Origin of the sequence: Brevibacterium sp. GP-SGM9, assembly GCF_047300845.1 — a bacterium.
In the GTDB taxonomy this organism is placed as follows: domain Bacteria; phylum Actinomycetota; class Actinomycetes; order Actinomycetales; family Brevibacteriaceae; genus Brevibacterium.
In genome coordinates this window covers 1,826,195-1,941,537 of the sequence record NZ_CP178563.1, presented here as the reverse complement: position 1 = coordinate 1,941,537, position 115,343 = coordinate 1,826,195, and the positions used below count along the sequence as shown (strand labels likewise).

General features: G+C 62.7%; 93 protein-coding genes, 3 pseudogenes and 1 riboswitch (1 of these 97 cut by a window edge). Of the genes and pseudogenes, 53 read left to right on the top strand and 43 right to left on the bottom strand.

Annotated elements, in window-relative coordinates; all coding sequences use genetic code 11:
- Positions 1–37: 37 nt before the first annotated feature.
- Positions 38–161, top strand: a riboswitch (glycine riboswitch).
- A 144-nt stretch (positions 162–305) separates the two neighbouring features.
- The 8 genes from gcvP to ACH82I_RS08755 all read left to right on the top strand — a co-directional run bounded on the left by gcvP (position 306) and on the right by ACH82I_RS08755 (position 10,606).
- Entirely contained in the window at positions 306–3,260 is a 2,955-nt protein-coding gene (gcvP, locus tag ACH82I_RS08790; RefSeq protein WP_413336691.1) for an aminomethyl-transferring glycine dehydrogenase, read from the top strand.
- Positions 3,257–4,543, top strand: coding sequence for a glycine cleavage system aminomethyltransferase GcvT (locus tag ACH82I_RS08785; RefSeq protein WP_413336690.1), 1,287 nt, complete (start codon positions 3,257–3,259; stop codon positions 4,541–4,543). Before gcvP ends, ACH82I_RS08785 begins: the two co-directional genes overlap by 4 nt.
- Positions 4,544–4,657: 114 nt before the next feature.
- Positions 4,658–5,056 carry a glycine cleavage system protein GcvH gene (gene gcvH, locus ACH82I_RS08780; RefSeq protein ID WP_230748314.1) on the top strand — a complete coding sequence of 133 codons (399 nt, stop codon included), beginning with the start codon at positions 4,658–4,660 and terminating at the stop codon, positions 5,054–5,056.
- A gap of 158 nt (positions 5,057–5,214) precedes the next feature.
- A complete protein-coding gene (locus tag ACH82I_RS08775) occupies positions 5,215–6,696 on the top strand; it encodes an L-serine ammonia-lyase (RefSeq protein ID WP_413336689.1) in 1,482 nt (493 codons plus the stop codon).
- Between the two features lie 447 nt (positions 6,697–7,143).
- A complete protein-coding gene (gene ectA, locus ACH82I_RS08770; protein ID WP_330166667.1) occupies positions 7,144–7,638 on the top strand; it encodes a diaminobutyrate acetyltransferase in 495 nt (164 codons plus the stop codon).
- 267 nt (positions 7,639–7,905) lie between these two features.
- Positions 7,906–9,198, top strand: a complete 1,293-nt coding sequence (gene ectB, locus ACH82I_RS08765) for a diaminobutyrate--2-oxoglutarate transaminase (RefSeq protein WP_230748320.1) — start codon at positions 7,906–7,908, stop codon at positions 9,196–9,198.
- Between the two features lie 54 nt (positions 9,199–9,252).
- On the top strand, positions 9,253–9,660 hold the full coding sequence (locus ACH82I_RS08760; RefSeq protein WP_413336688.1) for an ectoine synthase: 408 nt from the start codon (positions 9,253–9,255) through the stop codon (positions 9,658–9,660).
- A gap of 247 nt (positions 9,661–9,907) precedes the next feature.
- A complete protein-coding gene (locus ACH82I_RS08755; RefSeq protein ID WP_413336687.1) occupies positions 9,908–10,606 on the top strand; it encodes a hypothetical protein in 699 nt (232 codons plus the stop codon).
- A gap of 51 nt (positions 10,607–10,657) precedes the next feature.
- Here the strand turns inward: ACH82I_RS08755 and ACH82I_RS08750 are convergent, their stop codons facing one another.
- The 7 genes from ACH82I_RS08750 to ACH82I_RS08720 all read right to left on the bottom strand — a co-directional run bounded on the left by ACH82I_RS08750 (position 10,658) and on the right by ACH82I_RS08720 (position 18,003).
- A complete protein-coding gene (locus tag ACH82I_RS08750) occupies positions 10,658–11,677 on the bottom strand; it encodes a ketopantoate reductase family protein (RefSeq protein ID WP_230748325.1) in 1,020 nt (339 codons plus the stop codon).
- 10 nt (positions 11,678–11,687) lie between these two features.
- Positions 11,688–12,536: an SDR family NAD(P)-dependent oxidoreductase gene (locus ACH82I_RS08745; protein ID WP_413336686.1), complete on the bottom strand. Its 849-nt coding sequence runs from the start codon at positions 12,534–12,536 to the stop codon at positions 11,688–11,690.
- A complete protein-coding gene (locus ACH82I_RS08740) occupies positions 12,533–13,846 on the bottom strand; it encodes an MFS transporter (RefSeq protein ID WP_413336685.1) in 1,314 nt (437 codons plus the stop codon). The genes ACH82I_RS08745 and ACH82I_RS08740 overlap by 4 nt, the downstream gene beginning before the upstream one ends.
- A gap of 146 nt (positions 13,847–13,992) precedes the next feature.
- Positions 13,993–14,859 carry a polysaccharide deacetylase family protein gene (locus tag ACH82I_RS08735; RefSeq protein WP_230748331.1) on the bottom strand — a complete coding sequence of 289 codons (867 nt, stop codon included), beginning with the start codon at positions 14,857–14,859 and terminating at the stop codon, positions 13,993–13,995.
- A gap of 170 nt (positions 14,860–15,029) precedes the next feature.
- Positions 15,030–16,061 (bottom strand): Lrp/AsnC family transcriptional regulator, encoded by a 1,032-nt coding sequence (locus ACH82I_RS08730; RefSeq protein WP_413336684.1) that lies wholly within the window; start codon positions 16,059–16,061, stop codon positions 15,030–15,032.
- Between the two features lie 132 nt (positions 16,062–16,193).
- Positions 16,194–16,358, bottom strand: coding sequence for a hypothetical protein (locus ACH82I_RS08725; protein ID WP_230748341.1), 165 nt, complete (start codon positions 16,356–16,358; stop codon positions 16,194–16,196).
- Positions 16,359–16,509: 151 nt separating this feature from the next.
- Positions 16,510–18,003, bottom strand: coding sequence for an alanine/glycine:cation symporter family protein (locus tag ACH82I_RS08720; RefSeq protein ID WP_413336683.1), 1,494 nt, complete (start codon positions 18,001–18,003; stop codon positions 16,510–16,512).
- A 281-nt stretch (positions 18,004–18,284) separates the two neighbouring features.
- On the opposite strand from ACH82I_RS08720, the gene ACH82I_RS08715 reads away from it, so the two are divergent.
- The 3 genes from ACH82I_RS08715 (at position 18,285) to ACH82I_RS08705 (ending at position 23,641) form a co-directional block, all read left to right on the top strand.
- Positions 18,285–19,100: a glycerophosphodiester phosphodiesterase gene (locus ACH82I_RS08715; RefSeq protein ID WP_413336682.1), complete on the top strand. Its 816-nt coding sequence runs from the start codon at positions 18,285–18,287 to the stop codon at positions 19,098–19,100.
- A 325-nt stretch (positions 19,101–19,425) separates the two neighbouring features.
- The gene (locus tag ACH82I_RS08710) at positions 19,426–21,027 is read left to right on the top strand and encodes a hypothetical protein (protein WP_413336681.1); all 1,602 of its coding nucleotides are present in this window, start codon (positions 19,426–19,428) and stop codon (positions 21,025–21,027) included.
- 289 nt (positions 21,028–21,316) lie between these two features.
- The gene (locus tag ACH82I_RS08705; RefSeq protein WP_413336680.1) at positions 21,317–23,641 is read left to right on the top strand and encodes a thioredoxin domain-containing protein; all 2,325 of its coding nucleotides are present in this window, start codon (positions 21,317–21,319) and stop codon (positions 23,639–23,641) included.
- A 34-nt stretch (positions 23,642–23,675) separates the two neighbouring features.
- Here the strand turns inward: ACH82I_RS08705 and ACH82I_RS08700 are convergent, their stop codons facing one another.
- The gene (locus ACH82I_RS08700; protein WP_413336679.1) at positions 23,676–24,701 is read right to left on the bottom strand and encodes a TetR/AcrR family transcriptional regulator C-terminal domain-containing protein; all 1,026 of its coding nucleotides are present in this window, start codon (positions 24,699–24,701) and stop codon (positions 23,676–23,678) included.
- 202 nt (positions 24,702–24,903) lie between these two features.
- Here ACH82I_RS08700 and ACH82I_RS08695 point away from each other — a divergent pair, with 202 nt between their 5' ends.
- Positions 24,904–26,358 carry an MFS transporter gene (locus ACH82I_RS08695; protein WP_413336678.1) on the top strand — a complete coding sequence of 485 codons (1,455 nt, stop codon included), beginning with the start codon at positions 24,904–24,906 and terminating at the stop codon, positions 26,356–26,358.
- A gap of 68 nt (positions 26,359–26,426) precedes the next feature.
- Here ACH82I_RS08695 and ACH82I_RS08690 read toward each other — a convergent pair whose 3' ends face one another.
- The 3 genes from ACH82I_RS08690 to ACH82I_RS08680 all read right to left on the bottom strand — a co-directional run bounded on the left by ACH82I_RS08690 (position 26,427) and on the right by ACH82I_RS08680 (position 30,922).
- Positions 26,427–28,172: an ABC-ATPase domain-containing protein gene (locus ACH82I_RS08690; protein WP_413336677.1), complete on the bottom strand. Its 1,746-nt coding sequence runs from the start codon at positions 28,170–28,172 to the stop codon at positions 26,427–26,429.
- Between the two features lie 128 nt (positions 28,173–28,300).
- Entirely contained in the window at positions 28,301–29,077 is a 777-nt protein-coding gene (locus ACH82I_RS08685) for an amidohydrolase family protein (RefSeq protein ID WP_413336676.1), read from the bottom strand.
- A 480-nt stretch (positions 29,078–29,557) separates the two neighbouring features.
- Complete coding sequence (locus ACH82I_RS08680; RefSeq protein ID WP_413336675.1) at positions 29,558–30,922, bottom strand: M18 family aminopeptidase; 1,365 nt, start codon at positions 30,920–30,922, stop codon at positions 29,558–29,560.
- 166 nt (positions 30,923–31,088) lie between these two features.
- On the opposite strand from ACH82I_RS08680, the gene ACH82I_RS08675 reads away from it, so the two are divergent.
- Positions 31,089–32,537: a DUF1684 domain-containing protein gene (locus ACH82I_RS08675; protein ID WP_413336674.1), complete on the top strand. Its 1,449-nt coding sequence runs from the start codon at positions 31,089–31,091 to the stop codon at positions 32,535–32,537.
- A 100-nt stretch (positions 32,538–32,637) separates the two neighbouring features.
- Here ACH82I_RS08675 and ACH82I_RS08670 read toward each other — a convergent pair whose 3' ends face one another.
- Positions 32,638–34,602 (bottom strand): M13 family metallopeptidase, encoded by a 1,965-nt coding sequence (locus tag ACH82I_RS08670; protein WP_413336673.1) that lies wholly within the window; start codon positions 34,600–34,602, stop codon positions 32,638–32,640.
- A gap of 95 nt (positions 34,603–34,697) precedes the next feature.
- Here ACH82I_RS08670 and ACH82I_RS08665 point away from each other — a divergent pair, with 95 nt between their 5' ends.
- Positions 34,698–35,243, top strand: a complete 546-nt coding sequence (locus tag ACH82I_RS08665) for a low molecular weight protein-tyrosine-phosphatase (protein WP_230748363.1) — start codon at positions 34,698–34,700, stop codon at positions 35,241–35,243.
- Positions 35,244–35,296: 53 nt separating this feature from the next.
- A complete protein-coding gene (locus ACH82I_RS08660) occupies positions 35,297–35,956 on the top strand; it encodes a copper resistance protein CopC (RefSeq protein WP_413336672.1) in 660 nt (219 codons plus the stop codon).
- Positions 35,957–36,164: 208 nt separating this feature from the next.
- Here ACH82I_RS08660 and ACH82I_RS08655 read toward each other — a convergent pair whose 3' ends face one another.
- The 5 genes from ACH82I_RS08655 to ACH82I_RS08635 all read right to left on the bottom strand — a co-directional run bounded on the left by ACH82I_RS08655 (position 36,165) and on the right by ACH82I_RS08635 (position 40,452).
- On the bottom strand, positions 36,165–37,364 hold the full coding sequence (locus tag ACH82I_RS08655) for a PQQ-dependent sugar dehydrogenase (protein WP_413336671.1): 1,200 nt from the start codon (positions 37,362–37,364) through the stop codon (positions 36,165–36,167).
- A gap of 57 nt (positions 37,365–37,421) precedes the next feature.
- Positions 37,422–38,063, bottom strand: coding sequence for an RES family NAD+ phosphorylase (locus ACH82I_RS08650; protein WP_413336670.1), 642 nt, complete (start codon positions 38,061–38,063; stop codon positions 37,422–37,424).
- Positions 38,064–38,627, bottom strand: coding sequence for a hypothetical protein (locus ACH82I_RS08645; RefSeq protein ID WP_413336669.1), 564 nt, complete (start codon positions 38,625–38,627; stop codon positions 38,064–38,066). It lies immediately after the preceding gene.
- 96 nt (positions 38,628–38,723) lie between these two features.
- Positions 38,724–39,437, bottom strand: coding sequence for a GOLPH3/VPS74 family protein (locus ACH82I_RS08640; protein ID WP_413336668.1), 714 nt, complete (start codon positions 39,435–39,437; stop codon positions 38,724–38,726).
- A 76-nt stretch (positions 39,438–39,513) separates the two neighbouring features.
- Positions 39,514–40,452 carry a LysR family transcriptional regulator gene (locus ACH82I_RS08635; protein WP_230748375.1) on the bottom strand — a complete coding sequence of 313 codons (939 nt, stop codon included), beginning with the start codon at positions 40,450–40,452 and terminating at the stop codon, positions 39,514–39,516.
- Between the two features lie 77 nt (positions 40,453–40,529).
- Between ACH82I_RS08635 and ACH82I_RS08630 the strand changes: the two genes are divergently transcribed.
- The 9 genes from ACH82I_RS08630 to ACH82I_RS08590 all read left to right on the top strand — a co-directional run bounded on the left by ACH82I_RS08630 (position 40,530) and on the right by ACH82I_RS08590 (position 53,697).
- A complete protein-coding gene (locus ACH82I_RS08630) occupies positions 40,530–42,287 on the top strand; it encodes an L-aspartate oxidase (RefSeq protein WP_413336667.1) in 1,758 nt (585 codons plus the stop codon).
- A gap of 346 nt (positions 42,288–42,633) precedes the next feature.
- Entirely contained in the window at positions 42,634–44,322 is a 1,689-nt protein-coding gene (gene kdpA, locus ACH82I_RS08625; RefSeq protein ID WP_413336666.1) for a potassium-transporting ATPase subunit KdpA, read from the top strand.
- Between the two features lies 1 nt (position 44,323).
- Positions 44,324–46,597 carry a potassium-transporting ATPase subunit KdpB gene (gene kdpB, locus ACH82I_RS08620; RefSeq protein WP_413336665.1) on the top strand — a complete coding sequence of 758 codons (2,274 nt, stop codon included), beginning with the start codon at positions 44,324–44,326 and terminating at the stop codon, positions 46,595–46,597.
- 45 nt (positions 46,598–46,642) lie between these two features.
- Positions 46,643–47,254: a potassium-transporting ATPase subunit C gene (locus ACH82I_RS08615; RefSeq protein WP_413336664.1), complete on the top strand. Its 612-nt coding sequence runs from the start codon at positions 46,643–46,645 to the stop codon at positions 47,252–47,254.
- Positions 47,254–49,860, top strand: coding sequence for a DUF4118 domain-containing protein (locus ACH82I_RS08610; RefSeq protein ID WP_413336663.1), 2,607 nt, complete (start codon positions 47,254–47,256; stop codon positions 49,858–49,860). The genes ACH82I_RS08615 and ACH82I_RS08610 overlap by 1 nt, the downstream gene beginning before the upstream one ends.
- A gap of 13 nt (positions 49,861–49,873) precedes the next feature.
- Positions 49,874–50,554 carry a response regulator gene (locus tag ACH82I_RS08605; RefSeq protein WP_413336662.1) on the top strand — a complete coding sequence of 227 codons (681 nt, stop codon included), beginning with the start codon at positions 49,874–49,876 and terminating at the stop codon, positions 50,552–50,554.
- Positions 50,555–50,627: 73 nt separating this feature from the next.
- Entirely contained in the window at positions 50,628–51,095 is a 468-nt protein-coding gene (locus tag ACH82I_RS08600; RefSeq protein WP_413336661.1) for an NUDIX hydrolase, read from the top strand.
- Between the two features lie 230 nt (positions 51,096–51,325).
- The gene (locus ACH82I_RS08595) at positions 51,326–52,666 is read left to right on the top strand and encodes a hemolysin family protein (RefSeq protein ID WP_413336660.1); all 1,341 of its coding nucleotides are present in this window, start codon (positions 51,326–51,328) and stop codon (positions 52,664–52,666) included.
- On the top strand, positions 52,663–53,697 hold the full coding sequence (locus tag ACH82I_RS08590; protein ID WP_413336659.1) for a CNNM domain-containing protein: 1,035 nt from the start codon (positions 52,663–52,665) through the stop codon (positions 53,695–53,697). The genes ACH82I_RS08595 and ACH82I_RS08590 overlap by 4 nt, the downstream gene beginning before the upstream one ends.
- Positions 53,698–53,777: 80 nt before the next feature.
- On the opposite strand, the gene ACH82I_RS08585 is transcribed toward ACH82I_RS08590, so the two are convergent.
- A complete protein-coding gene (locus ACH82I_RS08585) occupies positions 53,778–54,545 on the bottom strand; it encodes an enoyl-CoA hydratase (protein WP_230748404.1) in 768 nt (255 codons plus the stop codon).
- Positions 54,542–55,762, bottom strand: coding sequence for a CaiB/BaiF CoA transferase family protein (locus tag ACH82I_RS08580; protein ID WP_413336658.1), 1,221 nt, complete (start codon positions 55,760–55,762; stop codon positions 54,542–54,544). The genes ACH82I_RS08585 and ACH82I_RS08580 overlap by 4 nt, the downstream gene beginning before the upstream one ends.
- Between ACH82I_RS08580 and ACH82I_RS08575 the strand changes: the two genes are divergently transcribed.
- From ACH82I_RS08575 to dld, 3 genes are all read left to right on the top strand, one after another.
- Positions 55,746–56,612 carry a GntR family transcriptional regulator gene (locus ACH82I_RS08575; RefSeq protein WP_413336657.1) on the top strand — a complete coding sequence of 289 codons (867 nt, stop codon included), beginning with the start codon at positions 55,746–55,748 and terminating at the stop codon, positions 56,610–56,612. The genes ACH82I_RS08580 and ACH82I_RS08575 overlap by 17 nt on opposite strands.
- A gap of 79 nt (positions 56,613–56,691) precedes the next feature.
- On the top strand, positions 56,692–58,032 hold the full coding sequence (locus tag ACH82I_RS08570; protein ID WP_413336656.1) for a GntP family permease: 1,341 nt from the start codon (positions 56,692–56,694) through the stop codon (positions 58,030–58,032).
- A 105-nt stretch (positions 58,033–58,137) separates the two neighbouring features.
- Positions 58,138–59,847, top strand: a complete 1,710-nt coding sequence (dld, locus tag ACH82I_RS08565) for a D-lactate dehydrogenase (RefSeq protein ID WP_413336655.1) — start codon at positions 58,138–58,140, stop codon at positions 59,845–59,847.
- 186 nt (positions 59,848–60,033) lie between these two features.
- On the opposite strand, the gene ACH82I_RS08560 is transcribed toward dld, so the two are convergent.
- From ACH82I_RS08560 to ACH82I_RS08550, 3 genes are all read right to left on the bottom strand, one after another.
- Positions 60,034–60,771, bottom strand: a complete 738-nt coding sequence (locus ACH82I_RS08560) for a MerR family transcriptional regulator (RefSeq protein WP_413336654.1) — start codon at positions 60,769–60,771, stop codon at positions 60,034–60,036.
- Complete coding sequence (locus ACH82I_RS08555) at positions 60,768–61,292, bottom strand: hypothetical protein (RefSeq protein ID WP_413336653.1); 525 nt, start codon at positions 61,290–61,292, stop codon at positions 60,768–60,770. The genes ACH82I_RS08560 and ACH82I_RS08555 overlap by 4 nt, the downstream gene beginning before the upstream one ends.
- 281 nt (positions 61,293–61,573) lie before the next feature.
- A complete protein-coding gene (locus ACH82I_RS08550; protein WP_413336652.1) occupies positions 61,574–62,818 on the bottom strand; it encodes an MFS transporter in 1,245 nt (414 codons plus the stop codon).
- A 167-nt stretch (positions 62,819–62,985) separates the two neighbouring features.
- Between ACH82I_RS08550 and ACH82I_RS08545 the strand changes: the two genes are divergently transcribed.
- The gene (locus tag ACH82I_RS08545; RefSeq protein WP_413336651.1) at positions 62,986–64,032 is read left to right on the top strand and encodes an LCP family protein; all 1,047 of its coding nucleotides are present in this window, start codon (positions 62,986–62,988) and stop codon (positions 64,030–64,032) included.
- Positions 64,033–64,117: 85 nt separating this feature from the next.
- Here ACH82I_RS08545 and ACH82I_RS08540 read toward each other — a convergent pair whose 3' ends face one another.
- The 4 genes from ACH82I_RS08540 to ACH82I_RS08525 all read right to left on the bottom strand — a co-directional run bounded on the left by ACH82I_RS08540 (position 64,118) and on the right by ACH82I_RS08525 (position 69,350).
- Complete coding sequence (locus ACH82I_RS08540; protein ID WP_413336650.1) at positions 64,118–64,573, bottom strand: hypothetical protein; 456 nt, start codon at positions 64,571–64,573, stop codon at positions 64,118–64,120.
- A 416-nt stretch (positions 64,574–64,989) separates the two neighbouring features.
- Positions 64,990–66,210: an ATP-binding protein gene (locus ACH82I_RS08535; RefSeq protein WP_413336649.1), complete on the bottom strand. Its 1,221-nt coding sequence runs from the start codon at positions 66,208–66,210 to the stop codon at positions 64,990–64,992.
- A gap of 125 nt (positions 66,211–66,335) precedes the next feature.
- Complete coding sequence (gene pgm / locus ACH82I_RS08530) at positions 66,336–67,976, bottom strand: phosphoglucomutase (alpha-D-glucose-1,6-bisphosphate-dependent) (protein ID WP_413336648.1); 1,641 nt, start codon at positions 67,974–67,976, stop codon at positions 66,336–66,338.
- 801 nt (positions 67,977–68,777) lie between these two features.
- The gene (locus ACH82I_RS08525; RefSeq protein ID WP_413336647.1) at positions 68,778–69,350 is read right to left on the bottom strand and encodes a MarR family winged helix-turn-helix transcriptional regulator; all 573 of its coding nucleotides are present in this window, start codon (positions 69,348–69,350) and stop codon (positions 68,778–68,780) included.
- A 94-nt stretch (positions 69,351–69,444) separates the two neighbouring features.
- Between ACH82I_RS08525 and ACH82I_RS08520 the strand changes: the two genes are divergently transcribed.
- Complete coding sequence (locus tag ACH82I_RS08520; RefSeq protein ID WP_413336646.1) at positions 69,445–69,852, top strand: hypothetical protein; 408 nt, start codon at positions 69,445–69,447, stop codon at positions 69,850–69,852.
- 270 nt (positions 69,853–70,122) lie between these two features.
- Here ACH82I_RS08520 and ACH82I_RS08515 read toward each other — a convergent pair whose 3' ends face one another.
- Entirely contained in the window at positions 70,123–70,653 is a 531-nt protein-coding gene (locus tag ACH82I_RS08515; RefSeq protein WP_413336645.1) for a Dps family protein, read from the bottom strand.
- A 231-nt stretch (positions 70,654–70,884) separates the two neighbouring features.
- Positions 70,885–71,853 (bottom strand): NAD(P)H-binding protein, encoded by a 969-nt coding sequence (locus tag ACH82I_RS08510; RefSeq protein ID WP_413336644.1) that lies wholly within the window; start codon positions 71,851–71,853, stop codon positions 70,885–70,887.
- Between the two features lie 121 nt (positions 71,854–71,974).
- On the opposite strand from ACH82I_RS08510, the gene ACH82I_RS08505 reads away from it, so the two are divergent.
- Positions 71,975–72,244, top strand: coding sequence for a DUF3263 domain-containing protein (locus tag ACH82I_RS08505; protein WP_413336643.1), 270 nt, complete (start codon positions 71,975–71,977; stop codon positions 72,242–72,244).
- On the opposite strand, the gene ACH82I_RS08500 is transcribed toward ACH82I_RS08505, so the two are convergent.
- Together ACH82I_RS08500 and ACH82I_RS08495 are read right to left on the bottom strand one after the other, a co-directional pair.
- On the bottom strand, positions 72,238–72,639 hold the full coding sequence (locus tag ACH82I_RS08500) for a glutaminase (protein WP_413336750.1): 402 nt from the start codon (positions 72,637–72,639) through the stop codon (positions 72,238–72,240). The genes ACH82I_RS08505 and ACH82I_RS08500 overlap by 7 nt on opposite strands.
- A gap of 334 nt (positions 72,640–72,973) precedes the next feature.
- Positions 72,974–73,300 carry a rhodanese-like domain-containing protein gene (locus ACH82I_RS08495; RefSeq protein WP_413336642.1) on the bottom strand — a complete coding sequence of 109 codons (327 nt, stop codon included), beginning with the start codon at positions 73,298–73,300 and terminating at the stop codon, positions 72,974–72,976.
- Between the two features lie 180 nt (positions 73,301–73,480).
- On the opposite strand from ACH82I_RS08495, the gene ACH82I_RS08490 reads away from it, so the two are divergent.
- The 6 genes from ACH82I_RS08490 to ACH82I_RS08465 all read left to right on the top strand — a co-directional run bounded on the left by ACH82I_RS08490 (position 73,481) and on the right by ACH82I_RS08465 (position 79,230).
- The gene (locus tag ACH82I_RS08490; protein ID WP_413336641.1) at positions 73,481–74,275 is read left to right on the top strand and encodes a pyridoxamine 5'-phosphate oxidase family protein; all 795 of its coding nucleotides are present in this window, start codon (positions 73,481–73,483) and stop codon (positions 74,273–74,275) included.
- Positions 74,276–74,474: 199 nt separating this feature from the next.
- Entirely contained in the window at positions 74,475–74,765 is a 291-nt protein-coding gene (locus ACH82I_RS08485; protein WP_413336640.1) for a DUF4287 domain-containing protein, read from the top strand.
- Between the two features lie 106 nt (positions 74,766–74,871).
- Positions 74,872–76,086 carry an FAD-dependent oxidoreductase gene (locus ACH82I_RS08480; protein WP_413336639.1) on the top strand — a complete coding sequence of 405 codons (1,215 nt, stop codon included), beginning with the start codon at positions 74,872–74,874 and terminating at the stop codon, positions 76,084–76,086.
- Between the two features lie 73 nt (positions 76,087–76,159).
- Positions 76,160–77,017 (top strand): ABC transporter permease, encoded by an 858-nt coding sequence (locus tag ACH82I_RS08475; protein WP_413336638.1) that lies wholly within the window; start codon positions 76,160–76,162, stop codon positions 77,015–77,017.
- Positions 77,010–77,807 (top strand): ABC transporter ATP-binding protein, encoded by a 798-nt coding sequence (locus ACH82I_RS08470; RefSeq protein ID WP_413336637.1) that lies wholly within the window; start codon positions 77,010–77,012, stop codon positions 77,805–77,807. The genes ACH82I_RS08475 and ACH82I_RS08470 overlap by 8 nt, the downstream gene beginning before the upstream one ends.
- A 151-nt stretch (positions 77,808–77,958) precedes the next feature.
- A complete protein-coding gene (locus tag ACH82I_RS08465; RefSeq protein ID WP_413336636.1) occupies positions 77,959–79,230 on the top strand; it encodes an MFS transporter in 1,272 nt (423 codons plus the stop codon).
- Positions 79,231–79,410: 180 nt separating this feature from the next.
- On the opposite strand, the gene ACH82I_RS08460 is transcribed toward ACH82I_RS08465, so the two are convergent.
- The 3 genes from ACH82I_RS08460 to wecC form a co-directional block, all read right to left on the bottom strand.
- Complete coding sequence (locus tag ACH82I_RS08460) at positions 79,411–81,258, bottom strand: DUF5635 domain-containing protein (RefSeq protein ID WP_413336635.1); 1,848 nt, start codon at positions 81,256–81,258, stop codon at positions 79,411–79,413.
- 157 nt (positions 81,259–81,415) lie between these two features.
- The gene (locus ACH82I_RS08455; RefSeq protein WP_413336749.1) at positions 81,416–83,293 is read right to left on the bottom strand and encodes an acetoacetate--CoA ligase; all 1,878 of its coding nucleotides are present in this window, start codon (positions 83,291–83,293) and stop codon (positions 81,416–81,418) included.
- 311 nt (positions 83,294–83,604) lie between these two features.
- Entirely contained in the window at positions 83,605–84,864 is a 1,260-nt protein-coding gene (gene wecC / locus ACH82I_RS08450; RefSeq protein ID WP_413336634.1) for a UDP-N-acetyl-D-mannosamine dehydrogenase, read from the bottom strand.
- 228 nt (positions 84,865–85,092) lie between these two features.
- Here wecC and wecB point away from each other — a divergent pair, with 228 nt between their 5' ends.
- Positions 85,093–86,235 (top strand): non-hydrolyzing UDP-N-acetylglucosamine 2-epimerase, encoded by a 1,143-nt coding sequence (wecB, locus tag ACH82I_RS08445; RefSeq protein WP_413336633.1) that lies wholly within the window; start codon positions 85,093–85,095, stop codon positions 86,233–86,235.
- A gap of 8 nt (positions 86,236–86,243) precedes the next feature.
- Here the strand turns inward: wecB and ACH82I_RS08440 are convergent, their stop codons facing one another.
- Positions 86,244–87,818, bottom strand: a complete 1,575-nt coding sequence (locus ACH82I_RS08440) for a glycosyltransferase (RefSeq protein ID WP_413336632.1) — start codon at positions 87,816–87,818, stop codon at positions 86,244–86,246.
- 654 nt (positions 87,819–88,472) lie between these two features.
- Here ACH82I_RS08440 and ACH82I_RS08435 point away from each other — a divergent pair.
- The 9 genes from ACH82I_RS08435 to ACH82I_RS08395 all read left to right on the top strand — a co-directional run bounded on the left by ACH82I_RS08435 (position 88,473) and on the right by ACH82I_RS08395 (position 100,810).
- Positions 88,473–90,389 carry a polysaccharide biosynthesis protein gene (locus tag ACH82I_RS08435; protein ID WP_413336631.1) on the top strand — a complete coding sequence of 639 codons (1,917 nt, stop codon included), beginning with the start codon at positions 88,473–88,475 and terminating at the stop codon, positions 90,387–90,389.
- Positions 90,389–91,426 (top strand): MraY family glycosyltransferase, encoded by a 1,038-nt coding sequence (locus ACH82I_RS08430; RefSeq protein ID WP_413336630.1) that lies wholly within the window; start codon positions 90,389–90,391, stop codon positions 91,424–91,426. Before ACH82I_RS08435 ends, ACH82I_RS08430 begins: the two co-directional genes overlap by 1 nt.
- Positions 91,423–92,784 (top strand): glycosyltransferase family 4 protein, encoded by a 1,362-nt coding sequence (locus ACH82I_RS08425; RefSeq protein ID WP_413336629.1) that lies wholly within the window; start codon positions 91,423–91,425, stop codon positions 92,782–92,784. Before ACH82I_RS08430 ends, ACH82I_RS08425 begins: the two co-directional genes overlap by 4 nt.
- A gap of 38 nt (positions 92,785–92,822) precedes the next feature.
- On the top strand, positions 92,823–94,526 hold the full coding sequence (locus ACH82I_RS08420; protein ID WP_413336628.1) for a glycosyltransferase family 4 protein: 1,704 nt from the start codon (positions 92,823–92,825) through the stop codon (positions 94,524–94,526).
- Positions 94,523–95,404, top strand: coding sequence for an ABC transporter permease (locus ACH82I_RS08415; protein WP_413336627.1), 882 nt, complete (start codon positions 94,523–94,525; stop codon positions 95,402–95,404). Before ACH82I_RS08420 ends, ACH82I_RS08415 begins: the two co-directional genes overlap by 4 nt.
- Positions 95,391–96,698, top strand: a complete 1,308-nt coding sequence (locus ACH82I_RS08410) for an ABC transporter ATP-binding protein (RefSeq protein WP_413336626.1) — start codon at positions 95,391–95,393, stop codon at positions 96,696–96,698. The genes ACH82I_RS08415 and ACH82I_RS08410 overlap by 14 nt, the downstream gene beginning before the upstream one ends.
- Complete coding sequence (locus ACH82I_RS08405) at positions 96,695–97,564, top strand: DUF6270 domain-containing protein (RefSeq protein ID WP_413336625.1); 870 nt, start codon at positions 96,695–96,697, stop codon at positions 97,562–97,564. Before ACH82I_RS08410 ends, ACH82I_RS08405 begins: the two co-directional genes overlap by 4 nt.
- A 218-nt stretch (positions 97,565–97,782) precedes the next feature.
- Complete coding sequence (locus ACH82I_RS08400) at positions 97,783–99,993, top strand: glycosyltransferase (protein ID WP_413336624.1); 2,211 nt, start codon at positions 97,783–97,785, stop codon at positions 99,991–99,993.
- 43 nt (positions 99,994–100,036) lie between these two features.
- Positions 100,037–100,810, top strand: a complete 774-nt coding sequence (locus tag ACH82I_RS08395; protein WP_413336623.1) for an ATP-grasp fold amidoligase family protein — start codon at positions 100,037–100,039, stop codon at positions 100,808–100,810.
- 825 nt (positions 100,811–101,635) lie between these two features.
- On the opposite strand, the gene ACH82I_RS08390 is transcribed toward ACH82I_RS08395, so the two are convergent.
- Positions 101,636–102,946 carry an ISL3 family transposase gene (locus ACH82I_RS08390; RefSeq protein WP_413336622.1) on the bottom strand — a complete coding sequence of 437 codons (1,311 nt, stop codon included), beginning with the start codon at positions 102,944–102,946 and terminating at the stop codon, positions 101,636–101,638.
- A 326-nt stretch (positions 102,947–103,272) separates the two neighbouring features.
- On the opposite strand from ACH82I_RS08390, the gene ACH82I_RS08385 reads away from it, so the two are divergent.
- From ACH82I_RS08385 to ACH82I_RS08375, 3 genes are all read left to right on the top strand, one after another.
- Positions 103,273–104,262, top strand: a complete 990-nt coding sequence (locus ACH82I_RS08385) for an IS110 family transposase (protein ID WP_413336621.1) — start codon at positions 103,273–103,275, stop codon at positions 104,260–104,262.
- Positions 104,263–104,323: 61 nt separating this feature from the next.
- On the top strand, positions 104,324–104,632 hold the full coding sequence (locus ACH82I_RS08380; protein WP_062241932.1) for a transposase: 309 nt from the start codon (positions 104,324–104,326) through the stop codon (positions 104,630–104,632).
- On the top strand, positions 104,629–105,108 hold the full coding sequence (locus ACH82I_RS08375) for a hypothetical protein (RefSeq protein ID WP_413336620.1): 480 nt from the start codon (positions 104,629–104,631) through the stop codon (positions 105,106–105,108). Before ACH82I_RS08380 ends, ACH82I_RS08375 begins: the two co-directional genes overlap by 4 nt.
- Here ACH82I_RS08375 and ACH82I_RS08370 read toward each other — a convergent pair.
- Together ACH82I_RS08370 and ACH82I_RS08365 are read right to left on the bottom strand one after the other, a co-directional pair.
- Entirely contained in the window at positions 105,091–106,296 is a 1,206-nt protein-coding gene (locus tag ACH82I_RS08370) for an IS30 family transposase (protein WP_413336748.1), read from the bottom strand. The two genes, ACH82I_RS08375 and ACH82I_RS08370, sit on opposite strands and share 18 nt — an antisense overlap.
- Before the next feature lie 237 nt (positions 106,297–106,533).
- Positions 106,534–106,668, bottom strand: a pseudogene (locus ACH82I_RS08365) (hypothetical protein); the annotation flags it as partial.
- Between the two features lie 50 nt (positions 106,669–106,718).
- Here ACH82I_RS08365 and ACH82I_RS08360 point away from each other — a divergent pair.
- A pseudogene (locus tag ACH82I_RS08360) lies at positions 106,719–107,177 on the top strand (IS3 family transposase); the annotation flags it as partial.
- A 3-nt stretch (positions 107,178–107,180) separates the two neighbouring features.
- On the opposite strand, the gene ACH82I_RS08355 reads toward ACH82I_RS08360, so the two are convergent.
- The 4 genes from ACH82I_RS08355 to ACH82I_RS08340 all read right to left on the bottom strand — a co-directional run bounded on the left by ACH82I_RS08355 (position 107,181) and on the right by ACH82I_RS08340 (position 110,760).
- The gene (locus ACH82I_RS08355; protein ID WP_413336619.1) at positions 107,181–107,441 is read right to left on the bottom strand and encodes a hypothetical protein; all 261 of its coding nucleotides are present in this window, start codon (positions 107,439–107,441) and stop codon (positions 107,181–107,183) included.
- Positions 107,442–107,640: 199 nt separating this feature from the next.
- The gene (locus tag ACH82I_RS08350; protein WP_413336618.1) at positions 107,641–108,384 is read right to left on the bottom strand and encodes a DUF6270 domain-containing protein; all 744 of its coding nucleotides are present in this window, start codon (positions 108,382–108,384) and stop codon (positions 107,641–107,643) included.
- Positions 108,385–109,298: 914 nt separating this feature from the next.
- Positions 109,299–110,288, bottom strand: coding sequence for an LCP family protein (locus ACH82I_RS08345; protein ID WP_413336617.1), 990 nt, complete (start codon positions 110,286–110,288; stop codon positions 109,299–109,301).
- Positions 110,289–110,463: 175 nt separating this feature from the next.
- The gene (locus tag ACH82I_RS08340) at positions 110,464–110,760 is read right to left on the bottom strand and encodes a YceI family protein (protein ID WP_413336616.1); all 297 of its coding nucleotides are present in this window, start codon (positions 110,758–110,760) and stop codon (positions 110,464–110,466) included.
- A gap of 248 nt (positions 110,761–111,008) precedes the next feature.
- Between ACH82I_RS08340 and ACH82I_RS08335 the strand changes: the two genes are divergently transcribed.
- Positions 111,009–112,502, top strand: coding sequence for a hypothetical protein (locus tag ACH82I_RS08335; protein WP_413336615.1), 1,494 nt, complete (start codon positions 111,009–111,011; stop codon positions 112,500–112,502).
- 12 nt (positions 112,503–112,514) lie between these two features.
- Here ACH82I_RS08335 and ACH82I_RS08330 read toward each other — a convergent pair whose 3' ends face one another.
- Complete coding sequence (locus tag ACH82I_RS08330) at positions 112,515–113,165, bottom strand: IS5 family transposase (protein WP_413336614.1); 651 nt, start codon at positions 113,163–113,165, stop codon at positions 112,515–112,517.
- Between ACH82I_RS08330 and ACH82I_RS08325 the strand changes: the two genes are divergently transcribed.
- Positions 113,103–114,343, top strand: a protein-coding gene (locus ACH82I_RS08325) for an IS3 family transposase (protein WP_413336613.1) whose coding sequence is annotated in 2 segments (ribosomal slippage) — positions 113,103–113,430 and positions 113,430–114,343 — 1,242 coding nt in all. Because the reading frame shifts where the segments join, the coding sequence is not laid out codon by codon here. The genes ACH82I_RS08330 and ACH82I_RS08325 overlap by 63 nt on opposite strands.
- A 24-nt stretch (positions 114,344–114,367) precedes the next feature.
- On the opposite strand, the pseudogene ACH82I_RS08320 reads toward ACH82I_RS08325, so the two are convergent.
- A pseudogene (locus ACH82I_RS08320) lies at positions 114,368–114,781 on the bottom strand (IS5 family transposase); the annotation flags it as partial.
- Positions 114,782–114,949: 168 nt separating this feature from the next.
- Between ACH82I_RS08320 and ACH82I_RS08315 the strand changes: the two are divergent.
- Positions 114,950–115,343, top strand: partial view of a CocE/NonD family hydrolase gene (locus ACH82I_RS08315; protein ID WP_413336612.1) — the 5' portion only. It continues 1,766 nt past the right edge of the window; 394 of the gene's 2,160 nt are visible here — the first part of the coding sequence; the start codon lies at positions 114,950–114,952; the stop codon falls past the right edge of the window.

Below are 115,343 nucleotides of genomic sequence, written 5' to 3'. Positions count from 1 at the left end.
TAAACACATAGCCACACACAATTTCATACTGCCGTTAAGACATGACGTGGGAGAGCTGCTCAGTCGTCGCGATAGCTTCAGCCATCGGGACCAAGCCATGCAGCGCCGTAGGTGCAATTCCCTCCCCGGGAAACTCTCAGGCCCAGTACCACCGATTGCAGGCATATCTGAAGGAGCCGACTCCGGCTCGCCGCGCGCCACGAGCGCACGACGACCAAGGAGACGTGCGCCCGACAGATCGGGGAGGACCACCACTGCTCAGTGCGTCCTCCGTAGGCGGGCGCGACACCGACCCAAGGACGGCAATGACCAGTTCACTCGCCCACACCAGTTCGCTCGCGCACACCACAGCGCCCACCGGGGACACACCGCGCCCCTTCTCCGACCGCCACATCGGTCCCCGCGCCGATGACACCCAGGCCATGCTCGCCGAACTCGGCTACGACTCCCTCGAAGCGCTCTCCGCCGCCGCGGTCCCGTCCTCCATCCAGGTCGACGGACTCGACCTGCCCACCGGCCGCTCCGAGGCCGAAGTCCTCGACGAACTCCGTGCGATCGCAGGCCAGAACATCATGCGCAAGCAGATGATCGGCCAGGGCTACTTTGACACGATCACCCCCGCCGTGATCCGCCGCAACCTCGTCGAGAACCCCGCCTGGTACACCGCCTACACCCCATACCAGCCCGAGATCTCCCAGGGCCGCCTCGAAGCCCTGCTCAACTTCCAGCAGGTCGTCCAGGACCTCACCGGCCTCGACATCGCCAACGCCTCTCTCCTCGATGAGGCCACGGCCGTCGCCGAGGCGGTCCTGCTCATGCGTCGAGCCGTGAAGAAGGGGACAACCGTCGTCCTCGACTCCGAACTCCACCCGCAGACCATCGCCGTCGTCCGCGCCCGAGCCAAGGCCATGGACTTCTCCATCGTCGTCGCCGACCTCGCCGAAGGCCTCGTCGGCGAGGACATCTTCGGCATCGTCTGCGCCCAGCCCGGCACCACCGGCGTCATCCGCGACTTCTCCGACGCCGTCACCGGAGCCCACGACCGCGGCGCACTGGTCACCTTCGACGCCGACCTGCTCGCGCTGACCCTGCTCAAGGACCCCGCCGCCCAGGGTGCGGACATCGCCGTCGGCTCCGCCCAGCGCTTCGGCGTCCCGCTCTTCTTCGGCGGACCCCACGCCGGGTTCATGGCCGTGAAGTCCGGCCTCCAGCGCCAGCTGCCCGGCCGCCTCGTCGGTGTGTCCAAGGACGCCCAGGGCAAGCCCGGCTACCGCCTGGCCCTGCAGACCCGCGAACAGCACATCCGCCGCCAGAAGGCCACATCCAACATCTGCACCGCGCAGGCACTGCTGGCCAACGTGGCCTCGATGTACGCCGTCTACCACGGCCCCGTCGGCCTGACCCGCATCGCCTCCCGCATCCACCGTCTGGCCCAGGAGTTCGCCACAGCTGCGGACACCGCCCCCGGCGCCGAGGTGGTCAGCCGCGACTTCTTCGACACCGTGGCACTGCGCGTCGCCGACGCCGAAGCCGCCCGCGTCGTCGCCGAACGCGCCGGATACAACATCCGCGTCATCGACACCACCACCGTCGGGGTCTCCTTCGGCGAACCCCACACGGTCGCCGATGCCAACGGCCTGCTCGAAGCCCTGAGCATCATCGCCCGGATCGATGAGGCGAACTTCGAAGCCGCCTCGGCGGGGACCTTCGGAGCCAACCACGTGCCCGCCCCGGCCTTCGGTGAGGACTTCCACCGCGAAACCGAATTCCTCACCCACCCGATCTTCAGCGCCCACGGCTCCGAGACCTCGATGATGCGCTACCTGCGCACCCTGGCCGACCGCGACCTGGCACTGGACCGGACGATGATCCCGCTGGGCTCGTGCACGATGAAGCTCAACGCCGCCGCCGAGATGGAACCCATCACCTGGCCCGAATTCGCCTCCATCCACCCCTTCGCCCCGGTCGAACAGACCCACGGCTGGCGCAACCTCATCACCCGCCTGGAGAACTCGCTCGTCGAGGTCACCGGCTACGACCGCGTCTCCCTCCAGCCCAACGCCGGCTCCCAGGGTGAACTGGCCGGACTGCTGGCCATCCGCAAATTCCACCTGGCCAACGGCGACACCGATCGCCGCGTCGTCCTCATCCCGCAGTCGGCGCACGGCACGAACGCCGCCTCGGCGGTGCTCGCCGGACTCACCGTCCAGGTCGTCGCCACCGCCGACGACGGATCGGTCGACATGGACGACCTCGACGCGAAGATCGAGAAGAACGCGGAGAAGCTCGCCGCGATCATGATCACCTACCCCTCGACCCACGGCGTCTTCGAATCCGAGGTCCGGGAGGTCTGTGAGAAGGTCCACGCCGCCGGCGGCCAGGTCTACGTCGACGGGGCGAACCTCAACGCCCTCGTCGGACTCGCTAAGCCCGGCGAGTTCGGCGGCGACGTCTCCCACCTCAACCTGCACAAGACCTTCTGCATCCCCCACGGCGGCGGCGGACCCGGCGTCGGACCGGTCGCCGTGCGCGAACACCTCGCCCCGTACCTGCCCGGCGATCCCACCGAACCGGACCTCGTCGCAGGAACCGGGGAGACACACGAACTGCCGATCTCCGGATCCCTGTTCGGTTCAGCCGGCGTGCTGCCGATCAGCTTCGCCTACCTCGAGCTGATGGGCGGCGACGGCCTGCGCGAGGCCTCCCGGGCGGCCTTGCTGGGTGCGAACTACCTCGCGGCCAAGCTCGGCGACGTGTTCCCGATCCTCTACTCGGGCGAGAACGGTCTGGTCGGCCACGAGACGATCCTCGACCTGCGGGAGGCCACCGCGAAGTCCGGCGTCACCGCCGAGGATGTGGCCAAGCGCCTCATCGACTTCGGCTTCCACGCCCCGACGCTGGCCTTCCCCGTGCCCGGCACCCTCATGGTCGAACCGACCGAATCCGAGGACAAGGACGAACTCGACCGGTTCATCGAGGCGATGCGCACCATCCGCGCGGAGATCGACGCGATCGGCGACGAATACTCCTGCGAAGCCTCACCCCTGGCCGGTGCCCCGCACCCGGCGACCGTGGTGATGGACGACTGGAACGGCGAATACTCCCGCGAGACCGCGGTGTTCCCGGTGCCCGGACTGCGCCACACGAAGTACTTCCCGCCGGTCAGCCGCATCGACGGAGCTTACGGCGACCGCAACCTGGTGTGCTCCTGCCCGCCGCCAGAGGCCTTCGAGATCAACGAGGAAGAGGACGCGTCATGACACAGGTCAATCAGCCGCAGAGCAACGAGACCCCGCTGCACGACATCCATGCCAAGCTCGGTGCCTCCTTCACCGACTTCGGCGGCTGGGACATGCCGCTGAAGTACGGGTCGGAACTCGCCGAGCACCGCGCGGTTCGCGAGGCTTCCGGCATCTTCGACCTCTCCCACATGGGCGAGGTCCGCATCACCGGTGCCCAGGCCGCGGCCTTCCTCGACTACGCGCTGGTCGCGAAGTACTCGGCGATGAAGATCGGTCGGGCCAAGTACGGCGTCATCGTCAACGACGCCGGGTACCTCCTCGACGACCTCATCACCTACCGGGTCGGCGACGAGGAGTTCCTCATCGTCCCCAATGCCTCGAACACCCCGACGGTGGTCGCTGCACTCAAGCAGCGCCTCGCGGACTTCATCCACGGGGAGGGTGCCGGTGACGATGTGCGACTCTTCGACGAGTCCGCGGACACCGCGCTCATCGCTGTGCAGGGACCGAACTCGGAAGCCATCATCATCCGCGCCCTCGACGAAGGCGCGCATGGGGAATTCGGGCCGAGGACCACCTCGGCGGACGGATCCGCAGCCAGCGCCGCAGCTGTCGACGCGGGTGCGGGTTCGGGTGCGGCGGAATCCGAGAGGATCACCGTCGCCGAGGTGGTCCGTGAGCTCAAGTACTACGCGTGGATGCCGCTGACGATCGCCGGCATCGATCTCGTGCTCGCGCGCACCGGCTACACCGGCGAGGACGGATTCGAGCTCTACATGCCCAACCTCGCAGCAGCCCGACTGTGGGAGACGCTGACGAGCGCCGGTGCCGACTACGGACTCGTGCCCTGCGGTCTGGCCGCGCGCGATTCGCTGCGTCTTGAAGCCGGGATGCCGCTCTACGGCAATGAGCTCAGCCTCGAGACCACGCCTTTCGATGCCGGACTCGGCCGCATGATCGGGTTCAAGACGAAGGAGAAGTTCGTCGCCCGTGAGGCACTGGCCAAGCTGGGCGAGACCGAGCCGGCGCGCGTGCTCGTCGGGCTGACGTCCGAGGGACGTCGGGCGGCGCGCTCGGGCGCGGCGATCTTCGCCTCCGAATCCGAGGTCGGCACTCCCGGCGCCGAGGTCGGCACCGTCACTTCGGGCCAGCCTTCGCCGACGCTGGGACACCCCATCGCCCTGGCCTACCTCGACCGGACTCTTGCCGAGCCCGGCACGCCCGTTTCCGTGGACATCCGCGGCAAGGCCCACGATTTCACCGTCACCGCGCTGCCGTTCTACAGGCGCGGCGAGAACTGAGGAAGCTCCTCTGGGTGTTCCTGGTGACTCGTACACTGGGGGCATCGGTGACCCGATCCAAGCCGTCACGAGGCCCGTGGCCGGCGCAAACTGCAGCGAAAGAAGGAAGAGAACATGGCTGAACTGCCCCCGCTCCCGGAGAACTTCACCTACTCGGCCGAGCACGAGTGGATCAATGCCGGAGCCGATGACATCGTCGGCAGCACCGTCAAGATCGGCATCACGGCCGTGGCCTCCGACGCCCTCGGCGAGGTCGTCTACGTCGACCTGCCCGCCGTCGGCGACACCGTCACCGCCGGTGAGACCTGCGGCGAGGTCGAGTCGACGAAGTCCGTCTCCGACCTGTACTCGCCGGTGACCGGCGAAGTCGTGTCCACCAACGAACTCGCCACGGCGAACCCCGGACTGCTCAACTCCGACCCCTACGGCGACGGCTGGCTCATCGAGGTCGCCGTCACCGAACTGGGCGAGGTGCTCGACGCCGCCGGCTACGCCGAGGCGAACTCCCTCTAGAACACTCTCCAGATCTCCCTCCGATCGACCGGATCGGACCATCCCTGATCGGCCGGATCGGCCCAGGCTCCATGTGTGTCTGAGCCCGGGAACGGTCCGGTCGGTCGCATCAGTCGACCGCAACAGCCGGTCGCATCAACAGAATCGCGGAAACCGCTATGCCACTGAGCGTCTTCGATCTCTTCACCGTGGGCATCGGCCCCTCGAGTTCCCATACTGTCGGCCCGATGCGCGCGGCATCGAGCTTCCTCACACTCCTGGGCGAGAACCTCGGATCCGTTGCGAGCATCAGAGTTGATGTCTTCGGATCCCTCGCCGCCACCGGTGCCGGACACGGCACTTTCGACGCCATCCTGCTCGGCCTCGAGGGCTGCCGGCCGGAATTCGTCGAAGCCAATGAACTCACCGCCCGCCGCACCCGCATGTCCGAGACCGGAAAGATCCGCCTCGGCGATGGGGTGGGCGATGGTGCCGGTGCCGACGCCTTCGTCGAACTCGCCTTCACCGAGGACGATATGGTCAAGCGTCCCCTCACCGTCCTGCCCCGCCACACGAACGCCATGACCCTGGCCGCCTTCGACGCCTCCGGGCAGACGCTGGCCGAGGAGACCTACTACTCGGTGGGCGGCGGATTCGTCACCTCGGAGACCGAATTCCTCGAGAAGGAGCAGGCCGCCGACGCTGAGACCAAGGACAGCGAATTCGCCGTGGCCGATGAGGTCGTCGAGGCCGAACTCCAGTCCGCCAGTCAGGAGCTGCCCTACCCCTTCCACTCGGCCGTCGAACTCCTGCAGCAGTGCCACGACAACGGCATGTCGATCTCCGAGGTGATGCTGGCCAACGAGCTCTCGATGCGCGACGAGGACGAGATCCGACACGGACTCCTGCACATCTACTCCGTGATGGAGGAGTGCGCCTCGGCGTCCCTCGACCGCTCCGGCTTCCTGCCGGGCGGGCTCAAGGTCCGCAGACGGGCCCACGACTGGTACCTCAAACTCAAGGCCGAGGACCCGGACCGCGACCCCGGCTACTATCTCGAATGGGTCAACCTCATCGCCATGGCCGTCAACGAGGAGAACGCCTCGGGCGGTCGCGTCGTCACCGCCCCGACCAACGGGGCGGCCGGGATCATCCCCGCCGTGCTCCACTACGCACTCAACTACGTGAAGTCGGTGACCGAAGGGGGCGAGGCCGCCAAGCACGCGGCCATCGTGGACTTCCTGCTCACCTCGGCGGCGGTGGGGGTCCTCTACAAGGAGCGGGCCTCGATCTCCGGCGCCGAGGTGGGCTGTCAGGGTGAGGTCGGATCCGCCTCGTCGATGGCCGCCGGGGGACTGGCCGCCGTGATGGGCGGGAGTCCCGAGCAGGTGGAGAACGCCGCCGAGATCGCCATGGAGCACAACCTCGGCCTGACCTGCGACCCGATCGCGGGACTCGTTCAGGTGCCCTGCATCGAACGCAATGCGATCGCGGCAGGCAAGGCGATCAACGCCTCCCGGATGGCACTGTGGGGCGATGGGCAGCACCGGGTCAGCCTCGACGAGGTGATCGAGACGATGCGCCAGACTGGCGCGGACATGTCCTCGAAGTACAAGGAGACAGCGCAGGGCGGCCTCGCCGTCAACGTCGTCGAGTGTTGAGGGGTGGGTGTAGGGTGCCGGGTAGGGGCACGCGTGGCCTCGCTGCTGAGGCTTGGGTGGACGTTCTGGGCCGACTTCTTCTCCCGGAGTCGGCCCATCCATCCCACCTAAGCGCGGCGCTGCAGACCATTTTGCCCGCCTAGGCAAGCAGGGGTGGCCTCGAGGGAGTCGGGACCGGTGCCGGCAAGCCGACTTGAGTGCCGATCTGGGCGTCGAAAGACGTGGACGGCGTGGAACCGAAGTTCCAATAGGCCCCTAATGTAACGAAACGATAACGAAGCCCTGGCCCGTCATGAGCGCGATCGGCCGCCCTGACACATCCCAGAGATGCCATGGGGAAGCCCCGGTCGATGACCGTGCGGACACGCCCGGGAATCGCGGCCGAATGTCGCCCGAATCGATGAATCTGCGGTTGACGCTCATTCTCAGGTCGTTAGGTTTGAGGGCGTGACAAACACACTCGTTGAACCGAAGACGGAAACCGAACTCCGGACTCCCACGTTGGAGGACGGGCAACATCTATGGCGGCTCGCGAAAGATACGGCCGTGCTCGATCTCAACTCCTCCTATTCGTACCTGCTGTGGTGCCGCGACTTCGCGGACACCTCGGTGATCGCCTGGGTCGAAGATGAACCCGCAGGGTTCGTCACCGGCTACACGCGTCCGGAATCACCGGACACCCTGATGATCTGGCAGGTCGCCGTGAACTCGAAGTTCCGCGGCCGGAAGCTGGCCTCGGCCATGCTCCACGAACTCGCCGATCGGACCGACGCGCTCCGCATGGAGACGACGATCACCGATGACAACGAAGCCTCGAATCGACTGTTCCAGGCCTTCGCCGAGCAGCGCGATGCCGGTTTCGACCGCAGGCCGCTGTTCACTCCGGACCTCTACCCGGACGGCCACGACACCGAATACCTGTACGAGATCGCTCCACTCTGAACCCCTGCCTCGGTGCTGACAGATGCACCTGGAGGCATTGCAGGTGAGGTCGTCGGGCTCGGCCGCCAACGCTGAGCCCATCCGCGACACCACCACCGCGCCCGCCGCACGGCGTCCGCAGCGTACCGGCCGATCGGTCGGACCGACCACTGGCCGGACCGGCCACCGGCCAGTCCGGAACTATCGTCCGAAACAGCGCGAGACCCGGGAACGTGCGCACCGCGTCGGAAGCCGACGCACAATCGAGAAGTCGAAAGGACTCAAACGATGACCGACACGACTAAGACCGACAAGCCCGACATCTTCGAAACCCGCGAATCCGCCGTGCGCGGCTACTCGCGCTCCTGGCCGGCGACCTTCGCCCGCGCCGAGGGTGCGCATCAGTGGGACGAAGACGGCAAGGACTACCTCGACTTCTTCTCCGGCGCAGGAGCGCTCAACTACGGGCACAACAACCCTGTCGTGATGAAGCCCCTCGTCGACTACCTCCAGTCCGGTGCGGTCCTGCACTCGCTGGACATGAAGACCCCGGCCAAGCGTGAGTTCCTCGAGACCTTCCAGGACCTCATCCTCAAGCCGCGCGGACTCGACTACACCGTGATGTTCCCCGGACCGACAGGCACGAACACCGTCGAGGCGGCGCTCAAGCTCGCCCGCAAGGTGACCGGGCGCCAGCACATGCTCTCGTTCACCAACGCGTTCCACGGCATGACCCTGGGATCGCTGTCGGTGACCGGCAACTCGATGAAGCGCGAAGGCGCAGGAATCCCGCTGACCAACAGCTCGAAGATTCCCTATGACGACTACTTCGACGGCGAGATCCCTGACTTCCTGTGGCTCGAGAAGGTCCTCGAAGACTCGGGTTCGGGCGTCGACAAGCCTGCGGCCGTCATCGTCGAGACCGTGCAGGGTGAGGGTGGTCTGCGGGCCGCTCGCGCCGAATGGCTGCGCGCGCTGTCCGAGCTGTGCAAGAAGCACGAGATCCTGCTCATCGTCGACGACGTGCAGGCCGGCTGCGGTCGCACCGGCACGTTCTTCAGCTTCGAAGAGGCCGGCATCGAACCCGACATCGTCTGTGTGTCCAAGTCGATCTCCGGCTCGGGCCTGCCGATGGCGCTGACTCTGTTCCGTCCCGAGCTCGATGCCTGGGAGCCGGGCGAGCACAACGGCACCTTCCGCGGAAACAACCCTGCGTTCGTCACCGCGACCGCCGCGATCAAGAAGTTCTGGGCCGACAACACCTTCCAGAACGAACTGGCCGACACGATCGCCGCCCTTCACCAGCGCCTCGATGAGATCGTGGCCAAGTCCGAGGGCGCAAGCGTCCGCGGTCGCGGCCTGCTCGCGGGTCTGCACTTCGAAGACGACGAGGTGGCCGAGAAGGTCGCCGCGTACGCCTTCGACAACGGACTGCTGCTCGAGACCTCCGGTCCCAAGGACGAGGTCATCAAGATCATGCCGCCGCTGACGATCTCGGCCGAGGACCTCAAGGCCGGCCTCGACATCATGGAAGCCGGAGTGCTCAAGTTCGCTCCCGCCGCCGAGCCCGCGCTGGCCTGATCAGAACTCTGCCCGGGCTCACCCGAACTTCAGAACTACCGAAAGGACTTACGAATGTACGTAGTCAACCGCGATGACCTCAACGACACCGAGCGCGACATCAAGTCCGAGACCTGGCGCAGCCGCCGCATGGTGCTCGGCCGTGAGCGTGTCGGATTCTCCTTCCACGATACCGTGATCTACGCCGGAACCACCTCGACGTTCCACTACCAGAACCACGTCGAAGCCGTGTACTGCGTGCAGGGTAAGGGCACACTGACCGACGAGGAGACCGGGAAGACCTACCCGCTCCACGATGGCGTCATGTACATGCTCGACGGCCACGAGAAGCACACCGTTGTGGCTGAAGAAGAGCTGCGCATGGCCTGCGTGTTCAACCCGCCGGTCACCGGCCGTGAGGTCCACGACGAGAACGGCGTCTACCCGCTCATCGTCGAAGACGAAGAGGCTGCCGTGAGCTGAGAAGCATCACCTCGCCGAGGTTGCCGACAGTTGCGTCGGCGACCGCGGTCAGCTGAGAGGGCGGTTCGAGTGTTTCGGCACTCGGGCCGCCCTTTCGTATGCCCGGCTGATATCCGTCCGGATGCGACTTCAGCTGTGATAATGTTCGGTTTGACGAAACTTCAACTATCGTGACGCACTCTGCCGACATCACTCCAGTGACTCCGACTCTGGCATCCTCTGTCTACTCATTCTCATTGGAGTCACTTTGAAACTCATCAGACGCGCGCTCATTTCCGCTATTGCCGCTATTGCGTTGGCTGTTGGTCCTGCTGTTTCGGCCGAGGCCGCAAGCATCTCATTCGACGTTACGAAATTGTCGGCGAAAAGCATTGTCGTCAGCAACTCGAACTGCCGCAATGTCGACATCAACATGTCCCATAAGAAGTCGGGAGTCAGCGACTGGTACGTGGATGTCGATATCACACGACAAGGTGGTTTGGTTGACTATGCGTTCTTCCAGAACGGTGGCAACACAAAACGCGACCGCGTGATGGTCTGCCCTGATTGGACGGGCCTTGGGAAATACACGATGGGTCCGTCCGAAGTCTGGGCGAACAATTCAAGCTACTCGAAGTACGTAGACCGCACCGACTACACCAAGGGCTCCTTCTACATCCGCGGCAAGGCTTCTGCCTCGCTCTCGACCAAGCGCAGCGGCAACACCGTCACCCTGACGTCTTCGACCAAGGTCTACAACCCGGAGCAGTACGGCAAGGTCAACTACAACCCCAAGGTGAAGTTCCAGGTCAAGTCCGGCAGCAAGTGGAAGACCATCAAGACGGTCACCGCCAAGAAGGGCAAGGCGACGTACAAGGTCAAGTCGAAGAGCAAGAAGACCTACCGTGTGACCTTCAGCCAGGTCAGCTGGGCGACCGGCGCCACCTCGAAGTCGGCGAAGAAGTAACCGCGAGCATCCCACTGGGGATGCTCGCGGCTGACTGGTGTTGCTGTGTCCTCAGGCGATGCGCTCCATCAGGTGGTCACCCATCACCGCTTCTTCACGTTCGAGTTCTCTGATCACGTCAACCATCGTTCGCAGTCGCGGTACGGAGATTCCGTGCTGTTCGGCGATGCGTAGGACCGGCTCGTAGTGGGCAGGAACTTCGGTGGGACGTCTGCGCACGTTGATGTCCCTCCAGATACCGGAGCGCGTCTTCGTCTGACCTGCCAGCCACTCACAGAGTGAGTCGAATGCATCGTCGACAGTGGTTGCCGGTGCAGTCCTTCGATATTTGTCGGGAGCGAAAGCGTCGAAGCCTTCAAGCCGGAATTCGAGGGCATCCGAGATCGCGAAGACCTCGCGGGCGAGTTCGAGCATTGAGGTACGGTTCTCGCTGATCACCGTCGACATATCTTTGTCGATGAACGAGCTGGCCGTGAGCATCGCGCCGAACGCCAGTTTGGACCACAGGAAGCCGCTGACATTGTCGCTGACGATCGGTGTTCCCCAATGTGATAGTGCCTCGGCGAGATCACATACTCGATTGCTCGTCCCGCCGGCGAATTCACCGACCGCGATAGTGCCGATTCCGCCGTCTTTGATGACCCCCGGTTCGACGAGGTCGGCGAAGAGGTCGACGAATGCGATAACGGTCCGGTTGCGGCCGATGTGATCGGCGATGGTTGCTTCATTGAGGCCGTTCTGCATCGAGGCTACATAGCCGTCGGTGCGGAGCCGAGGGCCGACCCAGTCCATGGCAGCCTCGGTCGCCTGCGACTTGACCGCGAGCAACACAGGCCCCAATTCGTCGGGAGCTTCGTCTGGAGTGAAGGCTGGAAGGCGGGTCTTGAGAGTTCCGTTAGGGCTGTCGATCTTCAACCCGTGCTGGCGGATGGCCGCGACGTGGGCAGTGTCAGTGTCGACGATCTGAACGGGATGGCCTCCCGCAGCGAGGTGCGCGGCAAGTGTGCCTCCGATGGCACCTCCTCCGACGACTGTATAGATCGATTCTTCAGGGGAAGACGTGTTTGTCATTCGATCGTGCTCACTTTCGATGCTGAGGGTGCTGAACGTTTGCTGCTGGCGAATCGGGCTCGGTGCGCGTCTCGGGCCAGTGAACCGGAAGATTGAGTGCCCCGGCGGCAGAACCGCCGTCGACTCTCAGGATCTCGCCGGTGATCCATTCTGCTTCGGGAGAAGCGAGCCAGAGGACGGCACGAGCGATGTCGTCGGGTCGACCCTTGCGCCCGAGCGGATTGGACGAGACCTTTTCCACGTAGTCGTCGCTGAGACGATTGAGCTCGCTGTTGACGACGACGAATCCGGGTGCCACGGCGTTGACCCTGATCCCCAGGGGGCCCAATTCGAGGGCGCTGGCTCGTGTGACCATCTCCACTGCCGCCTTCGACGTCGTGTAGGGAGCGGCGCCGGGGCGCGCTCGCAGCGCCGCACCCGAGGAGATGTTGACTACAGACGGGTACCCGAGTGGCAGCTCCTCGGCGAGGTGACGGATTCGGTTGGCGAATTCCACAGTCAGCAGCTGCGGCGCTCGCACATTGATCGACTGCACTGCGTCCCAGATCTCGGCGGTGATGTCGAGTAGGGGAACGGCGGGGTACACGCCCGCGGAGTTGACGAGGACATGGACATCACCGTGAGAGAAGGCTGACTCGATCACCGAGGCCGGTGCCTCGGGATCGCGCAGGTCGCACGTGATCGGATTGACGTCAGAGGCGCTTCGGCGAAGGTCATCGGCCAGCGCACTAAGTGCCTCGCCGTCGAAATCGACGATGGTGATTTGGTTGCCCCGATCGGCGTACTGACGGGCGATCTCCCTGCCGATGCCGCTTGCGGCGCCCGTGATGAGGATATGAGGAGCGAAACCTGTGCTCATGCGATCTTCTTTCCCTTGGTCTCCGGCATGGTGAGATAGACGGCCAAACCGACCGCGGCCGCGATGGCGCAGTAGATCCACACTTTGTCACCGATTCCGATGTCGTTCATCCACGTGATGATGTAGGGAGCGGTGCCGCCGAAAATGGCGACTGCCAGAGCATAGGGGAGTCCGATGCCGGTTGCGCGGATCTCCGGAGGGAATTGCTCGGCCATGATCACGGCACAGTTGGCGGAGTAGCCGAGCAGCAGCGTCATGCCGACGATCTCAACGGCCAGGAAGACCCAGAAATTGTTGTCGAGGAAGTTGAGCAGGGGGAACGCGAGGACGAGGAATCCGCCGGCGAAAGCGGACATCGTCGGTTTGCGGCCGATCTTGTCAGACAGGATGCCGACAAAGGGCAACATGCAGATGAAGTACCCGATTGCGATGAAGTTGGCGGTCAGAGCCTGATTGAGCGGGAGGCCGGTCACGACATGGGCATAGGTCGGCAGGTACGAGACCCAGATGTAATAGAGCAGAGTTCCAGCGATGGTGATGCCGAAGACCCGGGCGACGGCGCCGGGCTGCTTGACGAACATCGTGAGGTAGGAGCGCTTCTGCTTCGGTTCGCCTTTGCGAGCGGCTTTGGTCGCTTCGAACGATTCGGACTCGGCGACATTCGTCCGCAGCCACAGTCCGAACAGTCCCAGGAGCGCGCCGAGTGCGAACGCCAGGCGCCAACCCCAGGAATCGAGAGCGTCGGAGTCGAGCGCGGAGGTGATGACTGCTCCGATACCGGCGGCGATGAGGCCCCCGGCTCCCACCGAGACCTGTTGCCAGGACCCGGCGAAGGCCCGGCGCTTGGGTGCAGCGGCCTCGACCATGAAGGCCGAGGAGGCTCCGAACTCGCCACCGGCGGAGAAGCCTTGGAGCATGCGGGCCAGCACCAGTACGATCGGGGCCGCGATGCCGATCATCGAATAGTCGGGGGTGACCGCGATGAGGAGCGAGGCACCGGCCATCAGACCGATGGTCAGCGCCATTCCCTTCTTGCGGCCGTGACGGTCGGCGTAGTTGCCGAGGACCGCGGCACCGATCGGACGCATGATGAAACCGACGGCGAAGACAGCGAGTGTGGCGAGCAGTGCCGCTGCCGGGTCGTCGCCAGGGAAGAAGTGAACGGCGAAGACGGACGAGAAGGTTGTATAGATGGCCCAGTCGACCCATTCGACTGTGTTCCCGACGGCACCGGCGAGCAGTGCCTTTCGACCCTTCTTCGACAGTTTCGTGTCGTGGGGCGGATGCGTGTGAGTTGCGTCAGTGGACATGATCGGTTCGTTCCTTCATGAGGCGAACGGGGTGCCAGCGACCCCGGATTCGGATGGAGAGAGCGAGAGCGCTCGCTGTGACGAGATGGTGCAGTGAGGCCCAGGGGGTGCAGAGGAGCCCCGAGAGAAGTGCCCAGGCGTGATGATCAGTTCGTGGCGGGCGGTGCGATTTGGGCATTCAGATGATCGGCGAGCTGAGCGTGCGTGCCGAGCCAGACATCGTCGAATGTTCGGATGTAGCTCAGGAGTCGGTCGACCATGGCGATCCTGGAGCGGTGCCCGCTGATGTGCGGGTGCAGAGTCAGCTCGAAGACTCCTCCGGCGGCGTGCGCTGCGTCGAATTCGTCTATCCAGATGCGCTCGACGTCACGGGGAGAGAGATGAGGGCGCAGGCCGCCGAAACGGTCCATCATGAAGTAGGGCGCATCATCCCTGATCCATTCGACTGGGATTTCGATGATCCCAGTCGGTTCGCCATCAGCATCGAGCTCGTAGGGTTCGTCATCGGCCATGAGAGAGGAGTCATACGCGAACCCGAGCTCTCTGATGACCCTCAACGTGGATTGGGAGAAGTCCCAAGAGGGAGTGCGGATACCTGTCGGCCGAGCGCCGCTAAGCTGCTCGAGCACGTCAGTGGCCCGACCGATGAGGTCGAGTTCGGCTTCGTAAGGCAAAGCGGTGTTGCGTTCATGAATCCACCCGTGCACAGCGACCTCATGTCCGCCTGCAACATATCCCTCAATGTCTTGGGGGTGCAGGAGGGCAGACACAGCCGGGACGTAGAAGCTGGTAGGCACCTCATACTTGGCGAGCATGTCGAGGATCCTCGGCACGGCGACCCGGCTGCCGTACTCGCCTTGGGCGAGGGAACCCGGTGAGGTCTGCCCATCGCGCAGGTACGGCGTCTCATGGTCGGAATCGTATGCGATGAGGACTGCACAACGAGCCTGCTCCGGCCAGCGCTGCGTGACATCGTCGTGAACGAGACTGCGTCCGGCCCGTACGCGATTCACCTCTGAGCGCCATTGCTCTTCAGGCCATTGCCATGGCTCAGCAGGGATGGAAAGCGATGAGGGATTCTGTGAGGACATGACATCTCCTGTCGGTTCGGGTTGTTCTGTGTCGTGACATCACATCGGGTCGTGGCTTCTCTGCCTCGTCGATGTCGATGAGAGTCCGTGGGTCAGGGTCGTGGTCGGAGGTATTCGATCGGGTCGAGCGGCTGTCCGTCCGTCGCGTACCTGCCGTCGATGATCGAGGTCCACACGCGTTTGTAAGTTGCCGTCTGAATCGAGAGCTCTGCACTGCGGATTCCGGGCAGTGAACCGAGCACCTCAGTCGTGTAGTGGAACAGTTCGGTGCGGTCGCGGAGGATGAACTGACCGGCGAGGCTGCAGTTGCCTGTCGTCGCGGTGAGGTACTTCGTGGACGGATGCTCCGCCAGTGTGAGTGCGGTCTGCCTGAGATGCTGCGGTTCGACCACCAGCCAGAGGTGGAACTCGGTATTGAAGCCGAGCAGTTCGGGTTCGACGAGGATCCGGAAGTCGAGCACCCCGTGCTCTTTCAGCTGTTCGATCGTGCGGGCGGCGGTGTTCTCGGACTTACCGATTGATGCAGCGAGGTCACCGAGTGAGGTTCGCCCGTCGTGCATGAGCATGCCGAGCACCTTGACCTCGGACTGTGAGAGGTCGAGATGCGGTGCCGGTTCGGTCTTGACCGGAGCGAGTCGCGTAGGCTCGTGCGATTCGAACGGAGGCGCCCAGTCCTGTCCAGAGGCGAAAGCATGCGTAAGGAGCAGGCTTTCCGCCGATGCTGAAGTCCCCTCGGTGATCTCGGCAACGAGTCGGCTGTAGTCCACGTCGGGAGGCAGAACCATCTCCGCGGCGATGTCGACGGAGCCCAAGAGAGTGTGGAACGAGCGCACTTCGATGCGCTCCCTCAGCCGGGGGATGAGCACGTCCAGGTCACCATGCGCATTCGAGATGCGCATGTAGATCGGGGTACCAAGCCCGAGTCGGACGACGTCGGTGGCACCGATGACGCGGATCAGGCCCCGGTTGTGCAGGCTCTCATAACGTCGGCGGACGGTGACGGCCGAGACGCCGACCTGCTCGGCCACCCTCGACCACGGTGCGCGGCCGTCACGATGCAGTGCATCGACGATTGCGCGGTCCACCGGGTCCAAAGCTTCGCTAACAGGTGTGTTCTTGTTCACATGATGATCATATTCGTCATTCAAGGGAAGTCAATAGTCGGTTTGCTTCAAATATGCAGATGCAAAGCGAATTATTACCCAAATGCGGTGGCTGTGCGGCATGTCCCGGCGTGATCGCTGTGCTGAACATCATCACTCGCGGACCGTCAGATCTGCACCGTTCATATATCCGCGTGATCCTTCGAACGGTCCCAGGGCTTCGAAGATGGGAAAAGCAAGCACGCCGAGCTCGGCCGAGACCGACCATCCCGTCGCCTCGGCGAGGATATCGGCCAGCTCCGTGCGGTCGACGGCCATCAGCAACTCCTCCTTACGGTCAGGTGGTGACTGAATGCGCTCGGGAGTGATTGATCATCGGGCGCCCCTTCAACGAAGGGGCGCCCGATACATCTGCGCGATCATGGAGAGTCAGGATCACGCTGCACACGCGAACATTGCTCCAGCACCATCACTCGCTATCGGAACGCACCTTTTTGCCGCGGTCGTGCCAGAACTTCGCCGTGGTCACCTCGTCGGTGCCGTCCCAGGCCTCGACCTCGGTGTTGATGCGCTTGAACGTCGGCAGATCTCCACGACGGAAGATCGGCTCCTCGCCGGCTCGGCGCTGCTTCTGGTAGTTCTTCAGCAGTGAGAACACCAGTGGCGAGAGCATCAGCAGGGCGAAGAGGTTGATGAGCGCCATGATCGCCATGAAGATGTCCGCAGCGGTCCACACGAGGTCCAGAGCGGCGATCGCACCGACAAACACTGCCGCCATGACGATGACCTGATAGATGCGCAGGGCGACCTTGCTCGTCGTCAGGTGTTCGATGTTCGCCTCGCCGTAGTAATAGTTGCCGAGGATCGACGAGAACGCGAAGAGGAAGATCGCCACTGTCAGGAAGTGGATCGCCCACTGTCCGAGCTGGCCGCTCAGCGCCGTCTGCGTGAGCTGGATGCCTTCTGCCGAGGTGCCGTACTCAGGGTTCGAAAGCAGGATGATGAACGCGGTGATCGAGCAGACGAGGATCGTGTCGAAGTACACGCCGAGCGCCTGCACGAACCCCTGCTTGGCCGGATGCGAGACCGAGGCCGTCGCCGCCGCATTCGGCACCGAACCGATACCCGCCTCATTGGAGAACAGGCCGCGCTGAATGCCGAGGAGCATCACCGAACCGATGGTGCCGCCGGCGACCGACTGCACACTGAACGCCTCGGAGAAGATCGTCGCGATCATCGTGGGAACGGCGCCGATATTCATCACCACGACGATGATGCCGACGATGAGGTAGAGGCCGGCCATGAACGGCACCAGGTAGGCGGAGATGTTCGAGATGCGCTTGGCACCACCGGCGAAGATCGCGAAGGCGGCGACGGCGATGATCGCACCGGCGATCGCGGCGAATGCCCCGTTCGAGGAATCGACGTCCAGGGACGCCCCGACCGCGTCGACGATCGAATTCGACTGCACCGAGTTGAACACGATGCCGTAGGTGATCGCGACGATGACGGCGAAGACGAGACCGAGCCACTTCATGTTCAGCCCGTGCTTGATGTAATACGCGGGACCGCCGCGGAAGTTCGGGCCGTCCTTGAGCTTGTAGAGCTGCCCGAGAGCGGACTCGGCGAATGCGGTGGCTCCGCCGACGATTGCCGTCAGCCACATCCAGAACATCGCGCCGGGGCCGCCGAGCGAGATCGCCAGGGCGACTCCGGCGATGTTCGCCGTACCCACGCGTGAGGCCGCGGAGATCGAGAAGGCGCGGAACGGCGAGATGTTCCGGTTGCCTTCGGTGTCCCGTCCGCCGGGCTCCGTCAGGGTGCGGAACATCTCAGGGATCAGCCGCACCTGTACGACGCCGGTGCGGATGGTGAAGTACAGGCCCGTGGGGATGAGAACAGCCACGAGGACATATGACGAGACGGTGCTGAAATTGTCGAGCGCACCTTGGAGCATCTCCATTGAACTGCGTCTCCTTCGGCAATCGAGCTGCGGGGACGGAAGGCGAAAAGGCGAAGACTCCGTCCGTGTTTCCCTCCAGTCTGCCATCTCCGATCAGGGCGTGCGTCGGCGGCCCTCAGGGAGACGTGCGGAACCGTTGAGCGGGGCCACCGCCAGGATTCACGTCCCGTCCACTCGCACATCATCCGCCCATTGCCCTGGACGGATAGCCTCATCGGCAATGTAGTGCATCATCGGTCGCTCGCACCGCTACTGATCGGCCACCCGTAGGAGTCCCCATCATGCCCATCACCCTCAACCCCCAGACCGCCTCCCTCGGCGCTCGCACCTGTGTTCCGCCGCTCGTCATTGCGCACCGAGGCGCGTCCGAGCAATGGCCGGAGAACACGATCCCGGCGTTCTCTGCCGGTATCGATCAGGGTGCCGACATGATCGAGATCGACGTGCACCTGAGCCGCGACGGCGAACTCGTCGTCATCCACGACGCCACGCTCGAGCGCACCACCGACGCCCGCACCCTCTACCCCGACCGCACCGATCTCAGCGTCGGCGGGATGAATGCCGCCCAGATCGCCACACTCGACGCCGGCAGCTGGAAAGGCGAGCAGTTTGCAGGAGTGCGGGTGCCCCGCCTCGGCGAGGTCCTCGACTTGGTCCACACCACCCGCACCGGCCTGCTCCTCGAGGTCAAGCATCCGTCCCGGTATCCCGGAATCGCCGAGGTGCTCGCCCGGTCTCTGCAGGCCGATCCTCTCTACCTCGACCGGGCATTGGCCGCGGGCATGCTCGTCGTCCAGTCCGCCGACTGGGGCTTCGTGCGCGAATTCCACGAGCTGCTCCCGGAGATCCCGGTCGGAGTGCTCGGCCGTCCCTGCCCCGATGAGCTCTATGGCTTCGCCGATTGGGTCGACCAGGTCAACCCCGAGTACCTGGCAGCGGACATCGAATACCTCGGCTTCGTCCACCAGCTCGGGATGTCGAGCCTCGTCTGGACGATCGACTCCGACGAAGACATGGAGAAGGCCATCGATGCCGGTGCCGACGGCATCATCACGAATGTGCCCGATCGCCTGATTGCACTCATCGACATCCTCTGACGGGGGTGATGGTCTAATCATTGCTCAATGAGCGTGGGGGCGAGAATTCGAATGGGATGATTCCCCGTATCTGACGGCGAGCAGAGTGTTCGCAAGGCTGAGTCCCTCGGGCGAATGGGGATGAACGTGTTGGCGACCCTATGGATACGATTTAGCTGGTAAGACGACGTGCTTTCCCTTTGCTTGGCCCGGCAGTGAAGCGAAATTCGCGGTAACAACTTCTGTGTTGACGCGCCCGGCGAATGTTGATTAAGCTCGAGGTTGACCCACAGATTTCTTTCGAGCGCTTCTACTTGCCGCAATTGCAAGAGTTCATAAGGAAACAATGAAAAAACGAGGATTGCGGAAAGCTGCGGCGGGACTCTCGGTCAGCGCGCTGGTGATGATGTCCGTTTCGCCCGCGAGCTCAGCGACGACTTCCACCTGGGCCGGCTGGACGGATTTGGAAGGAGAGAGCCGCGACTACACCGCAAGCATGACGCTGGCCGGACAGCCCGAACTGTCCGCGGACGTCACCTCGGATTCCCGAGCCGGAAGCGTCGGATTCATCAGCGGATCGTCGACTTGGCTGTCCGAAGGTACGCCCGTCGGTGCGAAATACGGGTCTAGTCGCAATCAGCCGTACCTCAACTTGCGTCCGTACGCGGACAGCGCCAGCAGTCCGTCGACGACTACCTACGCTTTCGATTCGCCGACACCGAAATCGGGCTGGTCTTTCGTGCTCGGCGATATCGATGCCGATCAGGTCAGCATCTCGGCGACGACCGCAGAAGGGCATCCGGCGACCTCCGAGGACCTCGGATTCAAGGATGGTTTCAACTACTGCGCCGAAGGCGTAGCTGGGAAACCCTCATGCTCCGGATCTGCCGAGGACGTGCCGCGGTGGGATGAGACCACGCTGACTCTGACAGGCAACGATCAGGCAGAGGATACGTCCGGTGCTGCTGCCTGGTTCGAGCCGAATGTGCCGTTGTCCTCGTTGACCTTCGAATTCACTCGGCGGTCGGGTTTTCCTGTTTATCAGACATGGTTTGTCTCTCAGGCGCGCGACATCACCGGGTCCGTCATCGACGAAGTCGATGGGCCGCTCGGCGGCGTAGAGGTGACGTTGACCGACGCTGATGGTGCGGTCCTCGCGACGACGACGAGTGAGGCCGACGGCAGTTACGCTTTCCCCGAATGGTTTGCCACCGATGGTTACGTCGTGTCATTCACTGTCTCTGACGGGAAGACCGTCGTCGGTGACGATTCCCAGGCCATCGACCTGAGCGAGGAGGACGGTGTCGCAGACTTCGTCGTCCGCGATGACTCGGACGAAGACCTGGACGCGGCGTCCGATGAGGATGCTGGCTCCGATCCTGACGCGGATACCGCGGCCGACTCGGATGCGGCGTCTGATGAGGATGCGGGTACTGATCCGGATGCGGCGTCTGATGAGGATGCTAACTCCGATCCCGATGCGGCCACCGCTACTGACCCGGACGCGGACACCACGTCTGATCCCGACACCACTTCCGATCAGGAGGCCACCTCCGACGACGCTAGCGATCCGAGCGCAGACTCCGCAGTAGACGTCGCCGCCGAAGCCGATTCCGTTGCAGACAGCGATGACTCTTCTGCCGGAACCGGTTCCGAAGCCGACAGCATGGGCGGGGACGACGTAGACAGTGATTCGGCGGCGGATTCCACTCCCGATCCGGCCGATGCTGCGGGTACCGACGACGGCGGAAAGTCCGCAGATGCGGCAGAGGGCACAGGCGCACACGCAGGGGGAACCTCGGGATCTGATTCCTCGTCGAGTTCAGCAGATGGCGCTCGTCTGCCGGTGACCGGCAGCACGGGCCTGCAATACAGTGTCGGTCTCGGTGCGCTTCTCGTCGCCACCGGTCTTGTACTGGTCGTGGCCGTCCGCCGACGTCGCGGCTGACAGATCGAAGACTTCGCCGATGAGTGCGGTGACCGTGCCCCTGCGGTCGCCGCACTCATTTTCGTCACTGGCATGCATCCGGAGCGTGGGGTCCTCTGATATCGGCGTCGTGGCTTCGTCAGCCAGGCCGTTGATGTGGCCAGTGGTGCGGCAGCATCTGAGTTGATTTGCCCCCTCGTCCACGGTCGCGCCGGGGAAGCAGTGCCCGGCCAGCGCCCGCGAACGTACCTCGCCTCAGTCCCCACAGACACACCTCGCGTGCGCGGCCCTGAAGTGAGACGCTGGGTCCATGGCCAACGAACTCGCGTCTTCGACCAGCCCGTACCTCCGCGCGCACGCCGACAATCCCGTGAACTGGCGGATGTGGTCGAAGCAGGCCCTCGCCGAGGCGGCCGACCGTGACGTCCCCGTCCTCATCTCGATCGGCTACTCCACCTGCCACTGGTGCCACGTCATGGCCCACGAATCCTTCGAGGATGAGGCGATCGCGGCCCTGATCAACGAGCATTTCGTCGCGATCAAAATCGACCGCGAGGAGCTGCCCGACATCGACGCCTACTATATGAACGCCCTTCAGGCGATGCGCGGGCAGGGCGGCTGGCCGATGACGATCTTCGCCACCCCCGAGGGCAGCCCCTTCTACGCCGGAACATACTTCCCGCCGGCACCGCGCGGCAATCTGCCCGCGTTCACCCAGGTGCTCTCGGCCGTGTCCCAGACCTGGACGGACAAACGCGCCGAGGTGGCCGAGATGACCCAGCGGATGGACCGCGGCCTGGCCGAAATGGCCACGGCCGTCACCGATGCCCTCCCCGCCGAGGCGACCGCCGAATCGCTCAGCGCCGACGAACTCGATGCCGCCGCCGAGGCCCTGCTCGACTCCTATGACCCCGCCTGGGGAGGCTTCGGAACCGCTCCGAAGTTCCCGCCGATGATGAACCTCATGCAGCTGTTGGCGGCATTCGTGCGCTTGGGTGGGACCACCTCGGCGAAGGAGTCTGCGCGGGAATCGGGGCGGCTGGACCGCCTCGGCGCGGACGGGCATCTCGAGGGCGAACTGGTCCTCGACTGCCTCATCGCCGTGCGCGGCACCTTCGCGCGCATCGCCAGCGGAGGCATGCGCGATCAGGTGCGCGGCGGGATCGCCCGCTACAGCGTCGACCGGCAGTGGTTCGTGCCGCATTTCGAGAAGATGCTCTATGACAATGCGCTGTACCTGCGCGCCGCCGTGACCTGGGCGAAGGTCGAGCGCGCGCTCAACCCGGCATCGAAATGGCTGGCCCTGGCCGAGCGTGAGATCGCCGATACGGCAGACTTCCTGCTCGAGGATATGCGTGAGGGGCAGCGGTTCGTCGCCGCGCTCGACGCGGATTCGCTCAACAGCGCCGGGACGCTCGAGGAGGGTGCGGCGTATGTGCTGACTCCTGAGGACTTCGCCGAGGTGGGCGAGGCCGGCCTGCTGCAGCTCGTCGACTCCCCGGCCGGGGCGGACCTGTCCGGCCAGGTGGTTGCGGCGATCCGGATCATCGACTGGCTGGGCATGGACGACGTGCCCTTCGATGCCGATCACCCGGCGCCGTGGGCGACCGCAGAGACGGCTCGACAGCGGGCAGGCCTGCGGGAGATCTTCGACCGGCGCGATCGCCCGGCCAGAGACGAGAAGGCGATCACCGAGTGGAATTCCTTGGCGATCACTGCCCTCGCCGAGGCGGCCCTGTACTCCGGGGCTGACGCTGTGGGTGCGGATGACAGAGGTGTGGGTAGCCCTGCGGAGCCGATGCTCCCCGACTCGGACCGGTGGGGTCGTGCCGCGGCCGAGGCCTGGGAAGCCATGCATCGCAGCTTCGGTGCGGGGGAGTCCGGGGCGGCACTGGAAGTGCGGCGCAGCTTCACTGGAGAGGTGCCCGGGCCGGGCGCGGCGGGACTGGCCGACTGGGCGCAATTCGTCACTGCCGGACTCACCATTCGACAGTTGGGTGACGGTGGTGAGCCTGCGTCCGCCGAAGGCACTTCGGGGGTCGGGACCGCCTCGTTGGACGAGCTGGCGTCACTGAGCGAGCGGATGTTCGCGGAGTTCACCGCCGAGGGCGAGACCCTCGAGGTGTTCGACTCACTCAGCGACGAGATCCTCACGATCCGATCGTCCGACCCGGTCGACAACACCGTCCCCTCGGGCCGGTCGGCGGCCGCGGAGGTCGCACTGCTCCTCGCCGAGGTGGGAGTCGAGTCGAGCGGTCAGGCGGCTTCGCCGATGGCCGAGGCAGACCCGGATTCGACCGGCAGCCTCACCACCGGTCGGCTGCTCGATCTGCGCGAGCGCCTCCTCGGCGTCTATCGGGCACTCGCGGCCAGAGCTCCGCGCGGCTGCGGTCATGGCCTGTGGCAGGCGGAGCGGGCGCTCGCCCCCGTGCGCGTGGCCAGCCGAGACGCCGATCTGCGGGTGTTGGCGGCCCGCCATCCTGCCGTCACCCTCATCACCGCCTCCACCGGAGTGCCCGATGAGAACGGTCGCGACGTCGAAGTTCCCGCAGGAGCGGCGATCGTCTGCCGCGGAACCGCATGCTCACTGCCGGTGACGACGGCAGATGAGCTGCGGTCGCTGCTGGACGGCTGAATCGAGGGGCAGGCTCAGGCGATGCTGTCTGGTCTCAACCCCAGCTCAGGCGCTCGATTCCGGAGAGGACGAGGTCGAGGCCGACGATGAACTCGGACTTCTCATCGAATTTCGCGAACTCGCCGAGCACCGAGTGGACGAAGGGGAACTCCTCTTCGTCGAAGCTCGCCCACCGGTCGATCTGCTCGGCGAACTCGGCCTCGGTGTCCTCCATCGACTCGCGATCGATCGCGCTCTGCGAAACCTCCGCACCCATTCCGGACGCGTAGTTGACCACAGCCAGCGAGGCGTGGAACTGGCTGGTCAGGTCGAGTTCCGTCCTCTGCAGGGCCTGGCCGATCCGTTCCCAGTAGCTGAGTGAATTGTGTTCGTCGGGGCCGGCCTTGATCAGCTGCCCCGCCAGCCAGCGGTGCTCGATCATCTGGACGAACAGACAGAGGACGAGGCGGCGGACGTCCCGCAGCGCCTCGGCGGTGGCGGTGCTCGTAGCCTCCGCCGGGACCATCTCGGGATAGGCGGCGAACATCGGCGGGGTGGCCAGCCCGTCGGCGATGAGCGCACCGGCGTCGTCGAGGGCGCGACCGAGCAGCTCGTCGGCGACGATCGCCATCAGCTCGTCCTTGCCCGAGGCATACCAGTAGAGGCTCGCGACACCGCTGTCGAGCTGCGCGGCCAACCCTCGCAGCGTCACCTTCTCTGCGCCCACGGCATCGAGGGTGGCGATCGCGGCCTCGATGATCTGGTCGAGCGACAGCGATGCGCGGGTGCGCGACTGCCCGCGACCGCCTCGGCGACGGGGATCCTGGCGACGCGAACGACGCATCTGTTCCGACCGTTCGATCCGTTCGGCGCGAGCGGCTCGCGGGTCGAAGGCGCCCGAGCGCGGATCGCGCCCGTCACGGGGATCCCGTCCGGCGCGTGGGTCGCGGCCATCACGCGGGTCGCTTCCGTCACGCGGATTGCTTCCGGCTCGCGGATTGCGAGCTGAGCGGGGAGTGCGCCGGCCGCGCGAGCCCGGGGTTGATTCGCCGCGTGCACGACGGGGTGTGTCGGATGCCATGCCTCGAATCTACCGACCCGCTTGCAATCGATCAAACAGCGTTCTATTCTCGAACAGAGTTCGACAGATCGAACAACGTTCCATAAGCGAACGGGGTTCGATCATGTCTTCCGAAACTCAGCTCTTCCAGACACTCATCTCTTCCGAAGCTCACCTCCTCGGGACCGGATACCGGCCCCTCCCGCCACACGAAAGGCTCCCCATGTCCTCCCCAGCATCCACCACGACTGCGGTGCGCAAACCGCAGAGTCTCCGCGCGGCCTGGCCCGCACTCCTCGCCCTGTGCCTGACCATGCTCGTCGAGATGGTCGATAACTCCATCCTCAACATCGCCCTGCCCACGATCGGCAGAGACCTCGGCGCCTCGCCGACGGACCTCCAATGGATCGTCGGCGCCTACTCCCTGACCTTCGGCGGACTGCTCATGGTCGGCGGCACGATGGGCGACAAACTCGGCCGCAGGCGGACCCTCCTCGTCGGCCTCGCCCTCTTCGGACTGGCCGGCCTGGCCGTCCTCCTCGTCACCACTCCCGTGCAGCTCATCGCGGTGCGGGCGCTCTCCGGGGCCTTCGCTGCGTTCATCGCACCGCTGACGATGTCCCTGATCTTCCGCCTCTTCGACCGCGATGACCTGCGGACGAAGGCGATCGGCATCATCATGGTCGTGTCCATGATCGGCTTCGCCGTCGGCCCGACCCTGGCCGGACTCGCCATCGCCAGCTGGCCCTGGCAGGCGCTGCTCGTCATCAACGCACCCGTGGCCGCCATCGCCTGGATCGGTGTGCGCTTCGGAGTCGCCAAGGACGATCCCGCCGACCGCAGAAGCGGCGGCACCGACGTCGTCGGCGCCGCGCTCTCGGTCGCCTCGCTCGGGTTTCTCCTCTACGGCTTCACCGCCGGAGTCGAGAACGGATGGACCGCCCCTCTGACCATCGCCGTCTTCGCCGCCGGCATCCTCTCACTCGTCGGGTTCATCTGGCGGGAGAAGACTGCGACGGACCCGATGCTCGACCTCAAGCTGCTCGCCCTGCCCACCGTCAGCGGATCGGCGATCCTGCAGACGGCGACGATGATCGCCATGGTCGGCGTCATGTTCGTCTCCACCCAGCTCTACCAGTTCGCATGGGGCTGGTCGGCCCTGCAGGCCGGCCTGGCGAACCTTCCGTTCGTCGCCGGAATGCTCGTCGCCGGGCCCTTCGTCGACCGGGCCGTCGCCCACTTCGGACACCGCAAGACCTCGATCGGGGGCGTGGCGCTCGTGCTCATCAGCCTCGTGATCTGGATCTTCGCCCTCTCCCACGGATTCATCTGGTGTGCCATCGGCATGCTCGTGATGACGATGGGCATGCGCACGATCATGACCACGGGAGCCGTCGCCCTCCTCGGTGCGCTGCCCGAATCGCATACTTCGATCGGCTCGGCGCTCAACGACACCGCTCAGGAGCTCGGCAACGCCGTGGGCGTGGCGATCGTCGGCACGATCATGGCGACGGTGCTCGGCAGCACGCTTCCGCAGGGGGCCTGGGATTCGGCCATGGTCGCCGGGTTCGTCCACTCCCAGCAGATCTCGTTCACCATCCTCGCCGGCATCGTGCTCGTGATGTCGATCTTCGGCATCCGCACGCTCACCGATTCGAAGGAGACCGAAGAGCACTGAGATTCACCCGGCCGCGGACCTGCGCCCGCGTCGGAGCTGACCTGCCGGGACCGCATGGCCGCTGCGATTCACTCGACGAGGCGCAGCTCCCGATACCGGTTGAGCGCGGCCGCAATCTCCTGGGGTCGGGGCCGCGTGAGGTGGCCGGGGTGATCCCGATGCCCCGTGAGCCCATCGATTCCCTGAGTGTCGAGCATGCCCTCAATCTCGTCGACAGCCTCAGCCACCGAGGTGCGGCCGTCGAAGATCTCGGCCAGGTACTCCAGGGCCTCGGCGACTCCGGAGGTCTGTTGGGCATCGACGAGCTGCGAGACCGCGACGAGGTCGATGAAGCTCTTGCCGAACTGGATCCGGTCGATGCCTTTGGCCCGCGCGGACTTCGTCTTCGATGCCGGCCGCAGCGCCTTCGCGGTCGGGGTGCGGGGCCCGGGTGTGAGCGCGGGCCCGGCGGGCCCGGCGGGGCCGGTGGGGTCGGCGGGCTGTGTCGCGGCGGAGTCACCGGCCGACGTCACCTCAGGAACTCCCACCAAATCGCGGGCCTGCGCGGTGACATCCCGGGGCACGTAGGCGTCGAGGGCGATGACGTGATCGGCGACTTCGAAGAATGCGCTCGAACCGCCGGCAACGAGCACCGTGGACACGCCCCGGCCGGTGAGCAGGGGGCGGATGCGGTCGACGAACGGGGTGATCGGTTCCCGATCCGCGGGAATGAGGGCCCGCATCCGCTGATCGCGGATCATGAAATTCGTCGCCGAGGTGTCCTCATCGATGAGCAGGCTCCGCGCACCGGCTTCGACGGCCTCGACGAGGTTGGCCGCCTGGGACGTCGAACCGCTGGCATTCGTGGTGGTGAAGGATCTCGTGTCAGTGCCGGATGGCAGATTGTTGATGAACGGTGAGATGTCGTCTCCGGTGACGGCACGACCGTCCTCGGCCCGAATGGAGGTGGCGCTTGGATCGGTGATGACCCATTCGCGCCCGTCGCCGGCGATGTGCGGGTACACGCCGCGTTCGAGGGCGCGCAGAATCGTCGACTTGCCGTGATACCCGCCGCCCACGATCACCGTGACCCCGCGCGGGATCGCCATGCCCGTGAGCCGACGGCCGCTGCTCAGGGTCACCGTGTGTGCGAGCTCGGGCGGGCTGGCGAATGCGACGGCCTCGGCCGCCGGCATCGGGCGGTCCGAATCCCCGGATCGGCGGGGCAGGATCGCACCGTTGCCGACGAAGCCGACCAGATCGGCCTCGCCGAGGTGGTTCCGCAGCTCCAGCTGATCGCGGTGGAGCTGAACATGGTCGTGCAGGCCCTGTGCCGAGGGGTCGGCATCGGCCCACTCCTCGAAGAGGAAGATTCGGCGGGCGAGTCCGGGAAGATCCCGGGTGAGGACGTCGGCGGCCTGATGGCCGAGGATGCGGCGTCCCCGGGCCGGGAGGTTGACGAGGAGTCTGGCTTCGAAGCCGCTGTCGTCGATGAGGATGTTGCTGCGCTCGAGCACTTCCTGTCCCGGGTGGCCGAGGATGATCGCGCGCTGGTCGAGCTTCGACAGTACGGCATTGCCGGCTCGAAGCAGGTAGTCGGCGGCCGCGACCCGGTCCTGCCTGTCTGTGGTGAGATCGGCGGGAAAGCCCGCATCTGCCCTGTCGACTCTGACCCGCACCTTCGAGGGCGAGGCGAAAGGGTCGACCTGCACCCGGTCGATGAACAGCTGGACCGGACCGAACTGGTAGCGACCGCGGATCTGTTTAAAGTTCCCGTAGCTGCGGCCGTCGAGATCGCGCAGGGTGGCGGCAAGATTCGTGCGTGGGGAGTTCATCCCAGAAATGCTACGGGATCGAGTGCAACACGAGCCGATCAACCGAGGCGGGCCGATCAGCCGAGGTGGACTGGGCGGCCGAAGTCGACCGATCGGCCGAGGCAGACCGAACAACCGAGGTCGACCGGTCAGCTTCGGAGATAGAATGCCACGGCGTTGTCCCAGAACACGGCGCTCGCCTCCTCCGGAGTGAGGGTCTCGCGGATGAGGTCGAAGTCGGCATCGGCGAATGGCCGGGCTGCCCGCGTCGACGGCAGATCTGTGCCAACCATCAGGGCGCTCGGGTCGGTGTCGACAATACGACGGACCACCTCGGCGGGGTCGAGGTCGACGCGCCCGAAGCCGGTGGCCTTGACCTTCACTCCGCGCTCGACAAGCCGGAGCAGCGTCGGCAGACCCTCGCTGTGCATGCCCAGATGATCGATGCTCACGGCCGGGAGTCCGGCGATGCGAGCGGCGAGATCCTCGTCGATGGTGCGGGCGTCGATATAGAGCTCCGAGTGCCATCCCACGAGCTCATAGACGCGCTGGGCGAAGTCCTCGAGCTCGTCAAGTGTCGCCGAACCGCCGCGGGCGACGTTGAATCGCAGCGCCTTGATGCCGGCGTCATCGAGCGACCTGATCACACCATCGCTGGTGCCGGGCGGCAGCTGGGTGACTCCGACGTAGTTGGGGCCCAGCGCCTGAAGCGCCTCGACGATGTACCCCTGGTCGAATCCCTGGAACGATCCGGAGACGACCGCGCCACCGGCAATGTCGAAGCCGTGGTCCTCGATGCTCGAGATACGGGAGCGATAGTCGACGACGGTGAATGGGTCCGGCATGAAGCCGTTGTTCTCGATGAGCGGGTGGTTGGGGTCGACGATGTGCAGGTGCGCATCGAAGGCGCGCAGGAGGTCACTCATGCCTTCACCCTACTGCGCCGCCGAGGCCGGGCTCCGCTCCGGCAAGACGCGGTCGCCGAGGCGGAATCCAGCAGAGCGGAGCTGGAGGTGCGCGTCCTGACGGCTGGTGGGAAGCTCGGCCGCGTGTCGAACGCCGGAGCCGATCACCCTCCACCCCGGATCGCAGAAGGTGCTCGCCGGGCTGAACAAGTAAGGGCGCTGGGGAGGCTGAGCAGGCGCCTGAGGAGCGGGGAGCCCGCCTCGGTCAACGGTTACGTCGAAAAAGTCGTCTCCCACGACTGAGGCGCGGCTCAGTCAACACTTACGGCGAAAAAGTCGTCGCACGCGACGTTGTTCTCGACGTAACTGTTGATCGGGCGCCCGGACCGGTCGTCGAAGTAGTTTCCGGTTCCGCCCCATCGGTACCGAACCAAGGTCGGTACCCCGTTGGGGACCCCGGGCCGGCTCATTCCCAAAGCGGGAATGCCCGCGAATTCGCGCTCAGGCTCCCTGCAGGAACGCCTTCGCCGCGGCGCCCAAGGCGACGACGTCGCTGATCGCGACCATCTCACGGGCCGAGTGCATCGAATACAGGGCCGGTCCGACATCGACGGTGGTCATGCCCAGCCGGGTCGCGGTCAGTGGGCCGATCGTCGAACCGCACGGCATCGCATTGTTCGACACGAAATCCTGGTACTTGACCCCGACGGCCGTGCACGCCCGTGACCAGGCGGCCGTGCCCACGGCGTCCGTGGCGTAGCGCTGCTGAGCATTGAGCTTGAGCAGAGGGCCCGCGCCGAGGCGGGGGCGGACATGCGGATCGTGGCGTTCCGGATAGTTCGGGTGGGCGGCATGCCCGGCGTCCGAGGACACGCAGACCGAGCCGGCCAGGGCGGCGAGATAGTCGCTGCGGATCGATTCGGGGTAGAGGGCTGCGATGATGCGTTCGGTGGCATCGGCGAGGAACGGTCCGCACGCACCGGAGCGTGAGCTCGAACCGATCTCCTCGTGATCGAAGCCGGCGAAGAGCGCAATGCTGTCGAGAGACTCGGCATCGACTGAGGTCAGGGCGGTGATGCCGGCGTGGACGGAGAGCAGGTTGTCCAGCCTCGGCGAGGCGAAGAACTCCTCGGCGGTTCCGAAGAGTCCCGGCGCCTGGACGGGGATCGTGTAGACGTCGTGGCCGACGACGAGCTCGGGATCCACCTCGGCGGAGGCGGCGAGCAGCTCGATGACATCGGCCTCGGCGAGGTCGGCCAGGCCGATGACCGGGGTGGTGTGACGTTGCTTATCCAAGGTCAGGCCCTCGTTGACCTGCCGGTCGAGGTGGATGGCTAGCTGCGGGATGCGGGCGATCGGCCCGGTCCGGGTGAGGACCACACTGCCATCGGCGAGGCTGAGCCTGCCGGCGAAGGCGAGTTCACGGTCGAGCCAGGAGTTGAGCAGAGGGCCGCCGTAGACCTCGACGCCGACCTGCCGGGTGCCCTCGGCGGTGAATTCCTCGCCGGGCTTGAGCTTGAACGCGGGGGAGTCGGTGTGGGAGCCGAAGACGCGGAAGGCAGGGACGGTGCCGTCCGTGGGGTTCGCGGTCGTCACGGAGCCCGGCGCCGAGGCGGCTGTCCCGCCCGTGGGGTTCGACGTCGGGGTGATCCAGGCGATGATCGCGCCGTCGCGGACGACGTAGCTGCGCTGACCCGCCGCAAGCGACCATTTCTCGGATTCCTCGAGCCGGACGAAGCCTGCGGCCTCGAGTCGGGCGGCCGCCGTGGCGACGGCATGATAGGAGCTCGGGGAGGAGCTGATGAAATCGCTCAGATCGTCTGCGACCTGTGCATTCGTCTGGAGTCTCACGTGCGATTCACTCATTTCCACAGCCTATCCTTTGCGGTAGCTTTGACCACAAGGGGTTTGTTCTCTCCTGGCGGCGAACACCGTCGGGGAATACCTCGCCGAACGGCTCGGTTGACCAACACCCGGGTCGTCGGCACCGCACCACCCGCGACAGGTACATCAAGTGCAAGGAGTGTTCGAAGTGAACCAGTTCGTGACCGAATGGAACACGTGGCGGGATTCTCGGAACTCTGCACTGGCGACCCCCTTCGGATGGCTGAGCGTGGTCGGCCTGCACTGGCTCGACGAATCATTGACCTGGCCCGAGGCGCCGGGGACCTTCGCCGTCGAGGACGGCTGGGTGACCGTGACCCTCGAGTCCGGAATCAAGGCCGGACCCGCCGCCGCCACATTCGACCTGATGGGCCGGGCCGATGCCTCTGAAGAGAGCGACGTCGATGCCCCCGAGGTGCAGGTGCGAGTGACGGACAACGGCTTCAGCGCCAGACTGCCGGCTGGTGGTTCGCTCAACTGGTTCACCATCGGCAGCGTGCTCTACGAACTCATCGACCGCGGCGGTCGCCTGGGCATCCGGGTCCGTGACTCGAAGTCCCCGCTGCTGGGCAAGTTCTTCGAAGTCCCGGTCTTTGACCCCGACCCGTCGTTCGTCTTCCTCGGCAAGTTCACCCGCTTCGACCCTTTCGAGACACACACCATCGAATCCGCCCAAGAGGACCTTACCCTGCAGGCCACCGCCGCCGGCGTCGTCAGCTTCGAGACCGAGGACGGCGAGGTCCGACTCCTGGCCACGGGATGTCCCGCCACCGGACTCCAACTCGACTTCCACGATTCGACGAACGGTCGGACCACCTCGGCGTGGAGGACGATCGACCTGGGCGTGCCGAATCAGGACGGATCGCTGGTCATCGACTTCAACCGCGCGGTGAACTACCCGTTCGCGTTCACAGCCTTCGCCACCTGCCCCGCCCCGATCGCAGGCAACGTCGTGCCCTTCGACGTCACGGCCGGTGAGCGGCGGCCCCCGTTCTTCTACTCGGATGCCGGGATCAACGTGCCGTTCCTGTTCTACGTCTGGTGGGACGAGGAGAGCGCCGAGGTGACCCGGCCCTGGTACTCCCGCTTCGGCCTCGACATCACCGTGCTCAACCCGAATCTCGACGACGGCGAGGTCTCGCTCGTCGGCTTCGACGGGGTCGCGATGTCCGGCGGCGACCTCAGCCCGCTCGGACGCAAGGCCAGGTCACGACTGGTCAAGGTGGCCACCGAGGCGCTGACATCGCGCATTCCGGTCATCGGCATCGGCGCCTACGCGGAGTTCGTCATCCGCGCCCAGCGGGAGCTGCGGGAGCAGGAGGGCTACAGGGACGGCATCGAATCCGAATACGAGCCGTCGTCCGACCGATTGCTCATCGTGATGAACAACGAACTCGACCCGCGCAGGGCCGGATTCGACATTGTGCACACCGATGCCAGCGGCCTCATCTACGTCGAGATGCCCTTCGACATCCCGCTCGAATCCGAGCGCACGGAGATCGAGGACCTCGAGGCGGCGATGCGGGACAACGCCCCGATCACCAGCTGGCAGGAATTCGACTTCCGCATGGTCGCCCTCATCCGCCAGCATCGCTGACACCACTCCCCACTGCTACCTGACGGGAGCCCAGCCACCTTGCGCGAGGTAGCTGGGCCCCCGTCAGGTAGCAGTGGGAGGGTGAGAGACCTGGGCAGTCCTACCAGATGGTCACGCGCTGCTCGGGGGCGAGGTACATGTCGTCGGCCTCGGTGACTCCGTAGGTGTCGTGGAAGGCCGTCATGTTCTTCACGACCTGGTTGCAGCGGAATTCCTCGGGGGCATGCGGGTCGATCGAGAGCCGGCGCACGCGCTCCTCGGTGCGCATCTTCGACCGCCATGCCTTCGCCCAGGCTTCGAAGAAGGTTCGTGCCTGTTCCCGACTCGGCGTCACGCCCAGTTCGAGTTCGAGGGCCTTCCAGCCGATGGAGAGTCCACCCAGGTCGCCGATGTTCTCACCGACGGTCAGCGCCCCGTTGACGTGCTGCGAAGCCTCGAGCCCGGCGGGCACCAGCGCCTCGTACTGGGCGATGAGGGCATTCGTGCGCTGCTCGAAAAGTTCCCGGTCCGACTCGGTCCACCAGTCGACGAGGTTGCCGTCGCCGTCATAGCGTGAGCCCTGATCGTCGAAGCCGTGCCCGATCTCGTGGCCGATGACCGCCCCGATCGCTCCGAAGTTCGCCGCCACATCGCCGGAAGCGTCGAAGAACGGGGGCTGGAGGATCGCGGCGGGGAAGACGATCTCGTTCATCACCGGGTGGTAGTAGGCGTTGACGGTCTGCGGGGTCATCAGCCATTCGGTGCGGTCGATCGGTCCGCCGATCCGGCGCACCTGCCGCTCGTGTTCGGCACGTGCGCAGCGGCGCACATTGCCGACGAGGTCGCCCCCATCGATGGCCGCCGGGTACTCGCGCCACACCTCGGGGTAGCCGACCTTCGGGGTGAATTTCGAGAGCTTGACCAGGGCGCGTTCCTTGGTCTCCGCGCTCATCCAGTCGAGTTCGGTGATCGACTTCTCGTAGGCCTCGATGAGCCTGGCCACGAGGTGGTCGATGGCGTCCTTGGCCGCCGGTGGGAACTCGGCTGCGACGTAGAGTTTGCCCACAGCCTCACCGAGGAGGCCCTGCACGAGCCCGACGCCGCGCTTCCAGCGTTCTCGCAGCTCAGGGGTGCCGGAGAGGGTGCGGGAGTTGAAGTCGAAGTTCTCTTCGACGAACTCGTCGGCCAGCAGTGAGGCAGTGTCGGAGACGACGACGAAGCGCAGCCAGGTCTTGATCGTCTCGAGGTCGGTCTCGGCCCACACCTTGGCCATGCCGGTGACGAACGAGGGCTGTCCGATGACGAGGTAGCGCAGGTCCGCAGCCTCGGCGGTGAGCACCCCGAGCCATGAGTCGAAGTCGAATTCGGGGCCGAGGTCGCTCAGTTCGGAGATCGAGACCTTGTTGTAGGTCTTCTCCGCGTCCCGGCAGGCGACCCGGTCCCAATGGTGGCGGGCCAGGGCGGTTTCGAACGCCATCACCTTGGCGGCCACCTCGTCGTCGGAGATTCCGCTCTTCTCACCGAGGCCTGCCAGGGCGGACATCTTCTGCACGTGCGCGAGGAACTTCGCGCGCACCTCGGCGTGGTCGTCGTTGAAGTAGTAGTCCTCGTCGGGCAGGGAGATGCCGGCCTGGTCGAGGTAGAGGGCGTAGACGTCGGAGTCTTTCGCATCGGCGGTGACATAGCCACCGAGCACCCCGCCGATGCCTTCGATCTCGAAGCGGGCGAGCAGTGCGGCGAGTTCGGACTTGTCCTCGGCGGCGTCGATCGCCGCGAACGAGGAGTCCAGGGGGTGCACGCCGAGTTCGTTGATCCGGTCGACGTCCATGAAGGAGGTGAAGAGGTCGGCGACTTTCTGGCCTTCGCTGCCGGGTTCCTGCACGGAGTCGGAGACGGAGGTGATGATGTCGCGGACCTTGGTCTCCGCGGTGTCGAAGAGCTCCCGCATGGCCCCGTCACCGGCGCGGTCGCCGGGGATGGTGAAGGAGTCGATCCACTCGCCGTTGATGTGCCGGTACAGGTCGTCCTGCGGGCGTGCGGCCGACGTTTCGGGGCGCGCCGAGGCGTTCGGAGTTTCAGAAGTCATGGTGCAACAGTATCGTGATCGTGAGGGCGAATGTGCCGAAAGAACCGGGCCGGTCCGCGCACCGGAGGACCTTCGCAGGCGATGAGGAGGAACATATGAGTATGGCATCTGTGGTGTTCGTGTGCACGGGCAACATCTGCCGCTCGGTCACGGCCGAACGCGTGCTCGAGCATCATCTCGAGATCAACGGTGCCACGGCGGTCGTCGACTCCGCCGGCATCAGCGACGAGGAGGCCGGCAACCCCATCGACCCACGTCAGGCGCGTGTGCTCGAGGCTGCCGGGTACCGCACGGATGATCATGCGGCGCGGCAGATCACGCCCGAATGGCTGGCCGAGCGTGACGTCGCGATTGCGATGACGGCCCGCCACTACCGTGCCCTGCAGGAGATCATTCGGGACCTGCCCGCCGAGGCGGTTCCGGAGCTGCGGATGCTGCGTGAGTTCGATCCGCGGGTGAGTGGAGCCCGCGCCGAGGCGAGTGGAGGTGCCGAGGCGGGTGCCGCAGGTGCCCCCGCGACCGACGTGCCGGACCCGTGGGGCGGGGAATTGCAGGATTTCGAAGAAACTCTTGAGACAATAGAGGTGTCCGTGCCAGGAATCACAGATCATCTGCTCTCGTTGGCGACGCAGTCTCGGTGATACTGAAGGCAGGATGGCAGAAGATGAAGATTTTCGTTGAAGGAGAATATGACATGACTCGATCACGGTGGACGGCTCTGCGGCTGGGCTTCGCGGCCCTGCTGGTGGCTGCCTTGAGTGTCTTCGCCTTTGCTCCTGCCAGTGCCCACGACCAGCTGGTGTCCTCGAATCCCGAGGACGGTGCCGAGCTCGACCAGCAGCCCGAATGGCTCGAGATGACCTTCTCCGGAAACATTCAGGAGGTCGGCTCCGAGGTGCAGGTCGTCGTCGACGGCACCGACGTCTCTGCCGGTGAGCTCACCGTCGACGGCAAGAAGCTGTCCGTGGCTCTGCCCGACAATCTCAAGCCCGGTGACTACAAGGTGACCTGGCGCGTCGTGTCCCAGGACGGCCATCCGATCTCCGGCGACTATGACTTCAACATCAAGGACTCCGAGGGTGCCGGCGGTTCCGTCGAGGAGACCACGCAGGCCGGACTCGGCGGCGGGGTCGTCGACGAGCCGGGCAAGGACACCGAGGAGCGCGGTGAGATCGGCGAGTCCGCCGATTCCGACTCGGGCATGTCGACCCCGATGATCGTGCTGCTCGCCGTGGGCGGTCTGGCGATCATCGTCATCGTCGTCCTCCTCATGCGCCGCAAGGCCCAGGGCCTGCCCGGCACCAAGGGCGACGACTCCGGTTCGGGCCCCGGGGGAGACCCGAAAAACGGCTGATCTGACGGACGACCCCTGATCCCACAGAGGATCTCCACCGATGCCGAGGCCTCGGAAGCAATCGCTTCCGAGGCCTCGGTCATTTTGTGGGGTCGGTTGGGCGGGCGAGCGACGTGGCCGGGTTCGGTCGCCGGTTCCGGCGGGCGGACGACGGCGGCCGATCCCGGCGGATCATGGTCGCTGACGATCCGATGGTGTGCCCGAACGCTCAGGACTCCGGGTCGAAGCTGAGCAGTCGGTCATCGCCGTCCCCGGGGTCGCCACGGCCGTCGGTGTTGTTCGTCAGCACTTGCAGCGACCTGTCGGGAGCAACGGCGATGTCGCGCAGGCGTCCGTGTTCGCCGGCCCAGTGCTCGGTCGAGTCTGCGAGATCGTCGAGCGGAATCTCGCGCAGGCGTTCGCCGCGGAGGTTGGCGATGAAGATGCTGTCCTCGGTGATGGCCATGCCGCTGGGGCTCGCCTCATCGGGCGACCACTGCTGGACCGGGTCGATGAAGTCGCCCGAGCCGCTGTTGCCGGAATCCCCGCCGTTCTCCCCGGCGATGCCTTCCACCTCGGGCCAGCCGTAGTTGCCGCCGGCTTCGATGACGTTGAGTTCGTCCCAGGTGTCCTGCCCGAATTCCGAGGCGTACATGGTGCCTTCGGAGTCCCAGGCGATGCCCTGCGGGTTCCGGTGACCGTAGCTGTAGACGAGTGAGTCGTCGAAGGGATTGTCCTCGGGGGCATCCCCATCTGTGGTCATGCGCAGAATCTTGCCCGACAGGGCTTCGCTGTCCTGGGCGCTGTCTCGGTCGCCGGTGTCGCCGAGGGTGGCGTAGAGCATGTCGTCGGGCCCGAAGGCCACCCGTCCGCCGTTGTGGAAGTTCGCCGTAGGGAGTCCGTCGAGAACGGTCTCGGGTTCTCCCAGCGAGAGGCTTCCGGGATCGCCGGATATTGCGAACCTTTCGATGCGGTTCTCTCCGTCGGCGGCGTAGTAGGCGAAGAGTTCGTCGTCGTGGACGGCCAGGCCGTGGAGGCCCGATTCGCCCTGTGCCGAGACGTCGTCGAGGCGAGTGATCTCGCGGGCCTCGCCATTCGCGCTCAGTTCGAGGATGCGCCCGGAGTCGCGTTCGCTGATCAGCGGTGTGTCTCCGACATAGGCGATCGACCATGGTGCCTCGAGCCCCGAGGCGATAGCTTCGCCCGAGGCGACTTCAGCCCCGGAGGCCGTGCCTCCGGTTGAGTCCGTGCCCGTCCCGGTTCCGGAATCCGCCGCCGAGGTGGTGCCCGAGTCCTGCTCGCCCGTGCCCTGATCGTCGCCCCCGGACCCCGAGGAACACGCAGCCAGCAGGCTCGCCAACATGGCCGCGGCCCCGGTGCGGAACAGGTCGATTCGTGTCTGACTGTTCTGTCTGCCTGGATGAGTCACGATCTGCGGTGTCCTTTCGTGAGTTGCGACAGCTGCCGCTTGGGAAGCTAACTGTTGTCAGCTCATCAGCGTGATTTCCGTGCTGGTCGGGGAGTTGACGATGACATATCCCATCTCGCCTAGAGCGGTGCTGATTGCCAGCTCCTGTCCAGCGGGGAAATTCTGTGCTCCAGATTCGCCAAAGATGTAGTAGCCGTCTTGCCGAAACGCGGATCCGAAGCGCAACGGTGCCGCAAGTCCAGCTCGTTGGGAACTGTGAACGACTGCGGCAAGGGACTGCGTCCGTATGTAACTGCCGTATCCGCCGGTAAGTTCCCCCGGTACGACACCTGCCATCAAAGCGCTTCCCGACCGCAGATCGGTCAGTTCTGCAGCGGTCGGAATTTCCAGGGCAACTAGCGTCCTGCTGGCCACCTCTTCTCGCCTCACCCAGCTTCTGCCGACAAGCAGACTGCTGAATGATTCGAGAACGGCGCCGAATCGATCTTCTGCCGTATTGAGAGTGCCCTCTGGAGCTGAAAGATCAAAGCGCCCAGAACTGCTGGAGAAGTACCAAGATCCTTGTGGCGTTCCATCCTGCAGGAAGCGGCTGTGACAGCGGAATACCGTGTCTCCTTTTCGCAGAGTCTTGGGCTCGATCGCCAGCGCCGATCCATCAGAGAGATTCCATTTGGTGTAGGAGCGACTTCTCTTGTTCACTCACGCCGCCCATGCCGAAGCGTCTGCCCTGGCCGCAGCGAGAACTGATTCCGCATCACCTGAGCGGAGACTGTCGATCGGACGCTGACTCTGCAACTCGGGGTGGGGGTGAACAAGCCAGTCCAATACGGTCCATTCGGTGGCGACATGAGGGAGCATCAGCTGGAGGATGGGCTTCAGCGCCGGGAGGACGTCTCCGGACTCGAACTGCAGTTCCGGGTAGGCGTTCCGGCCATCTGCGGTCTTCACACGCAGGATGGTGTTTCGACCCACGCGGCCGGTCAATGCCTGACGGTTCTCCAGGCCCAGCAGACGCATCGTTCGTTCGGTCGTATAGAACGGCCCGTACAGTCGATCATGGGCCTCCTTGGCTGCGTCGTCCTGGAGCTCTTCCTCCAGCTCGACCAGAAAAGGACCGAGCTTCTGCGCCGCGATCTCCTTCTGCCTTGGCGTATCCAGGCCGCTCACCATGGAAGCCAACTGCTGCGCCATCTCTCCAGCCCCGACCGCTTTGCGCCGCCGTGTCGCTTGGCGAGGCTGCTCGTAACCGTGTGCAGATGTCATGATCAGGACCTCCGTTTACAGTCTACTTGCAATGTAAACGTTTGAGAAGATCTGGCTTCCAACTCTCCGGGTGCCTGACGCCTAGACGACCCACCCTCAGCTGTTGATGACCCCGGTGGCGGTGGTGGCGATGAAGACCGCGGTGACGGCCGCCGTGACCGCGTAGGTCACCGACTCCACGGCCGCAGAGACGGCGACCGACCCCCAATTCGAGTTCTGGATCTCGGTCGCTCGCTTCTTGATCTCCTTGCTCCACGGCAGCGGCGGTTTGAGATTGTCGAGTACGCCGGCCGCGGACAGCAGTGCGATGATCGCACCGGTGTGCTCGTCGGGATCCTTCTGCCCCTCGAGAACCTCGGTGATGGTCGAACGCAGAGCCGACTCGGGGCGGGGATCCTTCTCCGGCCATTGCGTGGTCGTGAAGACCCAGAGCGACTTCGTCTCCTCCTTCTCGATGATCCCGCGCTCGACCAGCCGTTCGAGGACGGTCTCGGCGATCTTCGGGAACTCGTTCTCGACGAACTTCGACACCTTCTGCTCGTCATCACCGAGAGCGGCGAGAGCCTCGGCGAGCAGGCCGTCGTCGGGTGCAGTACCCCCACGACTTCCGGTCGCTTTCACCCACGAGGTCTTCTTCTCCTGCCGGACATCGAGGTATCCGCCGGTCGCGAGTTCGATGAGGAGTGCACCGACGAGCGGGTAGCGTGCGTTTTCGAGTTCGAAGGCGACCTTGCCGCTGTCGGGGAGCATGAGCAGCATGACCTCCTCGGCGATGAGCAGTCTGTTGTTCAGGGGAGCGGTCGTGGACATGGCGGGCCTTTCGACGGGCTACGGCTGACGATCACCACTGTAGTCGGGCGCCGCCTGCGAACAACAGGGGCAGAAGTCACCCCACCAACCGCACGTGCGCGGCGAGGCCGGTGTCCTCGGCGGTGAGCGCCCGCGCCGTGTCGAGGATCGTCGAGCGCATCGCCGCCGCGGCCATCGTCGGGCGCACATCGGCACGGGTGGCGAGGCTGACGGTGCGGGTCAGACGCGGCTCGACCAACTCCGCCGAAGCCAGCTGGGGCCGGTCGACGAGGACCATGGCCGGGACCACGGCGACGCCGAGCCCGCGCTCGACGAAACGGAGCACCGCATCCATCTCCGCCCCCTCGACGAGGATGTTCGGGGCCAACCCGGCAGAATCGAAGGCCGCCGAGGTGGCCTCACGGAGGTCGTATCCGTGATGGAACAGCACCTGGGGAAGATCGGCCACCTCGGCGAGGGTGACCGTGTCACTGGTCAGCAGCTCGCCCCCGGCGGCGGCGATGACCACAAGGTCCTCCCCGAGCACCCCCTGCAGGCGCAGTCGGGGCATCTGCGCCGCCGGACCTAAAGTCCGGGTGATGAGCGCGAGGTCGAGCTCGCCGGCGCCGAGGGCCTCGATGACCTCGCGGGAGCCCTTCTCCATGAGTTCGAGCTCGATGCCCGGGTGTTCGGCGTGGAACCGACTGATCGCCTCGGCGACGAGGCTGACACACAGCGTCGGGGTCGCGCCGAGGCGGATGCGCCCCTTCCGCAGACCAGCGAGCTCATCCATGTCACGCCGGACCGCCTCGGCGTCGGCGAGCATCCGACGCGCCGTCGGCAGCAGCGTCTCTCCCGCCGCGGTCAGGGAGATGTGCCCGTGGGCACGGTGGAAGAGCTCGGCGCCGAGCTCCTTCTCCAGGGTGGAGATCTGCCTCGACAGCGAGGGCTGAGCGAGGTGGAGGTTGGTAGCTGCCCTCGTGAAATGGCCGGTGGCGGCGACCTCGACGAAACTCGCGAGTTGGTCCAGATTCATGGCAATAGCATATCGCTATCAACTCCAGTCAAACAATGCATTGGACGTATGTAATAGGCAGACCTAACGTGGAAAACATGAACACCACACAGGGCAATGCCCGCCGCAAAGAACACGCAATCTCCACCTCGGTGCTGGTCATCGGAACCGGCGGATCGGGACTCCGCGCCGCGATCGAGGTCGCCGAGGCCGGGGTCGATGTCCTCGCCGTGGGCAAGCGCCCGAAGGAAGACGCCCACACCTCCCTGGCCGCCGGCGGCATCAACGCCGCCCTGGCCACGGTCGACCCGGAGGACACCTGGCAGCAGCACGCCGCCGACACGATCAAGGAATCCTATGGCCTCGCCAACCCCCGCACCGTCGAGATCGTCACCCAGGGTGCCGCCCAAGGCATCGCCGACCTGGAGCGATATGGAATGGACTTCGCGAAGGAGGACGACGGTCGGATCTCACAGCGCTTCTTCGGCGCCCACACCTGGCGTCGCACCGCTTTCGCCGGAGACTACACGGGCCTGGAAATCCAGCGCGCCCTCATTCATCGTGCCGAAGCCCTGAACGTCCCCATCCTCGACCGCGTCTACATCACGAAGATCCTCGTCGCCGACGGCCGCGTCTTCGGCGCCTACGGCTTCGACGTCATCGACGGCACCGGCTACCGGATCCACGCCGACGCGGTCGTTCTCGCCGCCGGCGGACACAACCGGATCTGGCGCCGGACCTCCTCGCGTCGGGACGAGAACACCGGTGACTCGTTCCGTCTGGCCGTCGAGGCCGGGGCGCGCCTGCGCGACGCCGAACTCGTCCAGTTCCACCCCTCGGGCATCATCGAACCCGAGAATGCGGCCGGAACACTGGTCTCCGAGGCGGCCCGCGGCGAGGGCGGAATCCTGCGCAATGGCCTCGGCGAGCGGTTCATGGAACGCTACGACCCCGAACGCATGGAGCTGTCCACCCGCGACCGCGTGGCGCTGGCCGCCTACACCGAGATCGCCGAGGGCCGCGGCACCGAGGACGGCGGCGTCTGGCTCGACGTCTCCCACCTGCCGCGCGAGACCATCATGAACCGCCTGCCGCGGGTGTTCCAGACGATGATGGAGACGCAGATGCTCGACATCACGCAGTCACCGATCGAGATCGCCCCAACCGCGCACTACTCGATGGGCGGAGTGTGGGTCGACCCCGTCGACCACAGCACCGACGTCGACGGACTGTGGGCCATCGGCGAGGCCTCGTCCGGGCTGCACGGGGCCAACCGCCTCGGCGGCAATTCGCTCATCGAACTCCTCGTCTTCGGCCGCATCGTCGGGCAGAACGCCCTGGCCTACTCCGATGGGCTCGAGGCACAGGTGCGCTCGGCCGAGGCACTCGCCGAGGCCCGCGGCGAGGTCGACGAACTGCTCGCCTCGGACGGCACGGAGAACGTCCGGGCACTCCAGCGCGAGGTCCGCAACCTCATGACTGAGCACGCGGGTGTGGTCCGGGACGAGGCCGGGCTGCTCGCCGGACTGGAGAAGCTCGCGGGCATCGAAGCGAGGCTGGGTTCGGTCGGCATCCACCCGGACATCGCCGGGTTCGCCGATCTCTCGCACGCCTTCGACCTCAAGTCCTCGGTGCTCGCGGCCCGCGCGACCCTCGAATGTGCGCTCGAGCGCCGGGAGACTCGCGGCTGCCACAATCGGTCCGACTACCCCGAGCAGGACCCGCATCTGCAGGTCAACCTCGTCTGGTCGCCGTCGACGGGAGTCGTGCGCGAGGACATTCCGCCGGTCGATCCCGATGTCGAGTCGCTTATGCGCGCCGACGAGATCAGCCAGGTCGGCAAGCTCGTGGAGTGACCTCCCACTGCTACCTGACGGCGTCCCAGCTCCCTGGCGCCAGGGAGCTGGGACGCCGTCAGGTGTTTGTGGGGGTAGCCCACTTTTAAGAGTGACACGTCCTACAGGAGGAACGGTAGGTTGTGTCACTCTCGGTGCGTAGTGGCCCGGCGCGCGCCCTGCGCCGAACGCGCCCCAGCACCCAACCCACCGACGAAGCGGGTGTGAAGATGGCGTCAGGAGGTGTCAAGACCGCGTTAAGATCCGATCGGACATCCCCGCCGAGGCGGTGAGATGGACCCATGTCACCCTCCCGTTCCACCCACTTCGCCAGCAGAGCCCCCGGCAACTTCGGGGGAGGTCGCCCATGACCTGGTTCACCGGCATCACCCAGATCCTCCTCGTCCTCGCACTCCTCGCCGCGGCTCATGCACCCCTGGGTGCCTATATGGCCCACGTGTTCATCACCGATCGCGACACCAAGGTCGAAGCCCTGTTCTACCGGATCACCGGCATCGACCCGGGCTCCGAGCAGCGCTGGCGGGTCTACCTCTTCTCGGTCCTTGCCTTCTCCGCGGTCTCGATCGGCGTGCTCTTCGCGCTGCTGCGCCTCCAGCACGTTCTGCCGCTGTCCAACGGCAAAGGCTCGGTGTCTGCCGACCTCGCCCTCAACACCGCGGTCTCCTTCGTCACGAACACGAACTGGCAGGCCTACTCCGGTGAGACGACGATGGGCTTCCTCGCCCAGATGGCCGGACTCGGCGTGCAGAACTTCGTCTCCGCGGCCGTGGGACTCGCGGTCGCCGTCGCCCTCATCCGCGGCTTCATGCGCCACAACTCCCTATTCATCGGCAACTTCTGGGTCGACCTGACCCGCGGGATCCTGCGCATCCTGCTGCCGCTCTCCGTGCTCGCGGCCTTGGTCTACATCGGCCTCGGCGTCGTCGACAACCTCACCCCCGACCAGATCGTCCACACCGTCACCGGCACCGCCGGCGCCACTCAGACTATTCCTGGCGGTCCCGACGCCAGCCAGGAGGTCATCAAACACCTCGGCACCAACGGCGGCGGCTTCTTCAACGCGAACTCCGCCCACCCGCTCTCGGCCCCGAGCGCCCTGATCAACCTCCTCAATGTCTTCCTCATCCTCCTCATCCCCTCCGCCCTGCCCAGGACCTTCGGGATCATGGTCGGCAGCCGGAAGCACGGTTGGGCGATCCTCGCGGCCATGGGCATCCTCTTCGCACTCTCGCTGAGCGCCGTCATCGCCGCAGAAATCTCGGCGAGCACCCCCGCCGCCCAGGCCGCGGGCGCCGCGATGGAGGGACGAGAGACGCGCTTCGGCATCATTCCCTCGGCCTTCTTCGCCGTCGCCACGACGATGACCTCGACCGGAGCCGTGGACTCGGCCCACTCGAGCTATTCGGGCCTCGGCGGGGGAGTGCTCATGGTCAACATGATGCTCGGCGAGATCGCTCCCGGCGGCGTCGGCTCCGGCCTCTACGGCATGCTCATCGTCGCCATCATCGCGGTCTTCGTCTGCGGGCTCATGGTCGGCCGCACCCCCGAAATCCTCGGCAAACGAATCGGACGACGAGAGATCACCCTGGCCAGCGGCGTCATCCTCATCACCCCGACCCTCGCCCTGGCCGGCACCGCCGTTGCCACCCTGTGGCCGGGCACGATGGATTCGATCCTCAACACCGCAGCAGGCTCCGCGACCCTCAACCCCCACGCCCTGTCCGAGCTCCTCTACGCCTTCACCTCGGCGGCCAACAACAACGGCTCCGCGTTCGCCGGGCTCGCCGCGGACACCCCGTTCTTCAACGTGTCCCTGGCTGTGGTGATGTTCCTCGGCAGGCTCGTCCCGATCGGGCTGGTGCTCGCACTCGCCGGTTCCCTGGCTGGCCAATACACCGCCGAGGCGACTCCCGGCACCCTGCCCACCCACCGACCGCTGTTCGTCGGGGTCGTCGTGGGCATCGGCCTCATCATCGGGGCCCTGACCTACCTCCCGGTGCTCGCGCTGGGACCGATCAACGAAGGACTGATGTGAGATGAGGAAGTCATCCACCGCACCAACGCAGGCTGCCGCCCCCACCCAGACACGCACCACCGCGACGCTGTCGCTGACCGCCCTCGCCGAGGCGGCCGTCCTCGGGCTGCGCAAGCTCGATCCGCGCACCGCCTGGCACAACCCCGTGATGTTCCTCGTCGAGATCGGCGCGGCCATCACCCTCGTCCTCGCGATCCTCGATCCCACCCGCTTCACCTGGGCGATCAGCATCTGGCTCATCCTCACCGTGGTCTTCGCCAACACCGCCGAGGCGCTCGCCGAAGGCCGCGGCCGCGCGCAGGCCGAATCGCTGCGGGCGACCCGGGTGAGCGCGAATGCACTGAGGATCGACGAGTCCGGCCACGAGGAGACCGTCCTCGCCTCCGCCCTACGCGCCGGTGACCGGGTGCGCGTCGTCGCCGGCGAGGTCATCCCCGGCGACGGCGACATCATCGCCGGAGCCGCGACCGTCGACGAATCCGCGATCACCGGGGAGTCTGCCCCGGTCATCCGGGAGGCCGGCGGCGACCGCTGCGCCGTGACCGGCGGGACGAAGGTGCTCTCCGACGAGATCACCGTGTCGATCACCGCGAGCCTGGGCGAGAGCTTCCTCGACCGCATGATCGGCCTCGTCGAGGGTGCGAACCGGCAGAAGACTCCGAACGAGATCGCCCTCGGCGTCTTCCTCTCCGTGCTCACTCTCATCTTCATCCTCGTCGTGGGCAGCCTCGCCCCGATCGCTGCGTTCTCCGGCGCCCCGCAGTCGCTGACCGTGCTCATCGCCCTCCTCGTCTGCCTCGTGCCGACGACGATCGGTGCTCTGCTCTCGGCGATCGGCATCGCCGGCATGGACCGGCTGGTCGGGGCGAACGTCCTTGCCAAGTCCGGGCGGGCCGTCGAAGCCGCCGGCGACGTGTCGACCCTGCTGCTCGACAAGACCGGCACGATCACGATCGGTGACCGGCAGGCGAGCGATCTCGTTCCTTTGGGGTCGACGAGCGAAACCCAGATCGCCGAGGCGGCCCGACTCTCGTCCTTGGCCGATGAGACCCCAGAAGGGAGGTCCGTCGTCACTCTCGCCGAAACGGTCTTCCACGTCGAGGCTGCGGGTCTCGAGGCCTATCCCGAAGCCGAGTTCATCCCGTTCTCCGCGAGCACACGGCTCTCGGGAATCGTGTTGCCCGGGGAACGTGGAGCCGGAGAAACTGGAGCCGGCGGAACGGCTGGAGCAGCCGGAGATGCCGGAGGCGAGGGAACGGCTGGAGCGTCCGAATCCAGGGGGACGGCCGGCGTGAGTGCGCGAACCGTGGTCAAGGGCGCCGCGAAGGAGGTCATCGCCTGGGCGAGCGAGCGCGGCGCCGAGGTTCCCGCCGAGGCCACGGCCGAGGTCGAACGCATCAACACCGGCGGCGGCACCGCCCTCCTCGTGGCCGAGTCCATCGAAGCCGGCGCGCCTGCCGCCACCGCCGCGACCACGTCGGCGCGGGCTAGCGGCTCGGCAACCGCAGCGACGGCACCGGCCGCAATCGCGACGGCCACCGCGCGGATCCTCGGGGTCATCGACCTGCGCGACGTCGTCAAACCCGGCATGGCCGAGCGCTTTGCGACCCTGCGTCAGATGGGGATCCGGACCGTGATGATCACCGGCGACAACGAACTCACCGCCCGCTCCATCGCCCGGGAGGCCGGGGTCGACGATTTCCTCGCCGAGGCGACTCCCGAGGACAAACTCGACCTCATCCGACGCGAGCAGGCAGGCGGCCGGATGGTCGCGATGACCGGGGACGGGACGAACGACGCCCCCGCCCTCGCCCAGGCCGACGTGGGGGTCGCGATGAACACGGGAACGACCGCAGCGAAGGAGGCCGGCAACCTCGTCGACCTCGATTCGGATCCGACGAAGCTCATCGACATCGTCGCGATCGGCAAGCAGCTGCTCATCACTCGCGGGGCGCTGACGACCTTCTCGATTGCCAACGACGTCGCGAAGTACTTCGCGATCGTGCCCGCGATGTTCCTGCTCGCGTTCCCCGGACTCGGGGCGCTCAACATCATGGGGCTGCACAGCCCAGAGTCGGCGATCCTCTCGGCCGTGATCTTCAACGCCCTGATCATCCTCGCCCTCATCCCCGTCGCCCTGCGCGGGGTGCGGTTCACAGCGACGAGCGCCTCGGCGCTGCTGCGGACCAACCTGCTGATCTTCGGACTCGGCGGCCTCATCGTCCCGTTCATCGGCATCAAACTCATCGACCTCCTCATCGCCCCGCTTCTCTGACCACACCGTCCCAACGACCCCGCTGCTCTGAAAGACAGGCTCACCATGGTCACCCTCCTCACCCGCCAGCTGCTCACTGGCGTCAAGGTCCTTGCCGTCCTCACGCTCGTCCTAGGTCTCGCCTACCCGCTGTCGATGGTGGCGATCGGCACGCTCGTCCCCTCCCAGGACGCGTCGATCCGCGACGCCAGCGGTCAGGTCGTCGGCAATGCGCACCTGGCCCAGGAAGTCACCGGCGACGAGTGGTTCTACCCGCGACCCTCGGCCGGCGAATTCGACGGGCTCGCCTCCGGGGCGTCGAACCTCGCGGCCACCAGCCCCGAACTCCTCGCCGACATCCGGGTCAGGCGGGCCGACATCGCCGCACGTGAGCACGTCGACCCGGCCGCGATTCCTGCGGATGCGCTGACAGCTTCGGCCTCCGGCCTCGATCCGGACATCAGCCCTGAGTATGCTCGACTCCAGATCGCTCGCGTCGCGCGCGAGACCGGAATCAGTGAGAGGGGAGTGGAGGCCATGGTCGCGAAGAACACCGCGCAGCCGCTGCTCGGCTTCATCGGCGAACCCCACGTCAACGTGACCACTCTCAACAACGACCTCGCCAACAGCTTGGCCGATTCATCCGACCACCGCACCGAATCGCCGGGCACGCACTGATGGTCCCACCTCGGCGGGGGACGCTCACGGTCTTTCTCGGCTACGCGCCCGGGGTCGGCAAGACCGTGGCGATGCTCGAGACCGCGGCCGCCGCCTCGGCGACCGGGCGCGATGTCGTCATCGGCATCGTCGAGGACCACGGGCGCGCCTTCACCCGTGCCCTGGCCGAAGGGTTCGAGATCGTTCCACGCCGGCAGGTTCCCCACCAGGGGAGGACCTTCGAAGAATTCGACGCCGAGGCGGTCCTGGCCAGATCCCCCGAACTCGTCGTCATCGACGAACTCGCTCACGCGAACGTCGTTCCCGACGGCGACACAACCACCGAAGACGCCACCACCCGAGCCAAACGCTGGGAGGACGTCGAGGTGATCCTCGCCGCCGGCATCGACGTGTACACGACGATCAACATCCAGCACCTCGAATCGCTCGGCGACGTCGTCGGGGCCATCATCGGGCGCAGACAGGCCGAACGCGTCCCCGACCCGTTCCTCCGCGCCGCCGACGAGGTCGAACTCATCGACATCAGCCCCGCCGCCCTGCGGGCCCGCCTCGCCGAGGGCAACATCTACGCCGCGGCGAAGGTCGACGCCGCGATGGCGAACTACTTCCGCCTCGGCAACCTCACCGCCCTGCGCGAACTCGCCCTGCTGTGGCTGGCCGACCGCGTCGACGAAGGCCTCGAGAAGTACCGTGACGAGAAGGGCATCCGCACCACCTGGGCCGCCCGCGACCGGATCCTCGTCGCCATCACCGGCGGCCCGGAATCGACCACCCTCATCCGCCGCGGCCTGCGCATCGCCGGCCGGGTGGCCGGCCGCGAACTCCACGTCGTCCACGTCGTCGAACCCGACGGCACCCGCCGCAGCGGTGCCCCGGCCCTGCTCGCCGCCCGCGAGCTCGCCGAGGCGAACAATGCCGTGTGGCACACCGTCGTCGGCGACGATGTGGCCAAGGCGCTCATCGAGTTCGCCCGCACCCTCAACGCCTCCCAGATCGTCCTCGGCGTCTCCCGCTCACCCTGGTACCGGCGCATGCTCGGCCCCGGCGTGGCCAATCGCGTGATCAATGCCGCCGCCGACATCGACGTGCACATGGTCACCCACGCCCAGGCCGCGAGATTCTGGCTGCCGGACCGCGAGTCCCCACGGGCCAACCCCCTGTCGACGCTGCGACGGATCCTCGGCTGGGTCATCGGAGTGCTCGCCCCACCGGCGCTGACCGCCCTGTTCATCGGACTCGGCCCCGGATCGACCTCGCTGAGCTTGAACTTCCTCTCCTACATCACCGTCGTCGTCCTCGTCGCCCTCATCGGCGGGCTGTGGCCAGCGGTGATGACGGCGGTGTTCGGCACCGTCCTCATCAACTTCTTCTTCACCCACCCGGTGAACTCTCTCTCGGTCAAACAGCTCGAGAACATCCTCGCCCTCATCATCTTCATCGCCGTGGCCGTCGCGGTCGCCACCGTTGTCGACAAGGCCGCCCGCCGCTCCCGGCAGGCCCAGGCCGCCGAGCACGAAGGGGCCGTGCTCAGCGAGCTCGCGGGAGCGATGATCGCCGAGGGCGACAGCCCCGAGGCGATGGTCGCAAGCATCCGCTCGACCTTCTTCCTCGACGGGGTGACGCTGCTGAGCGCGGGCGACGACGGGACCCGCGCGATCGCCTCGGCGGGGGAGGAGGCCCGATCCCGCGCGCAGGCCGGAGAGATCATCGACCTCGACGAGACCACGTTCCTCGCGCTCAAGGGACGGGCGCTCAGCGCCGGCGAGCAGCGGATCCTCGACGCCTACGCCGGGCGGCTGCTGCGGGTGCTCACCGAATCCCGGCTGCGGGTTTCCCGCGAACAGGCCGAGGAGCTCTCCGCCGGCAACGCCGTCCGCACCGCCCTGCTCACCGCGGTCTCCCACGACCTGCGCACGCCGTTGGGGGCGATCAAGACCGCCGCCTCGGCGCTGCAGCTCGAGGAGATCGAACTCTCCGCCGCCGATGAACGACTCATGCTCGAGACCATCGAACACGGCACTGAACGCCTCGAGAAGCTCATCGACAACCTCCTCGACATGAGCCGGATCCAATCCGGTGCGGTGACGATCGCCACCGCACCGGTCCTCGTCGAGGATCTCGTCGCCTCGGCGCTGGCCGAAATTGACCCGGGATCCCGGGTTCTCGACCCGGGATCCCGGCCCAGCAGCCGAGGCTCGCAACCGCTCGACCAGGGATCCCAGCCGCCGATCACCGTCGACATCGCGCCTGGGACCTGGGTCGACGTCGACTTCGGGCTCTTCGAACGCGTGCTCGTCAACATCATCGAGAACTCCGTGAAGTACGGACAGGGATCCCCGATCATCATCGATGCCTCGACCGACGCCGAGGCGGTCCACCTGAGGATCGCCGACTCCGGCCCCGGAGTGGGTGCGGACGCCCTCGAACGGATCTTCACCCCGTTCACCAGGCTCGACGAGAGCAACACCGTGGGCCTGGGGCTGGGCATGGCGGTGGCGCTGGGACTGTGCCGGGCGATGAACATCGAACTGCGCGCCGAACAGACACCCGGCGGCGGATTCACCGCCGTGCTCACCTGCCCCGTGACCGAGGAGGCGACCCCGTGACCGAGGAGGCGGCATGAAGCACGTGCTCATCGTCGAAGACGACACCGACATCGCCCGGGCCGTGAGCATCGGCCTGCGCGGCAGAGGCCACGAGGTCTCGATCGCTTCGAGCGGTCGGCAGATGAATGAGATCCTCGCCGAGGCGGAGATCGACGTCATCCTCCTCGACCTCGGCCTGCCCGACGTCGACGGCATCGAGCTCATCGGCCAGGTGCGCCGGTGGAGTCAGGTGCCCATCGTCGTCGTCTCGGCCCGCCACGATTCCCATGGGAAGATCGCCGCCCTCGACGCGGGTGCCGATGACTATGTGACGAAGCCCTTCTCCCTCGGCGAGGTGCTCGCCCGGCTGCGGGCGATCGAACGGCGCTCGGGCTCCGGCGGCGGTTCGAGTCTCGTGCGCACCGGCGATGGGCGGGTGGTCATCGACCTGTCCGCCCACATCCTGGAGGTCGAGGGCGCCGAGGTGCGCCTGACTCCCATCGAGTGGAACATGCTCGCGGTCTTCGTCAAACACAAGGGGGCGTTGGTCGAGGCCCGCACCCTGCTCACCGAGGTGTGGGGTCCGGAGTACAGCGGGGAGCGCGGCTATCTGCGCGTCTACATGTCCCAGCTGCGGCAGAAGCTCGAAGCCGATCCGGCCAGGCCTGCATACCTGCACACGCAGATGGGGATGGGATATCGGTTCACGCCGTAGTTCGGCGGTGCACGGTTCGACGGTACGGCGGTTCGGCGGTGTGCGGCTGGCGGCCGTCCGTAGGATGGACGGCATGCCCAATCACACCCGCGTCGCCGTCCGCATCGTCCTTCTCGGCTCGGAATCGCGGGTCCTGCTCTTCGAAGGGCGGGATCTCTCCGACGCTCAGGACAGCATCCGTTTCTGGTTCACCGCCGGCGGGGGCAGCGATGCGAATGAAACCCTGGGGGAGACCGCTGACCGTGAGCTGGAAGAGGAGACGGGCCTGTCCGGCATCGACCTGTTCGGGCCGTTCCACCGGCGCGAGTTCGACTTCCTCAACCACGGCGGACCTCAACACCAGGTCGAGCACTTCTTTGCCGCGCGGACTGATGAGACGAACCTGAGCGACTCGAAGTGGACCGAGCTCGAGCGAACGGCCATGACCACGTGGCGCTGCTGGAGCGCCGACGATCTCGAGGGCGCATCGATCCGGTACTTTCCGGAGAACCTGCCGGAGAACCTGCCGGAGCTGGTGAGGGAAGCGGCGGCCTTGGTGTAGAACCGCCTCGGCGAGGGTGCCACTGGGTGTCGGGACGCCTGCCGTCACCGGGCGGTGGGACTCGCTGCGTCCGTCGTCACAGCGTCTTGCCAGCTGATACCTGGATAATTGATCCCAGCCGCCCACTTGATCACTTTCGGAAGGACCATGGACGACTATCGAAGTCCCGGCTGGGACATCTACTGCTGCATCTCATCACAACTTCATCCCGCGCGGGCAGGTGAACACCGTTGACCTGGCTGCTCTCGCTTCTCATCGGACTCCTCGTCGTCCTCCTCATCACCGTGGCCACCGGCTACTTCGTGGCGCAGGAATTCGCGTACATGGCCGTCGACCGCTCCCGCCTCGGCGCGCGGTCTGCCGCCGGTGATCGGGCCGCGGATCGGGCTCTGTCGATCACTCGCCGCACCTCATTCATGCTCTCGGGCGCTCAGCTGGGCATCACCGTGACCGGACTGCTCGTCGGCTACGTCGCCGAGCCGCTCATCGGCACGGCCGTCGGCGAGGCCCTCGGCGGGACACCGATCCCGCAGGGCACCGGCATCCTCATCGGCACCGTGCTCGCCCTGCTCGCCTCGACGCTCATCCAGATGCTCTTCGGCGAGCTGTTCCCGAAGAACCTCGCGATCGCCCGACCGGAGGCGCTCGCCACCTGGTTGGCCCGGTCGACGTCGATCTACCTCACCCTCTTCGGGTGGCTGATCACGATCTTCGACAAGTCCTCGAACGTGCTGCTGCGTATCCTCGGCATCGAACCGGTCCACGACGTCGACCATGCCGCGACCCCGCGGGACCTCAAGCACATCGTCGCCGAATCCCGTGAAAGCGGCGACCTCGTCGACGAGGATTCCCTCATCCTCGACCGGATCCTCGACTTCCCCCAGCAGAGCGTCGAGCACGCGACCGTACCGCGTTCCCGGGTCGGCGTCGTCGGTGCCGATATGAGCCTGAGCGAAGTCCGTGGTCTCATGCGCACCGGACATTCCCGGTACCCCGTGCTCGAAGCGGACGGGCAGGTCGTCGGCACGATCGACCTCCTCGACGTCCTCGCTCCCTCCGAGACCACCCTCCGCGCCCTCATGCGGGAGCCGGTCTTCGTTCCCGAATCCCTGCCGCTGCCCGATGCGGTGCGCATCCTGTCCGATAACCGGACCCAGATCGCCTGTGTCGTCGACGAGTACGGCGGGTTCGCCGGCATCGTCACGATGGAGGACCTCGGCGAGGAGCTCGTCGGCGACATCGCCGACGAACACGACGTGGCTATCGAGGAGATCATCGAGGCCGGCGACGGCACGTGGACGGCCCCCGGCCTCATCCCCCTCGACGAGGTGGAGCGTGCCCTGCAGCGGGAACTGCCGGCCACCTCGGCGCAGACCCTGTCCGGGCTCGCCATCGAACATGCCAAGGGCTTCCCCGAGGTGGGGGAGCGGATCGTCATCGATCTGCCGGTCGACCCCGCGGAGTTCGCCGGCACGGAAACGCCGCGTCCCGCGCGACTGCTCGCCGAGGTGCTCGAGGTGGAATCGCACGTGCCCTCCCGGCTGCGGATCGGAATCGAGGTGGACCGATGAGCAACCCTTGGGTCATCGCCCTCATCACTGTCCTCATCATCGGGCTCAGCGCCTTCTTCGTCGCCGTCGAGTTCGCGCTCATCGCCGCCAAGCGGCACCGCCTCGAGGATGCCGCTCCCGGCAGCCGTTCGGCACGTGCCGCGTTGCGCAGCTCGACCGAGCTCTCGGTGCTGCTCGCCGGCTCGCAGCTGGGCATCACGGCGTGCACGCTGGCGCTCGGCGCGATCACGAAGCCGGCCGTCCACCACTGGATCACACCGGTCGCCGAGGCGCTCGGCCTGCCGCTGTGGATCGCCGACATCACCGGCTTCGTCCTCGCGCTCATCATCGTCACCTTCCTCCACCTGGTCGTCGGTGAGATGGCGCCGAAGTCGTGGGCGGTGGCCCATCCGGAGCGCTCGGCGATCATGCTCGCGCTGCCGATGCGGGCGTTCATGTTCCTTACCCGGCCGCTGCTGCACGTGCTCAACAACGCCGCGAACGCGTGCCTGCGCATCGTCGGCGTCGATCCCGTCGACGAGGTCGACCGGGCGCATACCTCGGATGATCTGCGGCAGCTGCTGCGGCATTCGGTGCAGGCGGGCACTCTCGAGCGGGAGTCCTCGGATGCCCTGCTCGGTGCACTTGAGCTCAGTCGGATCAGCCTCGATGACCTCGTTGCAGGACGGGCGGAGCCGGTCGTCGTCGGTCCCGAAGCGACCGTCGGGGAAGTCAGCGAAGCCGCACGCAGGACTCGCCACCGGCGTATCCTCGTGCGCACCGCGGCCGGGCAGGCGGCGACGCACATGGTCCATGTCCGCGACGTGCTCGATTTCGCTTCGGGGGACTCCGTCGCCGAGGTGATGCGTCCGGTCTCCGTGGTCGCGGGGTCGCTGACTGTGGTCCGGGCCTTCGGTGCGATGCGGGCCGAGGGCACACAGCTCTCGCTGGTCGAACGCAGCGACGGCAGATACGCCGTCGTCACGGTCACCGACGTGCTCACGCATCTGCTCACGGTGGACGGTGCCGAGGAGGCGCGACCCTCTCACTGATATCGCGATCCTCTGCTCGCTGCGGCGGACACCGCGCAGAGGCAGCGAGCCAGTCGGTCTCCGGTGCGGACGGCGAGGCTTCAGCGTCCGTGCCACTCCATCGGGGTCTTCGAGAGAAAGGACTCGACGGCGGCCGCGAAGTCCTCGCTGCCGTAGACGGAAGCGATGACATCCGAATCGTCGACTGGATCTGAGGAATTGAGGCGGCGGAGATTCTCCTTGATCGACCACTGGGTGAGAGGGGCGCCGCCTGTGATGGTCGCTATCGTCTGTTCGGCGGCAGTATCAAGATCGTCCTCGACCGAGGTCAGGAAGCCGCTGACAAATGCTTCCTGAGCATCGACTCGTCGTGCGGTCAGCAGCATGGATGCGACGCGTGGTTCGCCGAAGACGCGCACAAGTCTGCGCAGAGTGCTCGCGGACAGTGTGTTGCCGAGCGTCTTGGCGATCGGGACCGAGAACGATGCCTTGGGCGAGCCGACGCGGACGTCCGCACAGGCGGCGATTCCTAGGCCGCCGCCGACGCAATGTCCGTCAATGACAGCGATGACGGGCTTGCCGACAGCAGCGAGAACGCTGAGCACCTCGTCGATTCGCTTCTCATAGGCTACTCCGTCCTCGCCGGAGAAACCTCTGAACTGGGCGATGTCCGTGCCGGCGACGAAAGCGCGCCCGCCGGCCCCTCGGAGGACGAGCGCTCGGAGGGTCGGATCCTCGTCTGCCCTTGCCGCTGCCTCGGCGAGGGCCTGGTACATCTCCCAGGTCATCGCGTTCCGGGCCTCGGGCCGGTTGAAGGTGACGTGGAGTGCGGAATCGCGCACCTCGGTGATTACGTCGGTTGTCGTCATCGCTGGGCCTCCGCTTTCTGTGCTGTTCCGACCGGTGGTGTGAGTTCGTCGAGAATCTTGTCCGTATCGGCACCCAGGGAGGGTCCGGCGGTGCCGTGGGTGAGCTGTGACCGTGAGAATCGCATCGGATTGCCCAATTGTCTGACTGATCCGAGTGTGGGGTGCTGTGAGTCCCAGAAGTAGTTGCGGGCGTTGAGGTGGTCGTCGTTGAATACCTGCTCGAAGTCGTTGATGGGAGCCGCTGGTACTCCGACTCTGTTCATCTCCTCGAGAATTTCCTCGACCTCTCGTTCGGCGAACTGCTCCTCGATGATTGCGATGAGCGCCTCTCGGTTCTCTAGTCGTTTCGCCGGTTCGGAGAACAGTTCGTTCTCCTCGAGGAAGGCGAGCTCGAATGCCGAGCAGAATCGCAGCCAGGTCGCCTGGGTGTTCGCTCCGATGGTCACATAGCCGTCCTTGGCCGACACGGCTTGGTAAGGAGCCTGCGCCTGATGGGCCGAACCGTTTGGGCGACCAACTGTGCCTGCGGCGTAGTAGCTGCCCGCTTCCCACACTGCCAAGGAGACTGCCGACTCGAAGAGCGAGACGTCGAGATGCTGGCCCTGGCCAGAGGCTCTCCGTTCGTAGAGTGCGGACACGATACCGAGGGCCATATAGAGGGCGGTCGTGAGGTCGCAGATCGGCACTCCGACCTTGACGGGAGGTTGGTCGGGGAAGCCTGTGATGCTCATGAGTCCTGACCGCGCCTGTGCCATGATGTCGAGACCGGCCAGCGGTGCGAGGGGACCGTCCTGTCCCCAGCCGGATGCTGAGGCGTAGATAAGCCCGGGGTGGTCGTCCTTGAGATCGTCGTATCCGAACCCCATCTTCTTTAACGATCCCGGCCTCAGATTCTCCACCAGGACGTCCGCGTTCTCTAGAAGCGCCTTGAACGAGTTGCGCCCGTCTTCGGATTTGAGGTCGAGCACGATGGATTCTTTGTTCCGATTAAGCCGCAAGAATGGGCTGGACTCGCCGTCGATGTGGGGACCGGATGCTCGAGTTGAGTCACCGGTGCCGGGGGTCTCTATCTTGATCACACGTGCCCCCATATCGGCGAGCTGCATCGTCGCGAACGGTCCGGCGATGAAGACCCCGACTTCGAGGACTGTGATCCCGGAGAGGGGGCCAGGGGAAGCCGTTGGGGAGGGTTCCGCATCTTTGGTCGTCTGGGTCATGGTATCCACCTCACTGTGTTGCATATCACTGTCGATTGTCTACAATAGGCTATCAGGAAGCGAGTTGCACGTCACCGGGGAGGCGCTCGCACGAGAATGGAGTGGCATCGAGATGACGACACCATCACAGGCGACGGACTCGCTCATCGACAGTCCAAGTTTGGCGGAGCTCGCCGCAGTGAAAATCAGCGAACTGGTCTTCCGCGGGGAAATCGGACCTGACGATCGCGTAGTGGAGGAACATCTCTGCAGCCGACTTGGAGTCTCCCGGGCACCGGTGCGCGAGGGACTGCGAATTCTCGAAGGCTCTGGACTTGTCGTCCGTCGTCCACGGGCCGGTGTGCGAGTTGCCAGCCTCAGTCAGAACGACGTCTTCGAGATCCTCACGTTCAGGGAGGGGCTCGAGCAGATGGCCGTCACCCACCTCTACCGGTTCACCGACGACATTGCCGATGTGGACGCGACAGAGCTGGACGCTGCGCTCGTCAGGCTCGCCGATGAGTTCGAGAACGGCGACGACGAGTTCGGTCGTATCCAAGCCAGCTACGCCTTCCACACCGAGCTGGTCAGACTCTGCGGCAACTCCCGGATCGTCTCCAGCTATCGCCAGATCACAATGCAGGTCAAACTCTGCATGTCATTGAATCTCCGTCGTCTCAACACCGTCGAGACTCCAAGCGAAAACGTGGCCAGGCACCGGGACCTGCGCGCCGCCGTTCTATCCGGCGATGTCAACCGGGCACTTGACGCTATCAGCGGTCACGGGCATGACACCTTCGCCAGAGAATTCTTGGACACCCTTCCCGGAGGTACCGAACGATCCGCGCAGTGGCTCGACGCTCGAGACTGAGCCGGAGCACAGAACATCAGCACCAGGCGCGAACCCGCCCCACGGTTCGGATTCAACGAAGAATCAGGAGTTCCAAACAATGGCCGACTGGCTGACAATACTGCACACCCTCATCACGGTCGCCGGAGTCATCGTGTTGATTCTGGCGCTGAAGATCAACCCGCTTTTCGCGTTGCTGATCGGCGCCGGGTACCTGGGATTGGTGACCGGGCAGGGCTTCGGCCCGACGACGGAGATCATCGCCACAGGCTTCGGCAGCATCATGGCCGAGATTGGGCTGCTCATCGTTTTCGGCGTTCTGCTCGGCAAACTGTTGGCGAAGCTCGGCGCGATCGAGGGTCTGGTCGCCGCGTTGATGGCTGTTTCGGGCAAGAGGTTCGCGCCCTATGCACTCGGCGTGACGAGCGGAACCGTGTTGCAGTCGATCTTCTCCGATGTGATCTTCGTGATCACGGCCCCGGTCGGACGATCGGTCGCCGCTCGAATCGGTCGAGCAGGCACAGGAATCATCTCGGCGGCAATGTGCGCAGGCATTCTTTTCGGGCTGACCATGATGATCCCGAGCGTCGGATCGCTTGCTCTGAGTTCGCTGCTCGAGATCCCGATTCCGCGCTTCCTGGCTTTCGGCATCATTACAGCGGTCCTCGGCATCATCATCACGATCGCCATCATGAAGACGCTGTTCCTTCGCTTCGGATTCTGGGACGCTGCGACCGATGAGGAAACCTACACCGGCCCGGTCGACGATTCCGCGCCTGAGGAGGACGCGCCTCGGCGCCTTCCCCTGTGGCTGACGATCAGCCCGGTGTTCCTTGCGCTCGTGCTCATCGCTTCCGAGTCGATCCTGACAAATCTATCGATCGACATTCCGATCATGGACTTCTTCGGTGCCCCGACCATTGCCATGTTCTGCGCGACTTTTATGGCCTATGTTCTTCTTCTCGTGCACAGGGATCATGAATGCGTGACGACGACTCTCAAGTCGGGATTCGCAGCGAGCGGAGAGATCTTGGCCCTCACCGGTCTGGGAGGATCTTTGGCCGAGATGGTGAAGTCCATCGGGTTGGGAGACATCTTGGGAGGCATGTTCGAAGCGGATGCCGCTTTCCCGATCCTCTTGGCCTGGGTTCTTGCGGTGGTTCTGCACACCGCGATCGGATCCGTGTCGGTCGCCTCGATCACGGCCGCAGGATTCCTCGCTCCCGTCGCAGCCTCGACCGGAGTCGACCCAGTGCTCATCGCCCTTGCAGCCGCCTCGGGGTCCCTGTTCCTGATGACCGTGCACAGCAACTTCTTCTGGATGGTCAAGACGATGCTCGGTCAGACGACCAAGGGCGCCGTGAAATCTGTCAGTGTGACGACCAGCGTCGGAAGCGTCGTCGGCCTCGGGCTTGTCTATGTGTGGTCGATATTTCTCTGAGGGATCATTGTTTCAGAGCCAGAATCGCGAACCCTCGCGTATTTCAGTTCTCTCCCATTGTCTAGGATGTCAGGTAGCCGCTAACAACCCGATTGTGAGGAAACAATGTTCGGAAGTCAGCGTAAGAATTCGTCACCGGCGGTCAGCGCCCTCATCGACATCGTGGGCAGCAAGCATGTGCTCACCTCGGCTCGCGCCACCGAACCCTATGCCAAGGGCAACCGCTTCGGCGGCGGGAATGTACTCGCGGTGCTGCGGCCGGGCAGCCTCGTCGACATGTGGCGCTCCCTTCAAGTCTGCGTCGAACACGACCTCATCGTCATCACCCAGTCCGCGAACACCGGACTGACCGGTGGCTCCGGACCCGGCGACCAGGACTACGACCGTGAGATCGTCATCATCTCCACCCTGCGCATCGACGACATCCACCTCATCAACGACGCCCGCGAAGCGATCTGCCTGGCCGGGTCGACGCTCTACGAACTCGAAGACGCCCTTGCCGCCCACGACCGCGAACCGCACTCGGTCATCGGCTCGTCCTCGATCGGGGCCTCGGTCGTCGGCGGCATCGCAAACAACTCCGGCGGCAGTCAGATCCGCAAAGGCCCCGCATTCACCGAATACGCGATCTTTGCCCGGGTCAACGAGTCAGGCCACGTCGAACTCGTCAACCACCTCGGCGTCGAACTCGGCAAGGATCCCGCGCACATCCTCGACAAACTCCAACGCGGCGACTGGAACCCCGCCGACGTCACCCCGCCGCCCGAGGACACCTTCGACACCGAATACAGCGACCACGTGCGCGAGATCGCCGATTCGCCCGCCCGCTACAACGCGAACCCGAAATTCCTCCACGAAGCCTCCGGCTCGGCCGGCAAACTGATGGTCTTCGCCGTCCGCGTCCGCACCTTCCCCAAACAGAAGGACCCGACCACCTTCTACATCGGCACGAACGAACCCGCGACTCTCGAAGACCTGCGCCGCGCCATCCTCGCCTCCGACCGTCCGCTGCCGATCTCGGGGGAGTACATGGGCAGGCCCTCGTTCGATCTCGCCGAGGAGTACGGCAAGGACACATTCGTCTCCGTCAAGCACGCCGGCAGCCGTGAACAGGTCAAGCTGTTCGCCCTGAAGAACTGGGCCAACGGGGTGTTTGCGAAGCTGCCTTTCTTCGGCCCGACGGTCGCCGATACGATCGCGCAGAAGGCCTTCGATCTGCTTCCCGATCAGCTGCCCGCGCGGATGCTCGACTACCGTGACCGGTACGAACACCACCTGCTTCTCGTAGTCAGCGGTGACGACAAGGCCGACACCGAAGAATTCCTCAAGTCCTTCTTCGCCGAGGCGGCCCACGACGGTGACTTCTTCATCTGCACTCCCGATGAGGCCCAGTCCGCGATGCTCCACCGGTTCGGTGCCGCGAGTGCCGCGACCCGATACTTCAACCTCAATCGTGAGGACTCCTCGGGCATGATCACCTTCGACGTGGCCCTGCGCCGTGACGACGACGACTGGCTCGAGGTGCTGCCGGACGAGATCGCCGACCAGCTGCACATCAGCTCCTATTACGGCCACTTCTTCTGTCACGTCTTCCACCAGGACCATGTGGCGAAGAAGGGCGTTGACCCGGTCGCACTCAAGGCGCAGATGACGGAGTTGCTCGAGGCCCGGGGAGCGGCCGTGCCGGCCGAGCACAACTACGGTCGCCTCTACCGGATCCCGCCGGAGATGGAAGCCCACTTCAAGGAACTCGACCCCTGCAACATCTTCAACCCCGGCGTGGGGGAGACGTCCCCGCACAAGAACTGGGCTTGAGCGGCGATCGCTGGCGTCCCGCGCACGTCTCTCCTGCAGAGAGTGACATCAGCAACCGTCGTCTCGGTTGCTGATGTCACTCCCGCGAGGTGAGGGTATTGAGGGTGGATGCCGGAGATCCGGTTGGCGAATCCGTCGGGTGTGCTGTTCTTGTGCGCTCATCACAATGGACCTGCCTGAGAGCAGTCACCTGTCTGACTGGGATTCTTCGGTTTCGTCCTCAAGTAGCGTCGCCACACGGATGAGCACGTCGATCTGTGCCGAATGATAGATGCCGTTGAGCGCGATGCCGATGTCGCGGGGCGACCCCGGGCCGGACTGTTGCTTCTTCTGGCGGTTGCGTGCCGCGGCGCGAGCGGCGGGGAGCATTCGCTTGGCAAGTTCTCCACGGTAGTCCTCACCGGCATCTTCGGCGAGAGCCTCGAACTCGTCGTCCGCCGCTGAATCGCAGGATGTGGTCAGCCACTGCCGCAGTCCTGCCCGCTGTTGCTCAGGCAGCAGCGTGTCGAGAACGGTCAGTGTTGCTTCGTCGCGCTTCGTTATTCGCGCACCGATCCCACTGAGGTCAATGCCTGGCGGCAGACCACCACGGATCTCCCCGGTCACTACGCTGCGAAGACTCTGCAGAATCGTCCGGAGTTCCGCGATGCGGGCGGAGATCTCGTCTTCCAGCGAATGGACGACGTCGTCGACATCGACCGCGCGAGAGTCGAGGGCCCGAACCTGCTCCAAAGTCAACCCAATGCCAGTCAGGCGTCGTACACGCAGGAGCCGTATCAGGTGGGTGACATCGTAAGATTTGTACCCATTCGACAGCCGGCGTGGATTCTCGAGGATTCCGACCTCGTGGTAATAGCGAACCGTCCGGACACTGACACCAGCGAGCCGGGCCACTTCAGCAGTGCTCCATCCGGATGCGGTCACGACTGCAGCGAATCTCGCGGAGACGTCTTGTTGAGGAGCTCGGCCTGCTCAATGCGCGGCAGCACGATCATCGCGGTTGCCGTTCGTGCGATCGCTACCAGAATGAGCGTGACGCCGATCGATGTGACGAAATCGGCGTGCAGCGTCAGTGCGACCGGACGCAGCGCTAGACGAACCGCGACGAACACAGCCCAGAGTGCTGCGCCCAGCCAGCCAGTGCGGATCAGTATACTGCGGCCGCGTCGGTCCTGCGTGGGGGTCACCGACGTCGAGGTGAGTTTGCCCATTCCGATTCCGATGAACACGCACACGACCACCTCGAACGTCAGGAGGGCGGCGTCGATGAGGTGGAATCCTGCGACGGTCGCTGGAAGTGTCGACAACCCCACTGCAGTCAGGATGAGCGGTGCCTTCCATATCGCACGAGTGTCTGCGTACTGCCCTTTGACCTGACGCCAAGCGATCAAACCGACGAGGGCTGAGATCAGGCATGCTTCGACGGTGAAGATGATCATGTTCATCGTAACGGGTCTCCTCAGGTTCTGCGGTAGTCGGAAACCTCAGTCAAGACTATGCCGTCACGTCATAGTCAAGAATTCGCAGGCAACAGCGGCAGGAAACTGTGTCAATTCCTCTCCGCAACTCGGTCTAACTGCTCGGTGCCTGGCGTTCAACCGCTTCTCCTGGAGAAGGTTCGCTTGTGATCATTGCTACGCGAGAGAACACCTGTGCGTGAGGGCTCGGATCCACTGCGCACGCTGATTGCAGAGCACTTGGTGTGGCAAAGGCGAAGAGCGCGGCCCTACTCCTCGCCGTCCACCCGCACGCGGCGGGCGTCCTTGGCCAGGCGCACCTCGTGGCTCGAGCGGGTCGGGTTGAGCAGCTTGAGCAGAGACAGCGCGAGCACCGCGCCGACGAGCGCGCAGCCGGCGGGGAGGAGCATCGCGGTCTTCGCATTCGCCGCGTCGATGATGTTGCCGGCGATCGCCGAGCCGAAGGCGACGCCGAAGCCCAACGAAGTCCCCAGCCAGGCGAAGGCCTCCGTGAGCCGCCTGGGCGGTGCCAGCTGCTCGATGACCGAGTTCGCCCCGATGAGGCTCGGCGCAATAGTGAACCCGACGAGGAAGAGGATGATCCCGTAGGAGAGCATGCTCTGCGCCAGCAGCATTGAGCAGGCGCCGATCGCCAGCAGCGAGACGCTGAATCCGAACCGGTGATGCGTCGCCGAAGTCCAGTTCCGCGAACCGTAGAGCGCCCCGGATATCAGAGACCCCATGGCGAAAGCGCTGAGCAGGATGCCGGCCAGCGGCTTCAGTCCCAACTCGTCGGAGAAGGCCACGGCGATGACGTCGATGGCACCGAAGTTCACGCCGAGGAACACATTGACGAGGATGATCGTGAAGATGCCGGGGTTGGAGAACACGTGTCCGCGCGCCTCGGTGGTGCGCTCGACCGGCGGAGGTTCGGTCGATTTCTGGATGTAGAGCAGCGTCGATCCGACCGCGGTGGAGAGCATCGAGAGGATGATGCCGGCCGGCGGCCACACGGCCGTGGCCATGACCGTGGCGAGCACGGGCCCGGAGACGAAGAGGAGTTCATCGGCCACGGATTCCCAGGAGAACGCGGTCTGCAGCTGCTTGGGCGAGCCCACCACGTGTGACCAGCGTGAACGCACCAGCGAGCCGACGGAGCCGACGGTGGCTCCGGCGATGCCGGCGAAGATGAAGACGAACCCGGTCCACCAGTCGAGGTAGACGGAGAGGATGAGCAGGAGCAGCGCGGCCAGGTGGATGATGACGATTGGCATCATGACCCGTGCCTGGCCGTAGCGGTCGACGAAGCGTGCGATCCCGGGGCCCGCAATCGCTTGGACGATCATGAAGACGGCGGCGACGATGCCGGCCAGACCATAGGAGCCGCTGACGCCTTGAATGAAGAGTACGATTCCCAGGCCCAACACTGCGATGGGCATACGTGCAACAAGACCAGCCAAGGAGAACTTGAGAGCACCGGGAAGCGAAAGGATTTCCCGATAGTTCTTGAACACCAGAAGATTCTACCCACGGGGCCGTTCATCCACCAGACGAATCGTCGGCGATCAGCGGTGAATCGGGTCACCTCGTCCGAAACTCTATGATGCCCGGTAGAATAGCCGAGATTGCTCACTGAACTGACGGCGCGAAGCGCCGAATCGACTGAAACCTCGGAGCGCCGATGACGGACAACACTACTTTCGATGATCTCTTCGATCGCCAGAACGACGAACCGCAGCGACCCCGACGCAAGAAGAAACGCGTCTGGCGCAAGGTCCTCGTGGCGATCCTGATCATCGTCATCCTTGCCGTGCTCGGCATCGGCCTCTACGTGTGGAACGTGGGCCGCTCGTTCGACAACAACGCAAACAAGCTCACCGATGAGCAGATCTTCGGCACTCCGAAGGCTGAGCGCAATGACGAGGGCGGAACGAACATTCTGCTGCTCGGCTCCGATGAGCCGATGGATCAGGTCGACGTCAACGACTCCCGTGGACTGCGCTCGGACACGATCATGGTCATGCACCTGCCCGAGTCCGGCTCGAACGTGCAGGTTATGTCGATCCCGCGTGACAGCTGGGTCGACATCGAAGGCCACGGCAAGGCCAAAATCAATGCCGCCCTGTCCTACGGCGGACTGCCGCTGGCCGTGTCCACGGTCTCGGACTTCATCGGCACCGACCTCGACCACGTGGCGATCATCGATTTCGAAGGCTTCAAGGCTTTGACCGACAGCCTCGGCGGGGTACGCGTGGACTCGGAGCAGGAATTCGAGAAGAATGGGCACACATTCAGTAAAGGCGAGAACATCCTCAACGGCGATGAGGCACTGACCTTCGTGCGCGAACGCAAGCAGTTCAAGGACGGCGACTTCCAGCGTGCTCGAAATCAGCAGGCCTTCATCAAGGGCCTGACCAGTGAGATCATCTCCGCGGACACGCTGTCGAATCCGAAGAAGATCCAGGACATGGTCAAGAACTTCGCGCCCTACATGTATGTCGACTCCGGCCTCGACGCGCAGTACATCTCCGCCACCGCTTTCGGAATGCGCGACGTTCGCCCCGGCGACATCGAGTTCTTCACCGCCCCAACGGCAGGCGTCGGCACCTCGAGCGACGGCCAGTCGATCGTCAACGTCGATGCGGACGAGCTGGAGAAGGTCCGCGACGCGTACAAGAACGACACCCTCGCCGACTACGTGCAGAACGCCCCGGAGGCGCACCTGTAAACGTACTTTGCGCGCAGACTGCAGCCCCACACCAGTTCAGACTGGTGCGGGGCTGCAGTGTTTGGGGTGAGGCGCCCGCCGCGGATCAGCCTTCGAACTGGACCTTGTGCACGCCGTGGGCCGTACCCCACTCGTTGTCCGGATTCGAGACGGCCTTGTTGGAGACGCCGACGGCCATCTTCTCTCCGGTGACGGTGTTCTCATAGTCCACGTAGGCCGTGCCCGCAGCACCGTCACCGCCGACGCGCTTCCAGTGAGTGGCGTCGTCGTCGCCGTGCTCGGCCAGAGCATCGGCGACGTCTTCGGATGCGAATGCTTCGACGCGCGAGGTGTTCCCGGCGCCCCAGGCTTTGACGAGCTCGTCGGCATACTCTGTGGTGTCGGTCGGATAGTAGACCGACTGCGTGCCGACCGATGCGGCCGATTCCGCCTGCGCTGCGTCGGCGGCGATGGCCGGTCCGCTGGCGAGTCCGATTCCGGTGAGGCCGGCGGCCCCGGCGATGGCTAGGGCTGCTGCACGATTGCGAATGGTGATCTTCATGGCGTCGATCCTTCCCTTTGTGTGCTGTCACCGAGGAAGCGGTGACACGTGCTTCGACGCCGACCAGTATTGTCCTCGCGGTTGAAGACGGGACAACGACGGCTGGGAGGAGGCTTGAAGCGTGTAACAGCTGAGTGACGAGTATTCGGCAGTCCCGCGGCGGATATGCATACAGACTGTGACAACGCCGACGACAGAACAACAGGCCTTGCTCGTCTACCACCTCGAACGCTGCCGCACACGTCTCAGCTCAGCGTTGGTGCTCTGGCGTGGACGGAACTCGGATGCAACGTTTTCGTCAGTGCAGTGATACCCCATCGTGATCGGGTTCATTCAGCCGAGGGCAGCCGCGCTCCGACTGTGGCGACCGGTGCTCCTGAGCAACTCGAGTCCGAAACCAGGCGGGTCCGCCAGTGCTACTTTTTCTTCGTTTGGCGTCTGCGAGGTTCTGGAATAGTCAATGTCGGAATCGCGCGTTTCAGGAACTGGTCAAAGTGCGGCACTGTGAACGCCGCAAAGCCATGATCCGGCGTATATAGCAGGCCCATATTGATGAGTTCGGCACGTGTAGGGGCAATGTTCTGAGAGGTCCGACCCATTACCTCGGCAACGTCGGCCGCTTTCTGCGGTTCCGGGCCAAGCTCAGCCATGGCACGAAGATACGCCTTCTGCAACTCCGTTGATCTATTGAGGCGCACTCTGAAGAACGATTCATCGAGCTTGGCCTGATAGGCGGGAAGAGCTAACTCCACGTCATCGGCTGTGATCAAGGGCCCTTCGGCAACTGTCCATACCGCGTACCCCAGTTCCTGAAGGAAGTAGGGGTATCCACCCGTGACGGCGATCGCTCGGTTTAAGGCATCGCTCGTAAAATAAGCGTCTTCGTCCTTTGCGGGCTCTTGTAGGGCGGATTTGGCATCCTTGGCATCAAAGTTGTCTATTGAGGGAAATTTGAACAGACGTTCGGCGTAAGATTTGGCGTCTCCTGCCAGTTCCGCAATCTGCGGTAGACCCGCGCCGACGAGGGTGACTGGAAGTTTTCGCTGCACCATCTTGTGCAAGGCGGCGATTATAGCTTCCAGCTGGACTCGGTTGAGAAACTGAATCTCGTCGAAAAGGAGGACCACTCCACGGTCCTTTTCATTGGCAGCTTCGCCAATTGCGATAAACAGATCGGTGAGATCCAGCGATAGATCGCCATGATCGGCGACCCCTTCGGCGATATCGACATCCAACCCAGCGGACCAGGCGCCCGACTCCTCCAGCTTCACAGTAAACGAACGAAGCACCGACCCTGCGCGTTTGAACCTATCGGTCCATTTTGCTTTGGGGGACAACTCGAACAATGCACCTCTGAGTTTTGTGGCGATCAGCTGTCTGAAATCGCTGTCATCGCTCTTGTTCACTTCCATTTCGACAACAACCCAGTTGTGACGATCTGCCTTCGCTCTGAATTGGCCCAGGAGCACGGTCTTGCCGACGCCTCGCAACCCTGTGATGATCATCGACTGTTCTGTCTTGCCGCGTTCAATTCGAGCGAGCAGATGATCGAATAATTCCAGCTGGTCGTCGCGACCCACAACCGCTTGTGGTTCGGCACCTGCGTTCGGAGTATAGGGGTTGGTCAACGCCTTCATGGAGGTAGTTTAGCATTATTAGGCGGTTTTATTGGATTCAGATAAACCTACCTAAAGTTCAAAAAATCGCTCACGATCAATGTGCTGAGGCGGTGGTGGCCGCCAGCACGAGCGCCGCGAGGCCTCTACTCCAGCACCCCGTCGACCAGGGTCCGCGCATCGTGCTGCACGGCGCGCAGGTGGTCCTCGTCGCGCAGGGACTCGGCGTAGATCTTGTACACGTCTTCCGTGCCCGAGGGGCGCACGGCGAACCAGGCGTTGTCCGTCGTGACCTTGAGTCCGCCGATGGGAGCGTTGTTCCCAGGCGCCGAGGTGAGCACCGAGTTCACGGCTTCACCGGCGATGGTCTTCGCGCTCACCTGGGAGGCGTCAAGGGCTCCCAAGCGAGCCTTCTGCTCCCGGGTGGCCGGAGCGTCCTGGCGAGCGTAGGCGCTGGTGCCGAAGTTCGCGGCCAGCCCGGCATAGCGCTGGGAGGGAGTCTGTTCGGTCTTCGCGGTCATCTCCGCGGCCAGGAGCGAGAGGATGATGCCGTCCTTGTCCGTCGACCACACCTTGCCGCCTCGGCGCAGGAAGGAGGCTCCGGCGGATTCCTCACCCCCGAAGGCCAAGGTGGAGTCGAGGAGACCGTGGACGAACCATTTGAAGCCGACGGGAACCTCCGTGAGGCTGCGCCCGTGGGCGTCGACGATGCGATCGACGATCGACGAGGTGACCAGGGTCTTGCCGATGCCGGCTCCGGTCGGCCAGTCGGGGCGGTTGTCGAGAAGGTAGTCGATCGCCGTGGCCAGGTAGTGGTTGGGGTTCATCAGCCCGGCGTCGGGGGTGACGATGCCGTGCCGGTCCGCGTCGGCGTCATTGCCGGTGGCGATGTCGAAGTCGCCGCGGGAGGCGATGAGCCCGGCCATGGCGTAGGGGGAGGAACAGTCCATGCGGATGTTCTCATCCCAGTCCAGAGTCATGAACGACCACGTGGGGTCGATGTCGGGATGGACGACGGTGAGATTGAGGTCGTAGTCCTCGGCGATCGCCGCCCAATAGTCGACACTGGCCCCGCCGAGGGGGTCGGCACCGATCCTGATGCCCGAGCCCCGGATGACGTCGAGGTCGATGACCGATTCGAGGTCGGCGACATAGTTGTCGACATAGTCGAAGTTCTCGGTGTTCTCGAGATGGAAGGCCCGCTGGAACGGGGTGCGGGGGATCTTCTCCCACCCGGCGGTCAGGTAGGAGTTGGCGCGCTCGGCGATCCAGCTCGTCGTCTCCGACCCGGCCGGTCCGCCGTGAGGCGGGTTGTATTTGATGCCGCCGTCGGAAGGCGGGTTGTGGCTGGGGGTGACGACGATGCCGTCGGCCTGCGCGTCGGTGCGGGACTTGCCGGCGTTGAACCCGAGGATCGCATGCGAGATGGCCGGTGTGGGGGTGAACCCGTCGCGTTCATCGATGAGGGCGGGCACCGAGGCGGCGGCGAGTACCTCGAGGACGGTGAGGAACGCCGGTTCGCTCAACGCATGAGTATCCCGACCGAGGAAGATGGGCCCGTGGATTCCCTTGTCCTTGCGAAAGTCGACGATCGCGGCGGTGATCGCGGCGATGTGGGCCTCGTTGAAGGAACGGTTGAAGCTCGAACCACGGTGTCCCGAAGTCCCGAAACTCACGGCCTGAGAGGGCACCGAGGGATCAGGGACAAGGTCGTGATAGGAGTCGAGCAGTGCGGGGATGTCAACGAGATCCCGATCCTGGGCCAGCTGGCCGGCGCGAGTAGTCATGGTCCTACCTTGCCAAAGTCCGGCGGCTGCACACAGTCACGGGCCATGAGTTCTTGCATCGTGGACTCAGCGGCCGGACTGAGGCGACCCAGATGGCAGGCAGTGCGGGCTCCGAGACGCGAGCTCCCCGATGATCTCGCTGATCGCGCCCTTCCCTTATGCCGAGTGCCATCGTAGCGTGGGAGGACCACTGCGCCTTCAGGAGGCCGAGACGTCTACCGATCACGGATTTATCGGTGAACGTTCGTGCGACTCAACCGCTCTCGGACTCGCCTTCACCCCGACGAACTGCTCGAACTGAGAGTCGGTTTCTACCGCAACTGCTGCGCTACCGCCTACGACACTGAGGGTCGGGTTCTCCCCGTCGCGACCGAACGTCGAAAAGCCGAACACCCTGCCCTCGTCCTCGTCCTAGGGCCGAGCTATCCGGCTTAATGGGAGTTCTTGAAGGTGCATAGATAACGAGCCTCCCTTGGGCGCCGGGAACGCCAGCGGAACTGTCGTCAGAATCGGCGCGAATGTGCGTACGCCGTGGTCTAAGTCAACGATCTCAGAGGTGCCATTCGTCGAAGCGCTGCGTTCCAGCGATATCGATGTGCCTAAACCGCTCGGCCGTGATGAGTGCGGTCGGCAGATTCAAGAGTTCGTGCCTGGAGCTCTAGCATTGACCATCTTCCGCCGCCGGCCCCGTGCTCGTAGATTGGAGATGCTTGTGCGAGGTCTCACGGCGGGGAATGTTCCTGTCTGTGTGCGGTCTCACTGCGGTTGAGGTTCCCGAGGATGCGGCATGGTCGAGAATTGTCAGTGGACGTCTGCTGAGTGCCGAGCATGTTCGCGCATCTCGACGTAACTCTGGGCCGGTGATTCGTGGTCGTCGGGATGATGGTCCATCGCGTGATTGAGGTCGCGCAGAAATCTTGTGATAACGCCTCGCTCCTCGGGAGTCATCGAATCAGCGACGTTCAGCATACGGGCATGCATGTCCACCAAGGTGTGGCGTACATCCTCGCTGGCTAGCGCCGTCGGTTTCACCGCTATCGAGCGGCGGTCATCCGGGTGCGGGGCGCGCTCTGCATAGCCGTCTTTGATCAGGCGATCGACGAGGGCACTGGCCGACGCGGGCTGGATGGAGAGACTTTGCGCCAACTCACGCTGACGAATTACACGCCCTTGGGCCTGGGCCGAGAGGAGGAGACGCAATGCTAAGAGGTCCTTCTCACCCATGCCCATGTCCTGCCTGACCTTGGAGCGCATCCGAGCGTTGGACTCGCGATAGCGCCGCAGCTCATTGAGCAGCTCGATCGAGTCAGCAGACTCGGCTCCCCGTTCGGAATACCAGTAGCCACTGCTTGCCGAAGATCCGTGTGAGGACATTTTGCCGGCTCCTTTCGAACCATTCGTGATACTGTTAGTCTAGCTAACTGTTAGATTATCGATTGTACCAAGATTTCAAGAGGCGGGTATCATTATGGCGGCAGGTTCGACGGTCGAGGCTACCGAGGCTGAGCCATACGCCGACCCGCTTAAGCGCCTCATGTGGGATCTCTCGACGACTGGTGCCTGCACGTACGCGGAGCATGCGGCATCTCAGATCGATGGCATAGTTCGCGCGACGTTCTCCTTCTTCGGGGTTGCCGCTGAGTCAGTTCTGGACGTGCATGTGACCTTGACCGAGGGGTCGGACTACGTCGCTCTCATTGGACGTGTCACCGATGACATCATTCCGCGTCTCGAGGTCAGCGCGGGAGTAGTGGCCTCAGAGAAACGCATTGAATTCTCGGTGGCCCCCGAAGAATTGACGTCGATCAGCAGCGCACCCCGCTCCACTCAATCCCTCGAGGGCCTCCCGAGCGATGGGGCGGTGGCCGCAGCCTGACGAATGCGAACAAAGAAGGCGAGTCGATAGTTGACTCGCCTTCTTTCGCGTCCACACCTAACGGGGTGTGTTTGATCGAGATCGCCACCCGGCTCGAATGCCACCGCCGCCGGCGGCTGTGTTGAGTTTGCCGAACCCTGACACATCGCGGCCGAGGAAGTCCTCGCCCGCTAGTAGGTGGCGCAACTCGTCGAATGTCTGAGTTGCGCCACCCAACCCAGCCCATGCAACGCACTTATAGTTGCCCGGACTGCACCGCCTTCCGCTGGCTCAGCGCTGCCGGGGGGTGCGGTTTTCCGCGCTTACGAACCATGCCTGCTGCTCGAGTTTATCGATGACCTCGTGCAAGATGTCGGCGGTAGTTGGGTCCGCTTCGTCGACCTCGTCGTGGACGTCTCGCATGGTTCCGACGGTTGCCTCGATTGCTTTGGTCGCCAGGTTGACTGCGTCGCTGGTGAGGATCTCTCCCTGCGGGAACTCTGGAAGCGAGTTCTGCTCTGCGATCACCGAGGGTCGACCGTCCGGGGTCGCATGGAGGGCGCGCATCCGCTCGGCCACATCATCGGATGTTTCGCGAGCAATGCTCACGATTTCGTCGAGATTGAGGTGGAGGTCGCGGAAGTTGGGTCCGACGATATTCCAGTGAGCCTGCTTGCCAACCAGCTGAAGTGCCAGCAGGTCGACGAGCACTGACTGCATGTTCTTCGCCAGAGCGTCAGAGGCGAGGAACCCTTTCTCGGCGTTCTCGGTCTTGGTGAGTTCTGATCCTGCGGGATCGGGACCAGTGACTGTGTGCGACATGAGCTCTCCTGAATATTAGATGATCTAACCATTAGATAGACTACCTGTTTTCCTCCAGTGGGCAAACATAAGCTCGGATTCAACACCCGGCAGGAAAACATCCCTGTGCCTTGTCGACCCGAGTTGCCCGGAGTGTCGATGAGCTGCCCTTGGAGCCATTGACCTGTTTGGAGCCTGGCGGGAGTCGGATTGCTTATCTGAAGCCGCCAACGACGTTTTCGTCGCCTGTGTCTAGTGGTCGCCAGGCAAGTGCCCGAGCGGGTCCCGCGATGATGGGGGCACTGTGGCGTCAGGGTCCTTCAGTGATCGGCTGATCGCCTCACGGATGCCGCAAGGTTGATAGTTGCTCTCCCGTGTGATCAGGTCACTTGTCCATCGCGCGTCGGCAGCGACCATGTTCTGCTGGAGGCTTTCGATGAGTGCTTCAGCCGTGGCCGTGTGGACACTGGTGATCCGGGCGGCAAGCTTCGCCACGACTGGTTCGGGTAGGAATGGGAGGTGTAGCTGATCGCGGTGAATGCTCGCGGCTTCAGCGAAGAGTTCGAGAAGGTCGGGGTAGCTGAGACGCTGACCGCAGCCGACGTCGTAATGGCCGGTGGGGATTCTCGCGGTTAGGGCTCCCTCGATTGCCAGGGTCACGTCTTCAACTGAGATCGGTTCGACTTGGTGGTTCATCCAGTACGGAACAATTGTGATGGGAAGCCGTCGGGTAAGTTCGGCCATCAGATCGAAGCTTGCTGACCCTGCGCCGATGAGCATCGCGGCACGCAGAGTGATCACCGTGGGTGTTGCTTGTGCGAGTATTTCTTCGACCTCGAGGCGGGAGATCAGATGCTCGGAGAGAGCCTCTCGTTTTACTTGAGGGACGATGCCAGAGAGGTAGACAAGGCGTTCGACGTTGCTGGTCGGCAAGGCTGAAACGAGGTTCCGGGCCGCCTTCCTATCGGTTGCCCGGAAGTTCATGCCGTCCATGCCATGGACAAGGTAGATGACGGCCTCGATGTCTGGACGGAGAGCTTTCGTGATTGAGGTTTCGTCGAGAACGTCAATCTCGGCACGTTCGACTGAATCGGACCAGTAGAAGCGATCAAGCTTTGCTGGTCGTCTCGCTCCGGCGATGACCTGGTGTCCGGCTTTGAGGAGGGTGGGGATGAGTCGGGAGGCGACGTAGCCAGTTGATCCGATGACGAGTACTCGCATGTGACCTCACTTCAGTTAGTCAGGCATTGCTCGACGGGGTTCTCGAAGTGTACTCCTGGCTGCGCGAAGCGCTCTCTAAAGATCAACGTTTTCGTTGCTTGGCTGTGTCACACTCGGAGTCATGGTCCCAGGCACTGTCAATGAGCTCTCTGAGCATGATCGTCTGATCCTCGACATAGAGAAGACATCGCCCTCGCATATCGAGCGCGAGTCTCTATGCGAGCGTATCGGTCTGCCAATCGGGCGGTATTCCGGTGTACTCGAGGGCCTTGCGGATACGGATGCGGCTTATGGTTACGCTCCCTTTGTCGTGGAGCGAGTTCGGCGTCTTCGTTCTGAACGCTTCGCCTTCGAGCGGCGGCAGAGACGGTGGCAGCGTTTGCTTCACTGATTGTTGGGCTCGTTGACGGGGCTATTTGATCCTGGCTTTTTCTGTGACCGGAGGACCCAGGCTCTGCGGTAGAAAATGTTCCTTGAAATTCCGAGATCCCGGGCGACTTGCGCTCTCCCGGTCAGCGGGTTGATGCCACCGTCGGCGCGGGTGGCACCCATGACCGCGAGGTCGTGGGCGGTCCCCGACAGCGAGCACTGCAGTGTATAGATCTCGACGCGGATCGCCTCCCACTTCTCTGCCTGGCTCTCTCCGGGCACGAGGGCGGTAATGGCGATCGCCCCGGCGTTGACCATCGAGTTCATCGGTTTGCCGTCATCGAGTTCGATGGCCATGACCGAGTTCAACGGCAGCCCGGCATTATTTCCCTGCGCTGCCAACGGGCCTGCTTCCACCACTCCCGATCCCTGGGCATGAACCTCTTCGCTTCAGCCCCGACCGCCGGGCTGTTTCTCCCCAGATCCTCATGTCCTTCAACGTTGCGACCCTGCCGATCCCCCTGGGCGGAATGGTCGAGGACTTCGGTGTCCCGCCCACGGTCGCCTCGTCGACCAGCGGCGTCTTCGCACTCAGCTTCACCCTCCGCTCCGATAAGGGTGATCGTGCCGTGTACATCGATCTCCTCGCCTCGGCGGTAGCCACAGACGTGATGGGAGTCCTGCCCGAGTACTGTCGTGACGAGGAGATCCCCGACCCGAAGAGGCGGCCGGCAGGCCGAGCATCACGACACTATTTCACCCAGGGTTCTTCGCGGGTCTCCGAGACGATGGGTTTGCCGTTGTCCAGGTGCCATGAGCCCATGCCGCCGGCGACGTTGAAGGCGTCGAAGCCATTGGTGTTCAGCCAGGCCACGGCCCGGTTCGAGCGACCGCCGGTGCGGCAGATGACGTACAGATCGTCGTCAAGTGGGAGGTCATCGAGTCGCGTCGGCAAGTCGCCGAGGGGGACGTGGATGGCGCCGTCGATGTGGCCTGCCTCCCACTCATCGTCTTCTCGGACATCGACTATGGCGGCACCGTCGGGGATTTCGTTGACTGAGACTGCATCTTCGTCCATGACACCAGTGTAGGCGCGAGCGGAGGCGAGCACACCACCCCCGGGGCGCGATCGCCGAGGTGATGTGAGCGCTGAATGTTGCCTGGCAATATTCGCCGTGTTTACGATGTAAGCGATTGGCTCAGCGGGCTGATGCAAGAATGACCACAACGAGCACGATAGCCCTGGGAGGGATTGCTGATGAGCAACGACAGAGACACAACCGACGAGTCGCGAGGCGAATCTGCCGCACGCGACGCCGCCGCGACGCTGGATAAGGCGACGGAGAAGATCGGCGGCACCTCTGATGTCGACTCGGGTGTGCAGGTCGGCTACACCGAAGAGAATGTCGAGGCTCGGGCGTCTGCTGCGGCACAGAGCCAAGGTGCGACGCTCTACCGCAACTCCGATGGCTCCCATACGGCCATCGACGAATCAGCTGCCGTGGTCGGTGGCGCAGATCCGGATCTCGCCACAGCGAGAACCGCACAGTCTCAGGGAAGGAACGCAATGGCAGCGAACGAGGACTTGAATCAGCATGATGTCATCAGAATCCTCAGCGACAGCGGCTACGTCATGCTGACGACAGCGTTGGATGACGGTAAGCTGCTGGCTCACCCCATGGTGCCGCAGCAGGTCACCGATGACGCCGACATCTGGTTCTTCATCGGGCTGCAGGGAGATCAGGCCTCGGCCCTTAAGCACAATCAGAACGTGAATGTGACCGTCTCAGAGGCGGGCAATTGGCTGTCCGTGGCTGGTCGGGTCGAATTCGTCGACGATCAGGCTAAGATCGATGAACTCTGGAGCGATTCGGTGGCCGCCTGGTTCGACGGTGGTCGCCATGACCCCGACGTCGGCCTCATCAAGGTCACCGGTGACTCGGCGCAGCACTGGGGCCTGAAGGGTGGCAAGGTCGCGGGGTTGGCTCAGATCGTCAAGGCCAAGGTCACTGGACAGCGCACCGGCGGTGGGAGCTCGACGACCGAACTCTGAGGAATGACGCTCTGAAAAGAGACACCTCGATCTCCGGGGCGGTTCGGTGAGGTCACCCGGGCCGTCCCGGTTCGTCGTCTCCGGTATTTTCGGCAGCATGACGGGTCGAGCATACTATTATGGCAGTATCGGTCCCGAAAACGGGCTCTACGGTGCCGTGCAGAGTAGCCCGGCACTCTTGCTTCCGAAAGGAAAAGCCATGTCATTTCAGGCCTACCTCGACAGCATCGAAGACAAGACCGGACTCACCCCGCGTGAGTTCATCGACATCGCCAAAGACCGCGGCTACAACGACGACTCGGTCAAGGCCGGCGTCATCCTTGACTGGCTCAAGGCCGACTACGGGCTGGGCCGCGGCCACGGCATGGCGCTTGTCCACGTCATCAAGAAGGGTCCGCAGATCGACGCCAAGCACGTTGGGGCCGGCGGAACCCACAGTGACGAGTCGGACATTCTGTGGCTCGATGGCAAGGCGAGTAAACCCGCCTGACTGCCCGGATGCCGGCCCAGCTGCCCTGATCCCCGCCTGACTGCCCGGAACCTCACCCGAGCCGATGTGACCCGGCACTCACCCCACCCCGACTAGCATGGGGACCATGGCTAAGCAGATCGTCATCATCGGTGGGGGACTGGCCGGGACCACCGCGGCCAGGGAGCTGAGCGAACACGGGCAGACGGTGACCGTCATCGACCCGAACGCGGGCGGGACCTGCGAGCTACCGCCGCTGTCCAAACACCTCTTCGACGACTCCCGCTTTCACCTGCCCTACCACCTGGAGCACCGCGAGCTCATCACGTTCATGCGTGACACGGCCACGGAGATCACTCTCGCCGAGGCGGGGGCTGGGGTGACCGTGGGCACCGTCCACCTCAACTCGGGCGGCACCCTCGACTTCACCCACGCCATCCTCGCCACCGGGATGGAGGCCAACCGACCCGAGATCCCCGCCTACCCGGACGCGCTGCCGGTCTACAACCTCGGCGAGGCCGAATGGGTCCGCGCCCAGGTCGCCAATGCCACTCGCACCCTCGACGTCGGGGTGCTGGGCTCGGGATACCTCGGGATGGAGGTCGCCGCCTCGGCAGTGGCAGCCGGACACCGCGCCACGGTCTACCTGCGCGGCGACGAACCCCTCCGCAAGCAGCTCTCGGCACCCGTGCGGCAGGCACTGTTCGAGAAGCACCGAGCCGCGGGTGTGGACTTCGTCACCCACACGGCCAGCCCCGACGACATCCCGGCGGGAGTTCACGATCTGTTCATCACCAGCGTCGGCGCTCGCCCGATCACCCTCCCTATCGACGGCGACAGGCCCGCCGAGGCATGGGACGTCGATGAGAAATTGGCGACAGACCACCGAGGCATCTGGGCCGCCGGTGACTGCGCGCGCATCACCTCCGGTCCCGCCGCCCTCGACCATCCCTGGGCCTGCGAACCCGTGGCTGAATCCCACGGCAAACACCTCGCCGAGGTGATCCTGGCCGAGCCCGACGACACCGCCGACCCAGCGACGCTGACCTGGAACGATGTTCCCTGGCATTGGAGTTTCCAAGGCCCGGAGAAGGTGTTCACAGCGGGCCTGACCAGCCCCGATACCAGCGACACGATCATCAGGACCGACCCCAGTGGGGCGAAGTTCCAGGTCTTCCACTTCGCCGGCACAACCCCGGAGTCCACGCTCATCGGGGTTGAGACCCTGAACTGGCCGCCCATGCAGGCCGCCGCCAGACGGGTACTCGGCGGTAACTCGATTCCCACCCGGTCCCAGCTCGAGGACCCGGAATTCGACTTCAAGGCTCACAGTCGACTGTGAGAAACCGATAGTCTCATCACGTAGACTTCTTGATTGTTCCAACCCCAGTCGCCGACGAGAGATTCTTCTGTTCATGGACATGGCCAGGCTTGCTGCCGAGCACGGACTCGACAGAGTGGGCGGGCGGCCGTCTCTGCCCCAATACGTCAAGCAGCTGATCACTCGCAGCGATTTCACCTTCACGCTCGCGCGATATCGGATGCAGAGCGAGAACGAACGCAACCGCCTCGGCATGCTCTGGGTGCTGTTGCGCCCGGCGTTCTCCGCCCTCATCTACGGCACGGTCTTCGGCGTCATCATGCAGGGTGCCACGGCTCGTCCGCCGGACTTCGCGCCGTTCGTCATCATCGGCGTCTTCGTCCTCGAGTTCTTCAACTCCTCGATGAACGGGGGAGCGAAGTCGATCATCTCGAACGCCTCTCTCGTCCAATCCCTGCCGTTCCCGCGCATCGTCCTGCCCATCGCCACGGTGTTCCAGAACCTGCTCAACTTCATCCCCACGTTCATCTTCATGGCGATCCTGGTCATGCTGTTTGGGGCTCGGCCCAGTTGGGACTGGTTCCTCTTCATCCCCCTGGTCATCCTGTTCTGGATCTTCAACCAGGGCGTGGCCTTCATCTTCGCCCGCGTCACCGTCCACTTCCGTGACCTGTCCCAGGTGACTCCGTTCATCTCCCGGATGATCTTCTACACCTCGGGCGTCTTCTTCGACCTCAAGGTCATGGTCGAGAAGATCAACCCGGCACTGCAGCCCTTCGCCGACTGGCAGCCGCTCAACAACGTGCTCGCCATCGCCCGCGGCATCCTCATGAAGGACGGCGTCATCCCCTACGACTACTTCTGGCACCTGGCGATCTGGGCCTTCGCCATCTTCATCTTCGGCTTCGTGTTCTTCTGGCAGGCCGAGGAAAGGTACGGTCGCGATGAGTGAGAACCTTCCGCCGGACACCGGCAGCCTCCCCGAGATGACCCAGCACAACGAACCCGTCGTCATCTGCGACGGCGTCCACGTCCGCTACAAGACGCTGGCCACGGGCAAGAAGCTCAAGCTCGGCGGCGGGGGCGGAATGCTCAAACGCCAGCGCGGCATCCAGGAGGTCCACGCACTCAAGGGCGTCAGCTTCGTCGCCCATCGCAACGAGTCGATCGGCATCATCGGCACCAACGGCTCCGGCAAGTCCACACTCATGCGCTCGATCACCGGGCTGACCCCGACCTCCGAGGGGTCGATCTTCGCGAGTTCGCGACCGAACCTCCTCGGCGTCGGTGCGGCCCTGATCCCGGATCTCTCCGGTGCCCGCAACATCATCCTCGGTTCCCTGGCTCTGGGCCTCACCCGCGCCGAGGTGGAGGAGAAGTTCGACGACATCGTCGAGTTCACGGGACTCCAGGACTTCATCGACCTGCCGATGCGTACGTATTCCTCGGGCATGTCTCAGCGTCTGAAGTTCGCGATCGCGACCTCGGTTCAGCATGAGATCCTCATCGTCGATGAGGCGCTCAACGTCGGCGATAAGAAGTTCCGTGACCGCTCCGAAGGTCGGATCCGGTCGATCCGGGAGAACGCCGGTACGGTCTTCCTCGTCTCGCACTCGATGCGGTCGATCAAGGACACATGCAACCGCACGATCTGGATCGAGAAGGGCGTCTTGCGCGCGGACGGCCCCACCGAGGACATCGTCAAGGAGTACGAGGACTTCAACAAGGCAGACCGGAAGTAACTCGTCCTCTCCACCGACTGAGACGAACGATTGCATCCGGCAACGACCGCAGTAGACTCATCCCCTGACATCAAGGCGACCGGTCGGGCCGCCTCAAGCCGGGTGACGAGCGATGGGGCCCGCATCCCAGAAACAATGAAGAGGTATGCGGATGAGTGCGCCGACACTAGAGACGAGCGCGGATAAGGCGAGGGCCCGCAAGGCCGTCGTCGCGGCAGGATTGGGCAATGCCCTCGAGTGGTACGACATCATCCTCTTCGGGTTCATGGCCACGTCGATCACGGCCACCTTCTACCCTGGCGAGGGACTGTCCGCGCAGCTGATGACCTGGGCGACCTTCGCGATCACCTTCGTCGTTCGGCCTCTGGGTGCCGTCATCATCGGCCGCTACTCGGACAGGCACGGCCGCAAGGCAGCCCTGTCGCTGACGATCGGACTGATGACGCTCGGCGTCTTCATCATCGTCGTTCTGCCCGGCGAGTCCGTGCTCGGAATCTGGGCGGCGATCGGTCTGGCCATCGCCCGCATCATCCAGGGCATCTCCGCCGGCGGCGAGTTCGGCTCGGCCACCGCCTTCCTCACCGAGAACGCCAAACGCGGCAAGGCCTTCTACGCCTCCTTCCAGACTGCGACTCAGGGCATCTCGATGTTCCTCGCCGCCGGTATCTCCTGGATCTTCAGCTCCATCCTCACTGAGGACGCCCTGCACTCCTGGGGCTGGCGAGTCGCCTTCGCCCTCGGCCTGCTCATCGGCCCCGTCGGCTGGTATATCCGCGCGAAGATGGACGACACCCCGGAGTTCGAAGCCGCCGAGAAGACCGACAATCCGCTGCGCACCCTGCTCGGCCAGCATTTCGGCCGCCTGGCCTCGGCGTTCCTCATCATCGCGATGGCTACGATCTCGGTCTACCTCATCACCTTCTTGCCGCAGTTCGCCGTCGGCAACCTCGGCCTTGAACCGTGGGCTGCGTTCCCCGGCGCCGTCGTGGCCGGCGTCATCACCCTCATCGGCGCTCCCTTCGCCGGCAGCCTTGCCGACAAGGTGGGTGCCACGACCGTGATGATCCCGACGACCATTGCCGGCATCGTCGTCGCCTGGCCGATGTTCATCCTGCTGACCGCCAATCCCTCGATCGGTGTCCTCACCCTGTGCGAGGCGATCGTCGGTCTGTTCATGGTCTTCTACTTCGGCCCCATGCCCTCGCTGCTCTCCGAACTCTTCCCCGTCCAGATCCGCAGCTCCGGCATGACCATCGCCTACAGCCTCGGCGTCGCGATCTTCGGCGGTTTCGCCCCGCTCATCCTCACCGCACTGGTCAGCGCCACCGGCGAACTGACCGTGCCCGGCTTCTACTACGCTGCACTGTCCCTGCTCTCCCTCATCGGCGTCATCGCCGCCCGGAAGGTGTACAAGCAGCGCTGATCTTCGCAGAGGCGGGCCGACCAGCTGCTGGATACATGGTTCACAGTGACAAAGGGAAAGCTCTTTTGAGCAGCGCGGTTCACTTTGCTTTTCGAATATGCCGCAAAAGCAAAGCAGAACGTGTTCTGCCAGCCTGCTGCCTATTTAAGAGCCTCGCTTGTTGGAGCAAGGCCGAGGTACTCAACTCCCATTTTCCTGAGGAGTCTCCGGCTGGAGAATAGTTGCGTTTCCACGCGGAAGATAGTGGGCGTTACGGCCGGCAGCATCTCCGCGAACAAGTCGTCCTTCCTGGACGAATCGATCAAGTGCGCCCCTCGCTCCGGCCGGAGTCATTCCAGTCAACTTGGAATAGTCACCCGACGTGATCCGGTCTTGAACCTCAAACCATTGGCTGACTATTTCGGAAGCCTCTTCGGCGCCTGGTGCCATGAACCAGAGCACCCGCTGGCGTTGCAGCATCTTTCGATCTGCGGCCTGCCCTCCAACGATATGGCGAGCTTCCTTCGATAGTGTCCACACATTCTTAAGGGGGGAGATCAGCGGCTGTCCATCGATGACGCATCTGTGCGCTATTTCGAGGGCCTCGGCAGCTTCGTCGACGGTTCGCTGCAGTATCTTCGACATTCGTTGCACCGTTGTGAACGGGCTTCTCAGGAGAGTGTGAACTATAAGCGCAATTTGCACGTCTCGTTGCCGGGCTGCCGGTTGAATCTTTGAAGTCAGCCGAATAATGGGAAGAAGAGGTTGACCTCCTGCGAGGCGTACTCGCACTCGCGGCCCAGGCTCCTCCACGAGCAATGGTGGACGATGTCCAATACTGACCATTTCGCGATACATCCTGTCGACTCCGACGCCCTGCTTATCGACCAGTCCGAGCGCTCGAGAAACATCAGCTAATGCGGGATACCGGCTATAGCGCTGTGTGAGGACATTGTCTGCTGAGATTCCTCCGACGAACCCACCCGGGGAGACAACGGTCAGCGACGCGTCGGCCTCAACCCAAGTCGCGGTCGTCGGCTCTTGTAGATTCCAATCGCGATGCACCACTCCATTGAGTACGGCTTCTCGGGCCGAGCGCGATGGCAGTTGACGAATCGCGCGTTCTGAGAATTCCCCTGGCAGGGTGATTCTGTCGTTGGCCGCGTCCAGAAGTGCTTCTACCCGCTCTATTTGTTCGAGGAGGCTCAGTCCTTCGTATTCAGAATCATAGGCAAGAATGTCGCCGCCTTCGACATCTAGCCTGGTCCATGTCAGCCATGCTCTTGGTGCAGGACAGAACAGCAAGGCTCCAGCCTCTGTGAGATAACCGTCGACGCTCAGCACCCCGATGCGACGCAGCATGTCAGTAGGCGCAGCTGCAGCAAGGTCAGCTTGAGTGTCATTCGAGGTGTCGCGTCTGGCCAAGTAATCCCGGGCCACTGCAATTGCTTCGGGCCTGACACTATCTATGGTGAACGAAGTCGGTCTGGCCATGGAGTCCCAGCCGCTTCGGTCTTGACGTCGAGCCCACCATTCCCCTCGGTCGACGGGCGCCGAGGCGGCTCCCACCCTCCAGCGGATTCGTCCGCTTGTATCGTCGACGGGTTCGCGAGCTTCAGCTGCGTAGATCACAAGCAGCCTGATCCCTTGCTCGATGTGCTCCTCGATCTCTGGAGCAACCTCAACTCGTCGGTAGATCTGCTGGCGAAGCCACTCAATGTTCAAGTCTGTGCCGAGCAGGTCCCCTGAGCGATCTTCTACTCCGACGATGAGCGCTCCGCCTCCAGGAGTATTGGCCATAGCCGAGACCTCATCTGCGAGCTGATCGGCGGCCTTAGTGTTCTCTGAAACTCCAGGTAGCAGACTTCCGGCGACTCCTCTGCGTCCAGCTTCTTCTTTGAAATCCACTCGCTGACGTTCTGCGCTGTCAGGAAGTGCGCCGGTCCGCAACGATTCCAGGCAGACCTCCACCGCCTCGCGAGAACGTGCACGGTCTGCCATCAACTCGGTCCCCGGTTCAAAGGGAAACCCACTTTGCGGTTCGCTCATGACTTTCACTTTACACCTGCATCTAAATGCAAAGTAGTCGTGAGTGTCTGGGGGCGCTATCTATTTCCAGAGAGGATGATCGACGAGCCGCAAGGTCGTCCTTTCTTGACGCAAGATATCCACAGCTGGAGTGACGAGTTTCGACACTAGGCGATCGCTAGTCCTTAGCCGTACCGCCCGCACCCTTCGCAAACCGCGCGAAGTACGTCAGCACCTCGAACGAATCGACGGCATCCGGGTTCGCCACCTTCTCCAGCGGGTGCCCCTGGATCAGCCGCTTGACCGGCACTTCGAGCTTCTTTCCCGTGCGGGTGTGCGGGATCGCAGGGACGGCGATGATGTCGTCGGGCACGTGGCGCGGGGAGGCCTTCATCCGCAGGTCGTCGGTGATCCGCTCACGCAGCGAATCATCGAGCACAGCATCGTCAGCCAGCACCACGAACAGCGGCATCCAATACCCGCCGTCCGGCTGCTCGGCGCCGATGACGAGGGATTCGGTCACCTCGGTGATGTCATCGACGATGTCGTAGATGTCCGCGCTGCCCAGGCGCACGCCGTGCCGGTTGAGGGTGGCGTCCGAGCGTCCGGAGATGATGACGCTGCCGTGGTCGGTGATCGTGATCCAATCACCGTGGCGCCACACTCCGGGGAACATCGAGAAGTACGTGTCCCGGTAGCGCTGCCCGTCGGGGTCGTTCCAGAACTTCACCGGCATCGACGGCATCGGGGCGGTGATGACCATCTCCCCGACCTCGCCAATGAGTGGATGACCAGAGTCGTCCCAGGATTCGAGGGCCACGCCGAGGTTCGGCGCCGAGAGCTCACCCGCCCACACCTCGAGGTTCGGCGCGGAGCCGGCGAATCCGCTGACCACGTCCGTGCCGCCGCTCGTTGAGGCCAGCTGCACGCGTTCGCCGATGGCATCGCGGACCCAGGGGAAGCAGTTCGCGGGTACGGGTGCGCCGGTGGCGCCGATGAGCCTGAGGTTCGTCAGGTCGTATTCCCGACCGGGTTCCAGTCCTGCCTTCATTCCCGCCAGGAGGATCCCGGGACTGAGTCCGAGCACGTTCGCCTGCGTGTCCGCCGCGATCTCCCACAGTCGTCCCGCACCGGGGTAGAGGGGGCAGCCGTCGAAGCAGACGGTTGTGCCTCCTGCCACCAGTGCGGAGACGACGAAGTTCCACATCATCCAGTTCGTGTTCGTGTACCAGAAGAAACGGTCGCCGGACCTGATGTCCATGTGCAGACCGAACATGCGCAGGTGGTCGACGACGACCCCGCCGTGGCTGTGCACGATTCCCTTGGGGATGCCCGTCGTGCCCGAGGAGTAGAGCACCCACAGCGGGGTGTCGAAATCGACGCGCACGAACTCGGGCGGGGTATTACCGGAGGTGACGTCGTCCCAGGTGGTGAAGTTCGCAATCGTGTGGTGCTCATCGAAGGCACCCACGCCGAGGCTGCCGACCCCGACGACGGCCCGCAGACTCGGTATTCGTGCGGCCAGGCCCGCGACCTGGTCGCGGCGGTCGTGGGCGGTGCCGTTCCAGAGGTAGCCGTCGGCGGCGAAGAGGACTCTCGGCTCGAGCTGGCCGAGTTTCGCGGCGGCTCCCTCGGCCGCGTAGTCCTGGGCACAAGCCGACCAGATGGCACCGATCGAGGCAGTGGCGAGGAAGGCGATGAGGGTGTGGTGGGTGTTGGGCAGGTAGCCGACGACGCGGTCGCCCTGGCCGACGCCGAGGTCGCGCAGCCAGGCGGCGACGGATCCGACCTGGCGGCGGAGTTCGTGCCAGGTGGTCTCCGATCTGCGGCCGTCTTCGGTGATGGTGATGATCGCCGGCTGATCGGCGAGGTCGTCGTCGAGGGCGGCCCGCAGAGCGTGTTCGGCGTAGTTGAGGTGGGAGCCGGGGAACCACGAGGCACCGGGCATGGTCCGGTCGGCGAGGACTTCGGTGTACGGTTCGTCGGCGATGACGTCGAAGAAGTCCCAGATCGCACCCCAGAATCCGTCGAGGTCCTCGACCGACCAGCGCCACAGATCGTCTTAGCTGACCATGTCCTGCCCCGTGCGCTTGTTCGCGAACTCGGTGAAGTCGAGGATCTGCGGGCGAGGCGACTGGTCGGGGTCCGGACGCCAGATCGGTTCAGCGGTCAATTCTTCTCCTCAGCACTTCGGTGGGCAACAGTGGAAGCAGACCTCAACGGCCGAAACGATGGTATTCGTTTTGCAGTCGAGGCTTTGGGTCCACCTTACGTCCGGTGCCCTGGTAGATGGGTCCGGTTGCCCAAAACGCAACTGCGCCGCTGAGAGTCCTCAACGGCGCAGTCGGCAGAAGGGTAGGTGCAGGCTCAGCCCCACACGCCTCGGGTGTCGTGGACGATCTTCTGCGCGAGCAGAGACCGATCAAGGCGGGTGAACTCGTTGTGGTCGACGAGGAGCAGCACGATGTCGGCATTCCTCACCGCTTCATTGAGTTCGGTGAGAGTGACGTTCTCGCAGTCGGCGAGCTCGGCCGGTAGAGCCTCAATATTCGGTTCGACTGCCATGATGTTCGCCTGCGGCAACTCCGCGGCCAGGCGGCCGACGATCTGGCGGGCAGGGCTCTCACGGAGGTCATCGATATTCGGCTTGAACGCCAGTCCCAGGGCTGCGATCTGCACGTCGTTGATGCGTTTGGCCTGGGGGAGGAGCTTGTCGAGGACGAAGCCCGGCTTGGAATCGTTGACCTCACGGGCGGTGCGCACCAGAGAGGACTGCTCCGGCGCCGAGGCGACGATGAACCAAGGGTCGACCGCAATGCAATGTCCGCCGACGCCGGGGCCGGGCTGAAGGATATTGACTCGAGGGTGGTGGTTGGCCAGCTTGATGAGCTCCCACACATTGATGTCGAGACCGTCGGCGATCATCGACAGCTCATTGGCGAAAGCGATGTTGACGTCCCGATAGGCGTTCTCCGTCAGCTTCGCCATCTCTGCAGTCCGGGCATCGGTCATGAGGAACTCGCCCTCGCAGAAGAGTTCGTAGAGCTCGCGGGCACGTTCGCCTGCGTCGCCATTGAGGGTACCGACGATACGGTCATTAGTGCGTAACTCAATCATAATTCGCCCGGGCAGAACGCGTTCGGGACAGTGCGCGAAGTACACAGAGTTAGCCGTTCCCGGTTCAAGAGTGAGGTCGGGTCGTGCGTTCAAGATGGTGTCCGCGAGAAACTCGGTGGCCCCCGGGGGTGAGGTGGACTCGAGGATGACGAGTTCATTGCCCTTGAGGAGTGGAGCGATCTGCTTGCCTGCGGTCTCGATGAAGACCAGATCCGGTTTGTGGCCTTCCTTGAATGGCGTGGGAACCGCGACGATGTAGTTGTCCGCATGCGGGGTCTCGGTCGTCGCCTTCAGATACCCCTGTGACACGACACCTGCGACGGTCGTGCTCATGTCAGGTTCGACGAACGGTACTTCGCCCTGATTGATGAGGTCGACAGCTTTCTGATTGATGTCGACGCCGATGACATCGGCACCAGAACTGGCCAGGACCGCTGCAGTGGGGAGGCCGATGTAGCCGAGTCCGATCACGGCGACATTCGGTCGGCTGCTTCCAGAAGTGGGCGTCATTGAGTGGTGCTCCAAAAAGATGGGTGACAGTGAGTACCCCGATATTCTAGTCCGAAATGAGCTGCGCCTGATCGCCTAATAAGGTTATCGCCACGACAGGTGAAATTTAAGTGAGCGAGTTTGCGTATCAATGATGTCTCAGTCATCTGTGCAGGCCCGCTCGCAGTCCTGCTATATCCTGGCGTGAGGGGGAGTTCCGCTCCAGATTTGTCGTCCGAAGGAGATTTGATGAGTACGTCCGCTTCGCCGCAGAGGCCGAAGGTCATGGTCGTCTATGGGACTCGTCCCGAAGCGATCAAGGTTGCCCCGGTGATTAAAGCACTCGAAGCGGATGAGACTCTCACCCCTCTCGTTGTCGTGACTGCTCAGCATCGGGAGATGCTCGATCAAGTCAATGAAGTTTTCGACATTGTTCCAGACGTTGATCTCAATCTCATGGCACATGGACAGACGCTCAACGGCATCGCAGGCAGTGTGATCACCATGATCGATGCCGTGCTGGAGGAGCACCAACCGGATGCTGTACTCGTCCAGGGGGACACCACGACGGTCATGGGTGCGGCGATCGCCGCGTTCAACCGCGAGATCCCAGTCGTCCACCTCGAAGCAGGGCTACGGAGCGGCGATATCAATTCTCCGTTCCCGGAGGAGGCGAATCGAAAAATCGTATCGCAGATCGCGCGCATTCACCTCGCGCCGACGATGGTCTCCAGGCAGAATCTTCTCGCCGATGGCGTGCCTGACGAGAACATCCACGTCATCGGCAACACAGTCATTGACGCGTTGCATTGGGCAGTGGAGCGTCCGACTGAAATCACCGTGCCGGAAATCTCCGCTTCCCACAGCGAGGGTAGGAGTGTTCTCCTGGTGACGACACATCGTCGCGAAAACCTCGGAGAGAACATGGTGAATATCGGCCGTGCCATGCGGCAGCTCGCCACCAGCTACCCCGAGCTTCTCATCGTGTGGCCAGCGCATAAGAACCCAAAGGTCCGCGCGTCGATTGCACCGCAGATTGAAGATCTCGACAATGTTGTGTCTATCGAGCCAGTTGAGTACGGAGAGTTCTCGCACCTCATTGCGAGATCAGACATCGTGCTCACGGACTCGGGCGGCATCCAGGAAGAGGCCCCGAGCCTCGGTAAACCGGTGCTGGTGCTCCGGGAGAATACAGAGCGTCCCGAGGCCGTGGATGCAGGAACGGTTAAGCTGATCGGCACAGCGAGTGACAAGATCATCTCCGAGGTCTCGCGGCTCCTTGACGACAAGAAGGCGTATCGAGATATGGCGAATGCTGTGAACCCTTACGGCGACGGTCATTCTGCTGGCCGCAGCGTGGATATTCTCAACGATCTGCTCAGCGACAGCTGAGCTTTCGGTCAGAAGCAGTAATGTCCATGGCTGAAGCCAAAGCTGTGGACATTACTGTTCGCAAGAAGCAGTTCGTCGTCGACAGTCCATGTGTGGCTATGCGAGTCACGAACTTGGACGAAATTGAACCGGTCCGCTGAGTAAATACGTGCTCCGTCGGAGACGATTCGACGTTGAAGATCGGTGTCTTCGCCCAGCGTGCGGTTGGCAAAAGGGAAGCGCCGGAACAGTTCGTTGCTCCCCATCAACGTGGGTCCCATGACAAGGTCGGTGAATCGATGTTCGCGTTCGGGAAATCGGCACATGACGATGTCACGATTGCGCAAGTGAAGGTAGTGGGCCTGCTTGCCGACAAGATCTGCGTTTGAGTAACGCAGTGCCGCCAACTGGTCCGTCAGATAGTGTTCACCGTAGATATCATCGTCATCCATCTTGGCGATGATGTCACCTGACGCCGCTTCAATTCCGCGGTTGAGGCAGGTGCCCAGGGAGTCCGAGCCGGGGGCCTCAAGCAGTACTAGGTTTTCGATACCCAGATCGGCGGCATGATTCAGCATCTCCGGCGATGATCCAAACCCATGTTGGATGAGGATGAGCTCTCGGTTCTCAAGCTTCTGCGCGGCGTGTGTTTCAAGGACGTTTCTGAGGTGTTCCGGCCGATTCGTCGAAACCACGACAGATACGGAACGGGGAATCGGATCGCTATACTCGACTCCGATAGAGTCCATGATCGACATTGCGCGGTGAGTGTAGGTGTGCTCGTTCCAGATGCGCCGTTGCGCGAGATGGACAGTGCGGTCGCGGAGTTCGCTACTTCTGACGTATGCCCTGAGGGTCAGTTCGGCTTCTTCTTGGGTCTCAGGCTGCGGGAGTTCTGAAAGTGGGAAGAAGCGCTTCGTGGCTTCGCTGGGTGTCGAGATTACCGGAGTTCCGGCGGCGGTGATCTCGAAGATGCGTCTCGCACACATGCTCGGTGAGTCGACCACCGAATTCACATTGAGGAAGACCTTGTAGTTCTTGTAGGCCGTAAGAAGGTTTCGGTAGGGCAGGGACCCGACTACTCGTTCGGCCAAAGTGCCCGGAAATTGGTATCGTTGGTTATCGCCAAGGAACCGAGAGAAGATCTCCAGCCCGTGCTCCATCCGTGGGGACACCTTGTGGGCTGCCCCTAAGAGCAGGTCCATCTGAGCCCGACGTTCAGGGAACTTGTGCGTGAAGTACATTCCCGCGAACGCAATATCGCGAGCGGCGAAGTTGTGCGCTGGTCGGACCGGAGAATGTATCGCGGGTTGAGCGGCAAACGCCAAGGGGGCGATACGTTCGTGTCCGAGGAGTTCTTTGTACTTGTGGACAAGCCGCACGTCGCTGGTGAAGACGACATCGAACAACTTCGCAAGAGGGAGGAAGTCGTCGAAATGCGGCGGATCTTCCTTGTTCCAGAACACCGTGGGGATACCACGATGGCGGCAAGCCTCCAACAGTTCGACAATTTCGGGGCTCGGTCCGGCCGTGCCGGTCAGTTTGAACTTCCACTCGCCGGCGTTGCCGTTCCATGCAGATTCGATGAAAACGAAGTCGACCAAGTTCAACTGCGATTCCCATCCACGTCGATGCAGTGGGACCGTGTCCCATTCGTAGCCAAAGCTCCCTGCTGAGAACTCATCGAGGATGGTGCCTACTCTGAGCCCGTCGAAGACAGGTCGACGGTCGGACCTCGGAGCTGGAGGGAACGATTCTTCCAGACTGTCTGCGGAGAGCTGATCGGTCGACCGGCCTTCGGCAATTCCTTCTCGAAGATTCCTGCGACGCTTCCACTTCAGAAATTGAGCAGGACCGCCCTGTCGCAAGTGCCAGAGACCGGTCCTCAGAGTGTGAAGCGGCGATTGAGGCACAGTCGGATCCTTTCGACCTGAACAGAAACACGCACTGACTGGGTTCGCGGAGACCTAGTTCAGTATGGCGCTTTCAATAAGACGGTCTATTCCATGCTACTTGCAGTGTTTCAACCGAGAACGAAAACAATTCTTAACGCTTTCAACAGCCTTCCTGTGCGAAAGCTGTTAGCCCCAATAGTACAATCGAGAGGTTGCAAGTAGTTCGGTCGGCTGTTGTGAGATGCACTCCATAATTCTAAGCTGAACAGAGTCAGACCATGGACGTCGGGAGAAATGAGGACAGTGGGAAGCAATTCAGGGCCCATACCCTCACGAACCCCGATGAGACGGCACGGCCGAGCAATGGCGCTGTCACTCATCGATGGTCTCGTCTTCGCGTTCCTCGTCGTAGCGATGACACTCGTGCGATACGACTTCCATACGTCTCTCGTCAACACGCCCGGAATGCTCGTCTGTTCGGCGATCGGTCTGATCGTCTTCCTCATCGGCGGGCCTCTGGCGATCTACCGCGGTCGCTACCGACGGGGCTCGACCGATCAGTTCGCTGCAATCGTGGGAACGGTTGCTTTGGGCGTCGGGGTCATGTGGGTGGTCGAATTCGCCTTCGCCAGTCGACTGCTCATTCCGACCAGCGTTCCCATTACGGCGGGAGCGCTCATGGTCGTAGTCAAGAGCCTCGAGAACTGGGTTCGACGAAACATGAGGCAGCGCAGTCTTACCACGTCCGGCGCTTCCCGGCCTACGATTGTCGTTGGCGCGGGAAACCAGGGCATGCTCGCCCTCGACATGATCGCTCAAGACACGCACAACGAATTCGTCGCTGTCGGCATCCTCGACGACGACCCTGCCAAGCGGCATCTGCGCTATAACGGAATACGCGTGCTCGGACCGATCGCCGACATCGCCAACCATGTCGATCGTACCGGTGCCGGGGCCGTCATCATTGCGATCGCTGACCTGCCTCCCGAGGAACTCTCTCGTATCGCTTCGAATCTCGAATCCAGACCGGTCGAGATCAAGATCATGCCGAAACTCTCGGATTCCGCGTTGGCACGTCCCGAGCCTGACGGTCATGACGTCGCCGACCTGCGTCACCGAAGCTTCCGCGATGTCAGCCTCGAAGACCTCATCGGACGCAAACCGATCTCGACGAATATCGACGACATCGCCTCGGCGATCACCGGCAAAGTTGTCCTCGTGACCGGGGCAGGCGGTTCCATCGGCTCACAGCTGTGCCGTCAGGTCGCCCGGTTCGACCCGGCCCGACTCATCATGACCGATCGGGACGAATCCGGTCTGCATGCTACTGAGCTCGGTCTCGATGGGTCAGCCCTTCTGATCAGTGATGACCTCGTCCTCGGAGACCTGCGCGATCCGGCATTCATCGATAACCTCGTCGCCGAGGCGAAGCCGGACATTCTCTTCCACGCTGCGGCTCTCAAACATCTGACCTTCCTTGAACGTTTTCCGGAGCAGGCAGTGCGCACGAACGTCGGAGTCAGCCTCGATCTGCTCAACGCAGCAGTGGCTCACGACGTTGATTCCTTCGTCCACATCTCCACCGACAAAGCCGCCGGTGCGACCTCGGTGCTGGGGCGGACGAAGTTCTCCATCGAGCGCGCGATCGCCTCCGTGGCTGCGGCAACTGGACGTCGTTATATGTCGGTGCGTTTCGGAAACGTGCTCGGTTCCCGGGGGTCCGTGCTCGAGACCTTTGTGGCTCAGGTGGCGGCAGGGGACCCCGTCACTGTCACCGATCCCGAGGTCACTCGGTACTTCATGACCGCAGGCGAGGCATGTGAGCTCGTTCTGCAGGCCGCGGCGATCGGTGGCCCCGGAGAGACTTTGGTCCTCGACATGGGCGAACCGATCCGCATCGCTGACCTCGCCAAGCGAGTGATCGCGCTGTCAGGTCGCAGCGATGCGCAGATCGTCTACACGGGTCTGCGTCCGGGGGAGAAGCTCACTGAAGCCCTTCTGTCGCCGGTGGAGGTCGACAGCCGACCTAATCATCCGCTGATCACTCAGGTGCCGATCGCTCCGATCGATCTGGAGAAGCTCGGTGCCCTGGTCGCCGAATCCCGCGACCCGCGAGTCTTCACACAGCGGTCGACACTGGAGCACCACCTGACGAGTCTCCTCGACTCCGAAGCAACACCGGTCACCGATGACGCGACGGATGCGATCGCCCCGGACTCGACATCATCAAGTGCCTCCGAACCCGGCGCGGATCCTCATGACACCGGAGTCGGCCTCTGATGGCTATGCAGTCGCTGGTGATCCTGGTTGTGGCCGCAGTAGTCACGGTACTCAGCGCCCTCATCGCCTTTCCGCTGCTGCGGCGAGCGGGTGTCGTCGATGTCCCCTCTCATCGATCCTCGCATACTCTGTCGACCGTACGCGGCGGGGGAATCGCCATCGGCTGCGGCATCACAGTAGCCACGATTCTCGCCATGGTCTGGAGCGTTAGCGAAGACGGGGTCTTCGGCCTCGGCGGAACCCTCCTGCCGATCGGTTTCCTGGTCCTCACCTGGTGCTATTCGGCCATCGGGATGAGCGATGATCTCGACTCCCTGCGCCCCGCCGGGCGTCTGATCGGACAGGTCATCCTGGCTCTGCTGTTCAGCGCCATCATCGCAATGTTCTCCACTCAGGGAATCGCTCACGTCATCGCCTTCGCGGTCATCGGCGTAACCACTGTCAACGCCGTGAACTTCGTCGACGGACTCAACGGGTATGTCACCGAGTGGACCATCGTCACCGCTGGATGGTTCGCCTTCGTCGGGTCCTGGGTGGGCGAGAGCGATATTGCGCTGCTCGCTCTGGCGTTGGTCGGGGCTGCTGTCGGGTTCCTCCCGTTCAACCTCGGTCGGGCCAAAGCGTTCCTCGGAGACACGGGAAGCTACGGCATCGGAGCGGCAGTGTTCGCACTCGCGGTCTGGCTGTTCGTCCAAGGCGTCCCGATCGTCGTAATCATCGCACCGATGATCTTCGTCTTCTTCGACGTCGGACTCACTTTGGTCCTGCGCTTGTTTCGGGGGGAGAATATCCTCTTGCCTCATCGTGAACACATCTACCAGCGGATCCAGCAGGCGGGCTGGCCGCACAGTTCCGTTTCGCTCTTCCACGCCGCATTGAGTGTTCTCGCCTGCATTATGGCCGTTCCAACCCTCATCAGCGGAAATACAGCGATGACGTACCCGGCCCATGTGTTCTGGGTCGGATTGCTCGCCCTCTACGCGCTGCTGCCCATATGGTTGAACCGTCGAGCCCCTACGGAGGCGGTCACCGCATGAGAATCGTTCTGCTCAGTCATTACTACTACCCCGAAGTCGGCGCACCGCAGCGACGGTGGCGGATTCTCGTCGACCACTTGCGCGCAGTCGGACACGACGTCATCACGGTGGCACCACACCCGCACTACCCGTATTCCGACCGGAACGGATTCTTCGGCTCCAATGTCGGGCGAGGGCGCCGTCGAGTCGACGTGCGCCTGGGCGGTACCTGGGACACCGGAATCGACGGTGAGCGAATCCTCCGCGTGCCGTATTTGCACAGCGGATCGTCGATGGCTCGTCAGCTGCTCGACCAGTCGGTGTCGGCAACGGGCGCGATGTCGGCGGTCATCGACCGGCTGCGGGGCAGAATGCGCCCCGATGTCATCGTCTCCACGACTCCGGCACTGCCGTTTCTGCTGGCCGGCGACACTCTGTCGCGACTGCTGCGGGTTCCGCATATCGCTGAAGTCCGCGATGCATGGCCTGACCTCATTTCGGAGATGAACTTAGTGACGGGAGCTGTTGGGAAGTATCTTCCCGGGACGCTGACGCAGCGTCTCGAACATCGACTGCTGCCGGACCTGCTCACTCGCGCTCAACGGCGTGCAGCGGTCGTCGTCGTTACTACGGAAGGTTTCAAACGTCGGTTGGAACAGCGCGGGGTAACCGCCCAGGTCGTTCGCAGCGGAGTTTCACCGGCGGAGTTGGAAGGCGCGTCCGGGCTGACTGCAACGGGGGCGATTCCCCTCGTTCCTGCGGCAGAGGAGTCGAGTACTGCCGGCGGCGAAGTCATAGGCAGGGTCTCTGCCGATCACAGTGGGCTCAACTTGCTGTATGTGGGCACGGTCGGGCGATCTCAGGATCTCAGCACCTCGATTCGTGCTCTGGCTCGCACCGAGGGTGTGCGACTGCGAATCGTGGGCGATGGCGTCGGTGCTGTCGAACTCAAGACGGTCGCTTCCTCGTACGGAGTGCCGGTGGAATTCCATCCCCAGATCGCAGGTGCCGAACTCGCGGCCCATTGGGAGTGGGCAGATGCCGGGCTGGTCAGCCTCAGCTCGCTCGACTCCTACGAATGCACAGTGCCATCGAAGCTCTATTCACTGATGGCCCGTCGAATTCCTGTCCTCGGCGTCGTCGCCGGTGAAGCCGCCGACATAATCGCCCGCACCGCGGCAGGAGAAGTTGCGGTTCCCGGTGAAGTCGATTCCGTAGCCGCGGCGATGAAGAGGATGCGAGAACGAGTCGAATCTGGTGAGGAATTCGGATCGAATCCGATCTCAGGTCTGAACCCGCGCGACTGGGTGGTTCGGAATGCTTCGGCAACCGCAATGGGACGCACCTACGAACGGCTCCTTGAGCAGGTGGTTTCGTGAATCTGCGCTTCCTCGCCCGACAGCTTACGAATGTGGTATTGACCACGGCTGGTCATATCAACGACGACCGCGTGTTCTTCGGTATGCAATTGGCACGTCGCCTGCCAGGCCCTGCCTCTCGCTTCGTCGGACAAGCACTCGGACGTCTGCCGGGCGGCGCCACTCGGGCGGCTTCAGCGTGGCTGCTCGGTGAAGAGACGACAGCGAAGTCATTGGTTGCCGGATGGTACTCGCCTTCACGCCTTCTCGGCGAGATCGCTCTCAATCTGGGACTCCTCGACGAAGCCGAGTCGATCGCAGCTGCTCTTCCGGTTGCCCAGGCACTGAGCTCACGTATCGAGTGGACCAATGGACACCTCGACGAAGCCATCTCAGTTCTGCCCTACGGCGCACGCCGGACACGACTGCTCGATGAGCGGCAGTGTCTGCAACCGCAATGGTGGCCGGAGGTGTCGAGCCATGTCATGGCTCGTCGGGCACGCGGCAATGCGGAACATGACCGAGGTCAGCATCCGACCGCGCTGCATGTGTTGACGAACTCCCTGCCTCATACACGCTCGGGCTATGCGTATCGCTCACATGCCATCCTCACGACTCTGCGGGAAGCAGGCCATCAAGCGGCTGCGGTCACACGCCCGTCGTATCCCGTCACCATCGGACGACTGAGCCAAGGGCCGGTCGAAGTCGTCGACGGCGTCGAATACATCCGCGACGTGCCGCTAAGACCGCTTCCCACGCCATCCGAAAGGCTGAGCGAACAGGCGAATCACATCGCTGCTGAAGCCCACGAACGCGGAGCACAGATCCTCCATACCACTACGCACTACGTCAACGGCTTGGCGACTGGTGCTGCCGCGGCAGCAGCGGGCATGCCCTGGGTCTACGAAGTCCGCGGAGTCCTGGAAGAGACGTGGGCGTCGGCAGGAAGCAGCCCGGAAGAGCGCTCTGCACGACGGGACAGCCAACGCTTCGCACTCATGCGGGCCAAGGAGATCGAAGTCGCATCGGCAGCCGACGCAGTCATCACCCTGGGCGAGACGATGCGGGAACACCTGATCACCGGGGGAGTGCCGGCAGAGACCATCACCCTCATTCCGAATTCGGTCTCCGAAGCCGTCGTCGACACCGACGTCACCCGCAGTCCGGCTGAGGTGAGGACGAGCCTCGGCCTGCCCGAAGACGGAATCTGGGTCGGTACGGCAGCGTCGGTTGTCGGATACGAGGGCCTCGACGACCTTGTCGACGCCGTCATCCTCGCCCGGAGCCAAGGGACGGACCTGCGGCTGCTGGTCGCCGGCGACGGTGTCGCGCTGCCGGTACTGCGCGAACGCGCAGCTGCTCTGGGAGAGCACGCCGTCTTCACCGGTCGGGTCTCCCAAGCCCAGGCGATTGAGTACCAACTCGCGCTCGATGCGATCGTCGTGCCGCGCAAGGATGAACCAGTCTGTCGTTTGGTCACTCCTATCAAACCGATCGAAGCGATGGGTCTTGCGAGACCCGTCGTCATCTCCGACCTGCCGGCACTGCGTGAACTGGTTCCGGACAGTGCAGGCTTGGCGACGCCGCCTGAAAACCCGCAGAAACTCGCGGAACTGCTGTCCGAACTCGCCGCCGATGACACGGCGCGGGCAAGATTCGGAGACAATGGACGAGCACACGTTCTTGCAACTCGCAGGTGGAAGGAAATCGGACGACGATATGGGCAGGTCTATTCTCAACTCGTGGGAAGTGATGTGCAATGAGTGAGACGAAGAACCCTCTCGGGCTGAGCTCAATCCCGTCCGTATCGAGTAAAGGACTCGTGCCCGTCGGACGACGGACGAGCCTGAGCAGCTACCTCGCCGCACTGTGGAACCGCCGCCACTTCATCATCGCCGAGTCCCGAGCCAAGATGTCGAGCTCGACGAGGAAGAACATACTCGGCTACGGCTGGTTGTTCCTCAACCCGTTGCTTTCGGTGCTCGCTTTCTGGTTCATCTTCGGATTCATCCTGCAGACTCAGAAGGGAGTCCCGAACTTCCTGGGCTTTCTCGTAGTCGGTGTGTTTTTCTTCGGCTTTACAGGCAAGTGCATGACCGGCGGAACCGCGGCCATCCGAACTGGCTCATCGATGATCAAAGGATTCCAATTCCCGCGTGCCGCACTTCCGATCTCAACCGTGGTCCGGAATTTCCTCGACTTCATACCAACCCTGGTGGTTATGGTTGTCGTCCTCATAGCTGTCCCTCCGCTGGAGGTGGTCACGTGGCGAATCCTTCTTGTGATTCCAATTGTCTTCCTTCAGACGATCTTTAACGTCGGTCTTGCCTGCTTCCTAGCGCGTCTTGGACACAAGATCCCGGACCTCACGAATTTCATGTCGATTGTCAGCCGGTTCTGGCTCTACGGATCGGGAGTGTTCTTCTCCATCGAAGACCGTTTGGAAAATCACCCGGCACTCTTGGAAGCAATGCAGTACAACCCGATGCATGCTTATCTGACGCTGGTGCGCAACTCACTGCTCTACGGAGTCGATTCGGATCCGAAGATGTGGATAGTCGGCACGGTCTGGGCCTTTGGCCTTCTCATCGTCGGATTCCTGTTGTTCTGGAGGGGGGAGGAGAACTATGGCCGACTCTGAGGTCCAGGAACCCAATATCATCGCCGAGAACGTCCAGGTCCGGTACACCGTCAGCACCAATGATCCAGGCAGTAAGGCAACTGGAGTCCGACGCCTGACGAACAAGATCGTCGGACGGCAAGGTCAGACCACCGTAAGAGCACTGCGCGGGGTCAACTTCGTCGCCCGCGAAGGAGAGATGGTGGGGATCGTCGGCACCAACGGCTCCGGAAAGTCCACATTCCTGCGTAATGTCGCCGGCGTCGAGCAGCCGGACCGCGGCCGAATCCTCGTCCGTTATCAGCCGCTTCTGCTCGGCGTCAGCGCTGCCCTGCAACCTGCACTGTCGGGGAGCGAGAACGTCCGCCTCGGATGTCTGGCAATGGGATTGTCTCCGGAAGAGGCGGCCGAAGCCTTCGACTATGTCGTTGAGCTCTCGGCATTGGGCTCGGCGATCCACCGGCCGATGGGAACCTATTCCTCGGGCATGGGCGCCAGACTCCGATTTGCCATTGCATTGGCTGCGCGACCGAAGATTCTGCTCATCGACGAAGCACTTTCGACTGGTGACGCGACTTTCGCTGAGCGCAGTGAACGTGCGATGGATGAGCTTCTCGCTGAAGCGGGAACGGTTCTGTTGGTCAATCACGCTGCCAAGGTGATCCAGGAACTGTGTACCCGTGCAGTGTGGATGCACCGAGGTGAGATCCTCATGAATGGCCCAGCCGAGGCTGTTGCAGAGAAGTATCGGTGGTGGGCGTGGAATGTGGCGAAGGGCAAGGAAGATATCGCCGACAAGCTCCTCGCCGATGTGGTGGGCAATGCGGTCAAAGAGGAGATTAATATCCTCGAACCTGAGCTCATCAAGAACCCTATCCCGCGCCATGCGGCGCGCCCTTCTAAGAGGAAAGCCGCTCCTGCACGCCATGTGAAGCGACAGGACACGGACGAAGGAGTCGAAGAGACTCCGACTCCGATGTTGGCTGCCGCCGAAGAACAGGTTTGGCCGAAGTCCTTCGACTCTGAATTGCCAAAGGCTAAGTTCCCAGCGTTGCCCAAACCTGCTTCTCAGTCGGTGAGCGCTCCACGAATCACCGATGCCCCGCCGTTGCGACTGAATCCCAGTAAGAAACGGGTCGTTCTACGAGCAGCAAACCCGAGCGACCGTGCGTCGTCATTTGCCGCCGCGGACGACTTCACCAGTCGCAGGCTTGCCTCTCGCGCACGCCAGATCGCCGACCAACGCTACGAGGAGCGCCAGCGCTTGAGACAGGACGGTGCTTCTCCTGCAGTTCACCAGGATTCACGCCGATGAAGGTCGCAATCTTCGGTTCTTGCGTGAGCCGTGATACCGCGAACATCATGCCCGAGGCCGAGGTCGTCGCCTACGTGGCCAGGCACTCGGTGACGAGCCTGGAACGTCCGCATGGGACAACCGGAATTGATCTCAGCGAACTGACCTCTACCTTCCAAAAGCGAATGGTCACCAGCGACCTCAAAGGCACCGGCGTTGAAACGATCGTGAAGAACGCCAACAACCTCGACGTCGTTCTCCTCGATCTGGTTGATGAACGGCGAGGGTTTTGGAGCTTTCCTGACGGCACGACGATAACGAACTCAATTGAATTTGAAGCATGTGGGGGCGCCCGTATAGCACGACGCGACGGGGCTCGACTGATCGAATTCGGCACAGATAAACACTTCGACCAGTGGCAACCAGGTTTTGAACTACTGATTGACCGACTGAAGAACGCAAAGCTTTGGAAAAAGACGATACTACTGGATCTTGAGTGGGCCGCTGCAATCGATGGAGCCCGCCACCCGCGCAGCTTCAAGACGGTAAAACTCAGCCGAATTGCCGGGCATACTAGGCGCACCATGCAAATAGGGAAGCAAGCAATTGCTCAAGGCAACAGTCTGGCCACTGTGCGAAGAAGAATGCAATCGGTCCAGCCGACCGAGTCTGAAACATACGCTATGCGTGCCTTCAAAGCAAACAGCGATTACCGACGATATCGAGAATATGCAAGCACGATGGTAAGAAACGCAGTGTCCAGGAAGAGTGACGAGTTGCGGATAGATCCAGAACATAAATGGGGAGCGCAACCATTTCACTATACTCTAAATAACTATAAGTCAGTAAGAGAGGAGATTCTTGAAACTGCGAAAAGCTTTAAGTGAAATGCAAGCGCCACCAGACCAAGTTCCAACTCCTCAGTTTGTCTGCTTTGACAGATCTCGCCTACGGACGCGATCTGCTTGAGACATCACTATAGTAATGACGCCCAGCCCCCAAATACTAAGAATAGCTTTGGAGACCTGCGAACCGACGGGGAACAGGCAATTTAAGACTCGGGATAAACAAAGCCAACAAGAGAACTGATCCAAAAAGGATAATCGTGAACGCGAATAGAAAAGAAATCATCTTAGAAGCTGGCATGGGCGCGGCCGGAATAATTGGTGCAGTCTTCGTTGCATACGGACTGGTTAATAATTCGATAGTTCCCACTGTGGTAGGCGTGGCGGTGTGCTTGATCGCGTTCTGCAGTTTAACTGTGATTCGAAAGCGACGCGAAACGCGAATTAGCAATCTTGAACTGTCTACATCGCGGGCCACGAAAGCGATAGCAGAAGAAACCAACCATCGACTAAGCCTCTTGAACCCGATCGTGCGCAATATCGCCGGGAGCGTTGGACGTGCGGCACCGCTAATCCGAGAGAATCACAGAAAATTGTCGCGAGTCGAGCGAGAAACAGAGATAGCGGCCCAGGTTGTTGACAGAAGTGTTTCGAGTACACCGAGCCTGAACGGTACTAGTGCCACCGAAAGAAAGCCGACTCGCGCCGAGGCTGCTCGCCAGGTTGCCGCAGAATCGAATGGCAACCCGCATAAGTTACCGTCCGCGCCGGTGCGGGAGCGGAAAAGTAAGACTCGTCAGTTGCGAACGATGATCATCGCTGACGAATTCACGCTTCAGGCATTCAAATATGAATGGAATCAGGTCGAGGTCACACCCACGAATTGGCGTGAAACACTGGACAATGATCGCTTTGACCTACTATTCGTCGAAAGCGCATGGGAGGGAAACGGCGGCGAATGGCGATATCATTTCACGGGCGGTAGCGCCCCGAGGCCAGCAGTCATCGAGCTAGTGGATGAATGCAAATCACGAGGAATACCGACCGTATTCTGGAACAAGGAAGATCCGCCGCACTATTCAGATTTTATAGAAACGGCGAAACTTTTCGACTTCATATTTACAACCGATCAAAATATGTTGCCCCGGTATACCGAAGATGCTCCCGACTCAGTTGTAAACGTACTACCTTTCGCTGCGCAACCGGCAATCCATAACCCAGCTCGAATAGGGCTCATACACCGTACAGAATCGATTGTGTTCGGTGGAATGTATTTCCGTCACAAGTATCCTGAGCGCCGACATCAGATGGATTTCATTCTACCGGCAGCCGCCAACTTCGGGCTGGACATATACTCACGCCAGCTGGGTGGAAGTCAGAACTACCAGTTTCCGGAAGGTCTGACCTCACAGGTGGTGGGCTCGCTCAAGTATTCAGAAATGCTATCTGCATACCATAAATACAAGGTTGTGGTTAATGTAAACTCTGTCGTGGACTCTCCCTCGATGTGTGCCAGAAGAATCTTTGAAGCAACCGCTTCCGGTGCGGCTGTAGTGTCGTCATCAAGTCCAGCAATTGAGACGTTCTATCCTCGGGGCCTGATTACCGAAGTTCACGACTCAACCGAAGCAAATGTGGCCTTTAAGACACTGTTAAGATCGCCAGAATATATAGACCGGAAGGTGCACCTGGCGCAGCGGCACACATGGGAGAATCACACTTACAGACATCGTGTTGGGGCTATCGCCGAAACCGTCGATGTAAGTACCGACAATCTGGACAAATCCGTATCCGTGATTTCCCCAACTAATCGCCCTCATATGATTGGTCAGATCATGGAGAATTTTTCTCGGCAGTCGTATCCTGAGAAAGAACTTCTAGTTCTTACGCATGGATTCGAGATCAGCCAGCTTGTTTTAAGCGAATTGAAAGAGCGGTTCGATCTCGCTGACGTAAGGGTGATATCAGCGGATAAATCGAGCACGCTTGGTGCCAATCTGAATTGGCTAATCGGGGAATCTCAGGGTGCAATAATTGCGCGAATGGATGACGACGACTGGTATGGTGAAAACTATCTTAGAGATATGGTGAATTCTCTTACCATTAGTGGAGCCGAACTAGCCGGAAAAGCCGCGAGCTATATCTACTTCGAGTCAACAAATCAAACAATTCTGACGTATGCGGCCAAAGAAAAGATGTTCACTGACTTTGTTCGTGGTGCTACAACAGTGGCGTATCGCGACCTTTTTGATACCTATAGCTTTCATGATGCGAACCAATCTGAAGACTCAGAGTTGCTGAGTAGGCTTAAGTCTGACGCCGTCGCCGTTTATGCAGGTGACAGGTTCAATTTCAGTGTCTTTAGATCAAGGGATCTAAATTCTCATACTTGGCGCGAAGCTGACGCAGCGCTCTTTTCGTCTGGGGAGCTGAAGTTTATGGGTCCCGCATATGACCAGATTTCAATTTAATAGTTGCTAAAGGATTGAGTTGCCGATGAAATACACGCATCACATGAAGAAACGCATTGCCGGCGAGGAGAAAGGCGTCCCTGTACGGTTAATGCACAAGTCGAACTTGAAAGCGTTTTGCGATCAGATAGGTGTACTGGCGCCCGCAGAGATCGCTCGATTCGAAAGTGTCTCTGATATTGATTTGAACGGGCTACCGGATCGGTTTGTATTGAAGCCTGCTTTCGCGTCAACAGCAGAAGGCGTAATGCTGCTGGACCGAGATGGGTCTCGCTACTACGATGCAATGTCAAAAAAATACTGGTCGGATGATGAGATCGTCCAACTCCAACAGCGGATATTCGAAAAGTATTCAGGTGTCCGCAACCGAGTGACGCTAGCGGAGCAGAGGGTTGATTGCTCCGAGGGTCTTGCTATTCCTCCTGACTATAAGTTTCTCGGGTTTCAGGGAGAGATTGGGATAATCATTCGCATTGATAGGACCAAAGAAAAGCTCGCGATGAGCTACTACGACGGAAACTTTGTCCCTATCGTGGATGAACGTGTTAGGTTTAATTCTGATATCGCTGATCGTGAATCGAGGCTGCCACCTGCGGACTGGCGCAGGTTATTGAATCTAGCACGTCGAGTGTCCGTAGCTGTACCGACTCCTTGTGCTCGCATCGACTTGTTTGCAGATGCGAATGGTCCGTTGCTGGGCGAGATTACCCTGACCCCAGGTAGCTTCTATTACGCGGCTGGGCACACTTTAACGGGCACCGAGGACGAACGTCTTGGTCTGCTGTGGGAGCAGGCGGAAGCTCAGTTGTCGGTTTGATGTACTAACCGATCGGAGTGTTGCCTATTTGGTGCCGGAGAAGATTTCAGTGGAACTGGCTATTCAATTTGGCAGTATTTACGATTCTGGGGGTTTCGTTGTCATTTGTCTGCAACCGTTCGGGTGAATGTTCGATAGTTCGTGTCACTAGACGTACGCATATTTGACGGCACGTTTGTATCGTCTCAAATATTATTTGACAGAATGTTTAGTGCCGGACTAGCCGTACGTTCGAAAGCTTGCTTTCGGGTTCGTGATTGATATTGAGTAGATTGCGAACCCGAGCTGGTGATCGAGCAACTCCGGTGTGATTCTTAGGACTGTGTCAACTATTCGCGAACTTAGAATCGCTGTTTAGTGCAGAGACTAAGTTGCTTCATGCTTTGCTTATGCCTCCGTCCTCGATTTAGCTGAGTCGGAATAAACGGCATGTTGTGTTTCGCTGTTTTCTGATCCTGTCCAGTGTGCCGGGTCAAAAATCTAGGCACTAGATTCGTCTGTGGTTGCGACAGCAATTCTGCCGTAAACGTGGATTCCGATAGTTGAAGTCCACTACCGCGACAGCAGGGGACTCTTGTTGCAGATTCGCGGTGAGGGGATCGATTGCAGGTGCATGCTGTTCACTCTGTAGGTAAACGGTGGGGACTCTGCAGTGATGTTTGAGTGGCTGTTGGCGTCTCGTGGACTTTTGATTTGAGCGAGCGCTACCCGAGATCGATTTCTGCATTGATTTCTGAGGATCTGAGTTTTGGCCATTGTGTACGTTGCGTTGTATATCCTTAAGCGAGTGCGTCCAGTTTGCTGGCCTGGCGATTGTTAACTGGCTCATCGTAATTGAGAGTGTAGAACCGGTCTGAAGCCACCGGATTCGAGTAGACACCTCGCGATGTAATGCGTGAGGTTGCGGAATCCCAGCGCGGACCCGCGTAGATGTTCGAGTCTGCCGTTGATCGCTTCAGTGGGACCGTTCGATGTTCCCGGTCGGGTGAAGAACGCGAGCACATCGGAGGCTCGACGCTTCAAAGTTCGTCCTAAGCGTTTGAGCTCGACAAGTTCGGATGGCAGATTCGTTGTCAGGGCGTCGATGACCGTTTGCAGGAGTCTCTTGCCCTCGTTGCGGTCCGCGGTTCGGTAGGCGCTGACAACGTCTTGGTAGACGGCCCAGGTGACTTCGACTTCAGTGAAGTTCGGGTCGGCGAAGAGGCCCGTGATTCTTTCCTGTTGCTTGGTCGTGAGTAGGCTGCTGCCCGTGTGCAGAGTTCTTCTTGCCCGGTATAACGGGTCCTTTGCTCGTCCACGATGGCCGGTGGTCTCCTGCTGAACTCGGCGACGTACCTCGTCGAGTGCATCACCGGCGAGTTTGACGACGTGGAAGGGGTCCATGACTTCGACAGCGTCGGGCAGTTCTTCGGCTGAGGCTATTTTGAATCCAGAGAATCCGTCCATCGCGACGACGTCGATGCCCTCACGCCAGTCCCTCGGACGGGCCTTCAACCATTGCTTGAACACCTGCTTCGACCGTCCGGGCACCATGTCGAGCAACCGCGCCGGACCTGATGCCTGGCTGATCGGGGTGAGGTCGATGATGACGGTGACGTACTTGTCACCACGCCGTGTGTGCCGCCACACGTGCTCGTCGACACCAATGACGGTGACCCCGTCGAAACGGGTCGGGTCGTTGATCAACAACCGGCGACCTTCAGCGAGGATTGCGGAGTTCGCGGTGTGCCAGGACACGGCGAGTTTCGCAGCGATCACGGACACAGTGTCGTGATCGATGACAAGAGCACGCAACGCCCAGTCGAGGCCGGTTCGAGAGATCTTCGCTCGCGGTGGTGCCGCAGCTGTGGTGTCTTGCCGCCATACCAGGCCGCACTCGACGCATTTGTAGCGGCGGAGGCGAATGTGAAGCGTGGTCGGTCGGTGGCCGAAAGGTTCGTGGGCCAGACGACGGACGACGGTATCGCGGACGATCCCGTGGCCACCACACCGACGGCACCAGTCATCGGCAGTGTTGGGCCGGCATTCCAGAATGGCTGTGTGTCCGGTGACATGTTGGCCGGTGCAGGTGAGATCGAGGGTGTCGAGCCGGCAGAATCTCGTGAGGTCAGGGGTTGAGAAAGTAGGCTTGGCCACGTCGAGGTCTTTCGGATGGACTGTGTGAGAACTTCCATCATCGGAAGACCTCGACGTCTATCCGGGCAGCGCCACACCGTGTCCTGGAATCACAGATCTACACGTTGATACTGGAAGTGGACGGGATCGGTATGACCGGCTTCTACACCGACGGCCCCTTTCGGGGCTTGTCTTCCGAGGGATTTGTCTACTCCTCCCGCCCGTGGGTGCCGGCCCGGACAGCCATGACTTGATAGGAGCACGACCTCGCGAAGGCCTCACCAACGTGTTGTCTGGCTACCCGGACCGGCGCCTCCCAGTGTGAGCCATCAAGCAGGGAGTCCACCATGTTTACACCATCACCAGTCCGCGAAGTCGTTGGAGGAGTCGATACACACAAAGACACCCACTTCGCTGCGGTCATCACCACGACCGGGCAACATTTGGCTGCGACGCAGTTCCCAGCCACCAGTGCAGGCTACGAAGCACTGATCGCTTTCATCACCAGCTTCGGAGTGCTACTGAGGATCGGCGTCGAAGGAACCAACTCCTACGGGGCCGGCTTGACCAGACGCCTGGAGAGAGCAGGAATCACCGTGCTCGAGGTTCTCCAACCCGGCCGCGGCCGACAAGGAACCCGAGGCAAGACCGACGAGATCGACGCCTACCGCGCGGCTGAAAGCGCTTTGGCCCAGGTCCGATGTGCACAACCGAAGAACTCGCAGGGACTCGTCGAACAGATGCGCATCATCACGATAGCAAGGACCAGTGCGGTATCTGCGCGCGCAGAAGCACTGACTCAGATCAGCAACATCCTGATCACGGCACCTGATGACCTGCGAGAACGCTACCGCAATATGCCCACACGACGACGGCTTCAGATGCTGGGACGGATGCGATGTGGTGGCCGGGACAACGGTGTGATCGTGACAACGAAGCGGACGCTCAAGAGCCTCGCGACGCGGATACGCTCATTGAGCCTCGAGATCGATGAGCATGACGAAACGCTGAAGGGCCTCATCAACACGGTTAACCCGTCGTTGCTTCAGACCCGGGGTATCGGTGTTATCAGCGCCGCAGTGCTACTCATCAGTGCCGGAGACAATCCGGACCGGTTGGCTAACGAAGCACAGTTCGCGATGCACACCGGCGCGGCACCGATTCCTGCCTCGTCTGGCCAAACTATGCGCTACCGGCTCAATCGAGGTGGCGATCGGAAAGCAAATCATGCCTTGCACACCATCGCCATCGTGCGTTTACACACGTGCCCGAGGACGCGTGCCTATGTTGTAAGGCGGAAGAGCGAGTGTAAGTCGCCGAAGGACATCTGGGACTGATGCAGGGTTCGGTGACATCTAGTCTGGCTTGTTTGAAAGCAAGTCTGGAAGGATAGACACCATGCCACAGCCCTACCCGAAAGAATTCCGCGATGACGTCATCCGCGTCGTCCAGACCAGGGATTCTAAGACGACGATCGGACAGATCGCCAAGGACTTCGGAGTCCACGAAGGCACCATCAACAAATGGATCCGCCAAGCAGAAATCGATGCCGGCAACAAACCCGGCAACACCAGCGACGAGTCTGCAGAACTACGGGAGATGCGTCGGCGCAATCGTCTGCTTGAGCAGGAGAACGAGGTCCTGCGCCGCGCAGCCGCCTATCTGTCACAGGCGAACCTGCCTTCAAAAGGCTCTACCCGCTCGTGAGAGAGCTCGCCGCCGACGGGATCCCCGTCGCGGTGTCGTGCCCGGTCTTGAAGCTCTCCCGCCAGCCCTACTACCGGTGGCTGGCCGTGCCTGTCCCTGATAACGATCTCGCCCAGGCATATCGGGCCAATGCGCTCTTCGATGCCCACCGCGATGATCCCGAGTTCGGGTACCGATACCTCGCTGACGAAGCCAAAGCGGCCGGCCAGCCCATGGCGGCACGCACTGCGTGGCGGTTGTGTTCGTCCAATGACTGGTTCTCCGCCTTCGGCAAGGGCAGAGCCAAGAACGGGAAGAAGCCGGGACCACCGGTCCACGACGATCTATGCGCGGTTGTCGATGCCGACGGACGGACCAGACACGAGTTTCGAGCTGATGGCCCGAACCAGCTGTGGTTGACCGACATTTCGGAACACCATACGACTTGGATTCCATTAGTCGTTGCAACACCGCGTTTTCTACTGAGGTTCCAGTAAACCACGGAGTCGTTCTGCCGGTGTCTCCCAGTTCAAAGTCTTTCGCGGTCGAGCATTGAGTTCCGCAGCCACTTCCTCGAGTTCCTCGGGACCATGACGGGACAGATCGGTGCCTTTTGGAAAGTACTGGCGCAAGAGTCCGTTGGTGTTCTCGTTACTCCCACGTTGCCAGGGGCTGCCCGGGTCGCAGAAGTAGACATCCATGTTCGTTGCTGTACGAAACGCAACGTGCCCAGACATCTCCGCGCCCTGGTCCCACGTCAATGATCGCCGCAGAGTCTGCGGGAGCTTGCTGACGGTCTTGACGAGTCCATCGCGGCCCGTCTCGGCGGTGTGGTCTGCGTCAAGATGGATAAGCGTGACGAACCGACTGGATCTTTCGACGAGCGTGGCGATCGCGGAACGACTCTTCGTCCCGATGATGAGATCGCCTTCCCAGTGTCCTGGTATGGCACGGTCGTCAACCTCAGGAGGACGGTCAGCGATCGAGACCATCTCATCGACAAACCGTTTCGTCCGGTGTGTTGGATCTCGTCTGGGTTTGCGCACTACCCGTCCGCGACGCATGAGTGCTGCGATCTCTCGTTTGAGTCCACCACGGCCCTGAACGTAGATCGACTGGTAGATCGTTTCTGTACTCACCCGCATTCGCCTGTCATCGGGGAAGTCTTTGACCAGCCGGTGGCTGATCTGTTCCGGCGACCACTTCTGCTGCAGCTTGCCCTGGATGTAGGCATGCAGCCGACTGTCTCCTTCGAGTTTACGGGTTCGTGGCCGCGGGCGGCGAGCCGCGGCCATTCGGTGTGCGGTATAGGGAAGATACCCCAGCGTGTTGGTGGCATTACGTGCCAGCTCTCGGCTGATCGTTGAGGGGCTTCTCCCCAGCGTTTTCCCGATGGTGCGCATCGATTGCCCGCTCCTGGCCAGATCGTGGATCTTCTCGCGCTCGTCCAGGCTCAGAAATCGAGGATCGATCGGTGTTTCGAGGCGTTCGACATCGACGGGAATGCCTCGCGTATAGGCTGCGCGCGGATTCTTCACAGTTTTCAGTATCGCCGATTGCCGATAGCGAACAACCCGCCCATCAGGATAAATCCGCCCACCGGTGAACTGTTTGATGTCTTTGTCCCAGTCCTGGGCCGAGCGCTGGTCGACACCGACCTGCTGAGCGGCCTTCCCACGAGGGATACCGGCGGCTCTGAGAGCTTTGAACTGTGCTCGCTTGGCGCGTGTGTCTGTTCCGGTGAAAATGCCGGCCTGGTGGGCCCATTTGTAACAGGTGACTCGCACGAATCCGAGTTCTTTCGCGACTCGGGCGACGTTGCCTGAGGCCTTCAATCGTTTGAAGAACTCTGCCTTGTCTTCAGCCGTGTAGGAACGGTTCTTTCCTCGCGGAGTCGACACTCCTGCCTCGCGACGCCACCGGTAGCACGAATCCACACTGACACCGAGCTCGGCGGCGACTGCACGGATGGTGCCGCCACGATCGAGGCGACGGAAGAACTCCTCGCGTTCCCTCGCTTTGTACTGGATGTTGTCTTTGCCTCTTGGTCGAGCCATCACACACTCCGTTGATCTGCGGTGTTGCAACGACTAATGGAATCCAAGCGAATGAGGGCAAGCTGTACCTCTGCGCAGTCAAGGACGCCTACTCCTCGCGCATCGTCGGTTATTCGATCAGTTCGAGGATGAAGGCCCGGCTGGCTGTTGATACCCTCGAGATGGCTGTGACAAGGCGCGGTGACGTGGCTGGATGCGTGACGCACAGCGACCGCGGCAGCCAGTTCAGATCGAATATATTCACTCGGGCTCTGGCCCGTCACGGCATCATCGGGTCGATGGGCCGAGTCGGCGCAGCGGGCGATAACGCGGCCATGGAATCGTTCTTCGCCCTGTTGCAGAAGAACGTTCTCGACCGTCGCAGGTGGGCCACCCGTGACCAGCTGAGAATCGCGATCGTGACGTGGATCGAGCGGACATATCACCGACGTCGACGACAAGCCCGGTTGGGTCGATTGACACCAGTAGAGTACGAAGCAATCATAGAGCCAGCTGCTCTCGCAGCATGACACTCACGCTGTCACCCTTCTTTGCATCAGTCCCTCTTGCGGTGCTTGAAGCGGGCAATCGCTCGAGAGGTCTGCCACCTGCTCACAGCTCCTTTTGAATACGTCGACCCCGGCCAGTTGCGCCACTTGCGGCTCGAATCTGGTTGCACGCTGGCTGAGGTCGCCGACAGTATGGGGTGCAGTATCGCGAAGCTCTCCTGTGCCGAGCGAGGTGTGCTCAATGATCGAGAATTCCTCGATGTCTATCGTGCCCATCTCGAGCAACAGAACACGGTCCAATCCGTCGCTTGACGAATATAGGAGTCCCTCAATTACGAAGAGCCTGTTTACTTCACTCCGTGGAGTAGAATTATATAATTATGGATTGCAGCTTTGGGCGCTTTATGCTGATCGCGTCAGGCGCTATGTTGAAGTCTATTTTCAAGGGGCCAACCTAGTTCATAGATTACGGTTATCGCTGTTGTCAGTTCGGCCTTTCTGAGAGGAACTGCGAAGACAATTGTTCGGAGACGAATTGGTAGAATTCGTCTACGTAATGAAAAGCTTCGAGTCCCCAAGTGTGATCTTGGGAGGCAATGCAGTATTCATCGGGTACTTCGATGATGGGGAATCCGAGTTCTTCGGCAAATGAATAGTAACGTGCAAACAGTCTATTCCATTCGTCAGGAGGCGTCCGCATGCGTTCTGACATCTGGTAACCGTCATTGGCTCGCGCGGCATACTTGGAACGAATAAGTCTGGTTCTATTAATATTGTTTGTTGCGTCTAGTAGCTTGATCAGTTTTTCAGCTGACGTGGCCCATATGTTGAAGTGCTCATCGGTCCCAAATTCGAGTTTCGAACTAACACCTAGGGCGGGTTTCCAACCAGTGCCCTTGAGTTCGTATGAGTCCGTGAAGATGTTTGGGCCTGAAGCCACGAGTCCCAGTCGCTCGTCTACCAAGTCGAGTAGCAGGACTTCGAAACTCTGGTCGTTGGATAGAAAGTCCCTCGGAAACGATGACTGAATATCGTTGATCACCATTCGATTCTGGAAGGCAGAATCCAACTTCGAGGGTATTGATGGGGGTTCTGTCGGCAGCGAGGTCGCGCTCGCCCAAGACTGACGCGCAATGTACTTCGCTGCCGTAAGGTGCTCTGGGCAGACGCGTGTAACGTCCCGAGACACGCATGAACCGTAAACATAGACATTGAGTGTTTGGGTCAAAGGGACGCCGTCCGTGTTTAGAGAGTAGTCTTTGTGTAGCCATCATGAGCTGGGTGGGTTGGTCCCGGTTCTGTTGCTGGCTTGAGTGCCAGTATACTCATTGCTTCCTCGGACATGTCGGTGCCAGCCGCGCTTGGCGTTGAACTGAAGGTGTGCACTCGCCGCACAGCGGTTTGTAGTACTTCGATCAAGCTGGCGGATCCGAATTTTCGGTCGGTGCCGTGTCTCAGGTTTCAATCCGGGAGCTATTAACCGGCGCCATCCTAGATTGAACGCTGTTTTGATTGCTTAAGGCAGTGGCACAGGACAATAATTGGGCTACAGTTAACGGCAACGAGAAAATTCATCTCGCGATGCGCAGTTGAAGGCGTGGATTTAGAGTTCGCGGATCTGTTAACAGTCGGGTCGACCCATGAGGTAACTGCCGCTATCATTTCACCCTCAAAGTCGGAGTGTGAAGCGAGCTGACTGTTGTGCTTACTCGTGTTGGACCGAGTTCCAACTGGTCTGTCCCCGTTCTTGCTCGTGCGTTTATGTTTCTCTGTGCGACTTAGGCCGGAATGTGATCGGATAGGCTTCTGTACGGGCGCGGCGGGATGCCCTCATATTTATTGGTGGGCCCGAACGCGGTCTGGTCGCTGGTTCTGGTATGGCTGGTTGTGCCAGATTTTGATGATCTGGGGTAGTGCCACTGTGCTAACTTTGTGAGTTTGCAGAAAGTGTGAAGAATCTAACGAACGGTAGTTCGTAGGGAGTTGTGATTAACTAGTTCTAGCATATTAAATCAGGAGGAAATCGTCACTTTGGTTGCCTAGTGTCATTTGCTAAGTCATTTCGAAGAACGTGCTGCCGCCAACTTCGTTGGCCGCCATTCGCAGATGCACTTTAGGAGCCTAGTCGAAATGCTGATTCTATTAGCCGAGCGACAATAGATAGCGCACGAAGTCGTCGAGGTCGTTGCTCGTCAAAGCGTTCTTGAGCGCCGGTTCCGCTTCGGGGTCGAAGTCGATGATGACTGTGCCGTCTTCTTCGCGCCGCGAGTTCGTGGGTACGGTGACTACCGCGATGTCGTCCGTCTGCAGGGTGCGGAGGCGGTTAGCGATCTCGACGAGTTCACCCGTGGTCAGCTCCGCATTGTGCTGAATGCCCGAAGCGAAATGTCCGAGCACGGCCGCGCCCTTGTTCGGGTTTTTGACCAACCCGCCTGACTTCAGCGCCTGAACGAGTGCGCGCACTATCGCACGCTGGTTACGGGTTCGCGTCTGGCCGGCATCATCGACCGGATCCGCCGCGGTGAAGATTGCCGATGTTGTTCCGCTGAGGTTGTTCGTCCCTTCGACAAAGTCGGTACCGCCAGCGGCGAACGCAGCCCGGCTGTACATTTGCATACCATCGAGTTCGTCGATGACCCGCCCGAGAGCGTCCGATTCCAACTGCGCGATGTGATCGATGCGGATGCCGAGAAATTCCTCGGCCACGGCTACGACGACCGGCCACCCGCCCTCGTCGGCAATGGTGGCGAAAGTCTGACCGGCCTCAATCTGAGTGGAGGGGTTGAGAACGAGGGCTGCGGCGAACTCGCCGGAAGCGGGAACATGGATGACCGCGAAGATGTCACCTTGGCTCGATGACTGCGGGGCCGCCTCGGCGAGGTTTCCGGGATTCGTCACCCGAAGCATCAGAGTGCGGGAATCGTCCGCCGCTGGGCGGATGTCTGCGGGTGGGAAAGCCGCCTCGGCGGGAATGGTCTTCGACGCGTCATCGAACTCGGCACGGGCGGCGTTGAGGTCCTTGAGAGAACCGATGGCAGAGACCATATTCGTCAGTTTGGCCATGGCTGTCCCACTCCCTCTGTCAGGTGACACGGGGATGGTCACAATAATTTCCGCGGGTGAGATCGGCACTGGTACCGATCTCACCCGCGGAAGAGGACTGCTGTGTTGGGCCGCAGCAGCCAACTGGGAAACTGATGGCAGCGGGAGTTCGCTGACTCAGCGGAGGCCGAAGATCTCTACGAGCGCGCCTCCGGACGAATGCGAATCCGGCTGGTTGGCCTCGGGAGCTTTGTCCGCAGGTTTGTCAGCCGGAGTTCCGGCGGGCTTGAACGGCGGCGAGGGAGGGAACTCCATGACGGCCGGTTCTGCGTGCGGGCCACCGATGCTGCACTCTCTGGGACCTTCGCTCGAACTCGAGAGGGATCGCCACTGTCTTCGTCATGTCACGGATCGTTAGATCATCGGAGCCGATATAGGAGCCTAGGTCCACGTCGACTATGGCCGATGAGACGTACTGGATTTCAGAGTAGGTCTCTACGTTGAAGAAGTCCGCCGAACGCAGGTGGGCATCGCGGTTCTCGGTGCCGGTGCCCTCGGACACGGTGGCTCCTCTCCTTCGGCGGCGATGTCTCTGCCACCACAAAGCCATGGCTGCGAGGCGATCGCCTCGGTAGGTGGGGATTCGGGCAGACGGCAGCTCGGGCGGCACTGTGGAAGTTGTCGGATCAGGACGAACAGGGCAGAGTTATTTCCGTGGAGATCAGGCGAACCATCCAAGGCGGCGTTCTGGCGCTCGCTCTTCTCTTCGCAGGGTGTACTGGGTCGGACTCGGACGGTTCGTCCTCGTCTATGGATCAGGCACCGGAACCTACCCCGACTCCAACCAAGTTCGAGCAGACAACGGTCGGCGCCGTCTCCGGCGAGGCCGCGACTATCACTGCGACCGTCGAGAAGCCCGGCCACGGTCTCACCGCTGATAACCTCGGCATCTCCTTCGAAGCCACCGACCTTGCCGATCCTCGTCTCGACCCCGACTCATCGAACCTCGATGAACAACTGAAGACCCTCGGGTCGCCAGCCCTCCGGTTCGGTGGCAACGCTCTGGACCGGCGCACCTTCTGGACGTCGAAGGGGGAGGAGCCGAAGCATTCCGAGCAGACGACGATCACACCCGAGGACCTCAAGCGTCTCAAGAAGCTCGTCGATGTCATCGGATCGCGTGTCACCCTTGGGATTCCTCTCGGGACCTACGATCCAGCGCGTGGAGCGGACATGGCCGCTCATGCGGTCGACATCCTCGGCGATTCACTGGTCGGTCTGGCGATCGGGAACGAACCGAACGGATACACGGTCAAAGATGTTCCCGACGGTGCTGTTCGCGGGGACGGCTGGAACGAACCCAAGTACGTCAAGCAGCTCGAAGCCTATGCCAAGGCGATCCACGAGAAGCGTCCCGATGCTCCGATCATCGGGCCCGATGTCTACGACGGGCAATGGATGGCGGCGTTCGCGGACTCGGACATGAAGAAGAAGACCGCGATCTCCCAGCACTGGTACCAGCTCTACGAATGCGACTCAGGCAAAGTGCCCGGTCGTGGCCCCAAGGCAGAGAACCTCATCGATCCATTGGCGAAGAAGTCAGCAAAGAGGAACCTCGGCATCGGCAAAGACCGTGCAGACGCCGCGGACCTGCCGCTGTGGCTCGAAGAGACCGGACCGACAAGCTGCCCGGGCACCAATGACACTTCCCTGACAAACGCCTCGGCGCTGTGGGCAGCCGACTACACCCTCTACGCGGCACAACTCGGCGTCGAACGCATGGCCATGCACTCGATGCTCGGGGCCTGCAACGGGGGAGCGCCGATGTCGCTGATCTGCGACCCAGCCGATCACGGACAGAAGTCGAATGACTTCGTGCCGAGGCCGAACATGCTCGGCCTGCGGCTCCTCGCGCCCAGCGTCGGTGGGACGTTCACAAAGACCTCGGTCAAGGGCGGTGGCAACATCAGCGCCTACACCGTGACCAAAGACGAGGGGAAGACGCTGGTGACCACCGTCATCAACGCCAATGACGCGGCCAAGGTCGGCGGGAACCCGGTAACGCTGAGCATGCCCGAGGGATTCTCCGTCGATAAAGCCTCGCAGGTGTACGGCGCCTCGAACGACGCGAAGAGCGCCACGCAGGTGATCCCGGCGAACCCGTTGCCGGACACGGTGCCCTACAGCGGGCCGGCATCGGCCAAGAGGGCATCCGCCTCGGCGAGTCCTGAAACGGACGAGAATGAACTCAAGATCGACATCGCCGGAAGCTCGGCGACGGTGTTCATCCTGCGAAAGAACTAGGGCATGTCTCCTTTATTGGCGGAGCCATGTCAGGATCGCGCTGATCACGACGGCCGCTCGATAGGTAATGGCGAGCTTGTCGTATCGCGTCGCTAACCCGCGCCATTGCTTGACGTAGGCAAATGAACGCTCAACGACGTTGCGGTTCCGATACGTAGCCGCATCAAACGCCGGCGGTCGCCCGCCTTTGCTGCCGCGCTTCTTGCGAGTCGAGATCTGGTCCTTCTTCTCCGGGATCACCGCCCGAATGCCACGCGAACGTAAGTACTCGCGGTTGCCTCTGGACCCATAGGCGCGATCAGCCAGAACGGCGTCCGGACGTGTGCGAGGACGACCACCGCCAACCCGCGGCACTCGAATGTCGGCCAGGACCTGCGGCAGGATCACCCCGTCGTGACGCTGTCCGCCGGTGACCACGACAGCCAAGGGTCGACCCTTACCGTCGACGGCATGGTGGATCTTCGTCGTCAGCCCACCCCGTGAGCGACCGATGCCGTGCCCGCCCGGTTCACACTCCGAATCGGGCAGATGGGGATGAACCCTGAGTGGTGGACACGCTGAGACTGGCCCATAATGGGCGGGAGAATGCGAGTAGAAACCATGCCGAAGAAGAAGTACTCGGACGAGTTCAAAGCCGACGCCGTCGAGCTGTATGAGACTCATCCTGACATGTCCTATACCCAAGTCGCTGCTGACCTTGGCGTCTCCCGCGGCGCGATCAAGACGTGGGTGTTCCAGGCTCGGAAGGCTACGGGAGCGGTACCCACGAGCGCGCCCGCTCATCCGGAGACACCGGAAGAGGAGGTGGCTCGCCTACGGGTGGAAAATGACTCGTTACGAGCCGACAAACGGTCTCTGCGCACTGATGTAGAGCGTTTGGAAGAAGAACGGGCGATTCTGCGCAAGGCCACGAAGTATTTCGCGGCAGAGACGACCTGGTGATCCGCTTCCAGTTCGTTGACGACCACCGAGACATCAATGGGGTGAAGCGGGTGTGTGAAGTGTTGAGTATTCAACGCTCAAGCTATTACAAGTGGCGAGATTCACGTCAGGATCGAGCTGATCGTCAGGCAGCTGATGATGCTCTGGTTGCGCGGATCGCTGACATCCATCGTGATTGGGATCACACGTATGGGTATCGGCGGATCGCTGTCGAGTTAGCCGCCGATCCCGCCGTGGACGGGCCGGTCAACCATAAACGGGTCGCTCGACTGATGCGTGCGAACAACATCGTCGGCATTCACTTGCGCAAACCGCATGTCACCACGGTCAAGGATCCGGGTGCCCAGGTCTTTGCTGATCGGGTGAAGAGGGACTTCACCGCAGACCGGCCCGGTGAGATGTACGTCGGCGACATCACTTACCTGCCATATGGTCACGAGGGGAAGTTCTTGTATCTGGCGACGGTGATCGATGTGTGTTCGAAGCGAATCGTGGGGTGGTCGATCACTGATCATATGCGCACCAGCCTCGTCGAAGACGCTTTACAGAACGCATCAAATAATAGAAAAACACTATGGGATGCGATTTTTCACAGTGATCACGGACGTCAATATACGTCCACGGCGTTTCAGGCTACGTGCCGCGGTTTGGGGGTGGTCCAGTCGATGGGTCGGATCGGGTCGAGCGCTGATAATGCCTTGGCGGAGTCGGTCAATGCGGCGCTGAAGCGTGAGGTGTTGCAGGGAGCGAAACGATGGGAGAGCGCGGCTCAGTGTCGCCGAGACGTATTCCGGTGGCTGGTGCGATACAACTCGGGGCGCAGGCATTCGAGTCTGGGTTATCGAGCACCGCTTGACGTTGAGAACGATTGGGTGTCTATGATGGATCTTGCCGCCTGATAGTACACATTGCTGTGTCCACTACTCGGGGTTCAGGCCCGATTCTTGTAATTCGAAGTAGCCCCCTGTGTCCTGGTCAGGGCGCGTCGTGTTCGTTGCGTGCTGGTGCGCACGGTTGATGGTGCCATCGACGGAGATGCTCCAATCGATGTCACCGGCAGCATCGGCATCAGAAAGCACCCGGGCCAGCACCCGGTCCCACGTGCCGTCAGCGGCGTAGCGACGGTGGCGTTTCCATACTGTCTGCCAGGGTCCGAAGTGCTCGCGTGGCAGGTCGCGCCAGGCGATGCCGGCCCGGTAGCGGTAGACGATTCCTTCGACGATTCGACGGTTGTTCTCAAACGGTCGGGCTCTCTTGCCGACGTTCGAGGGCAACAGTGGTTCGATCTTCTCCCACTGCTCATCAGTGAAAACTCGGTGTCGTTGCTGTGTAGTCACTAGCCCACCGTGTCAGTCCTGGAATGGTCAATAAAGGAGACACGCCCTAGTCAGTTCCGCATGGTGCTTCGTGAAGAGGCAGCATGCCACCCCATGTCGCGGTCAGTGAAATCTCAGTCTTTGACTAGTCAGAACATGGTCATCGGAACGTCACTAGGCTGTCATGTCATGTCATCGACTTCCCAGACCACGTCACGATCCGACGACACCACCGACACTGTGCCGTCCCTGCCCGCCGACCGCTACCGCACCGACCCCCGATCGGTGCGCATCATCGAACACACGCGCATCCCCTTGCGGGACGGGGTCGAACTCGCTGCCCGGGTCTGGCTGCCCGGCGATCTCGGAGACGCGGCGGTCCCCGCAGTCCTCGAATACATTCCCTACCGCAAGAACGATATGACCGCTGGTCGCGATGACACGATCCACCCCGAATTCGCCCGCGCCGGCTACGCCAGCGTCCGCGTCGACATCCGCGGCTGCGGCGACTCGACCGGGGTCATGACCGACGAATACTCGGAGACCGAACTCGACGACGGTCTGCAGGTGCTAGCCTGGATCG

Excerpts from the sequence above, each read along its gene's own strand:
- gcvP (WP_413336691.1), top strand. The coding sequence starts at position 306 with ATGACCAGTTCACTCGCCCACACCAGTTCGCTCGCGCACACCACAGCG.
- ACH82I_RS08785 (WP_413336690.1), top strand. The coding sequence starts at position 3,257 with ATGACACAGGTCAATCAGCCGCAGAGCAACGAGACCCCGCTGCACGAC.
- gcvH (WP_230748314.1), top strand. The coding sequence starts at position 4,658 with ATGGCTGAACTGCCCCCGCTCCCGGAGAACTTCACCTACTCGGCCGAG.
- ACH82I_RS08775 (WP_413336689.1), top strand. The coding sequence starts at position 5,215 with ATGCCACTGAGCGTCTTCGATCTCTTCACCGTGGGCATCGGCCCCTCG.
- ectB (WP_230748320.1), top strand. The coding sequence starts at position 7,906 with ATGACCGACACGACTAAGACCGACAAGCCCGACATCTTCGAAACCCGC.
- ACH82I_RS08760 (WP_413336688.1), top strand. The coding sequence starts at position 9,253 with ATGTACGTAGTCAACCGCGATGACCTCAACGACACCGAGCGCGACATC.
- ACH82I_RS08750 (WP_230748325.1), bottom strand. The coding sequence starts at position 11,677 with ATGACAAACACGTCTTCCCCTGAAGAATCGATCTATACAGTCGTCGGA.
- ACH82I_RS08745 (WP_413336686.1), bottom strand. The coding sequence starts at position 12,536 with ATGAGCACAGGTTTCGCTCCTCATATCCTCATCACGGGCGCCGCAAGC.
- ACH82I_RS08740 (WP_413336685.1), bottom strand. The coding sequence starts at position 13,846 with ATGTCCACTGACGCAACTCACACGCATCCGCCCCACGACACGAAACTG.
- ACH82I_RS08725 (WP_230748341.1), bottom strand. The coding sequence starts at position 16,358 with ATGGCCGTCGACCGCACGGAGCTGGCCGATATCCTCGCCGAGGCGACG.
- ACH82I_RS08720 (WP_413336683.1), bottom strand. The coding sequence starts at position 18,003 with ATGGAGATGCTCCAAGGTGCGCTCGACAATTTCAGCACCGTCTCGTCA.
- ACH82I_RS08715 (WP_413336682.1), top strand. The coding sequence starts at position 18,285 with ATGCCCATCACCCTCAACCCCCAGACCGCCTCCCTCGGCGCTCGCACC.
- ACH82I_RS08710 (WP_413336681.1), top strand. The coding sequence starts at position 19,426 with ATGAAAAAACGAGGATTGCGGAAAGCTGCGGCGGGACTCTCGGTCAGC.
- ACH82I_RS08705 (WP_413336680.1), top strand. The coding sequence starts at position 21,317 with ATGGCCAACGAACTCGCGTCTTCGACCAGCCCGTACCTCCGCGCGCAC.
- ACH82I_RS08700 (WP_413336679.1), bottom strand. The coding sequence starts at position 24,701 with ATGGCATCCGACACACCCCGTCGTGCACGCGGCGAATCAACCCCGGGC.
- ACH82I_RS08695 (WP_413336678.1), top strand. The coding sequence starts at position 24,904 with ATGTCCTCCCCAGCATCCACCACGACTGCGGTGCGCAAACCGCAGAGT.
- ACH82I_RS08690 (WP_413336677.1), bottom strand. The coding sequence starts at position 28,172 with ATGAACTCCCCACGCACGAATCTTGCCGCCACCCTGCGCGATCTCGAC.
- ACH82I_RS08685 (WP_413336676.1), bottom strand. The coding sequence starts at position 29,077 with ATGAGTGACCTCCTGCGCGCCTTCGATGCGCACCTGCACATCGTCGAC.
- ACH82I_RS08680 (WP_413336675.1), bottom strand. The coding sequence starts at position 30,922 with ATGAGTGAATCGCACGTGAGACTCCAGACGAATGCACAGGTCGCAGAC.
- ACH82I_RS08670 (WP_413336673.1), bottom strand. The coding sequence starts at position 34,602 with ATGACTTCTGAAACTCCGAACGCCTCGGCGCGCCCCGAAACGTCGGCC.
- ACH82I_RS08665 (WP_230748363.1), top strand. The coding sequence starts at position 34,698 with ATGAGTATGGCATCTGTGGTGTTCGTGTGCACGGGCAACATCTGCCGC.
- ACH82I_RS08660 (WP_413336672.1), top strand. The coding sequence starts at position 35,297 with ATGACTCGATCACGGTGGACGGCTCTGCGGCTGGGCTTCGCGGCCCTG.
- ACH82I_RS08645 (WP_413336669.1), bottom strand. The coding sequence starts at position 38,627 with ATGACATCTGCACACGGTTACGAGCAGCCTCGCCAAGCGACACGGCGG.
- ACH82I_RS08640 (WP_413336668.1), bottom strand. The coding sequence starts at position 39,437 with ATGTCCACGACCGCTCCCCTGAACAACAGACTGCTCATCGCCGAGGAG.
- ACH82I_RS08635 (WP_230748375.1), bottom strand. The coding sequence starts at position 40,452 with ATGAATCTGGACCAACTCGCGAGTTTCGTCGAGGTCGCCGCCACCGGC.
- ACH82I_RS08630 (WP_413336667.1), top strand. The coding sequence starts at position 40,530 with ATGAACACCACACAGGGCAATGCCCGCCGCAAAGAACACGCAATCTCC.
- kdpA (WP_413336666.1), top strand. The coding sequence starts at position 42,634 with ATGACCTGGTTCACCGGCATCACCCAGATCCTCCTCGTCCTCGCACTC.
- kdpB (WP_413336665.1), top strand. The coding sequence starts at position 44,324 with ATGAGGAAGTCATCCACCGCACCAACGCAGGCTGCCGCCCCCACCCAG.
- ACH82I_RS08615 (WP_413336664.1), top strand. The coding sequence starts at position 46,643 with ATGGTCACCCTCCTCACCCGCCAGCTGCTCACTGGCGTCAAGGTCCTT.
- ACH82I_RS08610 (WP_413336663.1), top strand. The coding sequence starts at position 47,254 with ATGGTCCCACCTCGGCGGGGGACGCTCACGGTCTTTCTCGGCTACGCG.
- ACH82I_RS08605 (WP_413336662.1), top strand. The coding sequence starts at position 49,874 with ATGAAGCACGTGCTCATCGTCGAAGACGACACCGACATCGCCCGGGCC.
- ACH82I_RS08600 (WP_413336661.1), top strand. The coding sequence starts at position 50,628 with ATGCCCAATCACACCCGCGTCGCCGTCCGCATCGTCCTTCTCGGCTCG.
- ACH82I_RS08590 (WP_413336659.1), top strand. The coding sequence starts at position 52,663 with ATGAGCAACCCTTGGGTCATCGCCCTCATCACTGTCCTCATCATCGGG.
- ACH82I_RS08585 (WP_230748404.1), bottom strand. The coding sequence starts at position 54,545 with ATGACGACAACCGACGTAATCACCGAGGTGCGCGATTCCGCACTCCAC.
- ACH82I_RS08580 (WP_413336658.1), bottom strand. The coding sequence starts at position 55,762 with ATGACCCAGACGACCAAAGATGCGGAACCCTCCCCAACGGCTTCCCCT.
- ACH82I_RS08570 (WP_413336656.1), top strand. The coding sequence starts at position 56,692 with ATGGCCGACTGGCTGACAATACTGCACACCCTCATCACGGTCGCCGGA.
- dld (WP_413336655.1), top strand. The coding sequence starts at position 58,138 with ATGTTCGGAAGTCAGCGTAAGAATTCGTCACCGGCGGTCAGCGCCCTC.
- ACH82I_RS08555 (WP_413336653.1), bottom strand. The coding sequence starts at position 61,292 with ATGAACATGATCATCTTCACCGTCGAAGCATGCCTGATCTCAGCCCTC.
- ACH82I_RS08545 (WP_413336651.1), top strand. The coding sequence starts at position 62,986 with ATGACGGACAACACTACTTTCGATGATCTCTTCGATCGCCAGAACGAC.
- ACH82I_RS08540 (WP_413336650.1), bottom strand. The coding sequence starts at position 64,573 with ATGAAGATCACCATTCGCAATCGTGCAGCAGCCCTAGCCATCGCCGGG.
- ACH82I_RS08535 (WP_413336649.1), bottom strand. The coding sequence starts at position 66,210 with ATGAAGGCGTTGACCAACCCCTATACTCCGAACGCAGGTGCCGAACCA.
- pgm (WP_413336648.1), bottom strand. The coding sequence starts at position 67,976 with ATGACTACTCGCGCCGGCCAGCTGGCCCAGGATCGGGATCTCGTTGAC.
- ACH82I_RS08525 (WP_413336647.1), bottom strand. The coding sequence starts at position 69,350 with ATGTCCTCACACGGATCTTCGGCAAGCAGTGGCTACTGGTATTCCGAA.
- ACH82I_RS08520 (WP_413336646.1), top strand. The coding sequence starts at position 69,445 with ATGGCGGCAGGTTCGACGGTCGAGGCTACCGAGGCTGAGCCATACGCC.
- ACH82I_RS08515 (WP_413336645.1), bottom strand. The coding sequence starts at position 70,653 with ATGTCGCACACAGTCACTGGTCCCGATCCCGCAGGATCAGAACTCACC.
- ACH82I_RS08510 (WP_413336644.1), bottom strand. The coding sequence starts at position 71,853 with ATGCGAGTACTCGTCATCGGATCAACTGGCTACGTCGCCTCCCGACTC.
- ACH82I_RS08505 (WP_413336643.1), top strand. The coding sequence starts at position 71,975 with ATGGTCCCAGGCACTGTCAATGAGCTCTCTGAGCATGATCGTCTGATC.
- ACH82I_RS08495 (WP_413336642.1), bottom strand. The coding sequence starts at position 73,300 with ATGGACGAAGATGCAGTCTCAGTCAACGAAATCCCCGACGGTGCCGCC.
- ACH82I_RS08490 (WP_413336641.1), top strand. The coding sequence starts at position 73,481 with ATGAGCAACGACAGAGACACAACCGACGAGTCGCGAGGCGAATCTGCC.
- ACH82I_RS08485 (WP_413336640.1), top strand. The coding sequence starts at position 74,475 with ATGTCATTTCAGGCCTACCTCGACAGCATCGAAGACAAGACCGGACTC.
- ACH82I_RS08480 (WP_413336639.1), top strand. The coding sequence starts at position 74,872 with ATGGCTAAGCAGATCGTCATCATCGGTGGGGGACTGGCCGGGACCACC.
- ACH82I_RS08475 (WP_413336638.1), top strand. The coding sequence starts at position 76,160 with ATGGACATGGCCAGGCTTGCTGCCGAGCACGGACTCGACAGAGTGGGC.
- ACH82I_RS08470 (WP_413336637.1), top strand. The coding sequence starts at position 77,010 with ATGAGTGAGAACCTTCCGCCGGACACCGGCAGCCTCCCCGAGATGACC.
- ACH82I_RS08465 (WP_413336636.1), top strand. The coding sequence starts at position 77,959 with ATGAGTGCGCCGACACTAGAGACGAGCGCGGATAAGGCGAGGGCCCGC.
- ACH82I_RS08460 (WP_413336635.1), bottom strand. The coding sequence starts at position 81,258 with ATGAGCGAACCGCAAAGTGGGTTTCCCTTTGAACCGGGGACCGAGTTG.
- wecC (WP_413336634.1), bottom strand. The coding sequence starts at position 84,864 with ATGACGCCCACTTCTGGAAGCAGCCGACCGAATGTCGCCGTGATCGGA.
- wecB (WP_413336633.1), top strand. The coding sequence starts at position 85,093 with ATGAGTACGTCCGCTTCGCCGCAGAGGCCGAAGGTCATGGTCGTCTAT.
- ACH82I_RS08435 (WP_413336631.1), top strand. The coding sequence starts at position 88,473 with ATGGCGCTGTCACTCATCGATGGTCTCGTCTTCGCGTTCCTCGTCGTA.
- ACH82I_RS08430 (WP_413336630.1), top strand. The coding sequence starts at position 90,389 with ATGGCTATGCAGTCGCTGGTGATCCTGGTTGTGGCCGCAGTAGTCACG.
- ACH82I_RS08425 (WP_413336629.1), top strand. The coding sequence starts at position 91,423 with ATGAGAATCGTTCTGCTCAGTCATTACTACTACCCCGAAGTCGGCGCA.
- ACH82I_RS08415 (WP_413336627.1), top strand. The coding sequence starts at position 94,523 with ATGAGTGAGACGAAGAACCCTCTCGGGCTGAGCTCAATCCCGTCCGTA.
- ACH82I_RS08410 (WP_413336626.1), top strand. The coding sequence starts at position 95,391 with ATGGCCGACTCTGAGGTCCAGGAACCCAATATCATCGCCGAGAACGTC.
- ACH82I_RS08405 (WP_413336625.1), top strand. The coding sequence starts at position 96,695 with ATGAAGGTCGCAATCTTCGGTTCTTGCGTGAGCCGTGATACCGCGAAC.
- ACH82I_RS08395 (WP_413336623.1), top strand. The coding sequence starts at position 100,037 with ATGAAGAAACGCATTGCCGGCGAGGAGAAAGGCGTCCCTGTACGGTTA.
- ACH82I_RS08385 (WP_413336621.1), top strand. The coding sequence starts at position 103,273 with ATGTTTACACCATCACCAGTCCGCGAAGTCGTTGGAGGAGTCGATACA.
- ACH82I_RS08380 (WP_062241932.1), top strand. The coding sequence starts at position 104,324 with ATGCCACAGCCCTACCCGAAAGAATTCCGCGATGACGTCATCCGCGTC.
- ACH82I_RS08335 (WP_413336615.1), top strand. The coding sequence starts at position 111,009 with ATGGATCAGGCACCGGAACCTACCCCGACTCCAACCAAGTTCGAGCAG.
- ACH82I_RS08330 (WP_413336614.1), bottom strand. The coding sequence starts at position 113,165 with ATGAGTCTCATACAGCTCGACGGCGTCGGCTTTGAACTCGTCCGAGTA.